Below are 115,343 nucleotides of genomic sequence, written 5' to 3' on the forward strand. Positions count from 1 at the left end.
AGATTGCCGCCGTTGCGCACGCCATCCTCCGCCCCGGCGCCACGTTTGCTGGCCGAGCCGGCGCCGACGGCCTCCGGGGAACCGGCGTTCATGCCGTCCAGCAGCGCGGCCAGCAGGTCCAGTTCGCGGGGGTAGGCGTGTTCGGCCTTGTCGTACTTGCGTGACAAGGGGCGAAAGTACTGCTGGGCGACCTGATGGGCCTGATGGCTGAGACCACGGAATTTCTTCGGGATTTCCAGATTCATACGGCTTTCCTCACAGGTGCAGTCCGCCGCTCATCAGGGCGACGGCGCGCAGGTCGCGGTACCAGCGCTCGGCTGGGTGCTCCTGGGTGAAACCATGTCCGCCGAGCAGTTGCACGGCATCGGTACCGATCTTCATGGCCTTCTCGGCACAGAGCAGACGCGCCAGGTAGGCCTCGCGCCGGAACGGCTCGCCACGATCTGCGCGGGCACAGGCGCGCCAGACCATCAGGCGCATGGCGTCCAGTTCGATGGCGATGTCCGCGACCATGAAGGCCACGCCCTGACGGTGGCTGATGGGCTCGCCGAACGCCGTGCGTTCGTTGCAGTAGCCGATCACGTAATCCAGTGCTGCCTGGGCGGTGCCCAGTGCCAGCGCGCACCACGCCAGGTGACCGAGGTCGAGGAAGGTCTGGTAGTCGAAGTCGACGGCGGCCAGACGGTTCGCCGCCAGAACCTTCACGCCCTTGAGACGAATCCGCGCCGTGCCGCAGGCCTTCAGGCCCATGGCCGGCTCCGGGCGCAGGTCGAGCCCCTTGCTGCCCGCCTCGACCAGGAACAGCGCCGGCCCGCTGCCGGTTTCCGCCGCCACTATCAGGCGGCTGGCGTCCAGCGCACCCGGCACCAGGCACTTTTCGCCAGTGAGCACATAGCTGCTTCCCTTGCGCCGCGCACGGGTGGCCAGCTTGCCGGGATCGAACAGCACGGCCGGTTCGTTGACGGCAATGGCCATGCGCGGTGCCGGCTGCTCGCCGACAAAGGCCGGCAGGCAGGCGGCCTGCTGCTCGGGAGAGGCCCAGCGGCGGATGCAATTGGCAGCCGAAAGCGGCATCAGCAGCGCTGCGGCGAGACTGAGATCCCCTTTGGCAAGGGCCTCGGCCATCAGGGCATTGGTGAGGATCGTGCGTTCACCCGCCAGCCCACCCAGGTTCTCACCGACGCCGTAGTGGGCCAGTCCGAGTGCATGGCCCTGGTTGAGCAAGGCAGCCGGCACCGCGCAACGGGCGTCCGCGCCGTGGGCCGCCGGGCGCAGGGAACCCAGGGCGAAGGCTTCCAGCATCTCCACCAGCATCCGCTGTTCGTCGGACAGGGACAGGTCGAACAGCTCATCCGCGGCGGACTGGCGCGGCACCCTGCGCGCTCGCCGCGCAGCCAGCATGAAGCCGGCTCGGGTGCCGCCGTAGAGAACCTTCTCGAAAACCTTGCGCAGCTTGAGGCGGTCGGGCCAGTGGGCCTGGGCTACGCGATTGAGCACGGCCAGGGCGCGGCCCTGCGCGTTGGGGAACATTGGCATCGCACTCCATGCAGGATGAGGATGCCTTGATGATGTTCGGCATCGACCCAGTCGCCTATGACCGGGCCGACGCCAGCGACTGGCAGCGCTGCCAGTGGAGGGAGTTATTTGCTGCGGATCTTCTCGACGATGGCGGTGGTGGAGCTGTTCTCCACCAGGCCCAGCACCCGCACTTCACCGCCGTAGGCACGGACGATATCGGCGCCGACCACCTGGTCGATACCATAGTCGCCGCCCTTGACCAGCACATCGGGTTTGACCTGGCCGAGCAGACGCTCCGGAGTGTCTTCGTGGAAGCTGACGACCCAGTCGACTGCGCCAAGACCGGCCAGCACCGCCATGCGCCGCTCAACGCTGTTTATCGGGCGGCCCGGCCCCTTGAGGCGGCTGACCGATGCATCGTCATTGACCGCCAGCACGAGGCGGTCGCCCTGTGCGCGGGCCTGCTCCAGGTAGGTCACGTGGCCGGCGTGGAGAATGTCGAAGCAGCCGTTGGTGAAGACGATCTTCTCGCCATGGGCGCGAGCGTCCTCGATGGCCAGCAGCAGTTGGTCGAGGCTCAGCACGCCGCGCTCGGACCCCTGCTCGCGCTGCACGGCACGGCGCAGTTCCGGAGCGCTGATGGCGGCGGTACCGAGCTTGCCGACCACGATGCCGGCGGCGAGGTTGGCCAGCGCCACGGCCTGCGGCAGTTCTTCGCCTGCGGCGAGGGCGGCGGCCAGGGTGGAAATCACGGTGTCGCCGGCGCCGGTGACATCAAATACTTCACGGGCGCGGGCCGGCAGGTGCAGCGGGGAATGGCCGGGACGCAGCAGGGTCATGCCGTGTTCGCCGCGGGTCACCAGCAGGGAGCCCAGCTCCAGCTCCTGCATCAGGCCAGCGCCCTTGGCGACCAGGTCGGCCTCATCGGCACAACGGCCGACGATGGATTCGAATTCGCTGAGGTTCGGCGTGATCAGGCTGGCACCGCGATAGATGCTGAAATCCTTGCCCTTGGGGTCGGCCAGCACCGGAACACCACGACGGCGAGCGGCCTGGATCAGCGCCTGGTGATTTCTCAGCGCGCCCTTGCCGTAGTCGGACAGCACCAGCACCTTGGCCTGGGGCAACAAGCGCTCGACCTCAGCGGCCAGCGCCTCGGCGTTGGTATCGAAGGTTTCCTCGAAGTCCATGCGCAGTAATTGCTGGTGGCGGCTCATAACGCGCAGTTTGACGATGGTCGGCTGCTCGGCGAGACGCTGGAAATGCACATCAACGCCTGCTGCGTTGAGGCTGTCGGTCAGGCTGTCTGCCGCTTCGTCGAGGCCGGTGATGCCCACCAGCATGGCAGGAGCGCCGAGTGCGGCGATGTTCAGCGCGACGTTGGCAGCACCGCCGGGACGGTCCTCGATCTGCTCCACCTTGACCACGGGCACCGGTGCTTCGGGCGAAATGCGCGAAGTACCGCCATGCCAGTAGCGGTCAAGCATGACGTCGCCCACCACCAGAACGGGGGCCTGATCAAATCGGGGCATGGACAGCTTCATGGGGTCTCCGGACGTCAAAATCGGCGCGGATCATACCATAGCAGGTCAGTTGGACTGACCTGCTCGATCCGACGCAGGGCGCATCTTGACCAGCTCACCATGACGCACCGGCGTGCGGAAGCACCCAGCCGGACAGCGACCGCTGGATCATCCGGCTCAGCTCACCTCCGGCTGGGTCTCCTCGGCGAACTGGTTGGCATGCAGACGGGCGTAATAGCCGTTCATGGCCAGCAGCTCGGCATGAGTGCCGCGCTCGACGATGCGCCCCTGATCCATCACCAGGATCAGGTCCGCCTTCTCGATAGTGGAGAGGCGGTGGGCGATAACCAGGGTGGTACGGCCATCCATCACGCGGTCCAGCGCGGCCTGGATGTGCCGTTCGGACTCGGTATCCAGGGCAGAGGTAGCCTCGTCCAGTACCAGCACCGGCGCGTTCTTCAGCAGGGCGCGGGCGATTGCCAGGCGCTGCCGCTGGCCGCCGGAGAGCAGTACGCCATTTTCACCCACCGCGGTGTCGAAGCCGTGCGGCAGCTTGTCGACGAACTCCTTGGCGTAGGCCGCCTCGGCCGCCCGCTCGACATCTTCGCGCGGCGCACCAGCGAGATCGCCGTAGGCGATGTTATTGGCCACCGAGTCGTTGAAAAGGGTCACCTGCTGGGTCACCAGGGCGATGTGGCGGCGCAGGTTGCGCAGACGGTAATCCTCGATATCGACGCCATCCAGCAGGATCTGACCCTGCTCATGGTGGTAGAAGCGCGGAATGAGGTTGGCCAGGGTGGACTTGCCACTGCCGGAACGCCCGACCAACGCGACCATCTGGCCGGGGGCGGCTTCGAAGCTGATGTCCTGCAGTACCGCCTTGTCGGTGCCGGGATACTGGAAGCTGAGGTTGCGGATTTCAAGGCGGCCGCTCACTCGCTCCAGCTCAGTGGTTCCATTGTCAACTTCCGGCTTCTCGTCGAGCTGCTCGAAGATACTCTCGGCGCCAGCCAGCCCCTTCTGAACGGTCGAACTCACCTCACTCAACTGGCGGATGGGTTTCGGCAAAAGTCCCGCCAGAGTGATGTAAGCGACCAGGTCGCCCGCGGATGCATCGCCCCGCAGGAACAGCACCAGAAACATCAAGATGGCCATAGCGCTGTAGATGACCAGTTGCAGCATCGGGGTATAGACCGCCCCGGTCTTGATCATTTTCAGCTGCTTGTCGGTATTGCCTACGCTGGCTTGCAGGAAGCGCTGCTGCTCGTAGGGCTCACCGCCAAAGCTGCGCACTACACGATATCCCTGGATAGCCTCCGAGGAGATGTGCATCACATCTCCCATCGCGTCCTGGATCTTCTTGCTCTGCTTGCGAAATTTTCGACTGGCACTGCTGACCATCAGCGCGATCAGCGGCAATATCGCCACCATCACCAGGGTCAGCTTCCAGTTCATCCACAGCAGCGAGGCGAACAGGAAGATCACCGTCATCCCTTCGCGGAACACCACTTTGATCGCATCGGTAGCGGCACCCGTGACCATGGTCACGTTGAACGTGATGCGCGAAATCAGGTGGCCCGAGTTGTGGCTGTCGAAGTAGCGGTTTGGCAGTTGCATCAACTGGTTGAACAGAGCCACCCGCAAGTCATGCACCAGTCCCAATGAAACCTTGGCCAGGAAGAAGTTGCCGAGAAACGAACCCACACCCTGCCAGATGGCGATCAACACGATCAGCAGCGGCACGGCCTGTATCAGGTTCATATCCTTGAGGTAGGGAACATGCGGGAGCAATGCGGCGTGCGGATCGGCCAGACCATCGACGAAGTACTTGAGCACGTAGCCCAACATCGGTTGGCTCGAAGCGAAGATCAGGAATCCGATGATGCTGAGAACAAAAAAGCCAACATACGGCCTGACATAGCGCAGCAACCGCAGATAAACCTGGAGATCCGATTGCTGGTTAGAATTGGCCACTCTCGATCCCTATTGCTACTCAGAGAAAATTGATGCGGATTGTACCAGCGAACGAAATGCAGCAGTGGCTAGACGACGGCGAGGTCCTGGAGAAAGACGGCCGTGGCCCCAAGGTCCTGCGTCAGCCGGACGGCCAACTGCTGAAGATATTCCGGCCACGCCGCCGACTTTGGCTCGCCCGCATGCGGCCTTCCGCACAACGCTTCGCCCGCAACGCCGAACTGCTTGCCGAACGCGGTATCACGACGCCCAAGGTCAGCGAGTGCATGTGGCTGGACAAGGTCCAGGCAGTCAGTGCCTGCTTCTATGAGCCGCTACCTGGACAATCGCTGGATCAGCTGTATCGCCATGTACGCCCCGAGTTCGACGAGCTGCTACCCGAACTCGCAAACTTCATCCGTACCCTGCACCAGCGCGGTATCTACTTCCGCTCGCTTCACCTGGGCAACATCCTGCGTTTGCCCGACGGTGAATTCGGCCTCATCGACTTCCTGGACATGCGCTTCAAGCGCGGCCCGCTAAGCAGTCGATTAGCGCAACGTAACCTGCAACACCTCAATGGCTACCTACGCCGCAGTCAGATCGACGACTTCCCCTGGCAGCGTCTGCTGCAGGCCTATGAGCGACCGACCACCGCCAAGCCTACGTGAAGGCAGCAACCTTAAGATCGCCAAGCATTTCCACCAGCTTAAAGTGGAGCACCGGCATCAGATTCAACCAGCAACCGGGAAGTCCCGATCCTCTTTCCCCTGCCTGACACAAGTATCCATCGCCAGCACTAACGCCACAGGGAGCCAAGTCACGAACCAGATGGTCGATGGCTTTACCCATGGCATCGTGCCATCCGTAAGGACCACCAGCCCAGAGTACAGCCACAAGGCAACCGTCGCTCCACCCAACGAAGTATGGCGCCACTTGATGGCGTGCCAGCCAGTCCAACACCAGAGTCCTATCCATAGAAGCAGACCAAGAACACCAAAGCGGATGCCAATATCCAGGAACATGTTGTGTGCATGATTGAACCGAACTGGAGTGGACTTGATCGCAATCCAGTACTCCTTAGATCCAACACCCTCCCACCAGTTATCCAACAACAGAGCAAAGCCCCCCTGCCAGATCTCAGGCCGATAAGAAAGGCCGCGATTGGATAAAAGCTCAGGAATGGCAAGGAAAATTGCCCCAATCAACAACAGAGCAATTGCCGCCCCACCACAGGCCAGTTTGTTCCGTAACAAGATGGCCCCGCCAACACAAGACAACACTAGACTCAACCACACCCAGCGTGTCTGGCTGAAGTAAATAAACACACCGAACCCCAACAACGCCAACACCAGCACACATAGGAGTCCAACCCCACGCTTGCGATCAAACCCAAGGAATATCGTCAGAATAAACAGTGCACCACAGGCCTGAGCGGCAGGAATCACCACCCGCCACAGCCCCAAATTCACAACTCGCTCGGAAAAATCATGCTCCTGTACGAAATAAAAGATAAACCAGGAAAGCCCAGCCCCCAGTCCGCCAATCGCACAACAAAGCAGTAAAAATCCGGTGAAGCGCTCCCGCAAACACATGGCACAGACCACACAACCAAGCAGACTAAGACCTATATAAAATGGTAGCTTAATCTCGCGCAGCTCGCCTCCGCGCCCCACATCTAAAACAGAAACAAACACGAACCACGCGGAAGCCATTAAATACAGCACGACAAACGACTTATCCATCGATGGATAGTGCTTACGCATCAGAAAAACGTGCAACAACGCCGGCAGCCACAAAAAAACAATAATAAGCCGATGATAATGCGTATTACTCTGCAACAACCATGGCGCACACAAAAAACAGAACAAGCCGATTACAGTCAATCGCGCAAACCAGCCACCAAAATACACGTTCCCCATAAAACAAAATTCTTTTAGATAGATAGATATTTTCTTAACGCCCCCAGATAAGCCTTGGCAAAGCTCACAAAGCCAAACTCCCTGGAAATCCCTAACAACCCGGAAAAATTCAAAAAACCTAAACCAATGATGCGGTCAATAATTTCCCCCTTCCCCTCCTTAAACATCCGCTTCCTTTCTCTTCGCGCCTTCTCAAGCAGTGCCCTTTTCAAATGCTTAGCATAAAAACCAACATCTTTCGCGTTAGAGGATGCGCGCAGACGATCTAATTCAATAGATACATTTCCATATACACGACCAATGTAGTCAGTAAATGCGACATTTCGAGTAGCACTGCTTGGGTGCACCCGAATCAAAGTCATGGAGCCTTCATCTCTCAGGCTTTCCATATACGCTCCGCGCAGAATGCAACGCAATAAATAGTCCCAATCCTCCAGGGCACGCATGCCCTGATCGAAAAGGCCAACTTTCTGCAAAAAAACATGACGAAAGGCTGCAGCCTGAAGTGGAAAATTATTCTTTCGAATAAACACAGGAAAGCTTGTCCTTCCAAAACCGGAAACTGGACGACTCCACTCCTGGTGCGAGTCAAGCCCATAGTTTGCAAAACAAACTTCCGGCTTACCATCTAAAAAATAGCGAAACTTAGAATAAGAAATATTGACCTGTGGGCAGCGCCGAAAATGCTCAACATGCGACCGCAACTTCTCAGCCGTCAACAGATCATCAGCATCCAAAAAAATCACAAACTCCCCACGCGCTAACGAAATCCCTCTATTACGCGCAGCAGAAACCCCCTGATTCACCTGATAGACATAGCGAACACGAGTATCTTTCTGCGCCAAGGCAGCCGCACGACTCGCTGTATCATCAACAGAACCGTCATCAATAATAATCGCTTCCCAGTTTTGGTAGCTCTGCCTTTGCAGACTACCAACAGTCTCTTGCAAAAACCGACCAAAGTTATAGCACGGGATAACTACCGAAACTTCTGGATTGACCGACTGGTGTAAATACTCCATCGCCACATTAGTTCCGACCATAAAAAAGGCGTCCCATAGCCCGCAAGGTCTTGCCGTTCCAGTAGCGAAGAGGTAATTCAGAAAGCAACTCCCACGCCAACGCCCTATCGCTCCGCGCACACTTGAGCAGCATCGAGTTGCGGAATCGCGCACAGACCTCCGGATACGCAGGATGATCACTGAAGCGCGCATAGGTCTTCAGTACATTTTCCACCATAAAGCGATAGTTCTTATAAGTATTACTGTCATGCACCCGGTAAAGTGCCAAAGGTTCGCCGAGGACGTCGATGAAATACCCACTCCGGGTAATCTTCAGCTCAATCATCAGGTCCTCAAGGCGGACTTCAGGCTCGAAACTGCCAACCCGATCAAGCGCCTCCCGGCGGAATAGAAGCGTGGGTGCAGGAGCTCCTGGCTTGCGAGCAAGGAATACGTCTTCGAAATCCAGGCGGCGAAACGCCAAGTCACGCGGCCTGCCGCTGGGTTTTCCATCCGCATTGATAGTCTGGATATCCCCGGCACAGATGCCGACCTCCGGTTTATCCATCATGTAGGCGACCTGCCTGGCAATACGCTCCGGGAGCATGATGTCGTCCGAGCCAAAGGGGGCGATCAGGCTGCCTTTTGCCCGCTCGATGGTCTCGTTCAGGGTTCGCGATAATCCCTTGTTGGACTGGACGCGAAAATCGAAACCATGGACAGCTTGCAGCGCCTCGATGCGGGCAACGCTGTCATCACGAGAGCCATCGTCCACCACCAACAACTCAATGTTCGGGTAACTCTGCGCCAGCACGCTGAGAATACTTGCCTCGATGTAGGGCGCGTGGTTGTAAGAAGAGATGATCACACTCACTAGCGGCTGCTGGTCGTTGGTCGTCGGAGACATGGGATTGCTCAAAATGGGTTGATCCGGGACCAGAAGGCCCGCCAGGAGGAAACGGACTCAACCGGCGGCCAGGGCCCTTCCATTACCTCGATGAGATGATCGGCCAACTTGAGGTGGGAAAGGTGTCGCTCGACGAATCGTCGCCCCCCCTCGGCTATGGCCAGCGCCAGGTTCGAATCATTGCGCAGCCTGGCCAGGTGCGCCCGCAATTCGTCGACGTCGGAATACAGCAAGAGGTGGACACCATCTTCGAGACCGATTGCCGGCTCCTCGCTACCCTGACGCCAGGCCAGCAAGACGCATCCGCAGGCCATCGCCTCGAAGTTCTTCGCCATGTACTCGCCCAAGCCAACGTCGGCACTGACGAAGTAGCGAATACGGTTCAGCATCTTCCGGTAAGGTTCTCCGGGAGCGGTGCGCAACAGTTGCAGCGAGTCCTCAGCCGCCAAGCGATCCAGAAATCGTCTCCGCTCCTGGTAGGCAGAACTCGCAGTCCGCCCAATGAAACCCAACTCGATATCTCGCTCCACCTCCTCGTGAAAGATCATGCGCGGGTCATAACCTTTAGGAATGAAGTGGACCTTGAAGCCTTCCAGCCTCAATCGCTCGGCGACGCTGGCACCGGTCACAACAATGCGGGCGTTGGGCAACTGCCTATAGAAGCGACTGAAGCGTCCATGCCAGCGAGAGCTCTCCAGATAATTCTGGCAAGCATCCTCCTCATAGATCAGAAGGCCGGAAAGCCGGCTCAGGAACCGGGTTTGCCGATGGATGTTCTTGAAGTGGAGGTCGACAAGGATGCGATCGTAAAGCGAAAGGTCGACGGAACGCAGCGTGCGACTCAGGTCACGCTGGGCGCCCTTATCGAGTATCTTCAGTTCGAGATCGAGCTGCCCACCCAGATGTTCGTAAACACAGGAAAAATCCGGCTCTCGCCCCGCCGAACTCAGAGCCAGCACTTTCATGGGTTTCAGTGCAGCCATAGCCTGACGGCCTTGCGTGTGTAGGACCACTTCAACAATACCCGCCAATCCGTGCGCAATGCTTCTCGGTAGTACTCGCGGGCATTTTCCTGGTCACCAGCGAGCAGGCAGGTGCGAAACAGCGACAGGCAGCGCTGAGCCTTGTAGGCGGTCTTCAACCTCTGGAGCTCGGAAGGCATGCGTGCAGGGGAGAAGACCTCGTCAACCAGGGACAGGCCAACCGCACGGGCATAGGTAAGGTTGTGACGCAGGCTGGTGGAATGCTTGTGGATCAAAGCCAGAGGTTGTTGAACCACGGAGCAGGGAAAACGCGCCAGGACCTGGGCGAAGACGGGAATGTCTTCGACACTGCGGAAACGCTCTGGATAGCGACCCGGCCCGAAGACATCGCGATGCATGGCGCAAGCCCCATTGGACAAGGCTACCCGCTTGTCAATCAGGTAGCCGCGGACGCGCTCGTAGGGCGACTCGGGCAACGGCGCTACCTCGTGCAACGTCCGCTTACCACTCTCGAAAACCGACCAATGCGCACCGATCACCAGCCTGCTCTGCGGATTGGCCTTCAGATGCTCCGTCAGGGCGGAGAGGGCACCAGGTGCCATTTCGTCATCCGCATCGAGGAAAATCAGGAAATCGCCACGGGCTTCGTCGATGCCTCGATTACGAACCGAAGCCAAGCCACCGTTCTCCTTTCGCAGCATGCGGAAACTGCCTGGGAATTTCTCCTGCAGCGAGCTCAGCACCTGAGGGGTCTGGTCGGTAGAACCGTCGTCGATCACCAGCAGCTCTGCATTGGCGTCCGGCAACTGGACAAGTACGGACTCAACCGCACGCGCAACAGTCGCGGCATAGTTGTACGCCGGAATCACTACGCTCAGGAGCGGCGAGTCAGACATTGTCATACCAATCCTTGCCTTCCTTGACGACGAGGATGTCTTCCATGATCAGGTACTGCAGGTCCGAGCCGTAGAACATGTTCAGCGCGTCGGTGGGCGAGCAGATCATCGGCTCGCCACGGCGGTTGAGCGAGGTGTTCAGGGACACGCCGTTGCCAGTGAGGACTTCCAGCTCTTTCATCAGGTCGTACCAGCGCGGATTGTGGCGGCGCTCCAGCACCTGGGCGCGAGAGGTACCGTCCTCGTGCACCACTTCGGCCACGCGGGTCTTCCACTCTTCGTTGACTTCGAAGGTGAAGGTCATGAAGGGCGACGGGTGATCGACCTTGAGCATCTGCGGCGCGACGGTGTCCAGCATCGACGGGCAGAAGGGGCGCCAGCGCTCGCGGAACTTGATCTGCTCGTTGATGCGGTCAGCCACGCCGACAGCGCTCGGGCAACCGATGATGGAACGACCGCCAAGGGCGCGCGGACCGAACTCCATGCGGCCCTGGAACCAGGCCACGGGGTTGCCGTCGACCATGATCTTGGCGATGCGCTGCGGGGTGTTCTCGATGCGCTTGAACACCGGCTTCTGCGGGTGCTTGGCACAGGCAGCGATCACGTCTTCGTTGGAGAAGGACGGGCCGAGGTAGACATGCTCCATCTTCTCCACCGGCACGCCACGCTTGACCGATACGTAGGCAGCGGCGCCCACGGACGTGCCGGCATCGCCGGACGCGGGCTGGACGAACAGCTCCTTCACTTCCGGGCGGGCGATGATCTTCTGGTTCAGCTTGACGTTCAGTGCGCAGCCGCCGGCGAAGGCGATCTTGCCGGTCTCGCGGATGATGTCACCGAGGTAGTAGTCCATCATCTCCAGCGCCAGCTTCTCGAACAGGGCCTGCATGCTGGCGGCGTAGTGGATGTAGGGATCGTCGGCAATGTCGCCCTGGCGCTTCGGCCCCAGCCACTCGATCAGCTTGGGCGAGAAGTAGTAGCCCTTGCCGTTTTCCTTGTAGCGGCGGAAACCGATGACGTTGGCGTAATCGGTGTTGATGATCAGCTCACCGTTTTCGAACTTGGCCAGGCGAGAGAAATCGTACTTGGCGGCGTCGCCGTAGGGCGCCATGCCCATGACCTTGAACTCGCCGTCGAGCATCTCGAAGCCCAGGTACTCGGTGATCGCGCCGTAGAGGCCGCCGAGGGAGTCCGGATCGTAGAACTCCTTGATCTTGTGGATCTTGCCGTTCTCGCCCCAGCCGAAGAAGGTGGTGGCGTACTCGCCCTTGCCGTCGATACCGAGGATCGCCGTCTTCTCCTTGAAGCCAGAGCAGTGGTAGGCGCTGGAGGCGTGGGCCAGGTGGTGCTCCACCGGCTCGATCTTCACCTTCTTGGCGTCGAAGCCCAGTTGCTCCAGGCACCAGACGATCTTCTTGCGGTAGCGCTTGTAGCGACGATTGCCCATGAGGATGGCGTCGAGCGCGCGGTCCGGGGCGTACCAGTAGCGCTTGGCGTAGTGCCAGCGGGCCTTGCCGAACAGACTGATGGGGGCGAAGGGAATAGCCACGACATCGACATCGGACGGCTTGATGCCAGCCTGTTCCAGGCAGAACTTGGCCGACTCGTAGGGCATGCGATTCTTCGCGTGCTTGTCGCGCACGAAGCGCTCTTCTTCGGCGGCCGCGATCAGCTTGCCGTCGATGTAGAGAGCGGCGGAGGGATCATGGCTGAGGGCGCCGGAAAGGCCGAGAATCGTCAATGCCACGGGGGTTAGCCTCTTTCAGGGCAGGTGCCCGGCACCTGCGGTAAACGTTTATCCAGTAGCTGGTGCAACGCCGATTCGGCCGGCCAATTCCGCAAAAAGCGCGCGCGATCGCGGGCATAGGCCCGGGCGAAGCTGCGTTCGCTGCGATGCTGGCAAACGGCATCGAGGTCGATCAGGATCCAGCGGCCGTCCTGCCAGAACAGGTTGCTGCCCTTGAAATCGCCATGGCTGATGCGCTCACGGATCAGCGCGGCGAACAGTCGGTCGAGGGCACGTAACTCGGCTTCGGGTGGAGCACCAGCCCCATCCGGGTCATCCAGATGAGGTCGAAAACGGGCGATTATATCTTGCCCGGAGAGATATTCGGTAATCAGGTAGGCACGGCTGCGCAGCCAGAGGAAGCGCCGTTCGATCACGGCCAACGGGCGCGGTGTGGCGATGCCGAGGAACTCCAGTCGATTGCCTTCGCGCCAGCTGTGCCAGGCGCGACTCGGACGCCAGAAACGCGTCAGCCAGTGCACCAGCCCCTTGATGTTGTAGCGCTTGACCAGCAGCTTGCGCCCTTCGAGGGTGACTTCGGCCACTGTGGCGGTAGCCCCATTCTTTAGTGCACGCCCCTGCTCCAGGGCGGCATCCGGCGCCCGCAGCAATCCATCCAGGCCCGCTTCAGCCTCGCGACGAACCGCGCGCAGGCCGAATGCACCACCAGTCACACTGAACAGGCTGCAATCGCGGGCGATCTTCTTCATGTAGTCGCCAAGGCGCCAGCGCCGCATCCGGGCGATTTTCTTTTCCAGCGCCTCCAGCGGCAGGGCGTGCTCGCCGTTCACCAGCAGGTACTGCACCAGCAGCTCTTCCAGGAAAGGATCCAGCTCCGCCGGCAATTGGGCGAAGAAAACGCCCAGGTTGGCCATGACCTTGTCGCGAGGCAGCGGGCTGCCGGGCGTTTCGGCGCGAATGCCGCCGCCATCGATCACCTGCAGTTTGCCGCCGTGACGAAGCAGGTTGTCCAGATGCAGGTCTTCCTGCACAAGCCCCGCCAGATGCAGTCGAGCGATGGCACCAAGGGCCTCGCCCAGTACTTCCTGCTGGCCGTCGGACAACGGTGCATCACGTTCGACCTTGCGCCAGGCGTCCCAGAGGCTTTCTGCCGAATCCAGGTACTCGAACAGCAACCAGCCGCCCAATCCGGCCTGATATCCCTCGCCCAGCAATGCCGGGGAGTCGATGCCCTGCCCGTGCAAGGCGCGAGTGCCGGAAAGCTCCCGCTGGAAATGCCGCTCGGCCTTGCCGCCGACCAGCAGCTTGGCCAGTACCTTGCGACCTTGCCACAAGGCAACACCTACGTAACGCTGCCCGGGCAGTACCCGCAGCAGGCTCTGCAGCTCAAGTCCGCCTGCCACGTCCAGTTGAATGGGAAGTTGCGGGGTTCGCCCCACGTGGGCCAGTTCCGCCAGGGTCATCACGCGCCTTCCTTGTTGCGACGGCGACTGGCCAGGCGTTCCAGCCAGTCATTGACCTCCGCCGAATCCTGCGGACACTCAAGATAGCCCGCCAGTAGCTCACGCACTTCGGCTTCACCCCAGGCATTGGCCCGGCGCACCAAGGTTTCCAGGTCCTTGACCCGATCCCGGCGTCCCAGCAGCAGTGGCCGGGTTTTCTCGAGGTCGATCAGACAGGCTTCGAAGCCGGACTGGGTTTCCCGCAGGAAGACGTGCTTGGGATAGAAGCAACCGTGCACCTGCCCCGCGCCGTGGAGACGCCGGGCGAGGCCAGCCACCGCATCGATGATCGCCGAGCGTTGTCCGGCGATCATCCCACCCCAGTGATCAAGCGTGGCAGCCAGCTCGCGCCAGCCGTCCAGGGCGCGGGAAACCAGGATCGCTCGGCACTCCCCGTTGACTTGACGGGTGCCGAAGAAAGCCGCCTGCAGGGCCGGTACACCCAGCTCCTGATAGCGGCGGATATTGCGGAACTCCCGAGCGAAGGTGGGCTCGCCGAAGGGCCGAAGCACGCTACGTGTGAGGAAGTTGCTCTGCCGCTTGAGGTAGTAGGCAGCATCGCCCAGATCCAGACGGAACACGCTGCTCCAGCCGCCGCGGCCGGTATTGGGCTCGTCCACCGCGTCCAGGCGCAATGCCCAGAGCGATTCGAAGCTGTCCAGTCCATGACGGGCGAAGATCTCGCGATCCCCCGCCGCGATGAAGTCGCTCATTCGCGTCCCTCGAAAAACTTGAGGATCTGCCGCACCTGGCGCTTGTCGCTGCCTTGCAGACGCGATTGATCCCGGTATTGCAGGTAGAAGCGCAGCCGCTGGCTTCGGCTGAGGTGGTACTTGGCGACCTTGTCCAGGCACGCCAGGTCCTTGATGACTCGATAATGCAGGAACGGCCCCCACCAGAAGGTGCCCGTTGGGCAATCGATCAGGAACAGGTCGCCCGCCTCGTCCACCAGCAGGTTGCGCCACTTCAGGTCGTTGTGGGCGAAGCCGTGGTCATGTAAGCAGCGGGTGGCCTTGGCCAGTTGCCGGCTGACATTGTCGACCCAGCGTGGATCGGCCAGACGTGGATCGCCCTGTTTGGCCATTTCCGCCAGGTCGACGGTGCCCTTGAGCTCCTGAGTGATCAGGGCACCGCGATGGAAGGTGCCGCCACGCCGCTCCTGTCCCCAGCCCACTACAGGCGCGGTGGGAATGCCCCAGGTGGAGAAATACTTGAGGTTCTGCCATTCGGCCTTGACCCGTGGCCGGCCGAACCAGCGACGCAAGCCCTTGCCCGCGGCCCAGTAGCGCTTGACGTAGTAGCGCACCCCACGGTGCTCCACCCGCAACACTTCGGACAGCGGATCGCCGGTGATCCAGTCACCTTGCAGGGCGAACACCTTATCCAGGTCGGCGAACAACTCGGTAACTCCGGCGTCCAGCCCCTCTGCCAGTTTCCATTGGCTCACGCCTCTCCTCCCCCGGCGTACTTGCGCTCATAGCGCGAGAGCAGGCGCGCGGCCTTCTGCTCAAGCCAGGCCAGCAGGCTGCTCTCGTCCTTCAGCACCTGGCGCAGCGGCTGGCGGAAGTAGGCCTTGAGGAAACGCAGCTTGTCGCGACGGGTCAGGCCGATGTTCAGCGCTGAGAAATACAGCCCGGCCAGGTCCTTGTCGCGCCAGCGTCTGGGCGTGGCGGCGCGCGTCTGCGCACGATGCAGGTCGATCAGCGACAGTTTGAAGTCTTCGGCTGTGACCGGTCGCGCCGTGTGCAGCAGGAAGTGACAGATGTAGCAGTCGCGGTGGTTGACCCCGGCGCGGTGCATCGTGCCGGTCATTCGCGCGACTTCGTCGATCAGTGCCCACTTCAGCCGTACCGGCGGCGGATTGCGCGGCCAGTCGACGCAGAAGTCCTCGAGACTGATGGTGGGCGCCAGCTCTTCGGTGACGATGAAGGAGTGCTGGCTGGCCGGATTGCTGCCGCGCTCGCCGAAGGCGACGGCGGTCATGGTGGGCACGCCCGCTTCGTGCAGGCGCTGGATCGCCGCCCACTCCTGGCCGGCGCCCAGCACCGGCGCCTTGGCGGTGATCAGGTTCTTGACGATCTCGCCCCAGCCGATGCCGCGATGGATCTTGACGAAGAAACCCTCGCCATCCACCTCCGTACGCAGGGTGCGACGCCCTTCCAGCTCGCGGTAAACCTCGCCCTTGAGCGCTTCCACCTCGACAAAGGCGTCACGTCCGGCCCACAGGCGCTCGAACGGGGGCTTCAGAACAAGCTTCATGGGCGCTCCGCGAGGATCACGTCCGCCGCGTGCTGCGGCATGCTGTAGAGGTCGGCGCTGTTGGCGAAGGCCAGGCCGTTGGTGCTCCAGCGCGCGCGGGCAGCCGCGTCGGCGAGCATGCCGGCCAGCATCTGGTTGAGCCCATCCTGCTCGAAGGGGCTGGGCAGCACGCGGCCGCTGTCAGCTTCGGCGATGTAGTGGGCGTAGCCGCAGACGTCGGTAACCAGCACCGGCAAGCCAGCCACCAGGGCCTCAAGCAGCACGGTGCCGGTGTTCTCGTTGTAGGCCGGGTGGATCAGCAGGTCGGCGCCCAGCAGGAAGCGCGGGATATCGCTGCGCCCCTTGAGGATGTCCACCTGGTCGGAGATGCCCAGGGCCTTCATCTGCAGCAGGAACGGCTTGGGATCGTCCTGACCGATGACGATCAGCCGGGTGCGCTTCTTCAGCTCGCGGGGCAGCGCGGCCACGGCCTTGAGGCTGCGGTCCAGCCCCTTGGTCTTGAAGCCCGAGCCGATCTGCACCAGCAGCAGGTCGTCGTCACCCAGCTTGAACTCACGGCGGAATTCGGCGCGGATTTCCGCGGCATTGGCCGGTGCGCGGCGATCCGCAGCGATGCCCGGCGGCAGCAGGTGGAAGCGCTTGGCCGGCGTCGCGTAATGCTTGACGAACAGCGGCTGCTGCACCTCGGAAATCATCAGCACTTCGGTCTTCGACTCGGGCGCAAAGACCGCGCGCTCGTAGTCGGAGAAGTGCTTGTAGCGGCCCCAGCGGCGATAGAGACCGTTGCGCAGGGTCTGCGCCTTGTCTTCGAAGCAGGGGTCGGCGGCGTAGTAGACGTCCAGGCCCGGCATCTTGTTGAAGCCGATCACCCGGTCCACCGGACGGCGCGCCAGGTCGGCCTCGACCCAGGCAGTGAATTTCTCGTTGCGCTTGTGGTTGAACAGCGCCTTGACCGGCGCGATCAGCACTTCGAAACCTTCCGGGACGTCGCCTTCCCAGATCATGGTGTAGACGCGAATGGCATACCCACGGCGCTGGCACTCCAGGGCGATTCGCATGAAATCGCGCTGCAGGCCGCCGAAGGGGAAGTACTTGTAGAGCACAAATGCCAGTTGCATCAGTGGATGTCCTCGGTCAGCAGCAGGGCTTCCAGTTGGGTCGCCACGCGCTGCGGATTCAGCCGGGTGAAACAGAGCGGCTGCTCGCGCTCCAGGTCGAACAGGCGGAGATCCTCCGCCGTCGGCTTGTAGGCGCAGGTTTTCTTCAGGCACGGCGCACAGGGGAAGTCGCTACCCAGGTGGATCTGCGACCGCCCATAGGCCCCCGTGAAGCCCGGATTGGTCGGGCCGTAGAGCGAAAGGGTCGGCACGTCCAGCGCGGCGGCCAAGTGGCCAAGGCCGGTGTCCACCGCCACGCAGGCACGCGCACCGGCGACCACCTTGGCCATTCCCGCCAAGGATAATTTGGGGAGTACCGCCGCCTTTTCCAAGCCTTCGGCGATACGTTCGGCGCGCGCCTTCTCCGTCGGATTGCCCCAGGGCAGGCGCACATGCCAGCCGTGATCACAGGCCCGCTCGGCGAGTTCGCGCCAGTACTTCTCCGGCCAGTGCTTGGTGTCCCAGGTGGTGCCATGGAGGAACAACAGATAGGGCGCGCCGCCCGGGGCATCGGCCAGTTGCGCACGGTTGAGGCCGTAGTTGCCCACGCCTTCCGGCAGCGGATAGTCCAGGGCCTGGGCGAACAGCTGGCGCACACGCTCGACGGCGTGCTGCCCCCAGGCCACCGGATAGCGACGGTCGTAGAAGCGGCTGGCCAGCGGCTCGCGGGCGGAATCGCGATCCAGGCCGACCACCGGCGCCTTGGTGTAACGCGTCAGCAGGGCGCTTTTCACCAGGCCCTGGGCATCGATCACCAGGTCGTAGCGGGCTTCCCGCAGGCGGCGCTTGAAGCGACGCCATTCACCGCTGCGAAGGGTCTGCCAGAGGTTCTTGCGCCAGCGGCGGATGGCCACCGGGATCACGTGGGCCACAGCCGGGTGCCAGGCGGGAATCTCGGCGAATCCTTCCTCGACCACCCAGTCGAACTGGATTCCGGGAATCGCGCGCGCCGCATCGGTCAGCGCCGGCAGGGTATGAATGACATCGCCCAGAGAAGAGGTCTTGATCAGCAGTACCCGCACTCAGCGACTCTCCACCAGTTCGAGCGGGTCCGGCACCAGCCGGTCCAGGGCTTCAACCACCGGACGCGGCTTGAGCTCGCGCAGGCAGTTGTAGTGGCCGAAGCGGCAGGTGCGCTCGAAGCAGGGGCTGCATTCCAGGCCAAGGCGGACGATCTCCACCTGCTCGGCCAGCGGCGGGGTGAACTGCGGCGAGGTCGAGCCATAGACGGCGACCAGCGGGCGACCCAGCGCAGCGGCCACGTGCATCAGCCCGGAGTCGTTGGACACCACGGCGCTGGCGCAGGACATCAGGTCGATGGCTTCGGCCAGGCTGGTCTCGCCGGCCAGATTCACCGCTTCCTCGCGCAGACCGGGAATCAGCCGCATGCGGATGTCTTCGCCGCCGGGATGGTCGTTCTTCGAACCGAACAGCCAGACCTGCCAGCCAGCGCGGATTTTCAGCTCGGCGACCTTGGCATAGTGCTCGGCGGGCCAACGCTTGGCCTCACCGAACTCCGCCCCGGGGCAGAGCACCAGCACGGGGCGGTCGAGGCCCAGGCCGAACTTGGCCAGGGCCGCATCACGGCTGGCCGGCTCGATCCGCAGCGATGGGCGCGGATAGGGCTTGGGCAGTTCCGCATCGGGCTCGAAGGCCAGGGCCATGAAGCGCTCGATCATCAGCGGGTAGCGCTGTTTGTCGAGGACGCGAATGTCGTTCAGCAGGCCGTAGCGCATCTCGCCTTTCCAGCCGGTGCGCTTGGGAATACCGGCAAACCAGGGCACCAGCGCCGACTTCAGCGAGTTGGGCAGGAGGATCGCCTGATCGTACTGCCCCACCAGGGACTTGCCGATCTTGCGCCGGGTCGCGATATCCAGCACGCCATGGCCGATAGGGAAACTCAGCGCCTGGCGCACTTCGGGCATGCGCTCAAGGATGGGCCGGCTCCACTCGGGGGCCAGCACGTCGATCTCGCAGTCGGGATGGCGGGTCTTCAGGCACTGGAAGAGTGTCTGCGCCATCACCATGTCGCCGACCCAGGAGGGTCCTACGATCAGAATCTTCATAAAAGGCAGCTTCAAGCCTCAAGCGACAAGCCGCAAGCTCCAAGCAGTGGGTACCACTTGCAGCTTGCGGCTTGCCGCGTTCAGCTCAGTCGGTTTACTTGACCAGGGTACGCCACTCGGCGTGAGCGGAAGTCTTGCCGGTCACCAGGTCGAAGTAGGCTTTCTGCAGCTTCTCGGTCACCGGGCCACGACGGCCGATACCGATCTTGCGGCCGTCCACTTCGCGGATCGGGGTGACTTCAGCGGCGGTACCGGTGAAGAAGGCCTCGTCGGCGATGTACACCTCGTCGCGGGTGATGCGCTTTTCCACCACCTTGATGCCCAGCTCGCCGGCCAGGGTCAGGATGGTGCTACGGGTGATGCCGTTCAGGCAGGAGGTCACTTCCGGGGTGTAGACCACGCCGTCCTTGACCAGGAAGATGTTCTCGCCCGAGCCCTCGGCCACGTAGCCTTCCGGGTCCAGCAGCATGGCTTCGTCAGCACCGCCGGAGATGGCTTCCTGCAGGGCCAGCATCGAGTTGATGTAGTTGCCGTTGGCCTTGGCGCGGGTCATGGAAATGTTGACGTGGTGACGGGTGTAGGAGCTGGTGCGCACCTTGATGCCGTTCACCAGAGCCTCTTCGCCCATGTAAGCGCCCCAGTGCCAGGCGGCGACGATCACGTGGACCTTAAGGCCGGTGGCGCGCAGGCCCATGCCTTCGCTGCCGAAGAACACCATCGGGCGCAGGTAGGCGCTTTCCAGGCCGTTTTCACGGACGGCGGCGCGCTGGGCTTCGTTGATCTCTTCTTTGGAGAAGGGAATCTCCATGTTGAAGATGTGAGCCGAGTCGAACAAACGGTCGGTGTGGGCCTGCAGGCGGAAGATGGCGGTGCCGTCCGGGGTGTTGTAGGCGCGCACGCCTTCGAACACGCCCATGCCGTAATGCAGGGTGTGGGTCAGGACGTGGGTGGTTGCTTCGCGCCACGGCACCAGTTCGCCGTCATACCAGATCACGCCATCACGATCGGCCATCGACATATTGCCAGCTCCTCAAGAATTCGATTGGTTCAGCCAGTCGGGTCAGTTCAGGCCCAACTCGCGCCAGATCCGCATCACGCCTTGGCGCTCCGCGTGGAACTGGTCCCCACTCACCACACCGGGCTGCTTCTGCAGGGCCTGGCGGTGAGCCGCTGAACGATAGGCTTTGTAGGCTTCCTGCAGCAGGCGCACTTCGTCGCCGGACAGCAGTTTCGCCTGCTCCAGGCCATCCAGAATCCGGATGTTATCGGTGTAACGCACCAGCTCAGGGTGCTGTCGTGACCAGGCCAGGGCCGCATATTGCACCATAAATTCGATATCGACGATACCGCCCGCATCCTGCTTCAGATCGAAGGCCGCCGCGGCCTCGAAGGCATTCGCAGCGGTGCCGGCAGCGGTTTCGCGGGTGCCGAGGTTACCGCGCATCTTGGCGCGCATCTCGCTCACCTCGGCCTGCAGCTTGGGCAGGTCGCGCTCGCGTCCGAGTACCGCCAGGCGCACCTGCTCGAAGGCGGTGGTGACCCGCGGCGATCCCACCAGGACTCGCGCACGCACCAGCGCCTGGTGCTCCCAGGTCCAGGCCTCGCTCTCCTGATAGCGCTGGAATGCGCCCAGGGAGCTGACCAGCAGCCCCGCCGCGCCGGACGGCCGCAGGCGCATGTCCACCTCGTACAGGGCGCCGGACGTGGTCTGGGTGGTCAGCAGGTGAATGATGCGTTGCCCGAGGCGAGTGAAGAACTGCGCGCCATCGATGGGCTTGGCGCCATCGGTTTCAGCCTGGGGATCGCCATCGTGGACGAACACCAGGTCCAGGTCCGAACCGTGACCGAACTCCAGGCCGCCCACCTTGCCATAGCCGACGATGACGAAATCCGGGTCGCACAGGCTGCCATCGGCACGCTTCGGCGTGCCGTACTTGGCCACGGTCTGGCGCCAGGACAGCGCCAGCACCTGATCCAGGATGGCTTCGGCCAGCCAGGTCAGGTAGTCGCTCACTTTCATCAGGGGCAAGGTGCCGGCGATTTCCGAAGCGGCTACGCGAAGGCTGTGAGCCAGCTTGAAATGGCGCAGGGCCTCCATCTGTTGTTCCAGATCGTCCTCGGGGATACGCGTCAGGCGCTCGCGCAACTCGGCCGCCAGCTCCGGCGCCAGCGGAGGACGATAGAGGCGACCTTCATTGAGCAGCTCGTCCAGCAGCAGCGGGAAACGGGTGATCTGCTCGGCGATCCAGGGACTGGCGGCACAAAGCTCGATCAGGCGCTGCAAGGCTCCGGGGTTCTCGGTCAGCAGCACCAGGTAGGCGGAGCGCCGCGCCACCTTTTCCACCATGGGCAGGACCCGCTCCAGCACCAGGTCGGGGTTACGGTGTTCAACGGTGAGGTTCAGCAGCCGCGGAATGAAGGCATCCAGCCGCTCACGGCCGAGACGCTGCATGGCGCGCACCTGGGGGCCATTGCGCAGGTCGGTGAGGCGGCGCCAGGCGGCGGCCGGCTCGACGAAACCGGCTTCCCCGAGCTGGCGGCAGGCGGACTCCTCATCCAGCGCCTCTTCCCAGAGCGGCAGCCATTCACCACCGATGCAGCCTTCGCCATCGCTTCCTTCTTCTTCATCCGGGTCGGCGATCACCTGCCGGAAGTGCCACTCGACGCGCCCGCGCCAGTACATCAGGCGCTCGAGGAAGGTCGCCCAGTCATCGAAACCCATGATGAAGGCCACGCGGGCGCGATCCAGGTCGTTGTCCGGCAGCATCTGGGTCTGGCGGTCAGCGATGGCCTGCAGGGCGTGCTCGGTGTAGCGGAGGAATTCGTAGCCTTCCTTCAATTCCGCCACCACGGGCGGCGGCAGATAGCCCTGGCCTTCGAGGGTATCCAGCACGGTAAGCAGAGGGCGCTGCTGCAGGCTGAGGTCACGACCACCGTGAATCAGCTGGAAGGCCTGGGCGATGAACTCCACCTCGCGAATGCCGCCAGAGCCGAGCTTGACGTTCTCGGTCATGCCCTTGCGCCGCACTTCCTGCTGGATCAGCTGCTTCATCGAGCGCAGCGCTTCGATGGCGGAAAAGTCCAGGTAGCGGCGATAGACGAAGGGGCGAAGCATCTGCAGAAGCTGGGCGCCGGCGGCCTGGTCGCCGCCCACCACCCGCGCCTTGATCATGGCGTAGCGTTCCCAGTCGCGGCCCTGGTCCTGGTAGTACTGCTCCAGAGCGTTGAAGCTGAACACCAGCGGCCCTGAAGAACCGTAAGGACGCAGGCGCATGTCCACGCGGAAGACGAAGCCGTCCACGGTGATGACATCCAGTGCCTTGATCAGCCGCTGGCCAAGGCGGGTGAAGAACTCCTGATTGTCCAGGGCACGCTTGGCGCCTTCGGTCTCACCGCCCTCGGGGTAGCCGAAGATCAGGTCGATGTCCGAGGACAGGTTCAATTCATGGGCGCCCAGCTTGCCCATGCCCAGCACTACTAGATGCTGGGGCTGGCCGGAACGATGGCCGATGGGCGTGCCGAACTGGGCGCAATGGCGGCTATAGAGCCACTCGTAGGCGAGGTCGATGCAGGCGTCGGCCAGATCGGAAAGGTCGCGACAGGTTTCCGCGAGATCGGCCTGCCGGGTCAGGTCGCGCCAGATGATTCGCACTTGCTGGCGGTTGCGATAGCGGCGCAGGCGTCGGCCGAGATCGTCCTCCTCCGTGCAGCCGTCCAGCAACTGCGCAATCTGGGCGCGTAGCTCGCCGGGCGCCAGCGGTCGTTCCAGCTCGCCGGAAGCGGCCAGCGCCAGCAGCATCGCCGGATCACGCTGGGCTTGCTCTGCGACGAAATCACTGGCGGCGGTGACACGATCGAACGCCTGTTGCCGTTCGTCGGACCAGCCGGCGAAGTCCTGGGTCTGTTCGGAGAGGGCTGTGCGGAAGGCAGACAGCGCCCGATCGGCGCTGGGCTTAAGGTTGGCCGGCAAGGCGGCCAGCGACGGCAGGCTCATGGTCTATCCTTTCTGGGCTGCGGGCCGAGGCTGGACCCGTAGCTGGCGCAGCGGTGGCGGAACAGCTCTAACTCGGGGCTTTCAGCCGACTGCGCCGCGCAGTCTGTAGTTTTACTACGAAAGATTGTATCCAGAGTGCTGAAACCTTCGTCGATTTGTAGTAAAACTACACGAGCCCGGTTCTACCCCCGGTAACAAGAATTTCGCCGCGACCGCCCCACAAGGCCGGCCGTGACCACTGGCATCCGATTCTGGAAGCCTTTCCGCCCTGGAGCAAGCCATGCAAGACCTCGATCCCGTCGAAACCCAGGAATGGCTGGATTCCCTGGAGTCCGTACTCGACAAAGAAGGCGAAGACCGCGCGCATTACCTGCTGACCCGCATGGGTGAGCTGGCCACCCGCAGCGGCACCCAACTGCCCTACGCCATCACCACTCCGTACCGCAACTCGATTCCGGTCACCCACGAAGCCCGCATGCCCGGCGACCTGTTCATGGAACGCCGCATCCGCTCCATGGTTCGCTGGAACGCGCTGGCCATGGTGATGCGCACCAACCTGAACGACCCGGATCTGGGCGGTCACATTTCCAGCTTCGCTTCCTCGGCAACTCTCTACGACATCGGCTTCAACTACTTCTTCCAGGCTCCCACCGAAGAGCACGGCGGCGACCTGATCTTCTATCAGGGCCACGCCTCCCCCGGCATCTACGCCCGCGCCTTCATGGAAGGCCGCATCACCGAAGACCAGATGGTCAACTTCCGCCAGGAAGTGGACGGCAAGGGCCTGTCCTCCTATCCGCACCCCTGGCTGATGCCGGACTTCTGGCAGTTCCCCACCGTGTCCATGGGCCTCGGCCCGATCCAGGCGATCTACCAGGCACGCTTCATGAAGTACCTGGAAAGCCGCGGCTTCATCCCCGCCGGCAAGCAGAAGGTCTGGTGCTTCATGGGTGACGGCGAGTGCGACGAGCCGGAATCCCTCGGTGCCATTTCCCTGGCCGGCCGCGAGAAGCTGGACAATCTGATCTTCGTCATCAACTGCAACCTGCAGCGCCTCGACGGCCCGGTTCGCGGCAACGGCAAGATCATCCAGGAACTGGAAGGCGTCTTCCGCGGCGCCCAGTGGAACGTCAACAAGGTCGTCTGGGGCCGCTTCTGGGACCCGCTGTTCGCCAAGGACACCGACGGTTCCCTGCAGCGCCGCATGGACGAAGTCGTCGACGGCGAGTACCAGAACTACAAGGCCAAGGACGGCGCGTACGTCCGTGAGAACTTCTTCAACACCCCGGAACTCAAGGAAATGGTCAAAGACCTTTCCGACGACGAGATCTGGAAGCTCAACCGTGGCGGCCACGACCCCTACAAGGTCTATGCGGCCTACCACCAGGCGGTCAACCACAAGGGCCAGCCCACCGTCATCCTGGCCAAGACCATCAAGGGTTACGGCACCGGTGCGGGCGAAGCGAAGAACACCGCCCACAACACCAAGAAGGTCGACGTCGAGAGCCTGAAGCAGTTCCGCGACCGCTTCGACATCCCGGTCAACGACGCCGACCTGGAAAAGCTGCCGTTCTTCCGTCCGCAGGAAGGCAGCGCCGAGTACAAGTACCTGCACGAGCGCCGCGCCGCCCTGGGTGGCTACGTGCCGCAGCGCCGCGTCAACAGCTTCAGCATCCCGACCCCGCCGCTGGAAACCCTCAAGGCGATCCTGGACGGCTCGGGCGACCGTGAAATCTCCACCACCATGGCCTTCGTGCGCATCCTGGCGCAGCTGGTCAAGGACAAGGAACTCGGCCACCGCATCGTCCCGATCATCCCGGACGAAGCCCGTACCTTTGGTATGGAAGGCATGTTCCGCCAGCTCGGCATCTACTCGTCCGTGGGCCAGCTCTACGAGCCGGTCGACAAGGACCAGGTGATGTTCTATCGCGAGGACAAGAAGGGTCAGATCCTCGAGGAAGGCATCAACGAAGCGGGCGCCATGTCCTCCTTCATCGCCGCCGGTACCGCCTACAGCAACCACAACCAGCCGATGCTGCCGTTCTACATCTTCTATTCGATGTTCGGCTTCCAGCGTATCGGTGACCTGGCCTGGGCCGCCGGCGACAGCCGCGCCCGTGGTTTCCTGATCGGCGGTACCGCCGGCCGTACCACCCTCAACGGCGAAGGCCTGCAGCACGAGGACGGTCACAGCCACATCATGGCGGCCACCATCCCGAACTGCCGCACCTACGACCCCACCTTCGGCTACGAGCTGGCGGTGATCGTGCGTGAAGGCATCCGCCAAATGACCGAAGAACAGCAGAACATCTTCTACTACATCACCGTGATGAACGAGGCCTACACCCAGCCCGCCCTGCCGGCTGGCGCCGAGGAAGGCATCATCAAGGGCATGTACCTCCTCGAAGAGGACAAGAAGGAAGCCGCACACCACGTGCAACTGCTGGGTTCGGGCACCATCCTGCGCGAAGTCATCGAAGCGGCGAAGATTCTCCGCGAGCAGTTCAACGTCGGCGCCGACGTCTGGAGCGTCACCAGTTTCAACGAACTGCGCCGCGACGGCCTGGCGATCGAGCGTCACAACCGCCTGCACCCGGAGCAGAAGCCGAAGCAGACCTACGTCGAGCAGTGCCTGACCGGCCGCAAGGGCCCGGTCGTGGCCTCCACCGACTACATGAAGCTGTTCGCCGACCAGATCCGCCAGTGGGTCCCGAGCAAGGAATACAAGGTTCTCGGCACCGACGGCTTCGGCCGCAGCGACAGCCGCAAGAAGCTGCGCCACTTCTTCGAAGTGGACCGTAACTGGGTCGTCCTGGCAGCCCTGGAAGCCCTGGCGGACCGCGGCGAGATCGAGCCCAAGGTCGTGGCGGAAGCCATCGCCAAGTTCGGCATCGATCCCGAAAAACGCAACCCGCTGGACTGCTGAGGAGACGCATTGTGAGTGAACTGATTCGCGTACCCGACATCGGCAGCGGCGAAGGTGAAGTGATCGAGCTGTTCGTCAAAGTTGGCGACCGCATCGAAGCCGATCAGAGCCTGCTGACCCTGGAATCCGACAAGGCCAGCATGGAAATCCCGGCCCCCAAGGCCGGCGTGATCAAGAGCCTGAAGGTCAAGCTGGGTGATCGCCTGAAGGAAGGCGACGAGCTGCTGGAACTGGAAGTCGAGGGTGCCGCCGCCGCGGCGCCCGCGCAGGCCGCTGCTCCCGCACCCAAGGCTGAAGAGAAGCCCGCCGCCGCACCGGCTCAGGCCCCCGCCCCGGCGGCCACCGGCTCCAGCGTGCAGGAAGTCTTCGTGCCGGATATCGGCTCGGACGGCACCGCCAAGGTCATCGAGATTCTGGTCAAGGCCGGCGACACCGTCGCAGCCGAGCAATCCCTGATCACCCTGGAATCCGACAAGGCCAGCATGGAAATCCCCTCCCCCGCCGCAGGCGTGGTGGAGAGCGTCGAGGTCAAGCTGGATGCTGACGTCGGTACCGGCGCCCTGATCCTCAAGCTGCGCGTTGCTGGCGCCGCTGCAGCAACCCCGGCTCCGGCCCAGGCTGCTGCACCCGCCGCTGCACCGGCCCCGGCCGCCGCTCCGGCTGCAGCCCCCGCACCGGCGGCCGCGGCCTCGGTGCAGGACGTCAAGGTTCCGGACATCGGCTCGGCCGGCAAGGCCAAGGTGATCGAGATCCTGGTCAAGGCGGGTGACACCGTCGAAGCCGAGCAGTCGCTGATCACCCTGGAATCCGACAAGGCCAGCATGGAAATCCCCTCCCCCGCCGCAGGCGTGGTGGAGAGCGTCGAGGTCAAGCTGGACTCGGAAGTCGGCACCGGTGACCTGATCCTCAAGCTCAAGGTTGCGGGCGCCGCCCCGGCAGCAGCTCCGGCTCCGGCCGCCGCTGCGCCGTCGGTACACCGCGTACCCGAGGGTGCCCATCCGGTCGCGGCCGCCGAAGTCAGCGCCATCGCCTCGCTGGCCGCCGCTGCTGCGAACACCACCGGCGTACCGGCCCGCTCCAGCGGCGCCAAGGTCCACGCAGGTCCGGCGGTTCGCCAACTGGCCCGCGAGTTCGGCGTCGAGCTGTCTGACGTCCCGGCCACCGGCCCGCACGGTCGCGTGCTGAAGGAAGACGTGCAAGCCCACGTCAAGGCCATGATGCAGAAGGCCAAGGAAGCTCCGGCAGCAGCTGCCGCCGGCGCCACCGGTGGTGCCGGCATCCCGCCGATCCCGGTCGTGGACTTCAGCAAGTTCGGTGAAATCGAAGAAGTGGCAATGACCCGCCTGATGCAGGTCGGCGCCGCGAACCTGCATCGCAGCTGGCTCAACGTCCCGCACGTGACCCAGTTCGATTCGGCCGACATCACCGAACTGGAAGCCTTCCGCGTAGCCCAGAAGGCCGTGGCGGAGAAGGCCGGCGTCAAGCTGACCGTCCTGCCGCTGCTGCTCAAGGCCTGCGCCTACCTGCTCAAGGAACTGCCGGACTTCAACAGCTCCCTGGCCCCCAGTGGCAAGGCGCTGATCCGCAAGAAGTACGTGCACATCGGCTTCGCCGTGGACACCCCGGACGGCCTGCTGGTGCCGGTGATCAAGAACGTCGACCAGAAGAGCCTGCTGCAACTGGCTGCCGAAGCTGCCGCCCTGGCCGAAAAGGCCCGGACCAAGAAGCTCTCGGCGGACGACATGCAAGGCGCCTGCTTCACCATCTCCAGTCTCGGCCACATTGGCGGCACCGGCTTCACGCCGATCGTCAACGCGCCCGAGGTGGCGATCCTTGGCGTGTCCAAGGCCGCCATGCAGCCGGTGTGGGACGGCAAGGCCTTCCAGCCGCGCCTGATGCTGCCGCTGTCGCTGTCCTACGATCACCGTGTGATCAACGGCGCCGCCGCCGCGCGCTTCACCAAGCGTCTCGGCGACGTACTGGCGGACATCCGCACCATGCTGCTGTAACTCGTTGCTATTCGCGAGCACGCCACGCTCGTACCTCAACCCCGCCCCCCTGAGGCGGGGTTTTTTTTGACCGTTCGACAGCCCAGGCCCACAAGGCGACTGTGCACTCACGCACAGTTCCTGCTGCCCCTCATCCGCTCACGAAATGCACCGCGCGGCGCGCTTGCCAGTGCCATCATCATGATGCACCCTTGCCCGATGCTTTGGTGATGTAGGCCGGAACCTCTCCCGGTCAGAGAAGTGGAAGCCCAGCGCCCGATGAAGAGCCATCCCGATGCCGCCAGCCGTACGGTGGCCGAGATAGTGACGCAGTTGCCCGTCCCGTCGAGGCTGGGCCTGATGCGTTTCGAGCGGCTCAATGAAGCCAGCTGGGCGATGCTTTTCCTCGATCCGACCTGCGAACGCGCCCTGGGCCTGCCGGCGAGCGAACTCTGCGCCCTGATCGACGCGCCCTACGCCAGCCTGATGGAACCGGAAAGCCGCTATCGGCTGCACGACGACGTGCAACTGCAGTTGGCCCGACATCCACACTACTCCATCCAGTACACCTTGCACGCCCCCGATGGCCCGCTGTGTCTGCAGGAAATCGGAGAAGCCTTCCAGCAACACGGACGGCAGTTGCTGCGCGGCTTCTTGCTGGTGGTGAACGAACCCGCCGAACACAAGGAACGGCTGAAGAACCTCGACCTGGAGGCGCAAAACAGCCAACTGCGCACTTCACTGGAACTCTTCCAGCGCTCCAAGGACGACCATCTGCAGCACCTGATCCGCTCTCGCGCCCAACAGAGCCTGATCGTGCGCCTGGCCCGCCACCGCTACACCTCCAGCAAACCGGCCGAGGAAGCGGCACGACTCATCACCCAGGCGGCCTGCGAAGCCTATGACGTGGCGCGCGCCAGCATCTGGATGCTCGAGGGCAGCCAACTGGCGGCGGTCAGCCTGTTCCGCCGCAACGAGGACCACCACGAGCACCCGGGCAGCATGGATATGAGCCCGTTCCCGCGCTATCTGGAGGCCCTGCACAGCGGCCGCGCCATCGACGCCCACAATGCCCAGAGCGACCCCCGCACCAGCGAGCTGACCCGGGAATACCTCAAGCCCGAGGGCATCACCGCCCTGCTCGACGCCAGCATCCGTGTCGGTGGCGAAGTGGTCGGCGTGCTCTGCCTGGAACACATCGGCACATCCCGCGTCTGGCAGGCCGATGAGATTGCCTTCGCCGGCGAACTGGCCGACCAGTTCGCCCAGGTCCTGGTGAACCAGCAGCGACGCCACGCCACCAACGCCCTTCATCTGTTCCAGCGAGCTGTGGAGCAGAGCGCCAGCGCCTTCCTGCTGGTAGACCGTGACGGCCTGGTGGAGTACGTCAACCCGAGCTTCACCGCCATCACCCAATACAGCGCCGATGAAGTGCATGGCCGACGCCTGTCGGACCTGCCGGCACTGGAGAACCTCAGCGAGCTGCTGTTCGATACCAGCTCGGGGCTGGCGGCCTGCAACAGCTGGCAGGGCGAGTTCCGCAGCCGACGCAAGAACCTGGAGCCTTACTGGGGCCAGCTGTCGATTTCCAAGGTGTTCGGCGAGCACGGCGAGCTCACTCACTACATCGGCATCTACGAGGACGTCACCCAGAGCAAGCTGGCGCAGCAGCGAATCGAGAAGCTGGCCTACACCGACAACCTCACCGGCCTCGGCAACCGCCCCTATTTCATCCGCACCGTCGAAGAGCGCTTTCACAGCGACCGCGACACGCCGCTCTGCCTGCTGCTGGTGGACATCGACAACTTCAAGCGGATCAACGACAGCCTCGGCCACCAGACCGGCGACAAGCTGCTGGTCAGCCTGGCGCGGCGCCTGCGCAATAGCCTGTCCCCCAATGGCGTCCTGGCGCGCTTTGCCAGCAACGAATTCGCCGTGCTGCTCGACGGCGCCGACCTGGAAAGCGGCCAGAAAATCGCCGCCCAGGTCCTGCAGACCCTGGACAAGCCGCTGTTCGTCGACAACCAGCTGATCAGCGTCACCGGCTCCCTGGGCCTCGCCTGCGCACCGCTGCACGGGCGCGATCCACAGACCCTGATGAAGCACGCTGGCCTGGCGCTGCACAAGGCCAAGGCCAACGGCAAGCACCAGCTCCAGCTGTTCACCGAGGCGCTGAACGCCGAAGCCAGCTACAAGCTGTTCGTCGAGAACAACCTGCGCCGCGCCCTGGCCCAGAACGAGCTGGAAGTCTTCTACCAGCCCAAGCTGTGCCTCAAGAGCGGCCAGTTGCTCGGCATGGAAGCCCTGCTTCGCTGGCATCACCCGGAGAAGGGCATGATCAGCCCGGACCAGTTCATCAGCGTGGCGGAAGAAACCGGCATGATCATCCCCATCGGCAAATGGGTGATCCGCGAAGCCTGCCGGATGAGCAAGCGCCTCACTGCCGCCGGCCTCGGGGATCTGCAAGTGGCGATCAACCTGTCGCCCAAGCAGTTCAGCGACCCTGACCTCGTGGGCTCCATCGCCGCCATCCTCAACGAAGAACAGCTACCGCCCAAGCGCCTGGAGCTGGAACTCACCGAAGGCCTGCTGCTGGAAGCCACCGACGAGACCCGTAACCAGCTCAATAACCTGAAGAGCCTGGGCCTGACCCTGGCGATGGACGATTTCGGTACCGGCTACTCATCGCTGAGCTACCTGAAGAAATTCCCCATCGACGTGATCAAGATCGATCGCAGCTTCATCAAGGACATTCCCGAGAACCAGGACGACAAGGAGATCACCTCGGCAGTGATCGCCATGGCCCACAAGCTCAAGCTCAAGGTCGTCGCCGAAGGTATCGAAACCGCGGCCCAGCTCGGCTTCCTGCGTCGCCAGCACTGCGATGTCGGCCAGGGCTACCTCTTCGACAAGCCGATTTCCGGCAAGCACCTGTTCGAGAACCTCGGCCGCTACCCTTGCCGCAAAGGCGTCTGATCAGCCGTTGAAAAACCACCGCGCAATCGGGGTAACATCGGGATTCATTGCATTCCCGAGGAGATGGCTGATGGTCCTGCGTTCGCAAATACTCGCCCACAAACTCGAGCTGCCCAGCGCCGCCCAAGCGCTGCCCGGCCGCGAAACGCCGATGCCAGTGCCCGACAGCCATTACGTCAACGGCCGCCCGCTGCAAGGCCCCTTCCCTGCCGGCCTGCAAGTGGCCCAGTTCGGCCTCGGCTGCTTCTGGGGTGCCGAGCGGCGCTTCTGGCAACAGCCGGGTGTCTGGACCACCGCTGTGGGTTACGCCGGCGGCTTCACCCCGAACCCCACCTATGACGAAGTCTGCTCCGGCCTGACCGGGCACACCGAAGTGGTGCTGGTGGTGTTCGACCCGCGAGAAACCAGCTTCGACGAATTGTTGAAAGTGTTCTGGGAAGCCCACAACCCGACCCAGGGCATGCGCCAGGGCAATGACGTCGGTACCCAGTACCGCTCGGCCATCTACTGCTACGACGAAACCCAACTGGCCGCCGCCCGCGCCAGCCAGGCGCTTTTCCAGGCCGAGCTGGAAAAGTCCGGCTTCGGCGCCATCACCACGGAAATCGGCGAAGCACCTGCCTTCTATTACGCCGAGGCCTATCACCAGCAATACCTGGCGAAGAACCCTGGCGGCTATTGCGGCCTGGGCGGCACCGGAGTGTGTCTACCCGCCTGAAGAAGGGCAGGCAGGGCGGTTGCCGAAGGATTAGACTCCACTGGCCAGTAGCCACCAGTCACTCGGTATGCCGCCCCGTCCCCATTACATCCAGCCCGAACAACTCCGCATCGGCCTCTATATCCAACTGGAGTTGGGCTGGTGGGAGCACGACTTCACCTTCAGCAACTTCAAGATCAAGGACGAGGCGCAGGTTCGGGCACTCAAGGCCCTGGGGCTCCAGCGGCTGCGCTATGACCCGGCCCGCAGCGATTGCGAGCCCCTGCCCCTCACCGCTCCCGAGGCGCCACCGCCGCCGGTCGTGGAAGATCCGGAGGCCCGCGCACGCGAAGCCCGCACTGAGAAGCTCCGCCTGCTACGCCAGCGCGTAGCTGAAGTGGACCGGCGCTTCATCCAGGCCAGCCTGCAGGTCAAGACACTCAACCAGACCTTGCGCAGCCGGCCGGAGGAAGCCGTGAAACAGGCCGGCGCCATCGTCGGCGAAATGGTGGAAACCCTGCTGGGCCAGCCGGGCGCGGTCCTCCACAGCATTACCGGCAAAGCCGCCGAGGACAGCTACTTCCACGCCCTGAACGTCACCGTGCTGTCCCTGCTGCTGGGCCGCCAGCTTGGGCTGGATACCGAGGCCTGCCACAGCCTGGGGCTCGGCGCACTGTTGCACGACATCGGCAAGATGGAGGTTCCGAGCAAGGTGCTGCTCAAGAGCGAGCCGCTGACCAAGCCCGAACAGCAGTTCCTGCAACTGCATACCGACTTCGGCCTGAAGATGGGCCAGCGACTGATGCTCGATGACGAAGTGCTGCGGATCATCCACGAGCACCACGAACACTGCGATGGCAGCGGCTACCCGCGCGGCCTGAAGGAAGCGGGCATCGGCCGCCTGAGCAAGTTGGTGGCCATCGCCAACCAGTTCGACAACCTGTGCAACCCGCTCGACCCACGCACGGCCCTGAGTCCCCACGAGGCCCTGGCGCTGATGTTCAAGCAGCAGCGCCAGCGATTCGACGAAGTCGCGCTGAAAGCCTTCATTCGCGCCATGGGCGTCTATCCGCCCGGCAGCCTGGTACAGCTGGAAGATGAACGCTACGCCCTGGTGCTGGGCGTGAACCCTGCCCAACCGCTGAAACCGACGCTGATCCTTCACGATCCTGCCATTCCCAAACAGGAGGCGCTGATCCTGGACCTGGAGCAGGAACCGCGCCTGTCCATCGCCCGCAGCCTGCGTCCGGCGCAATTGCCGCTGGAGGTCCTGGAGTACCTCAGTCCGCGCCGGCAACTGACCTACTACATCGAACCGCAGCCAGGCCGCAGCTGATATCACCTGCGGCCTGTTCCCTTCACTCTTCGATCAGCCAATCCAGCTGCCAGCCGCCCTTGCTCTGCGCCAGGTGCTCGGAGAGCCAGGGCAGGGTCTGGCGAAGCTCGTCTTCGATGCCCCACGGCGGGTTGGCGATGGCCAGCCCGGAACCGTTCAAGCCGGAGTCGGCAGTGTCAGCCGCATGCACCCGCAGTTCCACGCGCAGCAGTTTGGGTGCACCGCTGGCCTGCAGCCCCTGGTAGAAGCGCCGGAGCTGACGCTGGTCCTTGATCGGATACCAGATGGCGACCACCGTCTGGCGCATGCGGCCAATGGCTTCGCCCAGGGAAGTGACGCAGCGCTCCAGTTCGTCGGCCTTCTCGAACGGCGGGTCAATCAGCATCAGCGCGCGCTTTTCCGCCACCGGCAGCAGCGCCCGCGCGATGTGCCAACCCTCGCCCAGGTGCACGGCGACACGGCGGTCACCGGCCATGTTGTCTTTCAGCAGTTGGCCATCTTCTGGGTGCTTTTCGTTCAGCTGCAGCCGGTCCTGCGGACGCGTCAGGCGCCGGGCCAGCTCAGGCGAACCGGGGTAGTAGCGCAGGCTGCCGTCCGGGTTCAGCTCGCGGATGACCTTCAGGTAATCCGCCATGGGCGCCGGCAGGTCGGGCAGGTCCCACAGGCGGCCGATGCCTTCGCGCCATTCGTCGGTGCGGCTGGCCTGGTCACCCAGGAGGTCGTAGAGGCCGACACCGGCATGGCTGTCCAGGTAGGCGAAGGGTGCCTCCTTGCGCGACAACAGTGCAATCAGGCGGGCCAGGGTGAAGTGTTTGAGCACGTCGGCATGGTTGCCGGCGTGGAAGGCATGGCGGTAGTTCATGGGGAGTCCTCGCAAGGCGCGCATTCTACCAGTCCCGGGTTCACCACGGCTTCACCGGCTTTATCACGCTCATGGATGTTGCTAGGCGCCCTTAATTCACCGATCTAGACTCGGCTGATCCTACCGGAGAGCCATCATGTCCGAGACCCTGCTCAGTTCCCGCAACCTTGCCTTCGAGCTCTACGAAGTGCTGGACGCCGAAGCCCTGACCCAGCGCGAGCGTTTCGCCGAGCACAACCGCGAAACCTTCGACGCCGCCCTGGGCACCGCCCGCAGCATCGCCGAGAAGTTCTTCGCCCCGCACAACCGCAAGGGCGACGAGGAGGAACCGGAGTACGTGGATGGCGCCGCCACCCTGATCCCGGAAGTGAAGCCAGCTGTCGACGCTTTCCTCGAAGCCGGTTTCCTCAATGCCACTCGCAGCTTCGAACAAGGCGGCATGCAACTGCCGACGCTGCTGTCCCAGGCCTGCTTCGCGCACTTCCAGTCCGCCAACGTCGGCAGTTCGGCCTACCCCTTCCTCACCATGGGCGCGGCCAACCTGATCGAAAGCTTCGGCAGCGAGGAACAGAAGCAGCGCTTCCTGCAGCCGATGATCGACGGCCGCTTCTTCGGCACCATGGCCCTCACCGAACCCCACGCTGGCTCGTCCCTGTCGGATATCCGCACCCGCGCCGAACCGGCCGCCGACGGCACCTACCGCATCAAGGGCAACAAGATCTTCATTTCCGGCGGCGACCACCCGCTGTCGGAGAACATCGTGCACATGGTGCTGGCCAAGCTGCCGGACGCCCCGCCCGGGGTGAAGGGTATTTCGCTGTTCATCGTGCCCAAGTTCCTGGTCAACGACGATGGCTCCCTCGGCAAACGCAATGACGTGATCCTGGCTGGCCTGTTCCACAAGATGGGCTATCGCGGCACCACCTCCACTGCGCTGAACTTCGGCGATAACGGCGACTGCGTCGGCTATCTGGTGGGCAAGCCCCACGCTGGCCTGTCCTACATGTTCCAGATGATGAACGAGGCGCGCATCGGCGTCGGCATGGGCGCGGTGATGCTCGGCTACGCCGGCTACCTCTATTCCCTGGAATACGCCCGCGAGCGGCCCCAAGGCCGCCTGCCAGACGGCAAGGACCCGACCGCCCCCCAGGTGTCGATCATCCAGCACGCCGACGTACGCCGCATGCTGCTGACCCAGAAGGCCTACGTGGAAGGCGCCTTCGACCTCGGTCTCTACTCCGCGCGCCTGTTCGATGACACCCAGACACTGGCCACCGAGGAGCAGCGCCAGCAGGCCCACGAACTGCTCGACCTGCTCACCCCGATCGTCAAATCCTGGCCCTCGGAGTTCTGCCTCAAGGCCAATGAACTGGCGATCCAGATCCTCGGCGGCCACGGCTACACCCGTGAATACCCCGTGGAGCAGTACTACCGCGACAACCGCCTGAACCCGATCCACGAAGGCACCCACGGCATCCAGTCGCTCGACCTGCTGGGTCGCAAGCTCACGCAGAACAAGGGGGCGGGCCTCAAGCAACTGACCCGACTGATCAATGAATGCTGCGAACGCGCCGCCGCGTACGAGTCGCTGAACGCCCTGCGCCAGCCGCTGGAACACCTGGCGGCACGACTTTCCAGCGTCACCCTGGCCCTGCTCGGTGACCTGATGCAGGGCAAGGTCAACGAGGCACTGGCCAATTCGGCTCTGTACCTGAAGGTCTTCGGCCATACCGTAATCGGCTGGCGCTGGCTGGAACAGGCGATCCGCGCGGAACAGGGCCTGGCCCGTGGAAATGCTGCCGACGCCGACTTCTACCGCGGCAAGCTGCAGGCCGCGCGCTACTTCCTCACCTGGGAAGTGCCCGGCTGCCACCACGATCTGGCACTGCTGGAAGCCCGCGACGACACCTGCCTGGCGATGCAGGACAACTGGTTCTAACCCTTTTCGAGGGTTCTTCACGCCCCGCGCACATGCGGGGCTTTTTTATGGTGTCCGATAACAGCGCCCTGAACGCCATCAGTCGCTTCTTCATCCGCATTTCCCCCCGCTCCGGAACCTCCAACCAGCTCGCCTGCCCAACGGCTTCCCGATGCTGGCAAGAACCCTGCATGAAATCTTGCAGAGCCTTGCCACCGGCAGGTTAGAATTCCTCGGCATGCGCCCCCTGCATGTCCCGTAGTCCATCCCCCCTAATGCAAGGAGCCGCCAGTGGATGCCGCCACCGTCAATAGCCTGTTCCTGATCGGCGCGGTGCTGGTAGGCATGAGCATCCTGGTCAGTGCCTTCGGATCGCGCTTCGGTGTCCCCATCCTGGTGGTCTTCCTCGTCGTCGGCATGCTCGCCGGCAGCGATGGCCCCGGCGGTATCGTCTTCAACAACTATTCCCAAGCCTACCTGGTGGGTAACCTGGCGCTGGCGATCATCCTGCTCGACGGCGGCATGCGTACCCGCGCAGCCACCTTCCGCGTGGCGCTCTGGCCGTCGTTGTCCCTGGCCACCATCGGGGTGCTGGTCACCGCCGGGCTGACCGGCGTAGCAGCCGCCTGGCTGTTCAACCTGAGCACCCTGGAGGGCTTGCTGATCGGCGCTATCGTCGGGTCCACCGACGCGGCGGCAGTGTTCAGCCTGCTCGGCGGACGCGGCCTCAACGAACGGGTCAGTGCCACCCTGGAAATCGAGTCGGGCAGCAACGACCCCATGGCCGTGTTCCTCACGGTAACCCTGATCGAGATGCTCGCTACCGGTCAGTCCGGTTTCAGCTGGAGCTTCGTCGTCCACATCATCCAGCAGTTCGGCGTCGGCACCCTGATGGGCTTTGCCGGCGGCTGGCTGATGCTGCAACTGATCAACCGCCTGACCCTGGCCAACGGCCTGTACCCCCTGCTGGTGGTGGCCGGCGGCCTTCTGATATTCGCCCTGACCAACGCCGTGCACGGCAGCGGCATCCTCGCCGTCTATCTGTTCGGCCTGTTCCTCGGCAATCGGCCCATCCGCTCCCGCCACGGCATCCTGCACATGCTCGACGGCCTGACCTGGCTGGCGCAGATCGGCATGTTCCTGGTGCTGGGCCTGCTGGTGACGCCCCATGAGCTCTTCCCGATCATCCTGCCGGCCCTGGGCCTGGCCCTGTGGATGATCGTGATTGCCCGACCGCTGTCGATCTTCCTTGGCCTGGCGCCGTTCCGCGCCTTCCATGACCGCGAGAAGGCCTTCATCGCCTGGGTCGGCCTGCGCGGCGCGGTGCCCATCATTCTCGCGGTATTCCCACTGATGGCCGGACTGCCCAACGCCCAGTTGTTCTTCAACGTGGCCTTCTTCATCGTGCTGGTGTCCCTGGTGCTGCAAGGCACCAGCCTGCCCTGGGCCGCGAAGTTGCTGCGCGTCACCGTACCGCCCGAGCCCGCTCCCATCTCCCGCGCCGGCCTGGAAGTGCACCCCACCAGCGAGTGGGAGCTGTTCGTTTACCGCCTGGGCGCCGAAAAATGGTGCATCGGCGCTGCCCTGCGCGAGCTGAAGATGCCGGAAGGCACCCGTATCGCGGCACTGTTCCGCGGCCGGGAATTGCTGCACCCCTCGGGCAGTACCACCCTGGAAGCCGGCGATATCCTCTGCGTGGTCGGCCATGAACATGACCTCCCGGCCCTGGGCAAGCTGTTCAGCCAGGCACCGCAACGCGGTCTGGACCTGCGCTTCTTCGGCGATTTCGTGCTGGAAGGCGATGCCCAGTTGTCCGCCGTGGCGTCGCTCTATGGCCTGAAGCTCGGCGAGCAGGACGGCCATCAGCCCCTCGGCCGCTTCATTGCCCACGAAATCGGTGGCGAACCGGTAGTGGGCGACCAGGTGGAGTGGAACGGCCTGACCTGGACCGTTGCTCTGATGGAGGGGAACAAGGTGCGCAAGGTGGGCGTCAAATTCCCCGAAGGTCAGGGCCGTCCGGGGTTGTTCCTCTAGGGAACCCCGTCTACGACGGCCCTCCAGGCCCTTCAGGCCCCCGCCATGGAAACCAGGGCTTCGCCAATGCGCGAACCCGGATCACAACCGCTCGTGCCCGGCAGCCCCGCAAAGGCCGCCGTGGCATATCATTAGCCGCATTTGAACCCGAGCTGCCCGATCGCGATGATTGCTTCCTTGCGCACCTTTATTGCCGCCACCCTGCTGGGCCTCTGCCTGACCCCGGCCTACCTGCAGGCCGCCACCACCGCTACCCCCGGCCTGCCCAAGCCGGCTGCCGCGCCTGCCGATAGCAAGCCCGCCGAAGGCGAGGCCCAGGCCAAGCCGTCGATCGACGAACAGACCCAGACGTTCGTCGCCAATCAGCAGGAAAGCGAGAAGAGCCTCGCCGCGCTCAAGCGCCAGCTGAGCGATGCGCCGCGCCTGGTCGGCGAGGCCCAGCGAGAACTGGCACGGCTGAAGACCAGCCCGCCGGTACCGGTGAAGGAGCGCTACGGCAAATCCGAACTCACGCAGCTGGAAAAGCTGCTGGATGAGCGCAGCAACGAACTGGCCGAGCGCCAGAAGTCGCTGGCCGACGCCAACAGCCTGATCATCACCTCCCAGACCCGTCCGGAGCGGGCCCAGGCCGAGATCAGCGCCAACCAGACCCGCATCCAGCAAATCAACGCCATCCTCAAGACCGGCAAGGACAGCGGCAAGGCCATCAGCGAAGAGCAGCGTGCCCTGCTCACCGCCGAGCAGGCCGCCCTCGCCGCCCAGACCGAGCTGCGCCGCGAGGAACTGGCTGGCAACAGCCTGCTGCAAGACCTCGGCAACAGTCGCCGCGACCTGCTCGTGGAGCGCATCCGCCGCCTGGAGCAGGAAACCCTGGACCTGCAGTCGCTGATCAACGAGATGCGCCGGGAAAGCTCGGAACAGACAGTCGCCGAACTCTCCCGCGACGCCGATCAGACCACGCCGGACAGCCTGGTGGCGAAGGAAAGCGCCATCAACCTGAAGATGTCCGACTACCTGCTACGTTCCACCGACCGCCTCAACGAACTGACCGGGCAGAACCTGCAGACCCGCCAGCAGCTGGATAGCCTCAGCCAGGCCGACCAGGCCCTGGAGGAGCAGATCAGCGTGCTCAAGGGCAGCCTGCTGCTGGCCAAGATCCTCTACCAACAGAAGCAGGCGCTGCCGCAACTGCACCTGGACAAGAACCTGGCCGACGAGATCGCCGACATCCGCCTCTACCAGTTCGAGTTGAACCAGCAGCGCGACAAACTGGGCAATCCTGATGCCTACGTCGAGGGCCTGCTTGCCGACCAGCCACCGGAGCAGGTCACCCCGGAACTGCGCACCACGCTCACGGACCTGATCAGCACCCGTAGCGAGCTTCTCGATCGCCTGAGCCGTGAACTGAACAACCTGCTCAACGAATCCATCACCCTGCAGCTCAACCAGAAGCAGTTGCAGGAAACCTCCCGGACCCTGCGCAACACCCTCGACGAGCAGATGTTCTGGATTCCCAGCAACAAGCCGCTGGACTTCAACTGGCTGAGGTCCGCCCCGCACATGCTGGAGCGCCAACTGGCCGAGATGCCTTGGGGGGCGGGCGTCCGCGAACTGGGCGAAGGCCTTGCGAACCGACCCTGGCTGTTCCTGCCGCTGCTGCTGTTGATCGGCGGCCTGCTGTGGAAGCGCCGCTACATCTACACCAGGCTCAACGAGATCAACCAGGACGTCGGCCACTTCAAGCGTGACAGCCAGGTGCACACGCCCGTGGCCCTGTTCCTCACCGTGTTGCTCGCCCTGCCCGTCAGCCTGTTCCTGATGCTTTGCGGCCTTGCCCTGCAGATCGATGCACGCGGCCAGAACGCCACACTCGGTGCAGCCCTGATGGAGATGGCCCAGGCCTGGATGGTGTTCTACACCCTCTATCGCATCCTCGCCCCGGGCGGCATCGCCGAATTGCACTTCCACTGGGATCGCCCGCAGGTCGCCTTCCTGCGTGGCCAGATCCGCCGCCTCGGCGGCGTGGTCATGGCGCTGGTGGCCATCGTCACCGTGGCCGAGCACCAGCCCGCGGCGCTGGCCGACGACATCATCGGCGTAATCGTGGTGCTGAGCTGCTATGTCCTGATGACCCTGGTGCTGAGCAACCTGCTGCTGGCCGAACCGATGCGCGAGCAGACCTCGCCGTTCCGCCTGCTGATCGGCGTCGCCTTCACCCTGCTGCCCCTGGCGCTGATCGTGGCGGTGGGCTTCGGCTATTACTACACCTCCCTCAAACTCACCGACCGCCTGATCACCACGCTCTACTTGCTGATCCTGCTGCTGGTGGTGGAAGCCACATTCGTCCGCGGCCTCGCCGTGGCCGCACGGCGCCTGGCCTACCAGCGGGTGCTCGCCAAACGCCAGGCACAGACCAAGGAGAATGCCGAGGGCGAGGAAGTGGTGGTGGAAGAGCCCGCACTCGATATCGAGAAGGTCAACCAGCAGTCGCTGCGCCTGATCCGCCTCGCCCTGCTGGGTGTGTTCCTCGCCTGCCTGTACCTGGTCTGGGCTGACCTGATCAGCGTGTTCGCCTACCTCGACCAGGTGACCCTCTACCAGTACTCCACGGGTACCGGCGACGCGACCACCCTGGTCCCCATCAGCATGCTGGACGTGCTCGGTGCGCTGATCATCGCCGGCATCACCACGGCACTCGCGCGAAACCTGCCGGGCCTGCTGGAAGTGCTGGTGCTGTCGCGGCTCAAGCTGGCCCAGGGCAGCGCCTACGCCACTACCACGCTGCTGTCCTACGCCATCGCTGGCATCGGTTTCGTCAGCGCGCTGTCCACCCTCGGGGTCAGCTGGGACAAGCTGCAATGGCTGGTGGCCGCACTCTCGGTAGGTATCGGCTTCGGTATGCAGGCGATCTTCGCCAACTTCATTTCCGGCCTGATCCTGCTGTTCGAGCGCCCGGTGCGCATCGGCGACCTGGTGACCATCGGCACCGTCACCGGTACGGTCAACCGCATCCGCATCCGCGCTACGCACATCACCGACAGCGACCGCAAGGAAGTGATCGTGCCGAACCAGACCTTCCTCACCAGCCAGTTGATCAACTGGACCCTGACCGACACCGTCACCCGCATCGTGCTGGTGTACAACGTCAACCGCAGCTCCGATCTCGACCTGGAGCTGGTGCGCAAGCTGCTCTTGCAAGCCACCATGGAAAACTCGCGCGTGCTGCGCGACCCGGCACCCACCGTACAGCTGAAGACCTACGGCGCCAGCGCCCTGGAGCATGAGCTGAAGATCTACGTGCGCGAATTGGGCGACCGCGGCCTGGCGACCGACGAACTGAACCGGCGCATCGACCAGTTGTTCAAGGAGCACGATATCAACACCTCCAGCACGCCGAAGATGGACGTTACCCTCACCCGCAAGCTCGAGAAGCACGCCGAGGACGAAGTCGAAGCCGTATCGATACCGGTCAAGGACAAGGTGCCGGTTCCGGAGTCCCGATGAGCCACGCTACCCAGGTTCTTCCGAACGCCCCGGCGGCATGACAAGCTGAAGCCATGAAGACACTCGACGAATTGCAGTTCGACAACCGCTTCGCCCGCCTGGGTGACGCGTTCTCCACCGAGGTGCTGCCCGAGCCCATCGCCGAGCCGCGCCTGGTGGTGGCCAGCCCGGCAGCCATGGCGCTGCTCGATCTCGACCCGGCCGAGGCGCAGACCCAGGTCTTCGCCGAGCTGTTCTCCGGACACAAGCTCTGGTCCGAGGCAGAGCCGCGGGCGATGGTCTATTCCGGGCACCAGTTCGGTGTCTACAACCCGCGCCTGGGTGATGGCCGCGGCCTGCTGCTGGGCGAGGTGCTCAACGAGGCTGGCGAGCATTGGGACCTGCACCTCAAGGGCGCCGGGCAGACCCCCTACTCACGCATGGGCGATGGCCGCGCGGTGCTGCGCAGCTCGATTCGCGAATTCCTCGCCAGCGAATACCTGAATGCCCTGGGTATCCCCACCAGCCGCGCGTTGTGCGTGACCGGCTCTTCAAGTCCGGTGTACCGGGAAACCCGCGAGACCGGCGCCATGTTGCTGCGCCTGTCGCCGAGCCACGTGCGCTTCGGCCACTTCGAATACTTCTATTACACGCGCCAGCACGAGCAGCTCGAAGCCCTTGGCCGGCACGTTATGGAATGCCATTTCCCGCAGTGCCTGGAACAGGAGCAGCCCTGGTGGGCCTTCTTCCGCGAGGTACTGGAACGCAATGCCGAGCTGATCGCCCTCTGGCAGGCCTACGGCTTCTGCCACGGCGTGATGAACACCGACAACATGTCGATCCTGGGCATCACCTTCGACTACGGGCCCTACGCGTTCCTCGACGACTTCGACGCCAACCACATCTGCAACCACTCCGACGACGGTGGCCGCTACAGCTTCAGCAACCAGGTGCCCATCGGCCACTGGAACCTGGCCGCCCTGGCCCAGGCGCTGACGCCGTACGTCGACGTGGAGCAATTGCGCGAGACCCTCAACCTCTTCCTGCCGCTCTACCAGGCCCACTACCTGGACCTGATGCGCCGGCGACTGGGCTTCACCTCCGCCGGAGATGCCGACGAGGCGCTGGTGCAGCGTCTGCTGCAACTGATGCAGGGCAGTGCCGTGGACTACAGCCAGTTCTTCCGCCGCCTGGGCGATGAGGCACCGGAACAGGCGCTGCGCAAACTGCGGGAAGATTTCGTCGACCTGGCCGGTTTCGATGCATGGGCGGCCGACTACCAGGCCCGCGCAGCGCTGGATGGCGACGACCAGCAGGCGCGCCGCGCACGCATGCACGCCGTGAACCCCCGGTATGTCCTGCGCAACTACCTGGCCCAACGCGCCATCGAGGCTGCCCAGCAAGGCGATTACTCAGAGGTGCGCCAGTTCCACGCCGTGCTGTCCCGCCCCTTCGACGAGCAGCCCGGCATGGAACGCTATGCCGAGCGCCCGCCGGAATGGGGCAAGCATCTGGAAATCAGCTGCTCGTCCTGAGCCGCCATCCCTGTAGGAGCTAGCTTGCTAGCGAACGGCGGTTTTTTCGCCAGCAAGCTGGCTCCTACGAAGTAAGGCTAACGGCCCAGCATCCATTCCAGCCCCATCGCAACATGCCGCTCGCCGCTGTCCACCAGCGGTAGCGGCGATTCGCAGCCTTCCAGCAGCAGCCCGATCTCGGTGCAGCCAAGTATCGCCGCCTGCGCACCCTGCGCCTTCAGCTTCACCAACTGGTCGAGGTAGAAGGCGCGGGCATCGGGCAGGAACTGGCCGACGCACAGTTCCTGGAAAATGACCCGGTCGATTTCACTGATGGCCTGGGCATCCGGCACCAGCACTTCAATGCCGTAGCGCTGGCCCAGGCGCTCGCGATAGAAGGCCTCCTGCATGGTGAAGCGGGTTCCGAGCAGCGCCGCGCGCTCGACCCCTTGCCCCTGCAGCGTCTGGCCGACGGCATCGCCAATGTGCAGGAGCGGGATATCCACAGCCTGCTCGATGGCCGCCGCCACCTTGTGCATGGTGTTGGTCGCCAGCAGCAGTGCCGTGGCACCGGCACTCTCGAGCCCCCTGGCAGCCTCGGCCAGCACCTGGCCCGCAGCCTCCCATTCGCCGGCCTTCTGCTGGGCAGCGATTTGCGCGAAGTCCACCGAATGCAGCAGCAACGGCGCGGAGTGCAGCCCGCCCAGGCGATCGCGCACGCCACGATTGAGCAACTGGTAATAGGTTACGGTCGACTCCCAACTCATCCCGCCCAGTACACCCAGCATGCGCATGGCAACCCTCTCCGTGAAATGGAAAACACCAGCCTAGTCCAGGCCCACCGCAGGTCGGGAATACAGTTGCCAGGCAACCGGGAGGTACAGCCACGTCGAGTGAACGCCAGCCGACTGCAAAGGCCCGTGCGCACGAAATGGAATATAAACCTGCACAAATCTTCTTAGACTCTCTAAGAAAAGCGAATTATCTTCGGCCCCCTGCTTATTCCAGCCTGTTCTACCACCCACTGTCAGGCGCTGTGCCCGCATGAAGATTCGCGACCTCGACCTCAGCCAGAGTTCGATCAACACCGAACACGAAGCGCTGGGGATCCCGCCAGTCGAAGATTTCGTTTCCCATCCTGACGACCACCCCGTCCTGCGGGCTGCGATGTGGGCGGCGATTCTCATTCTGGTCGGCTTGCTCAGCTTCCTCGCCTGGCGCCTGTTCTTCGATAACGGCGGCAACAGCGGCCTTGAGATCATCGAGAACGCACTGACCAGCAAGGGCTTCTGGAGCGCCGTAGCGGTAGGCTTCTTCGCCCAGGTCATCGACGGCGCCCTGGGCATGGCCTATGGCATCACCGCCACCACCTTCCTGCTCACCACCGGCGCCTCTCCCGCCGCGGCCAGCGCCAGCGTGCACATCGCCGAAGTCTTCACCACCGGCCTGTCCGGGATCTCCCATGTGAAGCTGGGCAACGTCAACAAGTCCCTGTTCCTGCGCCTGCTGCTGCCGGGCATCATCGGCGCCGTACTGGGTGCAGTGCTGATCACCCAGTTCGACGGCGCGGCACTCAAGCCCTTCATTTCCGCCTACCTTCTGCTGATGGGCCTGTACATCCTGAGCAAGGCCTATCGTCACATCGCCAAGCGAAAGGCACCTAAGCATGTCGCCAAGCTGGCCCTGTTCGGTGGCTTCGTCGATGCCGCCGGCGGTGGTGGCTGGGGGCCGGTGGTCACCAGCAGCCTGATCGGCTCCGGTACCGACCCGCGCACCACCATTGGTTCGGTGAACTTCGCGGAGTTCTTCCTGACCATCTCCAGCGCCACCTCCTTCATCCTCCTGGCAGGCGCCCCGGACACCTGGAAGATGGTTGCCGGCCTGGTATTCGGCGGCCTCTTCGCGGCGCCCCTCGCCGCCCTGCTGTGCAAGAAGCTGTCGCCGCGCACCCTGTTGATCATCGTCGGCTGCCTGATCACCCTGATCAGCGCCTTCAACATCTACAAGTCCCTGGCCTGATCACGCGACGACGATCTAAGTACAGAAGCAAAGATTCTAGCCCCGGCCCCTGTCAGTCCTTTCGACGGATTGACCGGGGCCGGTGTGTTTTCACATGCTGCGTGCCTCCAAATGCCGAAGGAACGCAACTGCATGAAACCGGAAACCCTCGCCGTCCACGCCGGCTACAGCCCCGACCCGACCACCAAGGCCGTGGCCGTACCGATCTACCAGACCACCTCCTACGCCTTCGATGACACCCAGCACGGGGCGGACCTGTTCGACCTCAAGGTGGCCGGCAACATCTACAGCCGCATCATGAACCCCACCAACGACGTGCTGGAAAAACGTGTGGCGGCACTGGAAGGCGGCGTTGGCGCCCTGGCGGTCGCCTCGGGCATGGCGGCCATCACCTATGCCATCCAGACGCTGGCCGAAGCCGGCGACAATATCGTCTCGGTGGCCAAGCTCTATGGCGGCACCTACAACCTCTTCGCCCACACACTGCCGCGCTCAGGCATCCAGGTACGCTTCGCCGCCCATGACGACATTGCCGCCCTGGAAGCGCTTATCGACGAACGCACCAAGGCGGTGTTCTGCGAGTCCATCGGTAACCCGGCGGGCAACATCGTCGACCTCGCGGCCCTGGCCGAGGCGGCCCACCGCCACGGCGTGCCGTTGATCGTCGACAATACCGTCGCCACGCCCATCCTCTGCCGTCCCTTCGAGCACGGTGCGGACATCGTGGTGCATTCGCTGACCAAATACATCGGTGGCCACGGCACCAGCATTGGCGGCATCGTTGTCGACTCCGGCCAGTTCCCCTGGGCCCAGCACAAGGACCGCTTCCCGCTACTCAATACCCCCGACCCGTCCTACCACGGCGTCACCTACACCGAAGCCTTCGGTCCCGCAGCATTCATCGGGCGCTGCCGCGTTGTGCCCCTGCGCAACATGGGCGCGGCGCTCTCGCCGTTCAACGCGTTCCTGATCCTCCAGGGCCTGGAGACCCTGGCCCTGCGCATGGAGCGTCACACCGGCAACGCGCTCGAAGTCGCCCGTTTCCTGCAAGCGCACCCGCAGGTGGCCTGGGTGAAATACGCGGGCCTGCCGGATCACCCCGAACATGCCCTGGCGCAGCGCTACACCGGCGGCAAGCCGGCCTCCATCCTCAGCTTCGGTATCCTCGGCGGCATCGAAGCCGGTACGCGCTTCATCGATGCCCTGAAACTGGTGGTACGCCTGGTGAACATTGGCGACGCCAAGTCTCTGGCCTGCCACCCGGCCTCCACCACTCACCGCCAGCTCAACGAGGAGGAATTGGCACGGGCAGGGGTGAGCCGCGACATGGTGCGCCTGTCCATCGGTATCGAGCATATCGACGACATCCTCGCCGATCTGGCCCAGGCCCTGGAGGCCTCCCGCGGCTAAGGCCCGGGACTTGATTTATGCCGGTTCCGGCTCCAGATCAGGGTCAGTCCCGATCTGGAGCCGACCATGACCGATCCCCTGCTCATTCCCTGCGCCCACTGCGCCGGGCTGAACCGTATCCCCGCTGCCCGCCTGGGCGACTCTCCGCGCTGTGGCCACTGCAAGAGCGCTGTGCTTCCTGCAGCACCCTTCGACTTGAATGAAGCCGACTTCGCCAAGCAACTTCGAGGCGACCTCCCCCTGCTGGTGGACGTCTGGGCCGACTGGTGCGGCCCCTGCAAGTCCTTCGCCCCCATCTACCAGCAGACCGCCGGCCAGCTCCAGGGCCGTTGCCGCCTGGGCAAGCTGGACAGCGAAGCCAATCGCAATCTGGCGGGGCAACTGGGCATCCGCTCCATCCCGACGCTGATCCTGTTCAAGGACGGCAAGGAAGTCGCCCGCCAGAGCGGGGCCCTGCCGCTACCGCAATTGATCAGCTGGCTCAGCTCCCAGGGCATCTGATCGCTTCGGTCAATCACGCTGGCCATCCCGGTCATTGCCGAGCTCGCCCCGCCGGCTAGGCTCTGGAAACCACAACGCCGGAGCCCGCCATGTCCATGCCCCCTGAGCTGGTTCGCCAGCTCACCGAAGAACAGATCGCCTTCGTCAAACGCAGCGGCCTCCAGGCCGAGATCCTGGAGCCGGGACACGTGCGCCTGCGTATGCCGCTGGAAGGTAACCAGAACCACATCGGCACCCTGTATGCCGGGGCGATCTTCACGCTGGCCGAGATGCCCGGCGGCGCGCTTTTTCTCACCAGCTTCGACGCCCGTCGCTTCTATCCCATCGTGAAGGAGATGAACCTGCGCTTCCGCCGGCCGGCCAAGGGCGACATCACGGTGGACGCACGCATCGACCAGGCGGAGATCACGCGCATCCAGAACGAAGCCGAAGCCAGCGGCAAGTCCGAGTACTGGCTGGAGCTGCAGCTATTGGATGCCGACGGAGAAGTGGTCGCTGAAAGCCGCGGGCTGTACCAGATGCGAGCACATTGAGCGGCCTTGCGCTGGATCAATCTGCCGCGCGACGAAAGGCCGCAGAGTGTGGCCTCCAGAGGAGGTCCACACCATGTTCAAGCACATCCTGGTAGCCCATGATCTCAGCCGCGAGGCTGACATCGCATTGCATCGCGCCATCCAGCTCGCCCGCCAGCACGACGCACGCCTCTCCGTCCTGCATGTGCTCGAAGACCACCTCCCCAATGCCGTCCAGAGCAACCTGCGCGATGCCGCCCAGCAATACTTCAGCGAGCATCTGGCGCGACAGGGTGTGGAAGACTGCCAGTTGCTCCTGCGCAAGGGCCGCCCGGCCCAACAGATCCTCGAAGAGATGGGCGACAGCCAGGCCGATCTGCTGGTGATCGGTCGGCACCATCACAACGCACCGGAACTGTTCATCGGCACCACCCTGGAGCGGGTTGCCCGCCACCTAAGCGCCCCGTTGCTGCTGGTGATGGGCGAGCAGGCGGACAAGCCCTATCAGAAGGCTGCCGTGGCGCTGGACTTCTCCCTCTGCGCCTGCGACGCCTTGCGTAATGCCTGCACCCTGTTACCTCAGGATGCCCGCCTGGTCGCCCTCAACGTAATGGAGCTGGGCAGTCGACTGCTGTCGAAGAGCGGCAATTCGACCGACTTCCTCACCACGCAGCGGGAATTGCTGGGGAAACTGCTGGAAGATGAACTGTCCGGCCTTGCCGGCCAGATCCCGACCGTGGAGCTGGAAGTGGTACGCCGCGGCGCCCTGCCCCGGGCATTGGATGAGGCCGTCGCCGAGCAACGTCCACAATTGCTGGCCCTTGGCAGTCATGGTCGCAGCCTGATATCCCAGGCCCTGCTGGGCAGCCTCGCCTTGCGCTACCTGCAAGCCCCGCCCTGCGACCTTTTGCTGGTCAAATAACGCATTCGCCCCGGCAAGCCGGGGCGAATGGCGACTTCAGCGTAATCGTTACCTTCAGCTTTCCAGCAGATCGTGCAGCTCGACGAATTGCTGGGTCAGCTTGTGCCGGGGCTCGAGGTAGATCAGCGGTTTGCAGGCCTGGTGCGACTCGCGCATCTTCACCGACATCATCAGGTTCACCGGCAGCACCGGCAGCCCTTCTTCCACCAACTCATCCAGCAGCTGCTGCGGTAACGACGCCCGCGGCTGGAATTGGTTGACTACGATGCCTTCCACTTCCAGGCCTTCGTTGTGGTCTTCCTTCAGCTCTTCGATCTCCGCCAGCAGACCGTAGAGCGCATTGCGCGAGAAGCTGTCGCAGTCGAAGGGAATCAGGCAGCGATCGGCAGCGATCAGTGCAGAAACCGTATAGAAGTTCAAAGCTGGCGGCGTATCCAGATAGATGCGGTCGTAGTCCTCGCTCAGATCCTCCAGCAGTTTTCGCAGCTTGTTGATCTTGTGCTTGGCCTCCAGCTTGGGCTGCAGGTCGGCCAGCTCGGCCGTGGCGGTCACTACGTGCAGGTTGTCGTAGGGGGTTTCGTAGATATCCACCTTGCCCTTGCGGAAGGCGGTAGCCGACAGGGTCTGCTTGAAGAAATCGGCGATCCCCATGGGAATTTCCTCGCCGGTCAGGCCGGTGAGGTAATGCGTGGAGTTGGCCTGGGCATCCAGATCGATCAGCAGGGTGCGATACCCCTGCGAAGCGCTCACCGCCGCCAGGTTGCAGGCAATGCTGGATTTGCCCACTCCGCCCTTCTGATTGAAAACCACGCGCCGCATGAACTTCCCTCCTGGTGCCTTTGGGTACCGCTGGATTCTATGCGCAGGACATGCCAATCGCGAGCGATACCGACGAGCCTGATCCCGCTTCAGGCATGAAAAAGCCCGGCATCACCGGGCTTTTTCATTTTCGGGAGGCGACTCAGGCGTGGTATTGCGCCGAGAGCTCGTGCACCGCCTCGAAGAAGGCGCCGGCGTGGGCCGGGTCGACTTCGGGGGTGATGCCGTGGCCGAGGTTGAAGACGTGGCCAGTCCCATTGCCATACGCTGCGAGGATGCGGCCCACCTCGGCGCGGATGGCAGCCGGGTTGGCGTAGAGCACGGAGGGGTCCATGTTGCCCTGCAGGGCCACCTTGCTACCTACGCGGACACGGGCGCTGCCGATGTCGCAGGTCCAGTCCAGGCCCAGGGCTTCGGCGCCGGTATCGGCCATGGATTCCAGCCAGAGGCCGCCACCCTTGGTGAAGAGGATCACCGGCACACGACGACCATCGTGCTCGCGGATCAGGCCGTCGACGATCTTCTTCATGTAGGCCAGGGAGAATTCCTGGTAGGCCGCCGCGGACAGCGCGCCGCCCCAGGAATCGAAGATCTGCACCGCCTGGGCGCCGGCCATGATCTGGCCGTTGAGGTAGGCGGTCACCGACTGGGCCAGCTTGTCCAGCAGGGCGTGCATGGCCTGCGGGTTGTCGTAGAGCATCGCCTTGGACTTGCGGAAGTCACGGCTGGAGCCGCCCTCGACCATGTAGGTGGCCAGGGTCCAGGGACTGCCGGAGAAGCCGATCAGCGGCACGCGGCCGTTCAACTCGCGACGAATGGTGCGCACGGCATCCATCACGTAACCCAAATCCTTCTCCGCGTCTGGGATCGGCAGGGCGTCGATGTCGGCCTGGTTGTTCACCACTTTCTTGAAGCGCGGACCTTCGCCGGCCTCGAAGAACAGGCCCTGGCCCATGGCGTCGGGGATGGTGAGGATGTCGGAGAAGAGGATCGCCGCGTCCAGTTGCGGGTAGCGATCCAGCGGCTGCAGGGTCACTTCGCAGGCCAGCTCGGGGTTCATGCACAGGCTCATGAAGTCACCGGCCTTGGCGCGGGTCGCGCGGTACTCCGGCAGGTAGCGACCGGCCTGGCGCATCATCCAGACAGGGGTGACGTCGACTGGCTGCTTCAGCAGCGCGCGAAGGAAACGGTCGTTCTTCAGAGCGGTCATGGCAGGATTCCAGCAAAAAAGTGCGGGCATTTTCGCAGAGCCCAATGCAAAAGGCACGGCGGGTGCCGTGCCTTTTGTCCATCGCGACGAATTGACGCGTCGTCCGGTATTTCTAAGCGTCGCGAGCGAAGGTCAGACGCCCAGATAGTCCAGGATGCCTTCGGCAGCCGTTCTACCTTCGAAGATCGCAGTCACCACCAGGTCGGAACCACGGACCATGTCGCCGCCGGCGAAGATCTTCGGGTTGCTGGTCTGGTGCTTGAACTGCGCCTGGGCGGGCGCCACCACACGGCCCTGGTTGTCGATATTGATCTCGAACTGCTCGAACCAGGGAGCCGGGCTCGGGCGGAAACCGAAGGCGATCAGCACGGCTTCGGCCGGGATGATCTCCTCGGAGCCCGGAATCGGCTCTGGGCTGCGACGGCCACGGGCATCCGGCTCGCCGAGACGGGTCTCGACCACCTTCACGCCTTCCACCTTGTCTTCGCCGACAATGGCGATGGGCTGGCGGTTGAAGAGGAACTTCACGCCCTCTTCCTTGGCGTTCTTCACCTCTTTGCGCGAACCCGGCATGTTCTCTTCGTCACGGCGGTAGGCACAGGTCACGGCCTTGGCGCCCTGGCGAATGGAGGTGCGGTTGCAGTCCATCGCGGTGTCACCACCACCCAGGACCACCACGCGCTTGCCCTTCATGTCGACGAAGTCCTCGGGGGACTTCTCGAAGCCGAGGTTGCGGTTGACGTTGGCGATCAGGAAATCGAGCGCGTCGTGCACGCCCGGCAGGTCTTCGCCCGGGAAGCCACCCTTCATGTAGGTGTAGGTACCCATGCCCATGAAGACTGCATCGAATTCCTCGAGCAGCTGTTCCATGGTCACGTCCTTGCCCACTTCGGTATTCAGGCGGAACTCGACGCCCATGCCAGTGAACACTTCACGGCGACGGCTCAGTACGTGCTTCTCGAGCTTGAACTCGGGGATACCGAAGGTCAGCAGACCGCCGATTTCCGGGTTCTTGTCGAAGACCACCGGAGCCACGCCGTTGCGCACCAGCACGTCGGCGCAGCCCAGGCCCGCCGGGCCGGCACCGATCACGGCGACGCGCTTGCCGGTGGGCTTGACCTTGGACATGTCCGGGCGCCAGCCCATGGCGAAGGCGGTATCGGTGATGTACTTCTCCACCGAGCCGATGGTCACGGCACCGAAGCCGTCGTTCAGGGTGCAGGCGCCTTCACAGAGGCGGTCCTGCGGGCACACGCGGCCGCAGACTTCCGGCAGGGTGTTGGTCTGGTGCGACAGCTCGGCGGCGGCCAGGATGTTTCCTTCCGATACCAGCTTCAGCCAGTTCGGAATGAAGTTGTGCACCGGGCACTTCCACTCGCAATACGGGTTGCCGCAGCCAAGGCAGCGGTGAGCCTGGTCAGCCGCTTGCTGCGGCTTGAACAGGTCATGGATCTCGACGAATTCCTTCTTGCGCTGGCGCAGCAGTTTCTTCTTCGGATCCTTGCGCCCGACCTCGATGAACTGGAAGTCGTTGTTCAGACGTTCAGTCATTAAAAAAACCTCATCAAACCACTTCAGGCGCTGTTGTTATTGCGGGTTGGCACGGGTGCTGGAGAACAGCGAAGCCAGGCTCGCGGCCTTCGGCTTGACCAGCCAGAACTTGCGCAGGTAATCGTCCAGGTTCTCGAGCAGGTGGGCGCCCCAGTCGCTGGAAGTTTCCTTCACGTACTCAACCAGCACGCTGTGCAGGTGGCTACGGTAGGCCTCCATGGACTCGTTGCTGATGCGCTGGATTTCCACCAGTTCGTGGTTGACCCGGTCGACGAAGCTGTTGTCCTGGTCCAGCACGTAGGCGAAGCCGCCAGTCATGCCGGAACCGAAGTTGTAGCCGGTCTTGCCGAGAACACAGACGAAACCGCCGGTCATGTACTCGCAGCAGTGATCGCCAGTGCCTTCCACCACGGCGTGGGCGCCGGAGTTACGCACCGCGAAGCGCTCGCCTGCGGTACCTGCGGCGAACAGCTTGCCGCCAGTGGCGCCGTAGAGACAGGTGTTGCCGACGATGGCCGACTCCTGGCTCTTGAACGGGCTGCCTTTCGGCGGGGTGATTACCACCTTGCCGCCAGTCATGCCCTTGCCCACATAGTCGTTGGCATCGCCTTCGAGGTAAAGGTTCAGGCCGCCGGCGTTCCACACGCCGAAGCTCTGACCTGCGGTGCCACGGAAGCGGAAGGTCACCGGGGCGTCTTTCATGCCCTGGTTGCCGTGACGACGAGCGATTTCACCGGAAATGCGCGCGCCGATGGAACGGTCGCAGTTGCAGATTTCCAGGTCGTAGACGCCGCCGGTCTTGCCTTCGACGGCAGACTTGGCGATGCCCCACATCTTCTCGGCCAGCAGACCCGGGTCGAAGGGCGGGTTCTTCTCGACTTCGCAGAACTGCGGCTTGTCGGCCGACACGTGGTCGCTGCCGAGCAGCGGGCTGAGATCCAGGAAGCCCTGCTTCTCGGTGTCGCCCGGCAGCATTTCCAGCAGGTCGGTGCGACCGATCAGCTCGCTCAGGCTGCGCACGCCCAGCTTGGCCAGCCACTCGCGGGTTTCTTCGGCGATGTAGGTGAAGAAATTCATCACCATTTCAACGGTGCCGATGAAGTGGTCCTTGCGCAGCTTGTCGTTCTGGGTGGCGACGCCGGTGGCGCAGTTGTTCAGGTGGCAGATACGCAGGTATTTGCAGCCCAGGGCGATCATCGGTGCGGTACCGAAGCCGAAGCTTTCGGCGCCGAGGATGGCCGCCTTGATCACGTCGAGGCCGGTTTTCAGGCCGCCGTCGGTCTGTACACGCACCTTGCCGCGCAGGTCGTTGCCGCGCAGGGTCTGGTGGGTTTCAGCCAGGCCCAGTTCCCACGGGCTGCCAGCGTACTTGATGGAGGTCAGCGGGGATGCGCCGGTGCCGCCGTCGTAGCCGGAGATGGTGATCAGGTCGGCATAGGCCTTGGCCACGCCAGCGGCGATGGTGCCGACGCCGGCTTCAGCCACCAGCTTCACCGAAACCAGCGCCTGCGGGTTGACCTGCTTGAGGTCATAGATCAGCTGGGCGAGGTCTTCGATGGAGTAGATGTCGTGGTGCGGCGGCGGCGAGATCAGGGTGACGCCGGGCACTGCATAGCGCAGGCGGGCGATCAGGCCGTTGACCTTGCCACCGGGCAGTTGGCCGCCTTCACCGGGCTTGGCGCCCTGGGCAACCTTGATCTGCAGCACTTCGGCGTTGACCAGGTATTCCGGGGTCACACCAAAGCGGCCGGTAGCCACCTGCTTGATCTTGGAGCTCTTCACGGTGCCGTAGCGCGCCGGGTCTTCACCGCCCTCACCGGAGTTGGAGCGGCCGCCCAAGCGGTTCATGGCTTCTGCCAGGGCCTCGTGGGCCTCGGGAGACAGCGCGCCCAAGGAAATACCCGCAGCATCGAAGCGCTTGAAGATGGACTCCAGCGGCTCGATTTCGTCCAGCGGCAGCGGCTGGTCGGCGGTCTTGACCTTGAGCAGGTCGCGCAGCATCGACACCGGGCGGCTGTCCACCAGCGCGGTGTATTCCTTGAACTTCTCGTAGTTGCCCTGCTGCACGGCAGCTTGCAGGGTGTTCACCACGTCCGGGTTGTAGGCGTGGTACTCGCCGCCGTAGACGAACTTCAGCAGGCCGCCTTGCTGGATAGCCTTGCGGTTGTTCCAGGCCTCATTGGACAGCAGCTTCTGCTCGGACTCGATGTCGACGAAGCGCGCACCCTTGATGCGGCTGGCGACGCCGCGGAAGCTGAGGTCGACCACTTCCTCGGACAGGCCGACAGCTTCGAACAGCTGCGCACCGCGGTAGGACGCGATGGTGGAGATGCCCATCTTCGACAGGATCTTCAGCAGCCCCTTGGAGATGCCCTTGCGGTAGTGCTTGAAGACTTCGTGCAGATCGCCCAGCACTTCGCCGGTGCGGATCAGGTCCGCCAGCACTTCATAGGCGAGGAACGGGTACACGGCGGAAGCACCGAAGCCCACCAGTACGGCGAAGTGGTGCGGATCGCGGGCGGTGGCGGTTTCGACCAGGATGTTGCAGTCGCAACGCAGGCCCTTCTCCACCAGACGGTGGTGTACCGCGCCGACGGCCAGAGAGGCGTGGGCCGGCAGCTTGCCGGGGGCGATGTGGCGGTCGGTCAGGACCAGCAGCACCTTGCCGGAACGTACGGCTTCTTCGGCCTGGTCGGCCATGTTGCGCACAGCCGCTTCGAGGCCGAGGCTCTCGTCGTAGTTCAGGTCGATGATGTGACGCTCGAAGCCCGGGCGGTCCAGGGACATCAGGGCGCGCCACTTGGCCGGGGAGATCACCGGGCTGCTGAGGATCACGCGAGTGGCGTGGTCCGGCGACTCGCTGAAGATGTTGCGCTCGGCACCGAGGCAGATCTCCAGGGACATGACGATCGCTTCACGCAGCGGGTCGATCGGCGGGTTGGTGACCTGCGCGAACTGCTGGCGGAAGTAGTCGAACGGCGAACGTACGCGCTGGGACAGCACGGCCATGGGAGTATCGTCGCCCATGGAACCAACGGCTTCCTGGCCCTGCTCGGCCAGCGGACGCAGTACCTGGTCACGCTCCTCGAAGGTGACCTGGAACATCTTCATGTACTGCTTGAGCTGGTCGCTGTCGTAGCTGGCCACACCGTGATCGTCGTCCAGTTTGGCCTGTATGCGCACGGCGCTCTGACGCAGCCACTGCTTGTACGGGTGGCGCGACTTCAGGCGGCTGTCGATGTCGTTGGTATTGAGGATCTGGCCGGTCTCGGTGTCCACCGCGAGGATCTGGCCGGGACCGACGCGGCCCTTGGCGAGTACGTCTTCCGGCTTGTAGTCCCACACGCCGATTTCCGACGCGAGGGTGATGTAGCCGTTCTTGGTGGTGACCCAGCGGGCCGGCCGCAAGCCGTTGCGGTCGAGCAGGCAGACGGCATAACGGCCGTCGGTGAGCACGACCCCAGCGGGGCCGTCCCAGGGCTCCATGTGCATGGAGTTGTATTCGTAGAAGGCGCGCAGGTCGGCATCCATGGTTTCCATGTTCTGCCAGGCCGGCGGGATGATCATGCGCACGCCGCGGAACAGGTCGATGCCGCCGGTGACCATCAGCTCGAGCATGTTGTCCATGCTGGAGGAGTCGGAACCGACGCGGTTGACCAGCGGGCCGAGCTCATCGATGTCGGGCAACTGCTCGTTGGCGAACTTGGTGCGACGAGCCACCGCCCAATTGCGGTTGCCGGTAATGGTGTTGATCTCGCCGTTGTGGGCGAGGAAGCGGAAGGGCTGCGCCAGCGGCCACTTCGGCAGGGTGTTGGTGGAGAAGCGCTGGTGGAACACGCAAATGGCGGTCTGCAGGCGCTCGTCACCCAGGTCCGGGTAGAACTGCTGCAGGTCGGCCGGCATCATCAGGCCTTTGTAGATGATGGTCTTGTTCGAGAAGCTGCAGATGTAGTGGTCGGCGTCCGCGGCGTTGGCCACGGAGGAGCGACGACGGGCGCTGAACAGCTTGACCGCCATTTCCTGGTCGCCGAGGCCTTCGCCACCGATGAACACCTGCTCGATTTGCGGCAGGCGCTCCAGGGCCAGTCGGCCGAGGACGCTGGTGTCGACCGGGACCTTGCGCCAGCCGATCAGCTGCAGGCCAGCGGCAAGGATTTCGCGATTCATGTTCTCGCGAGCCGCTTCGGCGCGAACCGGGTCCTGGTTGAAAAAGACCATGCCGACCGCGTACTGGGCAGGCAGTTCGACCGAGAAGGTTTCCTTGGCGATGGCGCGCAGGAAAAGGTCAGGCTTCTGGATCAACAGACCACAACCGTCGCCGGTCTTGCCGTCGGCATTGATGCCGCCGCGGTGGGTCATGCAGGTCAGGGCTTCGATGGCGGTTTTAAGAAGATGGTGGCTCGCCTCGCCCTGCATATGGGCGATCAAGCCGAAACCGCAGTTATCCTTGAATTCATCAGGATGGTACAGACCTGCTTTCATAGGGGAACTCTCACCAGGGTTGCCTTCAGAAAAAGGCAGAATTGCTTTGTAATTCAACTCCTTACCATACGCGCCGGACTTGACGCCAGCTTTTGCGTAGGGCAAAGGGAGGTCATTGTACATAGCCCATTGGTCGACCACAAATCTTAGTGGCCAACTAGTGAAAGTCGATGTCGCAAAAATGAATGAATGAACCAGGAGGTCGTGCTAGCGACCACCTGGTCATAAGGCGGGGGATCAGGCTCGCAGAAAACTAGCGAGCCATTTCCTGCTGGATGCTGGCGAAGGTCTTGGGCCAGGGTTTGCCAGCCTGGACCTTGGCCGGCAGGGACTTGATTGCCGCCTGGGCCGCAGTCCGACTGGGGAAGCTGCCGTAGGTCACGACGTAGAGCACCTTGCCCTGGTGCTGCTTCTTGAAGTAGCGGTACTGCCCGCCATTCTGCTGCACGAAGGACTTGGCGCTGCCCTCCGAACTGGTGCCAAGCACCTGCAGGGCGAAGTGGCTGGCGGTCTGGCTACGATACCAGCCATTGCCTGCAGCGCCAGCCGGGGCGACCGACGCAGTTGTCGGCGCCGGCTTCTCGGCAGGCTTGGCCGCGACCTGGGCAGGAGCGGGAGCAGGTTTTGGCGCCGGGGCTGGAACCGTTGCCGCAGCGGGGGCCGTGGCGGGTGCAGCTGGCTTGGGTGCAGCAACCTGTGCTGCCGGAGCCGCGGGCGCGGCCGCAATGGGTTGGGCCGGCTTGGAAAGCGGCTGTGCCGGCACGATGGGCTCCACCGGCGTGACAGGCGCCGGACTGGCGGTCGCCCCCTGGGGCGGCGCGATGGTGGTCACGGTAGGCGGCACGTTGGCGGCCTCTGCGGGTGCCGGTCCATCCTCCGGCTCGCCCTGGCCAGCAGCCTGGGCCAGCGGCTCGCGAATCACCGGCTGGGCCTCGCCCACCAACGGCAACGGTAGCGGCTGCGAGGAGCCCGCGAACTCGACGGCCGGAGCCCCCGAATCATCCTGGCTGGCAGCCTGACCGGCTGGCGCCTGGTCTAACGGCAGCTGGGCAGTAGCGGGAGCCTGCTCGACGCCGCCTTCATTGCGCCCCTGCATCATCCAGGCGGCGATAACGCCCACCCCGACCACAGCCAGGGCCAACAGGTGCTTCTTCGGCAGATTGAAGCCGCCGGCGGATTTCCGCGACGCCCCGCGCTCGGCAAGCATGGCTTCGATCATGAGATCGCGCGCGACCTGGTTGATCGCACCCGGCCAGCCGCCGGACTGCAGATGGATCTCGTCCACCTGCTCATCACTCAGCAGCTCCACGCCACGACCAGCGCCTTCGAGACGCTGACCAAGGTACTCGCGGGTTTCCTCCTGGCTATAGGGCTGAAGCTCGATGACGTGGAAACGCTCTTCACCCTCAGCAAGCGCATCAAGGCGTGCAAGCAGGGAATCCTCGCCAAACAGAAAGACATGGGTGCGCGCCTCGACATTGCCCTCGGCCAGGGCCAGCAGATTGTCGAGGGCGGCATCGTCCAGCTCTTCGGCGTCATCAACCAGCAGGTACACCTCCTGGCCGGTCAGGGCCAGTTGAGCGACCTGGGCGAGGATGGAACGCACATCGGCCTGGGCGATGTTCAGCCCCTGGGCGATCTGGCGCAGCAAGCCGCCAGCTTCAGCCGAATTACGCGCCGACACCACCAGACTCTGCACGGCCTGCTTGTTGGTGCTGGCCACCAGCGCCTGGCGCAGCAGGGTCTTGCCGCTGCCGTGAGGACCACTGACCACCAGCATCAGCTGGCTGTAGCGGGCGAGGTGGTGAAGCTGACCCAGCACGGGTTTGCGCTGGGCCGGGAAGAACTTGAAGCCAGGCACCCGCGCCGCGAACGGATCATGGGTGAACTGGTAATGGCCGAGGTAGGCCTCGTCGGCGTGCAGGCTGCTCATGGGAATTCCTTACTCTCCAAGCTGGTCGGCCAGGGCGCGATAGTCAGCGGCCAGGGTGGCCTCCAGCACGTCGCGCGGATAGTCGGCAGTCACGACGGCCTCGCCAATCCGGCGCAACAGCACCAGACGCAATTGACCGTCGAGCACCTTCTTGTCTACGGCCATGTGCTGGAGGAAATGTTCCGGCGTCATGTCCGCCGGGGGTACGACCGGCAAGCCGGCGCTGCGCAGCAGGCGAATCGCCGCGTCGCGCTCGTCGGTTGAAATCCAGCCAAGCCGGCTGGACATTTCGAGGGCCATGACGGTACCTGCAGATACCGCCTCGCCGTGCAGCCAGGCGCCGTAACCCATTTGGGTCTCGATGGCGTGGCCGAAGGTGTGGCCCAGATTGAGGATGGCGCGCAGGCCGGATTCGCGCTCATCCACCCCAACAACTCGCGCCTTGGCCGCGCAAGAGCGCTCGATGGCCTCGGTCAGGGCTCCGGCATCAAGGCCGCGCATGGCCGGCATCTTTTCAGCCAGCCAGGGCAGGAAGGGCTCGTCGCAAATCAGGCCGTACTTGATCACTTCCGCAAGGCCGGCGGAAAGCTCGCGTTCTGGCAGGGTACGCAGGCTATCGGTATCGATGATCACCGCCTTGGGCTGGTAGAAGGCACCCACCATGTTCTTGCCCAGCGGGTGATTGATCCCGGTCTTGCCACCCACCGAGGAATCCACCTGGGACAACAGAGTGGTAGGCACCTGGATGAAGTCCACGCCACGCTGGTAACAGGCCGCGGCGAAGCCCGCCATGTCACCAATCACTCCGCCCCCCAGGGCGATGATGGTGGTACGGCGATCGTGGCGAGCACCCAGCAGGGCGTCGAAGATCAGCTGCAGGGTTTCCCAGTTCTTATGGGCCTCGCCATCAGGCAGCACCACCGGCAGAACCGAGTAGCCCTGCAGCGTCCGGGTCAGCGTTTCGAGATAGAGGGGGGCCACAGTCTCGTTGGTGACGATGGCCACCTGCTTACCGGCGATATGTGGCGTGAAGAGCTCTGGCCGCGACAGCAGGCCAGAACCTATATGGATGGGATAGCTACGCTCGCCAAGATCGACCTGAAGTGTCCGCATGGGGCCCCCGATATAAAAAGGGCTAAAGGATAGCGCAGTTCCGCCCGCGCTTTAACGGGGCGGCAATGCCTGTAGGCGCGCCAGTATTTCTTGCACCACCATGCGCGGCGGCCGTTCGTCGGTTTCGATGATGATGTCCGCGATCTCGCGGTAGAGCGGATCGCGAATCGCCATCAGGTCACGCAGGACCTTCCCCGGGTCGGCCGAACGCAACAGCGGCCGATTGCGGTCACGCGAGGTGCGCTCGATCTGCTGCTCCACTGAGGTGTGCAGATAGACAACACGACCACCGCCACGCAGGGCCTGACGATTGGCCGGACGCAGAACCGCGCCACCACCGGTCGCCAGGACAACGCCATCATGGCCGCAGAGCTCCTCTATCATCGCTTGTTCGCGATCACGGAAGCCCTGCTCGCCCTCGACATCGAATATCCAGGGGATATCCGCGCCGGTGCGCTGTTCGATTTCCTTATCGGAGTCCTTGAAGGGAAGACGCAGTTCTTTGGCAAGCAAACGCCCGATGGTGCTTTTCCCAGCTCCCATCGGGCCGATCAGAATCAAATTACGCACCGATATCAGCGACTCACCGCAATGGCCTGGTTGTTCATGATGCGGGGAGTGAGGAATACCAGGAGCTCGGATTTCTTGTCCTGAACCACGTCGCGACGGAACATGCGGCCGAGGTAGGGCAGGTCGCCGAGGAAGGGCACCTTGTCCACCGCCTTGGTTTGGGTGTTGGAGAATACCCCACCTATCACGATGGTTTCACCATCATTGACCAGTACCTTGGCGTTTACCTCGTTCTTGTTGATCGGCGGCACACCGTTCAGTGCGTTGGCGAAGTCCGGTGCGTCCTTGGTGACCTTCACCTCCATGATGATGCGGTTGTCCGGCGTGATCTGCGGAGTGACTTCCAGGGACAGGGCCGCTTCCTTGAAGGACGTACTGGTGGCGCCGCTGGAGCTGGCTTCCTGGTAGGGCACTTCCTGACCCTTGAGGATCTTCGCGGTTTCCTTGTCGGAGGTGACCACCTTCGGCTGCGATACGATTTCGCCGTTGCCGGTCTTCTCCATCGCCGACAGCTCGAGGTCGAGGATGGTGTTGTCGGTGATAAAGCCGATACCAATGCTGGACGTCGCGTTGTCGGCGCCGAGATCGACGAAGGGAGCATTGGCCAAGTTGACGTTACCCGCCTGTCCGGCAGCCGGACGACCAGCGCCGCCGCCACCGATGACGAAGTTGTTGTCGCCGATGCTCGCACCACGCCAGTTCACGCCCAGAGCCTTGTCGTAGTCCACGTTGGCTTCGACGATGCGGGCTTCGATCATTACCTGGCGAACCGGGATATCCAGCTGAGTAACGATACGACGCAGCTCCTCCAGCTTAACTTCGGTCTGGTAGGCGATGATGCTGTTGGTACGGTCATCCACCGTAATGGAGCCGCGCTCGTCGGCACCTGCAGCAGCGGGATCGCCACTGGTCACGGACTGGAACAGCTTGGCGATGTCGGCAGCCTTGGCGTAGTTCACCTGGATCAGCTCACGACGCAACGGTGCCAGTTCGGCGATCTGCTTCTGCGATTCCAGTTCCTGGCGTTCGCGGGCGGCGATCTCGTCAGCCGGCGCAACCAGCAGGACGTTACCCACTTTGCGCTTGTCCAGACCCTTGGTCTTCAGAACCAGATCCAGCGCCTGGTCCCAGGGCACGTTCTGCAGGCGCAGGGTGATGTTGCCTTGTACGGTATCCGAGGCCACCAGGTTGAGGTCAGTGAAGTCAGCGATCAGTTGCAGCACCGAGCGCACATCGATGTCCTGGAAGTTCAACGACAGCTTCTCGCCGGAATAGGCGAAGCGCTCAGTCTTGCGCTTCTCCACATCTTCCTGGGTCAGCGGCTTGATGCTGACGGTCAGCTTGTTGTCGGTCTGATAGGCCAGGTAGTCGTAATAGCCGGTGGGCTCGATGCTGATGCTGGCGTCGTTGCCGGAACCTGCGGCGCTGACGAACTGCACGGGAGTAGCGAAGTCCTTCACGTCCAGGCGAACGCGCAGCGGCTCAGGCAGCTGGGTCTTGGGGAAGGCCAAGCGGATCTTGCCGCCCTGCTCCTGGATGTCCGGGCTGACGCTGGGATCGGACAGGGTGATCACTACATTGCCTTCACCCTGATCGCCACGCTGGAAGTCGATATTCTCGATGGCCCTTCCGGCGCGGGCGTAACTTTTGACCGGCTGCGAGGCGGCCAGGGACGCGGCGGCCGGGGCGGGCGCCGGGGCAGCAGCAACCGGACGCGGAGCTGCCGGAGCCGAAGCGGAATCCCCAACCAGCACATAGAGGTTTCGGCCATCCACGCGAGTGCTGTAGGGCACGAGCGTGGACAAGTTGATGATCAGGCGAGTGCGGTCCTTGGCTTCCACCACGGTCACGCTACGGGCATTGCCCACGCCCAACTCTCGATTCTTCGAACCCAGCTTGTTGGATACGCCCGGCAGGTCCAGGGCAATGCGAGCTGGCTGCTCGATGGTGTAGCCGCGAGGAGCTACCACCGGCTCGTCAAAGGCCAATTTGAGTTCAACCCTGTCGCCTGGCAGGGCCGCAACATCCAGCCCCTGCAGGTTCGCCGCCAGCAGCGCAGGTGACATCAGGGCGGCCAATAGCGTGATACCAAGGCGCGATAGCGAGCTTTTCATCATCTGGTTCCGTTGTGCAGACCGGTAGTTATTCTTCATCGGTGGTTAACCTCGCCCTCAAGAGCGCTCCCTGAGCGCGAGACTCCGCGGACGCTCCAGCCATCCGCCCTCCCCGTCCGGGACAATCTCGATCACGTCGACCTTGGACTCGTCGATGCCGACGACCTTGCCATGGTTGCGCCCCAGATAGTCCCCCACCTTGACCCGATGCACCCCTCCAGCGCCACTGATCAAGGCAAAGCTCCCCGCGCCATTGGACAGGGTTCCCACCATTTGGAAGGACTCGATATTGAACCCTTCGAGGAACTGTTTGACCCGAGTTTCATCCGGGTGAATATCCTTCGAACCCTTCTGCTGCTTGGCCAGATCGATCTTGATTGGCGGCTGGAAGGGACTGCGCAGGGCGGCAGCGCTATAGGTGAATGCCTCATAGGGCTGGAATTTCGGCAAGGGTTCGATGGAGCCCTTGGGGCGAGCGCGAACTTCATCCATGTAGGTTTGAAGATCGCCAAAGTCGTTGCCGACACCGCAGCCGGAAAGGCCGGCCAGCATCAGGGCACAGAGCGCCAGACGGGCACGAGGACTACTCATTTCTGCAGCCCCTTGTCGTTATAACGGTAGGTCTTGGCCAGGATCGACATACGCAGCTTGGAACCGCTGTCATTAGCGAGCGGTTTGATCTCGAAATCATGCAACGTCACGATTCGCGGCAAGCTGGCAACGCCACTGACGAAGGTGGCCAGGTCGTGATAGCCGCCCACTACCGAAATCTGGATCGGCAGCTCGATATAGAACTGCTGCGCCACTTCCGGCAGAAGCTTGATCTCTTCGAATTCGAGACCGCTACCCAGCCCGGTGCGGGTGATGTCTTCCAGCAAACCCGGAACCTCGGTATCACTGGGCAGTTGACGCAATAGCGCACCGAAGGAGGTCTCCATCTCCTTCATCTGCTCCTTGTAAGCTTCGAGGTTCGCAGCCTGGAACGCCTTCGCGGCAAACTGTTCCTTCAGGGTCGCCTCTTCGGCTCGCTTCGAGTCCAGCTGGAGTTCGAGATCCTTGAGATGGAAGTTGTATCCCAGCGCCAGCACGAGGATCAGCAACAACACGCAGGTGATGACCTTGACCGCAATGGGCCAGGAACCGAGGTTGTTGACGTCTAGGTCAGCAAGGTCAATCTTGCGCAGGCTTTCAAGGGAGTCGGAGAAACTCATTTCGCGGCTCCTTTAGTGGCGGCAGCGTTCTTGCCGTTCTGCTCTTCGGAACCGGGCTGGGTCTGCTGCACGGTCAGCTGGAATACGTTGGCCTGATCGACGGCCCCTGCGGTTACCGCCTTGACCTCGGTGAGGTTGGGCGATGCCAGCCACTCCGAGGCATCCAGGTTGCGCATGAGGTTGGAAACCCGGTTGTTCGACTCGGCGGCACCTACGATGGCGATGCTCTTGCCAGCCATTTTGACGCCGGTGAAGAAGACGCCATCCGGCAGCGTACGCACCAGCTGATCAAATACACGCCCGATGATCGGCCTATTGCCCTGCAGGTCCTGGATGATCTTCATGCGCTCGAGAAGCTGCTGACGACGCGTTTTCAGCTCGCTGATTTCCTTGATCCTGGCATCCAGGACAGCAATTTCCTTGCGAACGAAGTCATTGCGCGCCTGCTGGTTCTCGATGGCGCTATTCAAGTACTGGTCACCCAGGAACACTGCCCCGGCGCCCAAGGCCAGTACGACGCCCATTGCCACCAGGAAGCGCTGCTTGCGCTCCTCACGAAGTTGCTCGCGCCAGGGGAGTAGGTTGATGCGCGCCATCAGTCGAAACTCCTCATCGCCAAGCCGCAAGCAATCATCAAGGCAGGCGCATCGCTAGCCAGTGCGCCAGCATTGACCTTGCTGCTCAGTGCCATGTCAGCGAAGGGATTGGCAACCAGGGTCGGTGTACCGATCTTCTGCTGGATCAAGCGATCGAGATCCGGGATCGAAGCCGTGCCGCCCGCCAGGAGGATGTAGTCCACATCATTGAACTGGCCGGCAGCGAAGAAGAACTGCAGCGAGCGGGAAACCTGCTGGACGACAGCATCCTTGAACGGCTGCAGAACCTCGCTGTCGTAGTCATCCGGAAGACCGCCCTGCTTCTTGGCGAGACCAGCTTCCTCAACCGAAAGGCCATAGCGACGCTGGATCTCCTCGGTCAGCTGACGACCACCGAAGAGCTGTTCGCGGGTGTAGATGGTGCGACCGTTGTGCAGCACGCTGAGGGTCGTCATGGTCGCACCGATGTCGACGACGGCGACGGTCAGTTCGTCATGGGCATCGCCCAACTGAGCCGAAAGCAGCGAATAGGCCCGTTCCAGGGCGTAGGCCTCGACGTCAACCACCTTGGCGGAAAGTCCTGCCAGGGCGAGTGCGGCCTCGCGCACCTCGACGTTCTCCTTTCGGCAGGCCGCGAGCAGCACATCGACCCGCTCCGGGTTACGTGCCGACGCACCCTGCACCTCGAAGTCGATGGCAACTTCTTCCAACGGATATGGAATGTACTGGTCGGCCTCGATCTTCAGCTGGTTCTCCAGATCGTCTTCGGAGAGTCCCGCTTCCATTTCGATGGTCTTGGTGATCACGGCCGAACCGGCCACGGCCACTGCCGCGACCTTGACGCCGGTTCGCGCCTTGCTGACTACTCGGGAAAGTGCCTGCCCGACGCCCTCCAGCTCCGCGATGTTCTTTTCGACAACCGCGTTTGGCGGGAGCGGCTCGACGGCGTAGGACTCCACTTTGAAGCGGCTTCCCGAGCGACTCAATTCAAGGAGCTTGACTGAGGTCGAGCTGATGTCGATCCCCAACAGCGAATTCGCTTTCTTATTGAAGAGCCCTAGCACGACCGATTTCCTATCAGCGTCCGAGACTTACGGACGATTTATGTTTTTCCACATTAAATAGCAGTCTTGACAGAAGCGCAAATGGCTCCCCCGGAAAAAAAACGCTTATAATGTGATCGGCTTTTGCCTTTTATGATTACCTTCCGCTTAACTCATTCTTTTGCCTGGAAATCCACAAGCCTTGATGCGCCTGCTGAAGTTATTCTGGTGGTCTTTCGTTGCCGTCTTCTGTGGCCTGCTGCTCAGTTTCAGCGGCGCCTACCTCTATCTTAGCCCCAGCCTTCCATCGGTCGACTCGCTGCGTCGAATCCAGCTCCAGATCCCGCTGCGCGTCTACAGCAGCGATGGCAAACTAATCGCAGAATTCGGCGAAATGCGCCGCTCTCCGGTCCGTTTCGCCGACATTCCGCCGGACTTCATCCAGGCCCTACTGGCCGCCGAGGACGACAATTTTGCCAACCATTATGGCGTCGACCTCACCAGCCTGATGCGCGCTGCCACGCAATTATTGAAGACCGGCCACATCCAGACGGGCGGTAGCACCATCACCATGCAGGTGGCGAAAAACTACTTCCTCACCAGCGAAAGAAGTTTCTCCCGCAAGATCAATGAAATATTGCTGGCACTGCAAATAGAGCGGGAACTCAGCAAAGACGAAATTCTTGAACTTTATGTGAACAAGATCTACCTCGGTAACCGCGCATACGGTATCGAGGCTGCCGCACAGGTCTATTACGGCAAGTCGATTCGTGAAATCAGTCTGGCCCAAATGGCCATGATTGCCGGCCTGCCCAAGGCTCCGTCTCGCTTCAATCCGCTGGTCAATCCGACTCGCAGCAAAGAGCGGCGCGACTGGATTCTCGGCCGCATGTACAAGCTGGGCCGAATCGATCAGGCCCGCTACCAGCAAGCGATCAACGAACCGATCGATGCCAGCTACCACGTCCCCACCCCGGAACTGGCTGCCCCCTACATCGCCGAGATGGCCCGTGCCGAAATGGTCGGCCGCTATGGCAGCGACGCCTACACCGAAGGTTTCCGCGTCACCACGACAGTACCCAGCGATCTCCAGCAGGCAGCCAATACCTCGCTGCGCGAGGGCCTGATCGAGTACGACCAGCGCCACGGCTATCGCGGCCCGGAAACCCGCTTGCCCGGCATGACCAAGGAAACCTGGCTGCAGGAACTGGCCAAGCAGAAATCCCTTGGCGGCCTGGAGCCGGCCATCGTCACCCAGGTCGAAAAGAGCGGCATCCTGGTCCTGACCCGCAGCGGCCAGGAAGAGGCGGTTAGCTGGGACAGCATGAAATGGGCCCGCCCGTTCCTGAACACCAACAGCCTGGGCCCACGCCCGCAGCAGCCAGCCGATGTGAGCCAAGTCGGTGACCTGGTCCGCGTGCAGCGTCAGGCCGACGGCAGCCTGCGCTTCGTCCAATTGCCGGCCGCCCAGAGCGCCCTGGTCTCCCTGGACCCGCAGGATGGCGCCATTCGCGCATTGGTAGGCGGCTTCTCATTCGAGCAAAGCAATTACAACCGCGCGGCCCAGGCCAAGCGCCAACCGGGGTCCAGCTTCAAGCCCTTCCTCTATGCCGCCGCCCTGGATAACGGCTTCACCGCCGCCAGCTTGGTGAACGACGCCCCCATCGTCTTCCAGGAAGCCGGCATGGAAGAAGCCTGGCGCCCGAAGAACGACAACAACACTTTCCTTGGCCCGATTCGCCTGCGTGAAGCCCTGTACAAGTCGCGCAACCTGGTATCGATTCGCGTGCTGCAAGCCATCGGTATCGACTACGCACTGAATTACGTCAGCCGCTTCGGCTTCAACAAGGACGACCTGCCGCGCAACCTGTCCCTGGCGCTCGGCACCGCCAACCTCACTCCGCTGGAAATCGCCGGCGGCTGGAGCACCTTCGCCAACGGCGGCTACAAGGTTCAGCCCTATCTGATCGAGCGCATCGAAAGCCGCGACGGGAAAACCCTGTTCGTCGCCAATCCGCCACGAGTTCCGGCAACCGAGGCGCAGTCCAACGAAATCGCGCAAAGCAGCGGCGCACCGGATACCCTGCTCGCCTCCACCGACGCCTCGGCACCCCAGAGCCAGACGCCAGCGGTCGCCGAACGCATCGTCGATCCGCGCACGACCTACATCCTCAACAGCATGCTGCAGGACGTGATCAAGCGCGGTACTGGTCGCCGGGCACTGTCCATGGGACGTAGCGACATCGCCGGCAAGACCGGTACCACCAACGAGTCGAAGGACAGTTGGTTCTCTGGCTACAACGCCGACTACGTCACCACTGTCTGGGTCGGCTTCGACCAGCCGGAAAGCCTGGGTCGCCACGAGTATGGCGGCACCGTCGCGCTCCCTATCTGGATGAACTACATGGGCGCTGCGCTCAAGGACAAGCCCGCTCACGTCCAGCCGGAGCCTGCCGGACTGCTGACACTGCGTATCGACCCGCTGAGTGGCCGCGCCGCCAGCCCGGGAACACCAGATGCATTCTTCGAGCTGTTCAAGAGCGAGGACACGCCTCCACCCATGAGCGAGCTGGAGCCAGGCCTGGCCATTCCCGGCAGCCCGCTGCCGGCCGACGAGGCCGCCCCCATCGATCTGTTCTGAGGAACAGGCGCCCAAAATGAAAAAGCCCCGCGATTGCGGGGCTTTTTCATTGCGTCTCGGCTTAGCCGTTGAACACTTCGTCCACCGACTTCAGCGGATAGTGCTTCGGATACGGCAGGGTAGCCACGCCGGATTCGATGGCAGCCTTGGCCACTGCATCGGATACGACGGTGATCAGGCGCTTGTCCATGGGCTTCGGAATGATGTACTCACGACCGAATTCCAGGGAAGCCACACCGTAGGCGTCGCAGACGTCCTTCGGTACCGGCAGCTTGGCCAGATCGCGCAGGGCCACGGCAGCAGCGATCTTCATTTCTTCGTTGATGCGGGTGGCGCGTACGTCCAGGGCACCGCGGAAGATGAAGGGGAAGCCCAGCACGTTGTTGACCTGGTTCGGGTAGTCGGAACGACCGGTGGCCATGATCACGTCGCTGCGGGTCTCGTGCGCCAGTTCCGGCTTGATTTCCGGATCCGGGTTGGAGCAGGCGAACACAATCGGGTTGGGCGCCATGCGATTGAGGTCTTCCGGGCTCAGCAGGTTGGCACCGGACAAGCCTACGAACACGTCCGCACCGTCGAGGGCCTCGGACAGGGTGCGCTTGTCAGTCTCGTGAGCGAACACGGCCTTGTACTGGTTCAGGTCGTCACGACCGGCATGGATCACGCCCTTGCGGTCGATCATGAAGATGTTCTCGACCTTGGCGCCCATGCTCACCAGCAGCTTCATGCAGGAAATGGCAGCTGCGCCGGCGCCGAGGCAGACGATCTTGGCTTCGGCCAGGGATTTGCCAGCGATTTCCAGGGCGTTGAGCATGCCGGCGGCAGTCACGATAGCGGTGCCATGCTGGTCATCGTGGAAGACCGGGATGTCGCACTGTTCGATCAGGGTGCGCTCGATCTCGAAGCACTCGGGTGCCTTGATGTCTTCGAGGTTGATACCACCGAAGGTGATGGAAATGCGCTTGACGGTGTCGATGAAGGCCTGCGGGCTCTCAGCATCCACTTCGATGTCGAATACGTCGATGCCGGCGAAACGCTTGAACAGCACGCCCTTGCCTTCCATTACCGGCTTGGAAGCCAGTGGGCCGAGGTTGCCCAGGCCAAGGATCGCGGTGCCGTCGGAAATAACCGCTACCAGGTTGCCCTTGCCGGTGTACTTGAAGGCCAGTTCCGGATCACGCGCGATTTCGCGCACCGGCTCGGCGACGCCCGGGCTGTAGGCCAGCGACAGGTCGCGGGCGGTGGCGGTCGGCTTGGTCAGCTCGACGCTAAGTTTCCCGGGGCGGGGCTGGGCATGGTATTCGAGAGCGGCCGTTTTCAGATCAGACATTTTGGCATTTCCGCTTTTTGCTTGTGACAGACGTGACGGGCGAGCATACGCAAGATACATGGGGCTAACAAGACCGTTCAGTCACCCGGCGTCAACCCCTCTAACGTACGACTTTTAGCCAATCTCCGGGCTTTGGCTCGCCGATTGGATACAAATTATTCAACAATCGGATACGATTTTCCAGATCCGCTTGCGTACCCGGCAATTTGCTCTCCCGGGCCAGGCTGGCGACCGTCTGGCCGGACTTCGCCTGGATCAGGTGCAGGCGCAACGGCTGGGCCAAGGCCAGTTCCTCCTTCTTCATCGGACGGAAGCTACGGATCACCGAGAGGAACTTGTCGTCCTCACTTTCCAGGGATGCCCCATTGCGAATCGCACCGACGAACAGATAAGCCTTGTCGTCCTTATAGATGGCCGCCACCCGGCGCGCCGGTTTTCCCGGCAGTACCGCAGTGGCGCCTTGCAGCCCAGCTTGCTGCAGGGACTCTTCCATGGTCAGCCGCTGGCCACCCGCCTTCTGCCGCAGATAGTCCGCCGGAGCCAGGTTCGGCTTGCGCCCATCCAGAGTCATGGCGATGAAGGCCTGCTGGTTGGCGCTGTGGGTAATCACTGCATCAGGGCGATTGACCATCCCCCAGCCATCGGGGAAGTGCAGGGTGAAATCCAGTCCGGCATGGTAGAAGTCCTGACCCCGGCGCACCCCGGTCTCAGCCGAGTCACCGAAGGGCAGCCCCTCCAGATGCTTGAGGAAGACTTCCCGGTTCACCACCTGATTGCCGCCAGCCAGCGTCTTCGCTGGGCCGACCACCTGCTGCAGCCGCGTGTCGTTATCCGGGTGGGTATCGAAGACGCCGTGGTAGCCCGACGGCGCCTCCGTCTGCCCCTTGCGACGAGCCTGGTCGCGGGCGAATTCTTCCTGGTTTTTCAGCACTTTCACTACTTCGATCATGGCCTGCGGGTCATAGCCGCTGCGCGCCAGGTACTGGGCACCCAGACCGTCCGCCTCCAGCTCCATGTCACGCCCGTAGCCGCGCACGAAGGCAGTGCCCAGTACGTTGGTCAGGTCGCCTGCTGCCCCAACGCCTGTGCCGATGGCGACCGCCTGCCCCAGGATGTTCCAAGCAGTGGACTGGCTCTGCTGCTGCACGCTGTGGCGCGCGGTGACGTGACCCACCTCGTGCCCCAGCACCGCAGCGAGTTCTGCTTCCGAGTTCAGGTAGGCCAGCAGGCCGCGATGGATATAGATGTAGCCGCCTGGCAGGGCAAAGGCGTTGATGTCCGGCGAGTCGACCACAGTGAAGTGGTAGGGAATATTGCTGCGATGACTGTGGCTGGCAACGCGCTGCCCCACTTCCTGCACATAGGCCTGCAGTTTTTCATCCGCATAGCGCGGGTTCTGCTTGGCGATTTCCTGGTTGTACTGGCGACCGAGATCCAGCTCCTGCCGCTCGCTCATCATCACGAAGTTGGCCTTGCCGGTCGCGGGGTTCACCGCGCAACCGGCCAGCAGGGAAGAACCGAACAGCAGCGCCAAGACGAGCGCAGGGGATCTCATCGAATCACCTCAAGCATTCCATTGTGGGTAAGGGGGAGCATCCAGCGGGGATTCTTCGTATTTACGCCGCCCCTGCGTGCACGGTCAATTACCCAGCCTCGCGCCTCTATTCGTCGCCCCTCCAGACGCTGCAATCCGGCAGCATCGAATTGGCGCAGTTGCTTCAACTCGACGCGCAAAACCAGGGGCCCGTCCAGCTGCAGCCAGACTCCGCCACGGTTGCGCTCGACCTTGGCAACGCGCCCTTGCACCAGGGCAAAGCCACCCCGGCGCAGCTGCCACGGCGACTGCAATGGCGGCCGGCGCCAAAGCCCCCGCCCAGCGCGACGCGCTTCCCGCTCCGCAGCAGCATGGCACCCGCTGAGCGCGGCGTTGGGCGCAATGGCAATGTGAAACGCCAATCCTTCGGCGAGCAAGCGCTCTTCGAGGTTGCTCCCGCCGCTGTCATAAAGGTGAGCCAGGGTGCGACCGTAGCGGTCTTTCGGCTCGCGACCGAGACGCAGTCCGACGCGCCCGCCACTGGCTTTCACCAGCTCGGCAAGACGTCGGTGCGCCGCTACGGCGTAGGGTTCATCCGACCGCCCCTTGCGAGCCAACTCAGGCGCGTTCAGACCAATCAGACGGACGCTTCGCCCATCGACCAGACGCAAGGTGTCGCCATCGACGACTTTTCGGACTTTGAAGGTAGGAAGATTGCCCGGAAGCGGGCAGGCGGCATGAAGGGAGAAACTCAGAAGCCAGAAAAAGAAAAAGGCGCCTGTCAGAGGCGCCTTTCTCGTCAGCGGGGACTTGGCCATCAGGCCTTCCCGGGCTGTGTCGGCTCTTACTTGGCGCCGAACACGCCGAAACGCTGCTTGAAGCGATCGATACGGCCGCCGGTGTCCAGGACCTTCTGCTTGCCGGTGTAGAACGGGTGGCACTCGGAGCATACGTCGAGGCTGATGTTCTTGCCGAGGGTGGAGCGGGTCTTGATGACGTTGCCGCAGCTGCAGGTAGCTTCGATCGCTACGTACTCGGGATGGATTTCCGGTTTCATTGCTTGATCCTCAGGTCTGGCGTGCCGCCACCCGACCCTATGTCGAGTACCGCACGGAAACAGGCGGCGGATGATACCAGAGTGAGTGTGCGTTGCAACCTGCCGGCCGCGCCGGCTGTCGCGCTGCGCCATGCTAAGATCGCGCCTTTTCCGACAGGATCGCCGCTTGCCTGACGCCCCCATCTTGCGCCTCGCGCTGCCCTCCCCGCTGCGCCGCCTGTTCGACTACCGTGCGCCTGCCGGTGTGCCTCACGCCGCCCTGCAGCCGGGAGTTCGCCTGCGTGTGCCGTTCGGCCGACGCGAGATCATCGGCGTACTCGTGGAAGTGACGGACAAGAGCGAAGTGCCTGCGGACAAGCTCAAACCGGCACTGGAACTGCTGGATAGCCGCCCGCCACTCCCACCGTCGCTATTCAAGCTCTGCCTGTGGACCGCCCAGTACTACCAGCACAGCCTCGGTGACACCCTGAGCTGGGCACTGCCGGTGCTGCTGCGCCAGGGCGAACCGGCGGAGGCCCGGCAGGAGCGATTCTGGCACGCTGCACCCGGCGCCAGCCTCGACGACCCGCGCCTGGCCCGCGCACCGCGCCAGCGCCAGGCCCTGGCCACCCTGGCGCAGCATCCCCACGGCGTGGCGCACCAGTTGCTCAGCCAACTGCAACTGAACAAGGACAGCCTCGACATCCTCCTGGAAAAGGGCCTGGCCCGCGTCGAAGTGCGCCGCCACGCCCCCAGCGACCGCCACGGCCCATTGCTGGCCCAGCCGGAGCTGCCGCTCAACCCCGAGCAGCGTGCCGCCTTCGACGCGGTGCATGCCTCCTTCGGCAGCTTCAATGCCCTGCTCCTGGCCGGCGTCACCGGCAGCGGCAAGACCGAGGTCTATCTGCAGCTGATCCGTCAGACGCTCGAAGCCGGCAAACAGGCCCTGGTATTGATCCCCGAGATCAACCTCGGTCCGCAGACCCTGGAGCGCTTCTCCCGCCGCTTCAATGCGCGGATCGCCCTGCTCCACTCGGCGGTGAACGACCGCGATCGCCTGGACGCCTGGTTGGCCGCCCGTGATGGCGAGGCCGACATCGTCATCGGCACCCGCTCGGCGCTCTTCACGCCGCTGAAGAATCCGGGGCTGATCATCATCGACGAGGAACACGACGCTTCTTATAAGCAGCAGGAAGGCCTGCGCTACCACGCCCGCGACCTGGCCCTGGTACGCGCCCGCCAGGAGAACATCCCGATCCTGCTGGGCTCGGCCACACCCTCGCTGGAAAGCCTGCAGAATGCCCACGCCGGCCGCTACGGCCTGCTACGCCTGACCCAGCGTGCCGGCGGCGCCAAGCAACCGCGCTTCCTGCGCCTGGATGTGAAAAGCCTGCCGCTGGACTCCGGCATCTCCATGCCGCTGCAACAAGCCATCGCCCAGACCCTGGCGGCGGGCCAACAGGTGCTGGTTTTCCTCAACCGCCGCGGCTTCGCGCCGACCCTGCTGTGCCATGACTGCGGCTGGATCAGCCAGTGCCCGCGCTGCGACGCGCGCATGACCCTGCACCAGCGCTTCAACGAGCTGCGCTGCCACCATTGCGGCCACACCCAGCGCCAGCCAGCCTGCTGCCCAGACTGCAACCGGGTCGACCTGCGGCCAGTGGGTGCCGGCACCGAGCGCGCCGAAGAACGCCTGGCGATCCTGTTTCCGAAGACGCAGGTCCTGCGTATCGACCGCGACAGCACCTCACGCAAGGACGCCATGGACAAGCTGTTCGCCACCATCCAGCGCGGCGAGCCCTGTATCCTGGTCGGCACCCAGATGCTCGCCAAGGGGCACCACTTCCCCCGCGTGACCCTGGTGGCCATCCTCGATGCCGACGGCGGCCTGTTCTCCGCCGACTTCCGCGCCAGCGAGCGCATGGCCCAGCTCATCGTCCAGGTCGCGGGCCGGGCCGGGCGGGCCGAGGAGCCGGGCAAAGTGATCATCCAGACCCACCTGGCCGAGCATCCTCTGCTGGTGCAGCTCACCGAGCAGGGCTACTTCGCCTTTGCCGATCAGGCCCTTTCCGAGCGGCGCGCCGCCGGCCTGCCGCCCTTCGCCCACCTGGCCCTGCTGCGTGCGGAAGCGCACAAGCCGGGGCAGGCGGAAGACTTCCTCGACAGCGCCTGCAACGAAGCCGAACAGCAACTGGCCGAAATGGGCGTCAACGGCGTCGAGTTACTGGGACCGGTCCCCGCCCCCATGGAACGCCGCGCCGGTCGCTATCGAGCGCAGCTTCTATTGCAGGCCAACGCCCGCGCGCCCCTGCACCGCCTGCTGACGCCCTGGAGCCAGGCGCTGGAGCAGTTGCCCGGGGGTCGCGCGGTGCGCTGGTCGCTGGATGTCGATCCGATCGACCTGTTCTGACCAGAGCCGCCCAGCCGATATCACAGAAAGTCCCTTGCAGCTCACCGCTTAAAACTTGAAGCTGCAGCCGCAGCCCGCCGATAATGCACAGTTTTCAACCAGCGCCAGCCCTCCCCAGGGCGGCCGGAAGAGCAGAAGATGAAAGACACCATTCGCCAGCTGATCCAGCAAGCCCTGACCCGTCTCGCCAGCGAGGGCGTGCTGCCCGAGGGCCTCAGCCCGGCCATCCAGGTGGAAAACACCAAGGACAAGAGCCACGGCGACTTCGCCAGCAACATCGCCATGATGCTGGCCAAACCTGCCGGCATGAAGCCGCGCGACCTGGCCGAGAAGCTCATTGCCGCCCTGCCCCAGGACGAGCAGGTGGCCAAGGTGGAAATCGCCGGCCCCGGCTTCCTCAACTTCTTCCAGAACACCCAGGCCCTGGCCCAGCGCCTGGAAGCCGCGCTGGCCGACGCTCAGCTCGGTGTGCGCAAGAACGGCCCGCAACAGCGCGTCGTCATCGACCTGTCGGCACCGAACCTGGCCAAGGAAATGCACGTCGGCCACCTGCGCTCCACCATCATCGGTGACGGCGTGGCCCGCGTACTGGAGTTCCTCGGCGACACCGTGATCCGCCAGAACCACGTGGGCGACTGGGGCACCCAGTTCGGCATGCTGCTGGCCTACATGCAGGAACAGCCGGTCGGCAGCGACGCCGAACTGTCCGACCTGGAATCCTTCTATCGCGCCGCCAAGAAGCGTTTCGACGAATCCGCCGAATTCGCCGACCGCGCCCGCGAGCTGGTGGTCAAGCTGCAGGCAGGCGATCCCGACTGCCTGAAGTTGTGGACCCGCTTCAACGACATCTCCCTGAGCCACTGCCAGGCCGTGTACGACCGCCTGGGCGTGAAGCTCACCATGGCCGACGTGAAGGGCGAAAGCGCCTATAACGACGACCTGGCCAACGTGATCACCGACCTGCGCGCCAAGGGCCTGCTCACCGAAAGCGACGGCGCCCTGTGCGTGTTCATGGACGAGTTCAAGAACGCCGAAGGCAACCCCCTGCCGCTGATCGTGCAGAAAGCCGGTGGCGGTTACCTCTACGCCACCACCGATCTGGCCGCCACCCGCTACCGCGCCAATGTGCTCAAGGCTGATCGCGCGCTGTACTTCGTCGACCAGCGCCAGGCCCTGCACTTCCAGATGGTGTTCGCCGCCGCGCGCCTGGCCGGCTTCGTACCGCCGAGCTTCGAAATGGAGCACATGGGCTTCGGCACCATGAACGGCGCTGACGGCAAGCCCTTCAAGACCCGCGACGGCGGCACCGTGAAGCTGATCGACCTGCTGGACGAAGCCGAACAGCGCGCCTACGACCTGGTGAAGGGCAAGAACCCCGAGCTGGATGAGGCCGAACTGCGCCAGATCGCCCGCGCCGTGGGCATCGGTGCGGTGAAGTACGCGGACCTGTCCAAGCACCGCACCAGCGACTACAGCTTCAACTTCGAGCTGATGCTGAGCTTCGAAGGCAACACCGCGCCCTACCTGCTCTACGCCTACACCCGCGTGGCCAGCGTGTTCCGCAAGCTTGGCAAGGACTTCTCCGAGATCGACGGCCAGATCATCCTTGCCGCCGAGCAGGAGCAGGCCCTGGCCGCCAAGCTGGCGCAATTCGCCGACACCCTGGGCAACGTGGCCGAGAAGGGCGTTCCGCACATCCTCTGTGCCTACCTCTATGATCTGGCCGGCCTGTTCTCCAGCTTCTACGAGAACTGCCCGATCCTCGCTGCCGAGGACCAGGCCACCCAGCAGAGCCGCCTGCGCCTCGCCGCGCTGACCGGCCGCACCCTCAAGCAAGGCCTGGAGCTGCTCGGCCTGCAAACCCTGGAACGCATGTAACGGACTATGGCGAAGAAAAAACCTGCACCCAAGCGCGGGGCCAGCCGCTACCAGGCGCCGGCCAAGAAACCGGTGCCCGGCTGGGTCTGGTTGGCCATCGGACTGGTTATCGGTGGCTTTGTGGTGTTCCTCAACCAGCTCGAGCCCGGCCGCGAAGAAGTGCGCCGGACCAAGCCCGAGCAGGCCGCGAACGGTAGCGCCGGCGGCAAGGCCAGCAGTGATGCCGGCAAGGTCCAGGCCAAACCGGCGACACCGCCAGCCCAGGAACCGGCGAAACCGAAGTACGACTTCTACACCCTGCTGCCGGAGTCGGAAGTGATAGTGCCGCCGGAAGCCGTGCCCAAGGAGACGCCGGTCACGCCGCCTGCGCAGAAACCAGTCACCCCGGAAGAAGCCGCCAAGATCGACGCTGCGCGCGCCCAGGCCGCCCTCAACGGCGAAACCCCGCCGCCCGCGCCGCCGGTAGTGGCCAAGGCGCCGGTCACCAATCAGTTCTTCCTCCAGGCCGGTTCGTTCCGCAAGCGTGACGATGCCGACCGGGTGCGTGCACAGATCATCCTGCTCGGACAGAACGTCCAGGTGGAATCCGGCACCGTCCGCGAGGAAACCTGGTACCGCGTGCTGGTCGGCCCCTTCGCCAACCGCGAGCAACTCGCCTCGGCGCAGAAGCAGCTGGCCGGCAGCGGTTTCAGCAACCTGCTGTTACAGCAGCGCCAGAGCCGTTGAGCTGTTGATTACCGCGCCCGGTTGAAAAGCCGGGCAAGGCCCCCCATCTGAGTTTCCATTCGGGCATTTCCGCCCCGCTGCGTGGAGACTCTCCCCTTGACCACCATCGTTTCAGTCCGCCGCAACGGCAAAGTCGTCATGGGCGGCGACGGCCAGGTTTCCCTCGGCAACACCGTCATGAAGAGCAACGCCCGCAAGGTCCGTCGCCTCTACCACGGCCAGGTCCTGGCCGGCTTCGCCGGTGCCACCGCCGACGCCTTCACCCTGTTCGAACGCTTCGAAGGGCAGCTGGAAAAGCACCAGGGCCATCTCGTCCGCGCCGCCGTCGAACTGGCCAAGGACTGGCGTACCGACCGCTCCCTGAGCCGCCTGGAAGCCATGCTCGCCGTGGCCAACAAGGATGCCTCGCTGATCATCACCGGCAACGGTGACGTGGTCGAACCCGAGCACGGCCTGATCGCCATGGGCTCCGGCGGCGGTTTCGCCCAGGCCGCCGCCCTGGCGCTGCTGCAACACACCGAGCTGTCCGCCCGTGAAGTGGCCGAGACCGCCCTGAACATCGCCGGCTCCATCTGCGTGTTCACCAACCAGAACCTGACCATCGAGGAGCTGGACAGCGCCGAGTAAGGCCGCCGTCCCGCATTGGAGCAACATTCATGTCCATGACGCCCCGCGAAATCGTCCACGAACTCAACCGCCACATCGTTGGCCAGGACGACGCCAAGCGCGCCGTCGCCATCGCCCTGCGCAACCGCTGGCGCCGCATGCAACTGCCGGCCGAACTGCGCGCCGAGGTGACGCCTAAGAACATCCTGATGATCGGCCCGACCGGTGTCGGCAAGACCGAAATCGCCCGTCGCCTGGCGAAGCTCGCCAACGCGCCCTTCATCAAGGTCGAAGCCACCAAGTTCACTGAAGTGGGCTACGTCGGCCGCGACGTCGAATCCATCATCCGCGACCTGGCCGACGCCGCCGTGAAGATGATGCGCGAGCAGGAAATGCACCGCGTGCGCTACCGCGCCGAAGACGCCGCCGAGGAGCGCATCCTTGACGCTCTGCTGCCTCCAGCCCGTACCGGCTTCGGCGATGAGGCGCCGCGCGAGGACTCCAATACCCGTCAGCTGTTCCGCAAGCGCCTGCGCGAAGGCCAGCTGGACGACAAGGAAATCGACATCGAAGTAGCCGAATCCCCGGCTGGCGTGGAAATCATGGCCCCGCCCGGCATGGAGGAGATGACCAACCAGCTGCAGAACCTCTTCTCCAACCTCGGCAAGGGCAAGCGCAAGTCCCGCAAGCTGAAGGTCAAGGAAGCCATGAAGCTGGTTCGTGACGAAGAAGCCGCGCGCCTGGTCAACGAGGAAGAACTGAAGGCCGCCGCCCTGGAAGCGGTGGAGCAGAACGGCATCGTCTTCATCGACGAGATCGACAAGGTGGCCAAGCGCGGCAACGTCGGCGGCGCCGATGTCTCCCGCGAAGGCGTGCAGCGCGACCTGCTGCCGCTGATCGAAGGCTGCACCGTGAATACCAAGCTGGGCATGGTGAAGACTGACCACATCCTGTTCATCGCCTCTGGTGCCTTCCACCTGTCCAAGCCCAGCGACCTGGTGCCGGAACTGCAGGGCCGCCTGCCGATCCGCGTCGAGCTGAAGGCCCTGTCGCCGGAAGACTTCGAGCGCATCCTGACCGAGCCCCACGCCTCGCTGACCGAGCAGTACAGCGCACTGCTGAAGACCGAAGGCCTGAACATCGAGTTCGCCCAGGACGGCATCAAGCGCCTGGCCGAAATCGCCTGGCAGGTGAACGAGAAGACCGAGAACATCGGTGCCCGCCGCCTGCACACACTGATCGAGCGACTGCTGGAAGAAGTGTCCTTCAGCGCCGGCGACCTCGCCGCGCAGCACGACGAGAAGCCAATCCTCATCGACGCGGCCTACGTCAACGGCCACCTCGGTGAACTGGCCCAGGACGAAGACCTGTCGCGCTACATCCTCTGACAGGCGCACACTGGATACAGCCGGCAATTGCCGGCTGTATCCGTTTGGAGACCCCCGAAATGCGCATCCCCAGCGGTATCGAACTGCACAAGGCCTCCAGGACTCTGACCCTGAAGTACGGCCCGCAGGAAAACTACACCCTCTCCGCCGAGTTCCTGCGCGTGCACTCGCCTTCGGCAGAGGTGCAGGGCCACGGCAAGCCCATCCTCCAGTACGGCAAGCTGAACGTCGGCCTGACCAAACTCGAGCCGGCCGGCAACTATGCCCTGAAATTGACCTTCGACGATGGCCACGACAGCGGCCTGTTCACCTGGGACTACCTCTACCAGCTTGCCACCCGTCAGGAAGAGCTGTGGAACGATTATCTTCAGGAACTTGCAGCCGCCGGCCGCTCCCGCGACCCCAATGAATCAGTGGTGAAACTCATGCTCTGATGCGGTGCGGGCCGCGCTCCATCTCCGTGCTTACCGCCCAAGGTTAGGGCGCATTTTCTAATGCCTCGCGACATACTCACGTCGCAGCGTCCTCTCAGCGGTCGGCTTGCGCAAACTGACAAACTCAGGTAACCAATTTCTGGCAAGTTCCATGCATTTGGCATCGCCAGATACAGAGAAATACGCGAAGTTCGCTTCGCCTTCCCGGTAACCCGAGCGTGTCAGCGCACTGCTTCGCCAGGGCGCTGTTCGACTCAGGACAATGGAGCGTCGTAGATGAGCAACAAGAACAATGAAGACCTGCAGCGCCAAGCCTCGGATAACACCCTGAACCTCAATCCGGTGATAGGTATCCGTGGCAAGGATCTGCTGTCTTCAGCGCGGATGGTGCTGTTGCAAGCCATCAAGCAACCTTTCCACAGTGCAAAACACGTCGCTCATTTCGGCCTGGAACTGAAGAACGTGGTGCTCGGCCAATCCGGCCTGCAACCTGAAGCCGACGACCGCCGTTTCAGTGACCCGGCCTGGAGCCAGAACCCGCTGTACAAGCGCTACCTGCAGACCTACCTCGCCTGGCGCAAGGAACTGCACCAGTGGATCGAGCACAGCAATCTCTCCGAACAGGACACCAGCCGCGGTCATTTCGTCATCAACCTGATGACCGAGGCCATGGCGCCCACCAACAGCATGGCCAACCCGGCTGCGGTGAAGCGTTTCTTCGAAACCGGCGGCAAGAGCCTGCTGGACGGCCTTTCTCATCTGGCCAAGGACCTGGTGAACAACGGCGGCATGCCGAGCCAGGTGAACATGGACGCCTTCGAGGTCGGCCAGAACCTCGCCACCACCGAAGGCGCGGTGGTCTATCGCAATGACGTACTGGAGCTGATCCAGTTCAAGCCCATCACCGAAAGCGTGCACGAGCGCCCGCTGCTGGTGGTGCCGCCGCAGATCAACAAGTTCTACGTATTCGACCTGTCGCCGGAAAAGAGCCTGGCGCGCTTCTGCCTGCGCAACGGCCTGCAGACCTTCATCGTCAGCTGGCGCAACCCGACCAAGGCGCAACGCGAGTGGGGCCTGTCCACCTACATCGATGCCCTCAAGGAAACCATCGACGTCATCCTGAAGATCACCGGCGCCAAGGACCTCAACATCCTCGGCGCGTGCTCCGGCGGCATCACCACCGTCGCCCTGCTCGGCCACTATCAGGCGATCGGCGAGAACAAGGTCAACGCCTTCACCCAGATGGTCAGCGTGCTGGACTTCAACCTCGATACCCAGGTCGCCCTGTTCGCCGATGAGCAGACCCTTGAAGCCGCCAAGCGCCGCTCCTACCAGGCCGGCGTGCTGGAGGGCAAGGACATGGCCAAGGTGTTCGCCTGGATGCGCCCCAACGACCTGATCTGGAACTACTGGGTCAACAACTACCTGTTGGGCAACGAGCCGCCGGCCTTCGACATCCTCTACTGGAACAACGACACCACGCGCCTGCCTGCCGCGCTGCACGGCGAACTGGTGGAAATGTTCAAGACCAACCCGCTGACCCGTCCCAACGCACTGGAAGTCTGTGGCACCCCCATCGACCTCAAGCAGGTCACTTGCGACTTCTACTGCGTGGCCGGCACCACCGACCACATCACCCCCTGGGAAGCCTGCTACCGCTCGGCGCGGCTGCTGGGTGGCAAATGCGAGTTCGTGCTGTCCAACAGCGGCCACATCCAGAGCATCCTCAACCCGCCGGGCAACCCCAAGGCGCGCTTCTCCACCAGCAGTGAAATGCCGGCGGACCCGAAGGCCTGGCTGGATAACGCCACCAAGCATGCCGACTCCTGGTGGCTGCACTGGCAGCAATGGATGGCAGAACGCTCCGGCAAGACCAAGAAAGCCAACTTCACCCTGGGCAACAAGGCCTACCCGGCCGGTGAAGCCTCGCCCGGCACGTACGTGCACGAGCGATGAAAGACTGCGCCCTGCGCACCACTGCCCATGGCACCGGGATGTGCCCTGCGCGCCGCCGGCCATTGCCGGCGGTGCCAACCAGGCACTGCCTGGCGAATTCGGAAGCAGCCGCTGGCGGCTGCTTCCGGCTTTCTCTTCAATAGGGCTCCGCGCATGCCGCTACCTTTCGTATTCCGCACCATCGAGCTGGATGGCCAGACCATCCGAACCGCCGTCCGCCCCGGCCAGTCGCACATGACACCACTGCTGATCTTCAACGGCATCGGCGCGAACCTCGAACTGGTTTTTCCCTTCGTCCAGGCCCTGGACCCGGACCTGGAAGTGATCGCCTTCGACGTGCCCGGCGTCGGCGGTTCGTCCACTCCCAACGTGCCTTACCGTTTCTCCGGCCTGGCCAAGCTCGCTGCGCGCATGCTGGATTACCTGGACTACGGCCAGGTCAGCGCCATTGGCGTGTCCTGGGGCGGCGCCCTGGCCCAGCAGTTCGCCCATGACTACCCGGAGCGCTGCAAGAAACTGATCCTCGCCGCCACCTCGGCCGGTGCCGTCATGGTGCCCGGCAAGCCCAAGGTGCTCTGGCGCATGGCCAGTCCACGGCGCTACATCCAGCCGTCCTACGGCGTACATATTGCCCCGGACATCTACGGCGGCGCCTTCCGTCGCGATCCGGGCCTGGCCATGGCCCACGCCAGCAAGGTGCGTTCCTCCGGCAAGATGGGCTACTACTGGCAACTGTTCGCGGGGCTCGGCTGGACCAGCATCCACTGGCTGCATCGCATCCGCCAGCCGACCCTGGTGCTGGCCGGCGACGACGATCCGATCATCCCGCTGGTGAACATGCGCCTGCTCGCCTGGCGCATCCCCAACGCGGAACTCCACGTGATCGACGACGGTCACCTGTTCCTCGTGACCCGTGCCGAAACGGTGGCGCCGATCATCATGAAGTTCCTCGCCGAGGAGCGTCAGCGCGCGGTGATCCACCCCCAGGCCGTGCCGCTGCGCAGTAGCTGAGAACCTGCCGCTCCCTTGTGGGGCGGCCGCATGACACGCGAACCAGACCGGTGCGCGCTGTCATCAACTTGAATTTTGCTGGAGATAGTCTGGAATGCCCTTCGGGCTCCTGGTGGTACAAGCCTTGCTGTAGTCCTCCTGAACCACGGACCGAATACGGAGCGTTGCCCCATGCGAGAAAAACAAATCCCGGGCACCTTGCCGGTACCTGCCGCCTTCATGAATGCGCAGAACGCCATCGTGGGGCTTCGCGGCAAAGATCTGTTTTCCACGGTACGCAACCTGGCGCTGCAAGGACTGCGGCATCCGGTGCACAGTGCGCGACACATGCTCGCCTTCGGCGGCCAGGTCGGCCGCGTGCTGCTCGGTGATACCCTGCACCAGCCCAACCCACAGGACAGCCGCTTCGCCGACCCGTCCTGGCAGCACAACCCCTTCTACCGCCGCGGCTTGCAGGTCTACCTGGCCTGGCAGAAACAGCTCAGCACCTGGATCGACGAGAGCGACCTCAGCGACGATGACCGCGCCCGGGCCCGCTTCGTCCTGGCCCAGTTGAGCGACGCCCTCTCCCCCACCAACAGCCTGCTCAACCCACAGGCGGTGAAAGAGCTGTTCAACACCGGCGGCCTCAGCCTGGTGAAGGGCCTGGGCAACCTGGTGGATGACCTGCTGCACAACGACGGCATGCCCAGCCAGGTCAGCAAGCACGCCTTCGAGATCGGCCGTAACCTCGCCAACACCCCCGGTGCCGTGGTCTTCCGCAACGAGCTGCTGGAGCTGATCCAGTACAAGCCGATGAGCGAGAAGCAGTACCTGCGCCCCTTGCTGGTGGTGCCGCCGCAGATCAACAAGTACTACATCTTCGACCTTGCGCCGGATAAGAGCTTCGTCCAGTACGCCCTGAAGAACGGCCTGCAGGTGTTCATGGTGAGCTGGCGCAACCCCGATGCGCGGCATCGCGAATGGGGCCTCTCCACCTATGTGCAGGCCCTGGAAGAAGCCTTCGAAGCCTGCCGCGCCATCACTGGCAGCAAGGAGGTCAACCTGGTTGGCGCCTGCGCCGGCGGCCTCACCATCGCCGCCCTGCAGGGCCACTTGCAGTCGCGTCGGCAGCTGCGCAAGGTCACCAGCGCCACCTACCTGGTCAGCCTGCTGGACAGCCAGGTGGACAGCCCAGCCGTGCTCTTTGCCGATGAGCAGACCCTCGAAGCCGCCAAGCGCCGCTCGTACCAGGCCGGCGTGCTCGAAGGCAAGGACATGGCCAAGGTCTTCGCCTGGATGCGCCCGAACGACCTGGTGTGGAACTACTTCGTCAACAACTACCTGCTGGGTCGCGAACCCCCGGCCTTCGACATCCTCTACTGGAACAACGACAACACCCGCCTGCCCGCCGCGCTGCACGGCGACATGCTGGACTTCTTCAAGCACAACCCGCTGACCCGCAGCGGCGCCCTGGAAATCTGCGGTACGCCCATCGACCTGCAGAAGGTCACGGTGGACAGCTTCAGCGTGGCCGGCATCAACGACCACATCACCCCCTGGGACGCCGTCTACCGCTCGGCCCTGCTGCTGGGCGGCGACAGCCGTTTCGTGCTGTCCAACAGCGGCCATATCCAGAGCATTCTCAATCCGCCGGGCAATCCCAAGGCCAACTACTACGAGAACGGCAAGCTCACCTCCGACCCGCGCGCCTGGTACTACGACGCCAGGCACGTACAGGGCAGTTGGTGGGCGCAATGGCTGGGCTGGATCCAGGAGCGCTCCGGCGAGCAGCGGGAAACCATCACGGCCCTGGGCAACCAGGATTACCCCGCGATGGAAGCTGCTCCCGGCACTTACGTGCACGTGCGCTGACACCCCGGCGGCCGGCCCGGCGATTGCCCGGCCGGCCCTTCACCTCTTTACGGAAAGGCTGGCAGTACCCTGGATGAAGACCCGCGACCGCATCCTCGAATGCGCCCTTGAGCTGTTCAATCGCAACGGCGAACCCAACGTCACCACTCTGGAAATCGCCACCGAGCTGGGCATCAGCCCCGGTAACCTCTACTACCACTTCCACGGCAAGGAACCCCTGGTGATGGCGCTGTTCGAGCGTTTCCAGGAGGAACTGGCGCCGCTGCTCGACCCGCCGGCCGACGCACAACTGGATGCCGAGGACTACTGGCTGTTCCTGCACCTGATCGTTGAGCGGCTGTCGCGTTATCGCTTCCTCTTCCAGGACCTCTCCAACCTGGCTGGCCGCCTGCCGAAGCTGGCGAAGGGAATGCGCAACTGGCTGAACCACCTCAAGCGGACCCTGGCTGCTCTGCTGGCCCGGCTGAAGGCCGAAGAGCAACTGGTCAGCGATACCGAGTCCCTCGGCCAGTTGGTGGAGCAGATCACCCTGACCCTGCTGTTCTCCCTCGACTACCAGCGGGTACTGGGCAGCGGCGGCGAGATTCGCCTCGTGGTCTACCAAGTGATGATGCTGGTGGCCCCGCACCTTCGGCCCGGTTCCCGACACGCCGCCGAAAGCCTCGCCAGACGTTATCTGGACGCCTGAAACGAAAACGCCCGGACAAGCCCGGGCGTTTTCGTCATACCGATACCAATCAGGACTGGCTGGCCGGCGGCGTTGCCGGAGTAGCCGGTGCTGCCGGAGCCGGTGCCACGCTGGGTGCCGGAGCGGCCGATGCTGCAGGCGCTGCCGGGGCGGCCGGAGCCGGTGCTGCAGGCTTGGCGGCCTTGGGCGCGGCGGGCTTCTTCACTGCTGGCTTCTTCGCGGCGGCGGGCTTGGCTGCAGCAGGCTTGGCCGCGGCGGCCGGCTTGGCAGCGGGCTTCGCTGCGGCGGGCTTGGCGGCTGCGGCCGGTTTCGCGGCTGCAGGCTTGGCAGCCGGTTTGGCGGCAGCTTTGGCTGCAGGCTTGGCAGCAGCGGCAGCCGGCTTGGCGGCCGGTTTCGCAGCAGCCTTGGCCGCAGGCTTCGCAGCAGCAGCTTTGGCAGCCGGCTTGGCGGCGGCGACCTTGGCAGCTGGTTTGGCGGCTGGTTTGGCAGCGGGTTTAGCGGCGGCCTTGGCTGCCGGTTTTGCGGCAGGCTTGGCTGCAGGTTTGACCGACTTGGCCGACACGCCAGTGAGTTTCTCGAGCTGCTTGGTCAGGGCATCCACCTTGCCTTGCAGGTCCTTCACCTCGGTGCGGCTGGGCACGCCGAGACGGGAAATGGCGCTGTTCAGACGCTTGTCGAAAGCCTCTTCCAGCTCGCTCCACTTGCCGATCGCCTTGCCCTTGACCTCTTCGACCTTGGACTTGGCCGTGCCCACGCGGGAGCCAACAGTCGACTTGACCGCGTCTACCTGCTTGTCCACCTCGGTCTTGGCCTGCTTCTCGGCCTTCTCACCATCCTTGACCAGCGTATCGAACAGCTTGGAGCCGTCGTTGCTGATCTTCGAGTAGGCCCCCAAGCCAGCCAGCCAGATCTGGCGCGAGTATTTCTCGATCTCGCCGATCCAGGAGTTGGTGTCTTTATCGGTTTTCTTCTTGCCAGCCATCCTGCTCTCCTTATTTGGTTCGCGCGACGTGCTCGAGCAACGCGCTCAGCTCATCAAGCTTAGCAGAGAGTGCCTCAACGTCCTGCCGCGAGGGAATACCGATGCGATTGAGGGCGCTGGCTACACGGTTGTCGAAAGCCGTCTCGATCTTATCGAATTGAACTTCGACCTTTTCCTTCACGCCGGTAACGCGATTCTTGACGCTGTCGAACTGGCTGTTGGCGGCTTCGACCTGCTCGTCCACCAGTTTCTTGCCCTGCTTCTCGACGCCTTCGCCGGCCTTCACCAGCTCCTTGAAGTAATCGACGCCCTCGGCGCCAGCCTTGGCGTAGGCACCCAGGCCGGCCAGCCAGATCTTGCGGGCATAGAGCTTCACGTCGGCAATGACGGTGGACTTGCTTTCGGCTTTCTCGACTTTCTTTTTGACGGCTACTTTGGCCATGGTGCACCTCACGCTGAAAGGTAGATGACTCGTCCTTTTTGAGGACTTATGCGCAAGGTAGCGAGGAAAATTAGAAACCGCATACTAGCCGCGCCGCGGACTGTTTCGGGCACGGTACCCGTGGGAACGAATTCATTCGCGAAGGGCCGCGAAGCGGCCCTCTGGAGCAGGCTGGCTCAGGCCAGGTACTCGTCCAGCGCCCTCTCGATTTCGCGCTTGATACTGCCGCTCATGGTCGAGAGCAGCAGGCCCAGCTTGACCTCGACACGCACCCTGGCGTCACTCACCTCGATCGAACCGTCGGCACCGCTGCGCTTGAATTCCAGGGTGTCGCCGCGCCACTGGTAACGCACGTCGTACTCACGCGCCAGGCGCTGTGCCAGCTTCTCGGCTTTCTCCCGGACGGCCTCAAGACCGAGGGCGTGGGGACGTTCGACATGGATGCGGGACATTGGGGTTTCCTGTACTGCGACCTTTGGTCGCGCGACTATACCAGCCACCACGCGCCCTGGCCGCCCCTGCAACACCCGGTCGCCAAGACAAAGCCGGGCGCCGGCATTAGAATGGCCGCCATTCAATTCCGGTGGCATTGACATGAACGACCCGCGCAAAGGCAACGACGCCGAACCCACGACTCACTTCGGTTACCAGCAGGTCCCCGAAAGCCAGAAGGCAGACAAGGTCGCCGAGGTATTCCACTCGGTTGCGGCCAAGTACGACCTGATGAACGACCTGATGTCCGGTGGCGTCCACCGCCTGTGGAAGCGCTTCACCATCGAGCTGTCCGGCGTGCGTCCGGGCAACCGTGTGCTGGACATCGCTGGCGGTACCGGCGACCTCACCCGTCAGTTCTCGCGCCTGGTGGGCGTGACCGGCGAAGTGGTGCTGGCCGACATCAACGCCTCGATGCTCAAGGTGGGCCGCGACAAGCTGCTGGACAGCGGCGTGGCCGGAAACGTCAGCTTCGTCCAGGCCGATGCCGAGAAGCTGCCCTTCCCCGATAACCACTTCGACGTGGTCACCATCGCCTTCGGCCTGCGCAACGTCACCCACAAGGACGAAGCCATTCGTTCCATGCTGCGGGTGCTCAAGCCGGGCGGTCGCCTGCTGGTGCTGGAGTTCTCCAAACCCACCAGCGGCCTCCTGTCCAAGGCCTATGACGCCTACTCCTTCAGCCTCCTGCCGCTGATGGGCAAGCTGATCACCAACGACGCCGAGAGCTACCGCTACCTGGCCGAGTCGATCCGCATGCACCCGGACCAGGAAACCCTCAAGGCGATGATGTCCGAAGCCGGCTTCGAACGCGTCACCTACCACAACATGACCGGCGGCATCGTCGCCCTGCATCGCGGCATCAAGCCCTGATGCTGACCCAGGCGCTGCTGGCCGGTATCGAGCTCGGCCTGAACAGGGTGCTCGTCCTGGACAGCACCGCGTTGCCGCGCATGTCCGCACTGGAAGGCAGCGTCATCGAGGTCGACTGCCAGAGCCCGGCACTGACCCTGTTCCTGCTCCCCGGCGGTGATGGCCTGAAGCTCTCCGCCCACTGGTCCGCCCCTGCCGACTGCCGCCTGCGGGCGCCCGCCAGCAGCTTGCTGAAGCTGGCCACCACGCGGGAAAAGACCGCCGTCCTGCACAGCCCCGAAGTCACCCTGGAAGGCGACAGTGCCGTGCTGCTCGAACTGGCAGCCATCCTCCAGGACCTCGAACTGGACTGGGAATACGAGCTGTCGCGCTGGCTCGGCCCAGTCGGCACGCAATTGCTCGCCGGCCACCTGAAGAGCCGCGCCAGCTGGGCCGGACAGGGGCTGGACAACCTGCGGCAGAACCTCGCCGACTACCTGGCCGAAGAGTCGCGCACCCTGGTGGGCCGCCGCGAAGCCGACGCACGCTTCGCCGAACTGGACCGCCTCAAGCTCGCCCTCGACCGCCTCGATGCCCGCGTCGAGCGCCTGAACCAGAGAACCAAGCCCAACGCATGAAGCTGCTCGCCGCCCGCCGCCTGTTGCGCATCCAGCAGGTCGTCATCCGCTACCGCCTCGATGACCTGCTGCTCGAACTGCCGCTGCCCTGGTGGCTGCGCACGCTGAGCTACGCCCTGCCCTGGCGCTGGCTGCCTCGCAAGGAACTGCCGCTATCCCGCGGTGCGCGCCTGCGCCTGGCGCTGGAAGACCTCGGCCCGATCTTCATCAAGTTCGGCCAGTTGCTGTCCACGCGCCGCGACCTGATGCCGCCCGACATCGCCGACGAACTGGCCCGCCTGCAGGACCAGGTACCGCCGTTCGCGCCGGAAAAGGCCGTCGCACGTATCGAGGAACAACTGGGGGCCAAGGTCAGCGAGGTGTTCGCCCGCTTCGACGTCGAGCCACTGGCCTCGGCCTCGGTGGCCCAGGTCCACGCCGCCCAGCTGAAAAGCGGCGAGGAAGTGGTGGTGAAGGTGATCCGCCCGAACCTGCGGCCGATCATCCGCCAGGACCTCGCCTGGCTGTTCCTCCTCGCCCGCCTGGCCGAACGCGTGTCCGCCGACGCCCGCCGCCTGCGCCCGGTTGAGGTGGTGGACGACTACGAGAAGACCATCTACGACGAGCTCGACCTGCTGCGCGAGGCGGCCAACTCCAGCCAGTTGCGACGCAACTTCGACGGCTCGCCACTGCTCTACGTGCCCCAGGTCTACTGGGACTGGTGCCGCCCCAAGGTGCTGGTGATGGAACGTATCTACGGCATCCCGGTGACTGACATGACCACCCTTGCCGACCAGCGTACCGACATGAAGCTGCTGGCCGAGCGCGGCGTGGAAATCTTCTTCACCCAGGTGTTCCGCGACAGTTTCTTCCACGCCGACATGCACCCCGGCAACATCTTCGTGGCCACCCGCCAGCCCTGGAACCCGCAGTACATTGCCATCGACTGCGGGATCATCGGCAGCCTCACCCCCGAGGACCAGGACTACCTCGCCCGCAACCTGATCGCCTTCTTCAAGCGCGACTACCGCCGCGTGGCCCAGCTGCACATCGACTCCGGCTGGGTGCCGGCAGAAACCAGGGTCAACGACTTCGAAGCGGCCATTCGTACCGTCTGCGAACCCATCTTCGAGAAGCCGCTGAAAGACATCTCCTTCGGCCAGTTGCTGCTGCGCCTGTTCCAGACCGCCCGCCGCTTCAACATGGAAGTCCAGCCGCAGCTCGTGCTGTTGCAGAAGACCCTGCTGAACATCGAAGGCCTGGGCCGCCAGCTCTACCCGGACCTGGACCTCTGGACCACCGCCCAGCCGTTCCTCGAACGCTGGATGCGCGAGCGCGTCAGCCCCCTGCAACTGCTGCGTAACCTGCAGCAACAGGCCGAGCAGGTGCCACACCTGTCGCAGATCGCCCGTGACACCCTGGAGCGTCTGGCCAAGCCGGCCAACGCGCCGCAGAAGACCGAGCAGCCTGTAAGCGTCCAGTGGCCGGCGCGCCTGCTTGGCGCCCTGCTGGTCGCTGGCGCCGCAACCCAGGGCCTGGCGCCCACCGCCGAAACCTGGCCGAGCTGGCTGATGCTGGCCGGCGGTCTATATCTGGTGCTGCGCCGATAGCCAGCCCGGAGCGGCACTGGCACACTATTTCGATTCGAGCGCCGGTCCTGTGGGGCCGGCCCAGTTGTGGATGACACGATGAAAGACTGGCTGGAAGAGATTCACTGGAACGCCGAAGGCCTGGTGCCGGCGATCGCCCAGGACCACAAGACGGGCCGCGTACTGATGATGGCCTGGATGAACCGCGAAGCCCTTGCCCTCACCGTCGCCGAAAACCGCGCCATCTACTGGTCACGCTCCCGTGCCAAGCTCTGGCGCAAGGGCGAGGAATCCGGCCATGTACAGCAACTCCACGAGCTGCGCCTGGACTGTGATGCCGACGTCATCATCCTGCTGGTCGAACAGCTGGGCGGCATCGCCTGCCATACTGGGCGCGAAAGCTGCTTCTACCGCGTCTACGAGAATGGCGGCTGGAAGACCGTCGACCCCGTGCTCAAGGACCCGCATGCCATCTACGCCGCAGGACACAGCCATGAGTGATACTCTCGCCCGCCTGGCCGAGGTACTCGAAGAGCGCAAGAACTCCGCGCCCGACAGCTCCTACGTCGCCAGCCTGTACCACAAGGGCCTGAACAAGATCCTGGAGAAGGTCGGGGAAGAGGCGGTGGAAACCATACTCGCCGCCAAGGATGCCGCCACCAGCGGCGATGCCAGCGACCTGATCTACGAAACCGCCGACCTCTGGTTCCACAGCCTGGTCATGCTCGCCGCCCTCGGCCAGCACCCCCAAGCCGTACTCGATGAACTGGACCGTCGCTTTGGCCTGTCCGGGCACGCCGAAAAGGCCGCCCGCCAGCCATCCGCCTGACAAAGACAATCAAGAGGAACACACCATGGGCATCTTCGACTGGAAACACTGGCTGGTCATTCTCATCGTCGTCGTGCTGGTCTTCGGCACCAAGCGCCTGAAAAACCTCGGCTCCGACGTTGGCGAAGCCATCAAGGGCTTCCGCAAGGCCATGAACACCGAGGAAGCCGACAAGGCCCCCGAGCAGACCACCGCCCAGCAACCCGGCACCCCGCTGAACCAGCCGCATACCATCGACGGCCAGGCTCAGCAAGTGCAGGACCCGGTGACCCGCAAGGACTGATGACCCATGTTCGGTATCAGCTTCGGTGAACTGCTGCTGATCGGCCTGATCGCCCTCCTGGTGCTCGGGCCTGAACGGCTGCCCGGCGCGGCGCGCACCGCCGGCCTCTGGATCGGCCGTCTCAAGCGCAGCTTCAATGCGATCAAGACCGAGGTCGAGCGCGAGATCGGCGCCGACGAAATCCGTCGCCAGCTGCATAACGAACACATCATGGCGCTGGAGAAGCAGATCAAGGAGAGCATCGTGCCTCCGACGGTCGAATCCCTGCTGTCTGATTCCGAGTCTGAAAGCGCCACACCGGCCGCCGCGCCCGTGAACCAGGCGCCCACCAGTCTGGCGGCTCCCGCAACGCCGGCACAAGTTCCGGCAGCCAGCGCGCCCGCTCAGAACCCAACCGCCCAACCCGCGCCTGCCCAGTCGTCCGCCTCCACGGCGACCACCCCGGCAGCGCCGGCTGCGCCCCAGGCCCCCGTCGAACCGCAACAGCCGTCCCGCACCCCATGAGCGACCAGAAGCCGGAACAAGACCAGGAAATGCCCCTGGTCTCGCACCTCACCGAACTGCGTACACGCCTGTTGCGCTGCGTAGCGGCGATCTTCCTGATCTTCGCCGGCCTGTTCTACTTCGCGCAGAAGATCTACACCCTGGTCTCTGCGCCCCTGCGCCAGTACCTGCCGGAAGGCGCAACGATGATCGCCACCGACGTGGCCTCGCCCTTCCTCACCCCGTTCAAGCTGACCATGGTGGTGGCGCTGTTCCTCGCCATGCCGGTGATCCTTCACCAGGTCTGGGGCTTCATCGCCCCCGGCCTGTACAAGCACGAAAAACGCATCGCCCTGCCGCTGCTGGTGTCGAGCATCGTGCTGTTCTACGGCGGCATGGCCTTCGCCTACTTCCTGGTGTTCCCGCTGATCTTCCATTTCTTCGCCAGCGTGACGCCCGAAGGCGTGTCGATGATGACCGACATCAGCAGCTATCTCGACTTCGTGATGACGCTGTTCTTCGCCTTCGGCGTGGCCTTCGAAATTCCCGTGGCGGTGGTGCTGCTGATCTGGATCGGCGTGGTCGACGTTGCCTACCTCAAGCGCATTCGCCCCTATGTGGTCATCGGTTGCTTCGTGGTGGGCATGGTCCTGACTCCGCCGGACATCTTCTCCCAGACCCTGCTGGCCGTGCCCATGTGGCTGCTGTTCGAGGTCGGCGTGTTCTTCGGGGGCATGATCCGCAAGCGCGGCGATCATCCGGAAGACGACGCCGAAGAACCCGGCGACCAGCCGCCCGCCACTCGCCCGTGAACCTGCTCCTTCTCGAAGACGCCGACTTCATCGCGGCGGACCGCGTGCGCCTGGAAGGCCGACGCCTCAAGCACCTGCATGAAGTCCACCGCGCCGAGGAAGGCGACAGCCTGCGGGTCGGCCGCCTCGGCGGTCAGATGGGCCAGGGACGCCTGCTCAGCCTCGAAACTGCCTGCGCCGAGCTGGAAGTGGGCTTCGACCAGCCACCGCCAGCCAAGCTGCCCCTCACCCTGCTGCTGGCCCTGCCACGGCCGAAAATGCTCCGCCGCGTGTTCCAGACGGTCGCCGCCATGGGCGTGCCGCGCCTGGTGCTGTTGAACAGCTACCGCGTGGAGAAGAGCTTCTGGCAAACCCCCTTCCTCGAACCCGCGGCCATTCGCGAGCAACTGATCCTGGGCCTTGAACAGGCGCGGGATACCGTCCTGCCCGAAGTGGTCATCGAGAAGCGCTTCAAGCCTTTCGTCGAGGACCGCCTGCCGCAGCTCGCCGCCGGCACCCTGGGGCTGGTGGGCCACCCGGGCAATCACCCTCCCTGCCCACGCGCGGTGAACGAGCCCATCACCCTGGCCATCGGCCCGGAAGGCGGCTGGATTCCCTACGAAGTGGAGAAGCTGCACGAAGCCGGCCTGCAGCCCGTGCAGCTCGGCGAACGCATCCTGCGAGTGGAAACGGCGGTCACCGCCCTGCTCGCCCGGCTGTTCTGAGACGACGAAGCGACTTCAAGCGCGCGGCTTCCCTGCCGATAGCAGGGGTATTCGAGGCGGCCCCTCGCCCGCCATGCTCGCAAAGGAGTGCTCCGCATGTTCCGCTGGTTCAGCAACATCAGCGTCAACCTCAAGCTCGCCACAGGCTTCGGCCTGGTCCTGCTGCTGACCGTCCTGATCACCCTTACCGGTTGGCTCGCCCTCAGCAGCACCATCGAACGCGGTGAAAAGTTGAGCGAGAGCGCGAGCTTGAGCGAACTAACCAAGGACCTGCGCATCAATCGCATGCAGTTCCAGATCAAGCAGGACCCGGCCGTCGCCGCTGCGGTGAACGACAGCCTCAAGGCACTGGAAGACCTTGGCAGTCACCTCTCCAGCGTCCTTCTCGATCCCCAGGACCGCGCCCTCGTCGCCGAGCAGGGCAGTGCCACCCGCGACTACCAGAACGCCTTTGCGCAGCTCGTACAGGCCTATCAGGCCCGTGAGGCAGCCCGCGCCAAACTGGGCACGAGCGCTGACCAGGCGGTGGCGGTGATCGACCAGATCGAACGGCGCATCCTCGACGACATCACCCTCGACGACAGCGGCCGCCTCGCGCAGTACCGCACCCTCGTCCAGCTTCGCCTGTCCGTGCAGCAGGCCCGTTTCCAGGTGCGCGGTTATACCTTCAGCAGCGACCCGAACCTCGAAGAAGCCGCCCTGACGGCGGTGGACGGCGCGCTCTCGGCGGTGGCCAAGCTCGGCGAAACCATTGGCAGCGACGATGCGGACCTGGGCAAGGTCAGCGTCTCGCTGAAGGCCTACCGCGCAGCGATAGTCGAATTCCGCAGCGCCACCGACAGCACCGGCACCCACCTGGAAACCATGCGTGGCCTGGGCGAAAAGCTCATGCAGGTCAGCAGCTCGCTGGTTGAACGGCAGACCGACAAGCGCAACCACGAAACCGGCACCACCCGCAGCCTGCTGCTGACAGCCCTGCTTCTGGCGCTGCTCATCGGCATCGGTGCCGCCCTGGTCATCACCCGGCAGATCGTCCGCCCCCTGCAGCGCACCCTGGGCGCCGCAGAGCGCATTGCCGCCGGCGACCTCAGCGAAGACCTGCACGCGGACCGCAACGACGAACTCGGCCAATTGCAGGGCAGCATGCAGCGCATGACCCTGAACCTGCGCCAGCTGATCGGCCAGATCCGCGACGGCGTCGTCCAGATCGCCAGCGCGGCCGAACAGCTCTCGGCAGTCACCGGGCAGACCAGCGCCGGGGTCAACAATCAGAAGGTGGAAACCGACCAGGTTGCCACCGCCATGAATGAGATGGCTGCCACCGTGCAGGAAGTCGCGCGCAACGCCGAACAGGCCTCCGAAGCGGCCAGCGCGGCCGATCGCCAGGCGAAGGAAGGCGAGACCGCGGTCAACGATGCCGTCGCCCAGATGGACAGGCTGGCGGCCGAGGTAGGCCGTTCCAACGACGCCGTCGACCGCCTCAAGCAGGAGAGCGAGAAGATCGGCAGCGTGCTCGACGTGATCAAGTCGGTGGCCGAGCAGACCAACCTGCTGGCCCTCAACGCCGCCATCGAGGCCGCCCGCGCGGGCGAAGCCGGGCGCGGCTTCGCCGTGGTGGCCGACGAAGTGCGCGGCCTGGCGCAACGCACGCAACAGTCCACCAAAGAGATCGAGGAACTGATCGGCGGTCTGCAGAACGGCACCCAGCAGGCCGCGAGCCTGATGGACACCAGCCGTAGCCTGACCGACAGCACCGTCGAACTGACCCGCCGCGCCGGAAGGCGGCTCAGCGCAATTGCCCAGGCGGTTTCCACCATCCAGGCGATGAACCAGCAGATCGCGGCGGCCGCAGAGCAGCAGGGCGCCGTTGCCGACGAAATCAACCGCAGCGTGGTCAACGTGCGCGACATTTCCGAGCAGACCGCCTCCGCCAGCGAGGAGACGGCCGCTTCCAGCAGCGAACTGGCGCGCCTGGGCAACGAACTGCAGGCGACCGTCAGCCGCTTCCGTATCTGACAATCCCCTGGGCTTGGAGGTAGGATCCGATCATGTTTCCTGCCTTCGAGTGTCCGCCATGCGCCCGTTGACCATCGACCTCGACCAGATCGCCTTCGCCCTCAATACCGAGGGTCTCGATCACTACCTCGACCTGCTTAGCGGCAAGGTCCTGCTGATTCCCGAAGAAGACGCCGACCCCGAACTGGAGACCCTGCTGCGGGAAGAGCCGGAGCGCTTCCTGCTGGTGGAGCCGCTGGGCCAGGGCGACGAGCTGCGGCTGATGCAGGAGTTCCTCCATGAAGTGGTCCACCCCCACGCCTATTCCGCCCTGGAACAGGCCCTGACGGGCCGCAAACCCGCCCGCAGCTTCCGCCATGTGCTGATGGAGTACCCGGTACTGCTGGAAGCCTGGCACCAGTTCGAAGCCACCCGGCTGCGCGAACTGGCCCAGGACTGGCTGGAAGAGAACGAACTGCAACCGGCGACGCCGCTGCACTGAGCCCGTTATGGGGCTCGGGAAGGCCGTAGGTTGTGGCTGAGGTCACGAAGCCCAACATTGCGGACGCCGAGCTTGGCATTGCTGGGCTTCGCTCCGCTCAGCCACAACCTACAAAAATCCCGCTCCGCCGGCCTGATTAGAGCACCTGCCGCAGGAAGCTCTGCGCACGCGGGTCCTGGGGCTTGTCGAAGAACTGCGCGGGTGGTGCGTCTTCCAATAGCTTGCCGTGGTCGAAGAACAACACCCGGTCGGCCACTTCGCGGGCGAAGCCCATTTCGTGGGTCACGCAGACCATGGTCATGCCTTCCTGGGCGAGCTGCTTCATCACGTCCAGCACTTCGCCGACCATTTCCGGGTCCAGCGCCGAAGTCGGCTCGTCGAACAGCATCACCTTGGGCTCCATGCACAGGGCGCGGGCGATGGCCACGCGCTGCTGCTGGCCGCCGGACAGGCGCGAGGGGTACTCGTTGGCCTTCTGCGCGATGCCGACCTTGGCCAGCAGCGCCTGGGCCTTGGCCTCGCGCTCGGCCTTGCCGCGCTTGCGGACGACCTTCTGCGCCAGGCACAGGTTCTCCAGCACGGTCATGTGCGGGAACAGGTTGAAGTGTTGGAACACCATGCCCACTTCGCGGCGGTAGGCGTTCACGTCGGTCTTCGGGTTGGCGAGGTCGACGCCGTCGATGCTCACCGAACCGGAATCCAGCTCCTCCAGGCCGTTCAGGCAGCGCAGGAAGGTGGACTTGCCGGAGCCCGACGGGCCGATCACCACCACTACTTCGCCACGCTTCACCTGCGTGGTGACGTTATCCACAGCCCGCACCTCTTGGCCGCGAGCATCGAAGACTTTCACCAGGTTTCGGACTTCAATCACTTTTCCCGAGCCTCCGCTCCAGACGGCTGGCGATTTGCGACAGCGGCAGGTTGATGACGAGGTAGAGCGCGGCGACGCAGAACCAGATCTCGAAGGTGGAGAAGGAGGTCGTGATCGCCTCGCGGCCGCTCTTGGTCAGTTCGGTGATGGCGATCACCGAGACCAGCGAGGTGTCCTTGACCAGGCTGATGAACTGCCCGGCCAGCGGCGGCAGTACGCGCTTGAACGCCTGCGGCAGGATCACGTGGCGCATGGACTGGCCCGCGTTCAGGCCCAGCGAGCGTGCCGCCTCGTTCTGGCCACGGGCGATGGACTGCACGCCGGCACGGACGATCTCGCCGACGTAGGCGCCGGTGAACAGCGCCAGCGCCGCCACCCCGGCGAACTCGCGGGAGAGGTTCAGCACGGTGCCGATGAAGAAGTAGAAGATGAATATCTGCACCAGCAGCGGCGTACCGCGCACCAGTTCGACGTAAACGGTGGACAGGTCGCGCAGCGTGGGGTTGCTGGACAGGCGGCAGAGGCCGGTAAACAGGCCGATCAGCAGGCCAAAAGCGCCGGACACCACGGATATCCACAGGGTGGTCCAGAGGCCCCAGAGCAACGGACCGGCAGCCCAGTGGCGGGTCACGCCGATCTGGTCGCCTTCGGAAACGTCATCGCCCTGGCTCACCTGCAGGCTGTCACGGGCCACTTCCAGCACCTGTTCCTCGCCACCCTCGGCGGTCAGGGTCACGCGGGCGTTGTCGCCGGCGTCGGCGATGGCGCTGACGGTGCCGTAATCGGCGGCGCGCTGGCTTTCCTCCGCCTGGTAGGCGAAGTACTGAGGCACGCGGTTCCAGCGCCATTCGTAGGAAATCAGCGAAGTGGAGTACCAGAGTCCCCAGCCGATCATGACCAGGATCAGACCGGTCAGGATGTGCCAGGGCCAGGTGCGGCGATGTTTTCTAGTCACGGTAAATCTCGCTCATGGCGGGGAACAAAAGGCAGGCCCGGCCTTGTGGGCCGGGCCTGTCGCAACCAACGCGGCCCGGAGGCCGGCGCGGGTTTATTCCATCTCTTTCAGCCAGTCGGTCTTCTTGAACCACTTGGCGTGGATGCGCTCGTAGGTGCCGTCGTTGCGGACCTGGTGCATCCAGTTGTTGACCCAGTTCAGGCTGTCGTAGTCGCCCTTCTTCAGGCCGAAGGCCAGGGGTTCGAAGGTGAAGGGCTCTTCCAGGAACACCAGCTTGCCGGCGCCGGCCTTGTTCACGGCCACGACGTTGTACGGGGCGTCGTAGATGAAGGCGTCGGCCTTGCCGTTGACCACGTCCATCACCGCTTCCTGCTCGTTGTCAAAGCCGTGGTACTGGGCCTTGGCGATCAGCTTCTTGGCGACCATTTCGCCGGTGGTGCCGATCTTGGAGGTGATGCGGTACTTGGCATCGTTCAGGTCCTTGTAGGACTTGATTTCGCCTTGCAGCTCCTTGCGGATCAGCAGGGTCTGGCCGACCACGATGAAGGGTTCGGAGAAGTTGATGCGCAGGTTGCGCTCCTGGGTCAGGGTCATGCCGGAGCCGATCATGTCGAACTTGTCGGTCAGCAGGGCCGGAATGATGCCGTCGTAGCTGGTGGAGACCAGTTCCAGCTTGACGCCCATGGCCTTGGCCATGGCCTTGAGCAGGTCGACTTCGAAGCCGATGATCTCACCGCGCTTGTTGGTCATTTCGAAGGGCATGTAGGTCGGGTCCATGCCGACGCGCAGGGTGCCGCGCTTGACTGCATCATCGACCATGCCAGCGTGGGCCAGACCGGTCAGGGCGCTGGCGGCGAACAGCAAAGACGCGAGAAACTTTTTCATTCCTTCTCCTAATGGGGCGGCTCGTTGAAAAACGTTAACGACGCAGTCAAGGCGACGCCTCGACAACGCAGATAGCGTTTCAAGAGCCTGCCAACGGGGCAGATCGTTGTTGTTGTCCAGCCCACGAACGACGGGGCATGGCGCGCATGCTAAACCGCATCTCCGTGGATGGCGAGTCGCAAGAAGCAGATATCGGGCCAGCTCAGCTTTCGAGCAGGAAAGTGACCGGCCCGTCGTTGATCAGATGCACCTGCATGTTGGCGCCGAAGCGGCCGGTGGCCACCTGCGGATGCTTGAGGCGAGCCTGTGCCACGAGGTAGTCGAACAGTTCCTCACCGCGCGCCGGAGACGCTGCGGTGGAGAAACTCGGGCGCAGGCCGCTCTTGGTATCGGCGGCCAGGGTGAACTGGGAGACCAGCAGCAAGCCGCCACCAACGGCGCCGAGGGACAGGTTCATCTTGCCCTCGGCATCGGCAAATACGCGGTAGTTGACCAGTTTGTGCAGCAGTTTGTCGGCGCTGGCCTCGGTGTCCTGGGGCTCGACGCCGACCAATACCAGCAGGCCCTGGTCGATGGCCCCGACCACCTCACCTTCCACTTCAACGCGGGCGGCACTGACCCGTTGCAGCAGTGCCTTCATCAGGCGTCTTCCTCGGGCGGCAGCTCCAGCAGGCGGCGGGCCATCTGGTTGGACGCGCGCACCAGGGCGTCGGTGATGCCGGCCTCGGCGGCCGCGTGGCCGGCATCGCGGACGATCTGCAGTTCGCTGTTCGGCCAGGTCTTATGCAGGGCCCAGGCGTTGTCCAAGGGGCAGATGGCGTCATAGCGGCCATGCACGATCACACCCGGCAGATGGGCGATGCGCGGCATGTCGCGGAGCAGCTGGTTAGGCTCGAGGAAAGCGTTGTTGACGAAGTAGTGGCATTCGATGCGGGCGATGGACAGGGCGCGCATCGGCTCGCTGAAGCGCTCCACCACCGGCGCGCTCGGGCGCAGGGTGGCGGTGCGGCCTTCCCAGGTGGACCAGGCCTTGGCCGCGTGCATCTGGGCGATCTGGTCAGGGCCGGTCAGGCGCTTGTAGAAGGCCTGCATCAGGTCGCCATGTTCCTCGGCCGGAATCGGTGCCAGGTAGTCTTCCCAGTAGTCCGGGAACATCCGGCTGCAGCCTTCCTGGTAGAACCAGTGGAAGTCCTCCGGCCGGCACAGGAAGATGCCCCGCAGGATCAGGCCGTGCACGCGTTCCGGATGCGCCTGGGCATAGGCCAGGGACAGGGTGGAGCCCCAGGAACCGCCGAACAGCACCCACTTGTCGATCCCCAGGTGCTGGCGGATGCGCTCAAGGTCGGCCACCAGGTCCCAGGTGGTGTTCTTTTCCAGGCTCGCGTGGGGTGTGGAACGGCCACAGCCACGCTGGTCGAAGGTGACGATGCGATACAGGTTCGGATCGAAGAAACGCCGGCTCATGGCGTCGCAGCCGGCCCCCGGGCCACCGTGGATGAACACCACCGGCAAGCCTTCCGGCGTACCGCTTTCATCCACATAGAGCACGTGCGGCGCATCCACCGCCAGCTCGTGCCGGGCGTAGGGTTTTATCTCCGGATACAAAGTCTGCATTCTGGGCTCCCGAAACTGTGCGTAAGGTCGACCCCTGGACGAGTCCGGCCTTCTAATCTGCCGGGCATCATAACGAGGAAAAAGGAGTTCAGCATGCTACTCAGGAAGATCGCTCTGCCGACGCTCTGCGTACTGGCAATCCTAGCCGGTTGTGGCCGGAGCGACCCGGCCGCGGAGCTGGATGCGGCGGTGCAACGCCTGCAGGACAACCTCGAATCGAAGAAAACCGCCGCGGTGCTGGAGCAGTTGCACCCGCAGTTCATCGCCCAGCAACAGAACGACCGTGACTGGGCCAAACGCACCATGACCCTGCTGTTCATGCGCCACAAGAATGTCAGCGTGATCGCCCTCGGCAAGGCCAACAGCCTGGACCCGACCTACCGCGAAAAAGGCTATACCGACGCCCAGGTCGCCCTCACCGGGGCCGAGGGGCTGATTCCCGACAGCGCCCGGCACTATGGGGTGAAGCTGGAATGGTGGCTCGACGATGGCGAGTGGAAACTTGCCCGGCTGGACTGGCAATGAGCGCGCCACTTACCCACCGCATCCGCGCCGCCGGCCTCCTGGTGCGTGATGGCCGCATCCTGCTGGTCAAGCACGTGGTCGGCGACGATACCTACTGGATTCCACCAGGCGGCGGCTTCGAATCGGTCAGCGACGAATGCACCCGTGACACCGTGCGCCGCGAGTTCAGGGAGGAGACGGGGCTGGAGGTGGACGTCGGCCCGCTGGTCTACGTCCGCGAATTCGCCGAGCCGGCCATGGGCCGCTTCCACATGGAGCTGTTCTACCGGATCGACGCCTGGCGTGGCGAACTCAGCCTGGCCAATCTGAGCGGCCTGGGAGGCGACGAGTTCGACATCAAGGAACTGGCCTGGATCAGCCGCGACGAGCTGGCCGCCCTGCCCTTCTACCCGGCCGAGCTGCTGGATGATGTCTGGGAGCGGGTCGCCGCCGAGGTGGTGGTGATCCGCCATCTCGGCCTGCAGCGCTAGAGCCCTTGGCTATCGTCGCAATCAGCTCTTGATCTGGAGTTCCGGACTCACGGGTCTAGCCTTGGGGGGTGGGGGCTTCCACATTCGCGAGGACAGTCGCCATGCACCCGGACCTGTTGGAAACCGACTATCTGGTGATCGGCGCCGGCGCCGCGGCGATGGCCTTCGTCGACACCTTGCTCAGCGAATCCGACGCCACTGTGCTGATGGTGGACCGCCACGCCCAGCCCGGCGGGCACTGGAACGACGCCTACCCCTTCGTCCGGCTTCACCAGCCCTCGGCCTGCTACGGCGTGAATTCCCGTGAGCTGGGCAGTGGCAAGAAAGACAGCTCGGCGCTGGGGGAGAACCTCTACGAACTGGCCTCCGGTACGGAAATCCTCAGCTACTACGAGCAGGTGATGAACCAGCGGTTCCTGCCTTCGGGGCGCGTGCGCTACTTCCCCATGTGCGACTACGTCGGGGATCGCGCGGCGGACCATCGTTTCGTTTCCCTGCTTGGCGGCACGGAGTACCGGGTGCAGGTACGGCGGAAACTGGTCGACGCCACACACGCCCAGACCCAGGTGCCTTCCACTCATCCGCCGAAATACCGGGTGGCCACCGGCGTAACCTGCGTGCCGCCCAACGAGCTGCCGCAGATCCGCCAGCCCCATCCCGCCTATGTGGTGGTCGGCTCCGGCAAGACCGGCATCGATACCTGCCTCTGGCTGCTGCAGAACGGCGTGGCCCCGGGATCGATCCACTGGATCATGCCCAGTGATCCCTGGCTGGTGGATCGCGCCACCCTGCAACCTGGCCTCGAGTACTTCGAGCTGAGCGTCCGCGGCATCACGGCACAGTACTCGGCCCTTGGCGCCGCCACCTCGCTCGCGGACCTGTTCGACCGGCTTGAACAGTCGGGCCAGTTGCTGCGTATCGATCCGTCCGTCACCCCTGGCGCCTATCGCGGCGCTACCGTGACCCGGAGCGAGCTGAACGCCCTGCGCGGCATCGAACACAAGGTTCGGCTGGGCCATGTCGAGGAGATCGAGCCGGGCGCGGTCATGCTGGAGGGCGGCAGCGTCGAGGTGCCCATGGGAGCTCTGTTCATCGACTGCAGTGCCAGCGCCCTGGCTGGATGGAAGGTGGCGCAGGTGTTCGACGGAAACAGGATCAACCTGACCTTCGTCAGCAACAACCAGCCGGTGTTTTCAGCCGCCCTGATCGCCTACGTCGAATGCCACCTGGCCGACGACGCGGCGAAGAACGCCTGCTGCCAGCCGGTCCCGGTGCCACGGGTTCCAGAGGACTGGCTCAGGATCTGGGACGTCTACCTGGGCAACTTCCAGCGCTGGCGCGAAGACCAGGCTCTGACCCAGTGGCTGTTCAGCGCCCGCCTGTTCCTGATGACCACGGTGGTACGCGACGTCCGGCCCGACGACAGCGAGCGCCATGCCCTGCTCCACGAACTGACCCTCGCCAGGCAGCAGGCAGCGGTGAACCTGCCCAGGCTGATGGCGCTGCTCGCCTGAGCAGAAGACCTGGACATGGGCGCCCTGACGCTGGAAACCCTCACAGTCAACGGCATCCGCATGCGCGTCGCGATACAGGGCGACGGGCCAATGGTGCTGCTGTGCCACGGATTTCCAGAGCTGTGGTACGCCTGGCGCCACCAGCTCGACTCCCTTGCGGCGGCCGGCTTCAGGGCGGTCGCCCCGGACATGCGCGGCTACGGCGAAACCGACGCCCCGCAAGCCGTGGAGGCCTATTCCAGGCTGCACCTGGTCGGGGACATGGTGGACCTCATACGGGTGCTGGGAGAGCGCCAGGCGGTCATCGTGGGGCACGACTGGGGGGCCATGGTGGCCTGGGCCGCCGCCCTGCTGCGGCCGGACCTGTTTCGCGCAGTGATCGGCATGAGCGTGCCCTTTGCGCCGCCCGACCCGACGGACATCCTGAAAGTGCTGGAAGGCCGGGGCATCCAGGATTACTACATGCAGTACTTCCAGGCCCCCGGCGTGGCGGAAGCCGAACTGGAGCGGGATATCAGCGCAACCTTCCGCCGCTTGCTCTTCTGCGGTTCCGGTGATTGGCAGGGCCTGCCGGCATTCGGTCGCCTACAGCCCGGCCAGGGCTTCCTCGGGCACATGAAAGAGCCCGACGTGCTACCGGCCTGGCTCACTGAAGACGACCTCGACTACTACGTGCAGGCATTCCGACGCAGCGGTTTTCGCGGCGGACTGAACTGGTACCGGAGCATGCGCCTCTCCAGCGAACTCATGGCGCCGTGGCGCGGCAGCATCATCCGCCAGCCGTCGATGTTCATGGCCGGAACCCGGGACTCGGTGCTCGGTTTCCCGGTGATTCCCCAGTTGATCGCCGCGTTTCCGAAAACGCTGCCCGGACTGCGGGAGTGCCACCTGCTCAATGGCGCCGGGCACTGGCTTCAACAGGAGCGGCCGGAGGAGGTCAGCGCGCTGATGCTGGACTTCCTCCGCGCCCTTTGAGGCAGCGGCGGCACTAGCCGTTGCCCTCAGACTGGTCAGCGGCCGTAGCGCTGCTGGCCCCACTCCAGCATCGCCTGCAGCAAGCGATTCAGCACGGCCTGGGTCGGCACCGCGAGGTCTTCGCGATAGTCGAAGGGCACCTGCTCATCCATGTAGGTGCATTGCGCCAGCTCCAGCTGCACAGCGTGGATGTGCTGGTCAGGCTGGCCGTAGTGACGGGTGATGTGGCCGCCCTTGAAGCGGCCATTGAGCACGTGGCTGTAGTCCTTCGCCTCGGCGCAAACCGCCACCAGGGCATCGGCCAGGCCCGGATCGCAACTGGCGCCGGCGTTGGTGCCGAGGTTGAAGTCCGGCAGGCGGCCGTCGAACAGGCGCGGGACGAAGGAACGGATGGAGTGGGCGTCGAACAGCATGGCGTAGCCGAACTCGGCCTTCATCCGCGCCAGCTCATCGCTGATGGTCTGGTGATAGGGCGTCCAGATGTCTGCCAGGTAGCGTGCCCGCTCTGCCGCCGAGGGCTCCTCGCCGTCGTGGTAGAGCGGCTCGCCATCGAACAGGGTCGACGGGTACAGGCCGGTGGTGGCGGTTGCATAGAGCGGCTTGTCGTCGGACGGGCGATTGAGGTCGATGACGTAGCGCGAATACTGCGCTGCCAGGGTGCTCGCTCCCAGGTCGGCGGCGAAATCGTAGAGGCGCGGGATGTGCCAGTCGGTGTCGGTGAGGTCCCAGCCGGCCTCCACCATCCCGGCTTCCACCGCCGGGGTCAGCAGGGTGCCGGGATGCGGCATGCTGATCAGCAACGGCACGTTGCCGCGGCTGAATGAGAGAACGTTATCCACAGTCGATCTCCTGTCCGTGTCGAATCACCCGCTTGGGCAGGTCGCCACCCAGCCAGTATGCGAGTTCTGCCGGGCGCTGGATGTCCCAGGCGATGAAGTCGGCCACCTTGCCCGCCTCCAGGCTACCGTGGCTGCCGGCCAGGCCGAGGGCCTTGGCCGCATGCAGGGTGGCGCCGGCCAGCGCTTCTTCCGGGGTCAGACGGAAGGAGGTGCAGGCCATGTTCAGCATCATCCGCAGGGAAAGCGCGGGCGAAGTGCCGGGGTTGAGATCAGTCGACACCGCCATCGCCACGCCGTGCTTGCGCAGGGCATCGATGGGCGGCAGCTGGGTTTCCCGCAGCAGGAAGAAGGCGCCGGGCAGCAGCACGGCGACGGTGCCCGAGGCGGCCATGGCGATGGCGTCGTCCTCGGTCATGTATTCCAGGTGATCCGCCGACAGCGCCTGATAGCGTGCAGCGAGAGCGGAACCATGCAGGGAGGACAACTGCTCGGCATGCAGTTTCACCGGCAAACCGAGCGTCTTCGCGACCTTGAAAACGCGCTCCACCTGGGCAGGGGAAAACGCCAGGTGCTCGCAGAAGGCGTCCACCGCGTCCACCAGGCCCTCATTGGCCAGGGCCGGCAGCATCTCACGGCAGATGTGGTCGATGTAGTCATCCGCACGGCCGGCATATTCCGGCGGCAGGGCGTGCGCCGCCAGGCAGGTGGCGCGCACGGTGATCGGCAGGGTCTCACCCAGGCGCCGCGCGACCCGCAACATCTTGCGCTCGCTGGCCAGGTCCAGGCCGTAGCCGGATTTCACTTCCAGGGTGGTCACGCCGTCACGCAGCAACTGGCGGGCACGGCGGGTGGCGCTCTCCAGCAGCTCGTCCTCGCTGGCTTCACGAGTGGCGCGCACAGTACTGGCGATACCACCGCCCTGGGCAGCGATCTCAGCGTAGCTGACGCCTTCCAGGCGTTGCTCGAACTCGCGGCTGCGGTCACCACCGAACACCAGGTGGGTATGGCAGTCGATCAGCCCCGGAGTGACCCAGGCGCCATTGAGGTCGACTTCCACGTCATAGGGGATCGACGGCAGTTCGGCACGCGGGCCGATCCACTCGATGCGCCCGGCGTAGGTCAGCAGTACGGCGTCTTCGATGATCGAGTACTTGCCGCCTTGCATCGTGGCGGCGTGGCAGTTGTGCCAGAGGTGTTTCATTGCAGGCCTCCGGTGCGAACGGAAATCCCTTCCAGCGCAGCACCGTCACGTAGCAGGTCGGCGGCACGGGCGATATCCGGTGCCAGCCAGCGGTCCTGGTCATAAGCCGGCACGTGCTCGCGCAGGGTTTCCCACGCAGCCGTTGTGCCAGCACCGAAGCCCCTGGGCTTGTGGAACTCGAAAGCCTGGGCGGCAAACAGATATTCGATGGCAAGGATACGGCGGCAATTCTCCACCGCCTTGCCCAGCTTGAGGGCGGCACTGGTGCCGAGGCTCAGGTGATCTTCCTGCAGGCCGGAGGTGACGAAGTTATCCACAACGGCCGGCTGCGCCAGCTGACGGTTCTCTCCGACCAGGGCAGCGGCGACGTACTGGGCGATCATCATTCCCGAGTTGACCCCGGGCTGGCCTACCAGGAACGCCGGCAGGCCACTGACCAGCGGGTTGACCAGGCGATCCAGGCGGCGTTCGGCTATGCCGCCAAGCTCGGCCACCGCAATCGCCAGCAGGTCCGCCGCCATGGCGACCGATTCGCCGTGGGGGTTGGCCTGGGAGACGACCTTGTAACTGTCCGGCGTCCCCAGCAGCAGGGGATTGTCGTTGGCCGATGCCAGTTCGGTATCCACCTGTTTCGCGGCGTGGGCCAGTTGATCACGGCAGGCGCCATGCACCTGCGGGATGGAACGGATGCTCAGGGCGTCCTGGGTGCGGATGCCTTTGCTTGCGGCGACCACTTCGCTACCGGCCAGCAGGGCCAGCAGGTTGGCGCCCACCGCCTGCATGCCGGGGTGCGGCTTGAGGGCGATGATGTCCGGGTCGAAGGCGGCGATCTGTCCGCGCAGCGCCTCGAAGCTCATGGCGCCGATCACGTCTGCCCAACGCATCAGGCGTTCCGCGTCGTCCAGGGCCAGGCAAGTCAGGCCGGTCATGCAGGGCAGGCCGTTGACCAGGCAGAGCCCGTCCTTGGCGCCCAGTTTCAGGGGCTGGAGGCCTTCGGCGGCCAGCGCTTCGGCGGCGGATACCACCCGACCGCGATAGCTCACTTCGCCAACGCCGAGCAGGGCGATGCCGACGTGGGCCATGTGAGTGAGGTAGCCCACCGACCCTTGGGACGGCACCTGTGGGGTGATGCCGCGCTCCAGCAGCGCCAGCAGTGCTTCCACCACCTGCCGCTGCAGGCCGGAGCGTCCATGGCTGTAGTTGGCGATGGCGCAGCAGATGATGGCGCGGGTCTGCTCGTCGGCCAGCACCGGACCAACGCCGCAGGCATGGCTGAGCAGGGTGTTGCGCGACAGCGTGGCGAACTGCTCAGCGGTCAGCACCACTTCACTGAGTGCGCCGAGACCGGTGCTGATCCCGTAGGCGCGCTCGCCCCGCTCGACGATCCGCTCGACGATGCCACGGGCATTGTCGATGCGCGCCCAGGCCGACGGCGTCAACTCCAGGCGCGCGCCGTGGCGAGCCACGGCCACCACCTGGCGCCAGTTCAACGGCGAATCACCCAGCAGGACTTTCTCGGGTAACGACATTCAGCTGTTCCTTACAGATTGGCCACGCGGCGCTGGACGAAGCGATCGACATAGTCGTCAGCCGGCTGGTGGAGGATCTCTTTCGGCGTACCGACCTGGATCAGTTGGCCGTCCTTGAGGATGGCGATGCGGTTGCCGATGCGCACGGCCTCGTCGAGGTCATGGGTGATGAAGACAATGGTTTTCTGCAGGGTCTTCTGCAGCTCCAGCAACTGTTCCTGCATGTCGGCACGGATCAGCGGGTCGAGGGCGCTGAAGGCTTCGTCCATGAGGATGATGTCGGTGTCCGAGGCCAGTGCCCGGGCCAGGCCGACGCGCTGGCGCATGCCGCCGGAGAGCTGGTGCGGGTAGGACTTCTCGTAGCCCTTCAGGCCCACGGTGGTGATCCAGTGCTGGGCGCGCTCCAGGCAATATTCCTTGGTCTCGCCGCGCACCTTGAGGCCGTAGGCAACGTTGTCGATCACCGACTTGTGCGGCAGCAGGCCGAAGCTCTGGAACACCATGCTGATCTTCTTGCGGCGGAATTCGCGCAGCTGCTCCATGTCGTAGCGCAGGATGTCCTCGCCATCGACCAGGATCTGCCCGCTGGTGGGGTCGATCAGGCGGTTGAAGTGACGCACCAGGGTGGACTTGCCGGAACCGGACAGGCCCATGATCACGAAGATCTCGCCGGCGCCGATGGACAGCGACAGGTCGTTGACCCCGACCACGCAGCCGGTGTTGGACAGCACGTCCGCCTTGCTCTTGCCCTGCTGGATCAGCGCCAGGGCTTCGTCGGCGCGCTGGCCGAAGATCTTGAATACGTTCTTGACGACGATCTTGCTCATGTTCTCGCCACTCATTTGCTGGCTGCGTGCCGCGAACGGCCGTAAGCCTGGGTGATGCGGTCGAAGACCACGGCCAGGATGACGATGGCCAGGCCCGCTTCGAGGCCCTTGCCGACGTTGAGGGTCTGGATGCCCACCAGGACGTCCTCGCCGAGACCACGGGCGCCGATCATGGACGCGATCACCACCATCGACAGGGCCATCATGGTGGTCTGGTTGATGCCGGCCATGATGCTCGGCATCGCCAGCGGCAACTGCACACCGAACAACTGCTGCCAGCGGTTGGCGCCGAAGGCGTTGATGGCTTCCATCACCTCGCCGTCCACCTGGCGGATGCCGAGGTCGGTGAGGCGGATCAGCGGCGGCGCGGCGTAGATCACGGTGGCGAAGATGGCCGGTACCTTGCCCAGGCCGAAGAGCATCAGCACCGGGATCAGGTACACGAAGCTGGGCATGGTCTGCATGATGTCCAGCAGCGGCATCAGCACCGCACGCAGGCGGTCGCTGCGGGCCGCGAGGATTCCCAGCGGAATGCCGATCAGCACCGAGATGAAGGTGGCCACCAGCATCAGCGCGACGGTCTGCATCAGCTTGTCCCAGAGGCCGACGGCGCCCACCAGGAACAACAGGCCGGTGATCACCACCGTCGGCAGGATGCGCCGGGTGGCATGCCAGGTAATCCCGGCGACCACGATCAGCACCAGCCACCAGGGCGTGGCACGCAGCAGGCCTTCGAGGTAGACGATGGCGTAGAGCAGGGTGTCGGAGATGTGGCGGAACACGTCGCCGTAGTTGGTCACCAGGCTGTCGACCCAGCCGTTGACCCAATCGGCGATGGAAAAGGTGAAGCGTTCAGGGAACATGGCTCGCTCCGGTCAGGTGGTGAACCCGCTCCTCCGTCCGAGGAGCGGGCCGTGATAGGGGACTGCCCCAGCCTCAGAGGGCGGCTTCGATCTTCTTCGCCGCGTCTTCGCTAACCCAGGCGCGCCACACTTCCGGGTGTTCCTTGAGGAAGACCTTGGCCAGGTCCGCCGAATCCATCTTCTCTTTGGCCATCTTCGCCAGGTTCTGGTTCAGCAGGTCGATCGGCAGGTTGACCTTCTCCAGCACGGCCACCAGTTCCGGGGCCTCGTCATGGAAGGTCTTGGACAGGCCGACCTGGATGGTCACGCTCTTGTCCACGCCGGGCTTCTCCTCCAGCTTGACCAGATCGGCCTGACCCATCAGCGGCGTCGGCGACCAGTAATAGAAAAGGATAGGCTCGCCACGGCGATAGCTCGACAACACGGCCGCATCCAGGGCCGGGCCGGTGCCGGGGCGGAAGTTGGTGAACTTCTCTTCCAGGCCATAGCTCTTCAGCATTTCGGAGTTGTCCAGCTCGCAGGTCCAGCCGGCCGGGCAGTTGTAGAAGCGGCCCTTGCCCGGCTCCTCCGGATCGCGGAACAGTTCGGCGTACTGGCCAAGGTCGGCGATGGCCTTGAGCTGCGGCGCCTTGGCCTCGATGCCACGCTTGGCGTCGCCCTCGATCACATAACGCGGCACGTACCAGCCTTCGGTGGCGCCGACTATCGGTGCGCCCACGCCCACCACCTTGCCGGCGGTGGCGGCCTTGTTCCAGGCGTCGCTACGGCCGATCCATTCCTCGGCGAAAATCTGGATATCGTTGTTGCCCAGGGCCTGCTCCATGGTGATGGAGTTGCCCGGCAGGCTGTCGGTCTCGCAGCCGTAACCGTTCTTCAGCACCAGTTGCAGCACGTCGGTGAGCAGCATGCCGCTTTCCCAGTTGAGTCCGGCGAACTTCACCGGCTTGCCGGATTCGCACCAGCCCGCCGCCTGGGCGGAAGCCGCTCCAGCCAGCAGACCCGCCGCACACATCAGGCTCAACACTCGCTTCTTGAATTGCATGTTCCGACGCTCCTGAAACTTGGTAAGGGGTTAAGGCAGTTCGTTCATCGACAGAAGCCGGTTGTGCCGGCTTCCGGTGCCAGTGACTGGCAATTGTTGTTTTGACGACCGGAACGACTCGTGATCGTCCCGGGTACCTCAAGCAGTTGCGGTCTTCCCGACCTGGACGGGACGCTAGCGCCCCACCCTCCCGCTCCTTACTTCAGGTTCACAGGCTCGGCAGCAGCTTTGCCGGGACCAGCGCGTTCAGGCAGCCGCTGGCCAGCAGGTCGCTTGCCGTCTCGATATCCGGGGCGAAGAAGCGGTCCTCCTGGTAGTAGGAGACCTTGGCGCGCAGCAGGCCGCGAGCTTCTTCCAGCTTCGGCGAACTCTTCAGGCCGGTACGGAAGTCCAGGCCCTGGCAGGCACCCAGCCATTCGATGGCGAGGATGCCGCGCACGTTTTCCGCCATGGCCCAGAGACGCTTGCCGGCGTTCGGCGCCATCGACACGTGGTCTTCCTGGTTGGCCGAAGTAGGCAGGCTGTCAACGCTGGCCGGGTGAGCCAGCGCCTTGTTGTCGCTGGCCAGGGCGGCGGCGGTGACCTGGGCGATCATGAAGCCGGAGTTGACCCCACCGTTTTCCACCAGGAAGGGCGGCAGCTGGGACATGTGCATGTCCATCATCAGCGAGATACGGCGCTCGGACAGCGAGCCGATCTCGGCGATGGCCAGGGCGATGTTGTCGGCGGCCATGGCCACCGGCTCGGCGTGGAAGTTGCCGCCGGAAATCACATCGCCCTCTTCGGCGAACACCAGCGGGTTGTCCGAGACCGCGTTGGATTCGATCTCCAGCACCTCGGCAGCCTGGCGCAACTGGGTCAGGCAGGCGCCCATGACTTGCGGCTGGCAGCGCAGGGAGTACGGGTCCTGCACCTTGTCGCACTTCTCGTGCGAGCGGGCGATTTCGCTGCTGGCGGTGAGCAGTTCACGGTAGGCGGCCGCCACGTCGATCTGGCCGCGCTGGCCACGGGCGGCATGGATGCGCGCATCGAAGGGTGCGCGGGAACCGAGCATGGCTTCGACACTGAGACCGCCGCAGACGGTGGCGCCGGCAAACAGATCTTCGGCCTCGAACAGGCCACGCAGGGCGTAGGCAGTGGAAACCTGGGTGCCGTTGAGCAGGGCCAGACCCTCCTTCGCGGCCAAAGTCAGCGGCTCAAGCCCGGCGACGGCCAGCGCCTCGGTGGCCGGCAGCCACTGGCCCTTGTGGCGCGCCTTGCTTTCGCCAAGCAGCAGCAGGGACATGTGCGCGAGCGGCGCCAGGTCGCCGGAGGCGCCTACCGAGCCCTTCAGCGGGATATGCGGGTAGACCTCGGCGTTGATCAGGGCGATCAGCGCGTCGATCACCTTGCGACGGATGCCGGAGAACCCACGCGCCAGGCTGTTCACCTTGAGCAGCATGATCAGACGCACCATGGCGTCATCCAGCGCTTCGCCGACACCGGCAGCGTGGGACAGCACCAGCGAACGCTGCAGCTTTTCCAGGTCGGCCGGGGCGATGCGGGTCGAAGCCAGCAGGCCGAAGCCGGTGTTAATGCCGTAGGCGGTACGGCCTTCGGAAACGATGCTCTCGACGCAGGCAACGCTGGCGTCGATGGCTTTGCCGGCGCTGGCATCCAGGGTCAGCCGCAGAGGCTGCTGGTACACCTTGCGCAGGTCGGCCAGGGTCAGTTGGCCGGGTTTCAGATTCATATTCATCGAGGTTCTCCTTGGCCGCTTTTCGGCCTTGTCCGCCGCCGCCTTCCGCTGGCGACGTGCTTTAAAAAGTGGAGGCGGCGATCACCCCGCCTCCGGTTTCGAATTCCCGACTCAAGCGCCGTTGGCCGCCTTGTTCAGGTTCATGGATTCCGCCGGTAGCACCATGTGCTCCGGCACCGACCGGGCACTGCGGCGAGCGACCAGGTAGTAGAGGACGCTGGGCACGACCAGGCCGATGATCCAGGAGATATCAACGCCGCCCAGGTGCGCCACCATGGGCCCTGTGTAGAGCTTGGTAGAGATGAAGGGCATCTGCACCAGCACGCCGATGGTGTAGACGATGATGCCCGGCATGTTCCAGCGGCCGTAGCGACCATTGGGGTCGGACAGTGCCGGTACGTCATAGCGTTCCTTCGTGATGAAGTAGTAGTCCACCAGGTTCACCGCGCTCCACGGCGTGAAGAAGGCCAGCAGGAACAGGATGAAGGACTTGAACGCGCCCAGGAACGAATGCTGGCCGAGCAGCGCAACCAAGGTGGAGGCGCCCACGATGCCCAGCACGAAGCACAGGCGCTGGGCGCGCGACACTTCGATATGCCCACGGAAGCCACTGATGATGGTGGCGATGCACATGAAACTGCCGTAGGAGTTCAGGGTGGAGATGGTCACCTTGCCGAAGGCGATGCTGAAGTACAGCAGCGCAGCGACGGCGCCGGTGCTGCCCAGACCGACGATGTAGGCCACCTCGCGGCCGGCGAACTGACCGTTGGCCATGGCCGCGGCAAACACCCCGAGCACCATGGCGACCTGGGCTCCGATCACCGAGCCAAGGCCGGCGGCGAGGAAGGTCTTCACCGATGAGGTGCCACTGGGCAGGTAGCGCGAGTAGTCAGCCACGTAAGGGCCGTAGGCGATCTGCCAGGACGCTGCGAGGGATACCGCGAGCAGGAAGCTGGACCAGCTGAAATGACGGTTCTGCAGCAGCTCGCTGATGTCGCTCAGGACCATCACACGACTGAACAGGTAGATGAACGCGATGATGCCGAGCACGCTGGCGATGCGGCCGATGTAGTGGATCACGCGGTAGCCGAACGCGGTGGCCAGGACGATCACAGCCGCGAAGATGAGGATGCCGGCGCTATCACTGACACTCAGCAGCTGGCCGATGGCCTGGCCGGAAAGCACGGTGCCGGTGGCGGTGAAGCCGAGGTACATCAGGCACACCAGGACGATCGGGATGGCGGCGCCATAAACACCGAACTGCACCCGGCTGGAGATCATCTGCGGCAGACCGAGCTTGGGGCCTTGGGCCGCGTGCAGCGCCATCACGGCGCCGCCGAACAATTGGCCGATGAACAGGCCGATCAGCGACCAGAACACGTCGCCGCCCAGCACCACGGCCAGTGCGCCGGTGACGATGGCGGTGATCTGCAGGTTGGCGCCCAGCCACAAAGTGAACTGGCTGTAGAGGCGACCATGGCGCTCGGCCTCGGGAATGTAATCAATCGAGCGGCGTTCGATCAGGGGCTTGGCCGAAGGCTCGTGGGACTGGGTCATCTAACTGTTCTCCGATACGGCTGTAGTGACGATCTCTTGTTGTTATCCGTGTGCAGATTCGAGAACTGTCTTGCCTGCGTGGCGCTCTGCGGCGCCTCCATTGCGGGCGTAGGGCCCATGCGCAAGGCTCCTATCCTGGAGCTGACATCTGCGCATGGGCCTCGACCTCAGCGTTTGCCGGTGATCATCGGCAGGTTCAGGCCCTGTTCCTTGGCGCAGTCGATGGCGATCTGGTAACCGGCGTCGGCATGACGCATCACGCCGGTGCCAGGGTCGTTGGTCAGCACGCGGGCGATGCGCGCGGCGGCTTCATCAGTGCCGTCGCAAACGATCACCATGCCCGAATGCTGGGAGAAGCCCATGCCTACACCGCCGCCGTGGTGCAGCGACACCCAGGTGGCACCGCTGGCGGTGTTCAGCAGGGCATTGAGCAGCGGCCAGTCGGAAACGGCATCGGAACCGTCCTGCATGGCTTCGGTTTCGCGGTTCGGACTGGATACCGAGCCGGAGTCCAGGTGGTCACGGCCGATGACGATGGGCGCGGACAGTTCGCCGCTGCGGACCATTTCGTTGAAAGCCAGGCCGAGCTTGGCGCGCAGGCCCAGGCCGACCCAGCAGATACGTGCCGGCAGGCCCTGGAAGCTGATGCGCTCGCGGGCCATGTCCAGCCAGCGGTGCAGGTGGGCGTCGTCCGGGATCAGTTCCTTGACCTTGGCGTCGGTCTTGTAGATGTCCTGCGGATCACCGGACAGGGCAGCCCAGCGGAACGGGCCGATGCCGCGGCAGAACAGCGGACGGATGTAGGCCGGAACGAAGCCGGGGAAGTCGAAAGCGTTGGCCACGCCCTCTTCCTTGGCCATCTGGCGGATGTTGTTGCCGTAGTCGAAGGTCGGGACGCCAGCCTTCTGGAAGTCCAGCATGGCCTGTACGTGCACGGCCATGGACTGCTTGGCGGCCTTGACCACTGCAGCCGGCTCGGTCTGAGCGCGGTCGCGGTACTGTTCCCAGGTCCAGCCGATCGGCAGGTAACCGTTCAGCGGATCGTGGGCGCTGGTCTGGTCAGTGACCATGTCCGGGCGTACGCCACGGCGCACCAGCTCCGGCAGGATTTCAGCAGCGTTGCCCAGCAGGGCGATGGAGATGGCCTTGCCCTCGCTGGTGTACTTGGCGATGCGCGCCAGGGCGTCGTCCAGGTCGGTGGCCTGCTCGTCGACATAGCGGCTGCGCAGACGGAAATCGATGCTGGTCTGCTGGCATTCGATGTTCAGCGAGCAGGCGCCGGCCAGGGTCGCGGCCAGGGGCTGGGCGCCACCCATGCCGCCGAGGCCCGCAGTCAGGACCCACTTGCCGGTCAGGTTGCCGTTGTAGTGCTGGCGGCCAGCCTCGACGAAGGTTTCATAGGTGCCCTGGACGATGCCCTGGCTGCCGATGTAGATCCAGCTGCCGGCGGTCATCTGGCCGTACATGGCCAGGCCCTTGGCGTCCAGCTCGTTGAAGTGTTCCCAGGTGGCCCAATGCGGCACCAGGTTGGAGTTGGCGATCAGCACGCGCGGGGCGTTGGCGTGGGTCTTGAACACGCCGACCGGCTTGCCGGACTGCACCAGCAGGGTTTCGTCTTCGTTCAGCTCTTTCAGGGTCTCGACGATCTTGTCGTAGCACTCCCAGTTGCGCGCCGCGCGACCGATGCCGCCGTAGACCACCAGTTCCTTCGGGTTCTCCGCTACCTCGGGGTCGAGGTTGTTCATCAGCATGCGCAGCGGCGCTTCGGTCAGCCAGCTCTTGGCGTTCAGCTTGTTGCCACGCGGGGCGCGGATTTCGGTGTCACGGAATTTGGTCATGCCTGGCTCCTCGTAGGGTGGTAGCGGTGGGCAGCGTTACTGCCTGACTGCGCGGGAAAAGCAGCGCACATCTGCACACATATAAACTTGTACATACAAGCATATGCAAGCAAGGGGCCAAATCCTCATGGGCAATTGGCAAAGGCAGGGAAAAGCCCGGTGGAACAAGGGCTTCCACCATGAAGATGTATAGACAAGTAAAGCAGGGGGGAGAGACGAACGCTGTTACCGCACACCAGAAATGCCCGCTTTCGAAGCGGGCGCGCGCCGAAGTGGGGCCTTAGGTAACAGTCACTTCAGGGAAGCATCGAGATGCTGGGCGACATCCGCGGGCACCCAGGTCGACCATATTTCCCGGTGCTCACGGAAGAAGGCATCTGCCACGGGACCCGCATCAGCGTGCTCCTCGGACATCCGCGCGAGGATGCCGTTGAACAGCGGCAGCGGGATTTCCACCTTCGAGAACGCCTGAACCAACGCCGGCGCCTTCTCGCGCAGATCGCGGGAAACACCGATGGAGATCTTCGCCGGCAACGAACGGGTGCCGATGGGCTTCGGGTTGTTGGGGTCGATCAGGGTTTCCCAGGCCTTCTGGTCGAAGGGGGGCTCCTCCAGCTGCACCAGCTTGTAGCGCCCCATCAGCGGGGTCGGCGACCAGTAGTAGAAGAGAATCGGCTGCTGCTGGCGGATCGCCGAACTGATGGCCGCATCCAGCGCCGGACCGGTGCCGGTGCGGAAGTTCACGTAGCTGTCCTCCAGGCCATAAGCCTTGAGTTTCTGGCTGTTGACCCCTTCGCAGGTCCAGCCGGTGGGGCAATTGTAGAAACGGCCCTTGCCGGGTGATTCAGGATCCTTGAA

The 115,343-nt window shown here is 63.9% G+C and carries 96 protein-coding genes (2 of these 96 running past the window's edge); 41 read left to right on the plus strand and 55 right to left on the minus strand.

The genetic code is table 11. The annotated features are described in order from the left end of the window. The 4 genes from E8E91_RS28500 to msbA all read right to left on the minus strand — a co-directional run. A protein-coding gene (locus E8E91_RS28500; protein WP_280380580.1) for an acyl-CoA dehydrogenase family protein crosses the window boundary here: on the minus strand, positions 1–245 show its 5' portion. 961 nt of this gene lie to the left of the window's left edge; 245 of the gene's 1,206 nt are visible here — the first part of the coding sequence; the start codon lies at positions 243–245; its stop codon lies beyond the left edge, outside the window. Positions 246–255: 10 nt separating this feature from the next. Then, on the minus strand, positions 256–1,536 hold the full coding sequence (locus E8E91_RS28505) for an acyl-CoA dehydrogenase family protein (RefSeq protein ID WP_280380582.1): 1,281 nt from the start codon (positions 1,534–1,536) through the stop codon (positions 256–258). Positions 1,537–1,640: 104 nt separating this feature from the next. Continuing rightward, positions 1,641–3,062 (minus strand): bifunctional D-glycero-beta-D-manno-heptose-7-phosphate kinase/D-glycero-beta-D-manno-heptose 1-phosphate adenylyltransferase HldE, encoded by a 1,422-nt coding sequence (hldE, locus tag E8E91_RS28510; RefSeq protein ID WP_280380584.1) that lies wholly within the window; start codon positions 3,060–3,062, stop codon positions 1,641–1,643. A 156-nt stretch (positions 3,063–3,218) separates the two neighbouring features. Next, positions 3,219–5,015 (minus strand): lipid A export permease/ATP-binding protein MsbA, encoded by a 1,797-nt coding sequence (msbA, locus tag E8E91_RS28515; RefSeq protein ID WP_280380586.1) that lies wholly within the window; start codon positions 5,013–5,015, stop codon positions 3,219–3,221. A 56-nt stretch (positions 5,016–5,071) separates the two neighbouring features. Here msbA and E8E91_RS28520 point away from each other — a divergent pair, with 56 nt between their 5' ends. Beyond that, entirely contained in the window at positions 5,072–5,665 is a 594-nt protein-coding gene (locus E8E91_RS28520) for a lipopolysaccharide kinase InaA family protein (protein WP_348532234.1), read from the plus strand. A 63-nt stretch (positions 5,666–5,728) separates the two neighbouring features. Here E8E91_RS28520 and E8E91_RS28525 read toward each other — a convergent pair whose 3' ends face one another. The 15 genes from E8E91_RS28525 to glnE form a co-directional block, all read right to left on the minus strand. Further along, on the minus strand, positions 5,729–6,916 hold the full coding sequence (locus tag E8E91_RS28525; protein WP_280380590.1) for an O-antigen ligase family protein: 1,188 nt from the start codon (positions 6,914–6,916) through the stop codon (positions 5,729–5,731). A 14-nt stretch (positions 6,917–6,930) separates the two neighbouring features. Then, positions 6,931–7,959: a glycosyltransferase family 2 protein gene (locus E8E91_RS28530; RefSeq protein ID WP_280380591.1), complete on the minus strand. Its 1,029-nt coding sequence runs from the start codon at positions 7,957–7,959 to the stop codon at positions 6,931–6,933. Further along, entirely contained in the window at positions 7,946–8,824 is an 879-nt protein-coding gene (locus tag E8E91_RS28535) for a glycosyltransferase (RefSeq protein ID WP_280380593.1), read from the minus strand. The genes E8E91_RS28530 and E8E91_RS28535 overlap by 14 nt, the downstream gene beginning before the upstream one ends. 8 nt (positions 8,825–8,832) lie before the next feature. Next, positions 8,833–9,807 carry a glycosyltransferase gene (locus E8E91_RS28540; protein ID WP_280380595.1) on the minus strand — a complete coding sequence of 325 codons (975 nt, stop codon included), beginning with the start codon at positions 9,805–9,807 and terminating at the stop codon, positions 8,833–8,835. Further along, on the minus strand, positions 9,795–10,709 hold the full coding sequence (locus E8E91_RS28545) for a glycosyltransferase family 2 protein (RefSeq protein ID WP_280380597.1): 915 nt from the start codon (positions 10,707–10,709) through the stop codon (positions 9,795–9,797). Before E8E91_RS28545 ends, E8E91_RS28540 begins: the two co-directional genes overlap by 13 nt. Further along, positions 10,696–12,450, minus strand: coding sequence for a carbamoyltransferase (locus E8E91_RS28550; RefSeq protein ID WP_280380599.1), 1,755 nt, complete (start codon positions 12,448–12,450; stop codon positions 10,696–10,698). The genes E8E91_RS28545 and E8E91_RS28550 overlap by 14 nt, the downstream gene beginning before the upstream one ends. 5 nt (positions 12,451–12,455) lie before the next feature. Next, positions 12,456–13,913, minus strand: a complete 1,458-nt coding sequence (locus E8E91_RS28555; RefSeq protein WP_280380600.1) for a lipopolysaccharide kinase InaA family protein — start codon at positions 13,911–13,913, stop codon at positions 12,456–12,458. Then, entirely contained in the window at positions 13,913–14,665 is a 753-nt protein-coding gene (locus E8E91_RS28560; protein ID WP_280380602.1) for a lipopolysaccharide kinase InaA family protein, read from the minus strand. The genes E8E91_RS28555 and E8E91_RS28560 overlap by 1 nt, the downstream gene beginning before the upstream one ends. Continuing rightward, positions 14,662–15,399: a lipopolysaccharide kinase InaA family protein gene (locus E8E91_RS28565; protein WP_280380604.1), complete on the minus strand. Its 738-nt coding sequence runs from the start codon at positions 15,397–15,399 to the stop codon at positions 14,662–14,664. The genes E8E91_RS28560 and E8E91_RS28565 overlap by 4 nt, the downstream gene beginning before the upstream one ends. Next, on the minus strand, positions 15,396–16,211 hold the full coding sequence (gene rfaP, locus E8E91_RS28570; RefSeq protein ID WP_280370376.1) for a lipopolysaccharide core heptose(I) kinase RfaP: 816 nt from the start codon (positions 16,209–16,211) through the stop codon (positions 15,396–15,398). The genes E8E91_RS28565 and rfaP overlap by 4 nt, the downstream gene beginning before the upstream one ends. Next, positions 16,208–17,329, minus strand: coding sequence for a glycosyltransferase family 4 protein (locus E8E91_RS28575; RefSeq protein WP_280380606.1), 1,122 nt, complete (start codon positions 17,327–17,329; stop codon positions 16,208–16,210). Before E8E91_RS28575 ends, rfaP begins: the two co-directional genes overlap by 4 nt. Next, the gene (gene waaC / locus E8E91_RS28580) at positions 17,329–18,390 is read right to left on the minus strand and encodes a lipopolysaccharide heptosyltransferase I (protein WP_151137715.1); all 1,062 of its coding nucleotides are present in this window, start codon (positions 18,388–18,390) and stop codon (positions 17,329–17,331) included. The genes E8E91_RS28575 and waaC overlap by 1 nt, the downstream gene beginning before the upstream one ends. Next, on the minus strand, positions 18,391–19,434 hold the full coding sequence (gene waaF / locus E8E91_RS28585; RefSeq protein WP_280380608.1) for a lipopolysaccharide heptosyltransferase II: 1,044 nt from the start codon (positions 19,432–19,434) through the stop codon (positions 18,391–18,393). Positions 19,435–19,528: 94 nt separating this feature from the next. Then, positions 19,529–20,452 carry a branched-chain amino acid transaminase gene (locus E8E91_RS28590; protein WP_151137720.1) on the minus strand — a complete coding sequence of 308 codons (924 nt, stop codon included), beginning with the start codon at positions 20,450–20,452 and terminating at the stop codon, positions 19,529–19,531. A gap of 42 nt (positions 20,453–20,494) precedes the next feature. Beyond that, on the minus strand, positions 20,495–23,428 hold the full coding sequence (glnE, locus tag E8E91_RS28595) for a bifunctional [glutamate--ammonia ligase]-adenylyl-L-tyrosine phosphorylase/[glutamate--ammonia-ligase] adenylyltransferase (protein ID WP_280380610.1): 2,934 nt from the start codon (positions 23,426–23,428) through the stop codon (positions 20,495–20,497). 280 nt (positions 23,429–23,708) lie between these two features. Between glnE and aceE the strand changes: the two genes are divergently transcribed. The 5 genes from aceE to E8E91_RS28620 all read left to right on the plus strand — a co-directional run bounded on the left by aceE (position 23,709) and on the right by E8E91_RS28620 (position 33,351). After that, the gene (aceE, locus tag E8E91_RS28600; protein ID WP_280380612.1) at positions 23,709–26,354 is read left to right on the plus strand and encodes a pyruvate dehydrogenase (acetyl-transferring), homodimeric type; all 2,646 of its coding nucleotides are present in this window, start codon (positions 23,709–23,711) and stop codon (positions 26,352–26,354) included. A gap of 11 nt (positions 26,355–26,365) precedes the next feature. Beyond that, on the plus strand, positions 26,366–28,363 hold the full coding sequence (aceF, locus tag E8E91_RS28605) for a dihydrolipoyllysine-residue acetyltransferase (protein ID WP_280380614.1): 1,998 nt from the start codon (positions 26,366–26,368) through the stop codon (positions 28,361–28,363). Between the two features lie 258 nt (positions 28,364–28,621). Further along, positions 28,622–31,318 carry an EAL domain-containing protein gene (locus E8E91_RS28610; protein ID WP_280380616.1) on the plus strand — a complete coding sequence of 899 codons (2,697 nt, stop codon included), beginning with the start codon at positions 28,622–28,624 and terminating at the stop codon, positions 31,316–31,318. Between the two features lie 70 nt (positions 31,319–31,388). Then, a complete protein-coding gene (gene msrA / locus E8E91_RS28615) occupies positions 31,389–32,036 on the plus strand; it encodes a peptide-methionine (S)-S-oxide reductase MsrA (protein WP_280380618.1) in 648 nt (215 codons plus the stop codon). Positions 32,037–32,103: 67 nt separating this feature from the next. Beyond that, the gene (locus E8E91_RS28620) at positions 32,104–33,351 is read left to right on the plus strand and encodes an HD-GYP domain-containing protein (protein ID WP_280380620.1); all 1,248 of its coding nucleotides are present in this window, start codon (positions 32,104–32,106) and stop codon (positions 33,349–33,351) included. Between the two features lie 22 nt (positions 33,352–33,373). Here E8E91_RS28620 and rlmJ read toward each other — a convergent pair whose 3' ends face one another. Continuing rightward, entirely contained in the window at positions 33,374–34,213 is an 840-nt protein-coding gene (gene rlmJ / locus E8E91_RS28625) for a 23S rRNA (adenine(2030)-N(6))-methyltransferase RlmJ (RefSeq protein WP_280380622.1), read from the minus strand. Positions 34,214–34,349: 136 nt separating this feature from the next. Between rlmJ and E8E91_RS28630 the strand changes: the two genes are divergently transcribed. The 4 genes from E8E91_RS28630 (at position 34,350) to selO (ending at position 43,183) form a co-directional block, all read left to right on the plus strand. Continuing rightward, positions 34,350–36,152, plus strand: coding sequence for an acyl-CoA dehydrogenase (locus E8E91_RS28630; protein WP_280380624.1), 1,803 nt, complete (start codon positions 34,350–34,352; stop codon positions 36,150–36,152). 270 nt (positions 36,153–36,422) lie between these two features. Further along, the gene (locus E8E91_RS28635) at positions 36,423–38,165 is read left to right on the plus strand and encodes a potassium/proton antiporter (protein ID WP_190829689.1); all 1,743 of its coding nucleotides are present in this window, start codon (positions 36,423–36,425) and stop codon (positions 38,163–38,165) included. Between the two features lie 165 nt (positions 38,166–38,330). Further along, positions 38,331–41,669, plus strand: a complete 3,339-nt coding sequence (gene mscK, locus E8E91_RS28640; protein ID WP_280380626.1) for a mechanosensitive channel MscK — start codon at positions 38,331–38,333, stop codon at positions 41,667–41,669. 53 nt (positions 41,670–41,722) lie between these two features. Next, positions 41,723–43,183: a protein adenylyltransferase SelO gene (gene selO / locus E8E91_RS28645; RefSeq protein ID WP_280380628.1), complete on the plus strand. Its 1,461-nt coding sequence runs from the start codon at positions 41,723–41,725 to the stop codon at positions 43,181–43,183. Between the two features lie 77 nt (positions 43,184–43,260). Here the strand turns inward: selO and E8E91_RS28650 are convergent, their stop codons facing one another. Then, positions 43,261–43,956, minus strand: a complete 696-nt coding sequence (locus E8E91_RS28650; RefSeq protein ID WP_280380629.1) for an aspartate/glutamate racemase family protein — start codon at positions 43,954–43,956, stop codon at positions 43,261–43,263. A 250-nt stretch (positions 43,957–44,206) separates the two neighbouring features. On the opposite strand from E8E91_RS28650, the gene E8E91_RS28655 reads away from it, so the two are divergent. From E8E91_RS28655 to E8E91_RS28675, 5 genes are all read left to right on the plus strand, one after another. Then, positions 44,207–45,181, plus strand: a complete 975-nt coding sequence (locus E8E91_RS28655; RefSeq protein ID WP_280370349.1) for a sulfite exporter TauE/SafE family protein — start codon at positions 44,207–44,209, stop codon at positions 45,179–45,181. 132 nt (positions 45,182–45,313) lie between these two features. After that, complete coding sequence (locus E8E91_RS28660) at positions 45,314–46,591, plus strand: bifunctional O-acetylhomoserine aminocarboxypropyltransferase/cysteine synthase (protein WP_280370347.1); 1,278 nt, start codon at positions 45,314–45,316, stop codon at positions 46,589–46,591. 66 nt (positions 46,592–46,657) lie between these two features. After that, a complete protein-coding gene (gene trxC, locus E8E91_RS28665; protein WP_280380631.1) occupies positions 46,658–47,092 on the plus strand; it encodes a thioredoxin TrxC in 435 nt (144 codons plus the stop codon). A gap of 89 nt (positions 47,093–47,181) precedes the next feature. Then, positions 47,182–47,625, plus strand: coding sequence for a YiiD C-terminal domain-containing protein (locus E8E91_RS28670; protein WP_280380633.1), 444 nt, complete (start codon positions 47,182–47,184; stop codon positions 47,623–47,625). Positions 47,626–47,698: 73 nt separating this feature from the next. After that, positions 47,699–48,526 carry a universal stress protein gene (locus E8E91_RS28675; protein WP_280380635.1) on the plus strand — a complete coding sequence of 276 codons (828 nt, stop codon included), beginning with the start codon at positions 47,699–47,701 and terminating at the stop codon, positions 48,524–48,526. A gap of 54 nt (positions 48,527–48,580) precedes the next feature. Here the strand turns inward: E8E91_RS28675 and E8E91_RS28680 are convergent, their stop codons facing one another. From E8E91_RS28680 to E8E91_RS28735, 12 genes are all read right to left on the minus strand, one after another. Beyond that, complete coding sequence (locus E8E91_RS28680) at positions 48,581–49,345, minus strand: ParA family protein (RefSeq protein ID WP_190829671.1); 765 nt, start codon at positions 49,343–49,345, stop codon at positions 48,581–48,583. Between the two features lie 142 nt (positions 49,346–49,487). Then, complete coding sequence (gene hemE, locus E8E91_RS28685) at positions 49,488–50,555, minus strand: uroporphyrinogen decarboxylase (protein WP_280380639.1); 1,068 nt, start codon at positions 50,553–50,555, stop codon at positions 49,488–49,490. Positions 50,556–50,687: 132 nt separating this feature from the next. Then, positions 50,688–52,106, minus strand: a complete 1,419-nt coding sequence (locus E8E91_RS28690; protein WP_280370337.1) for an FAD-dependent oxidoreductase — start codon at positions 52,104–52,106, stop codon at positions 50,688–50,690. Positions 52,107–52,142: 36 nt separating this feature from the next. Beyond that, entirely contained in the window at positions 52,143–56,588 is a 4,446-nt protein-coding gene (gene gltB / locus E8E91_RS28695) for a glutamate synthase large subunit (RefSeq protein ID WP_280380641.1), read from the minus strand. Between the two features lie 253 nt (positions 56,589–56,841). Continuing rightward, complete coding sequence (locus tag E8E91_RS28700; RefSeq protein WP_280380643.1) at positions 56,842–58,521, minus strand: AAA family ATPase; 1,680 nt, start codon at positions 58,519–58,521, stop codon at positions 56,842–56,844. A gap of 9 nt (positions 58,522–58,530) precedes the next feature. Continuing rightward, the gene (aroB, locus tag E8E91_RS28705; protein ID WP_280380644.1) at positions 58,531–59,634 is read right to left on the minus strand and encodes a 3-dehydroquinate synthase; all 1,104 of its coding nucleotides are present in this window, start codon (positions 59,632–59,634) and stop codon (positions 58,531–58,533) included. Positions 59,635–59,685: 51 nt separating this feature from the next. Further along, positions 59,686–60,204, minus strand: coding sequence for a shikimate kinase AroK (gene aroK / locus E8E91_RS28710; RefSeq protein ID WP_151137780.1), 519 nt, complete (start codon positions 60,202–60,204; stop codon positions 59,686–59,688). Positions 60,205–60,209: 5 nt separating this feature from the next. Then, positions 60,210–62,318, minus strand: a complete 2,109-nt coding sequence (gene pilQ / locus E8E91_RS28715) for a type IV pilus secretin PilQ (protein WP_280380646.1) — start codon at positions 62,316–62,318, stop codon at positions 60,210–60,212. Between the two features lie 57 nt (positions 62,319–62,375). Then, positions 62,376–62,909, minus strand: coding sequence for a type 4a pilus biogenesis lipoprotein PilP (pilP, locus tag E8E91_RS28720; protein WP_280380648.1), 534 nt, complete (start codon positions 62,907–62,909; stop codon positions 62,376–62,378). After that, positions 62,906–63,529, minus strand: coding sequence for a type 4a pilus biogenesis protein PilO (gene pilO, locus E8E91_RS28725; protein WP_280380650.1), 624 nt, complete (start codon positions 63,527–63,529; stop codon positions 62,906–62,908). Before pilO ends, pilP begins: the two co-directional genes overlap by 4 nt. Then, positions 63,526–64,125 (minus strand): PilN domain-containing protein, encoded by a 600-nt coding sequence (locus tag E8E91_RS28730; protein ID WP_280380652.1) that lies wholly within the window; start codon positions 64,123–64,125, stop codon positions 63,526–63,528. The genes pilO and E8E91_RS28730 overlap by 4 nt, the downstream gene beginning before the upstream one ends. Further along, positions 64,125–65,189, minus strand: coding sequence for a pilus assembly protein PilM (locus tag E8E91_RS28735; RefSeq protein ID WP_190829652.1), 1,065 nt, complete (start codon positions 65,187–65,189; stop codon positions 64,125–64,127). Before E8E91_RS28735 ends, E8E91_RS28730 begins: the two co-directional genes overlap by 1 nt. Positions 65,190–65,373: 184 nt before the next feature. Here E8E91_RS28735 and E8E91_RS28740 point away from each other — a divergent pair, with 184 nt between their 5' ends. Continuing rightward, positions 65,374–67,809: a penicillin-binding protein 1A gene (locus tag E8E91_RS28740; protein ID WP_280380654.1), complete on the plus strand. Its 2,436-nt coding sequence runs from the start codon at positions 65,374–65,376 to the stop codon at positions 67,807–67,809. 61 nt (positions 67,810–67,870) lie between these two features. Here E8E91_RS28740 and E8E91_RS28745 read toward each other — a convergent pair whose 3' ends face one another. From E8E91_RS28745 to rpmE, 4 genes are all read right to left on the minus strand, one after another. Further along, positions 67,871–69,139, minus strand: coding sequence for a malic enzyme-like NAD(P)-binding protein (locus E8E91_RS28745; protein WP_280380655.1), 1,269 nt, complete (start codon positions 69,137–69,139; stop codon positions 67,871–67,873). Positions 69,140–69,239: 100 nt separating this feature from the next. Beyond that, positions 69,240–70,694 (minus strand): M48 family metalloprotease, encoded by a 1,455-nt coding sequence (locus E8E91_RS28750; RefSeq protein WP_280380659.1) that lies wholly within the window; start codon positions 70,692–70,694, stop codon positions 69,240–69,242. After that, positions 70,691–71,491 carry a thermonuclease family protein gene (locus E8E91_RS28755; protein ID WP_280380661.1) on the minus strand — a complete coding sequence of 267 codons (801 nt, stop codon included), beginning with the start codon at positions 71,489–71,491 and terminating at the stop codon, positions 70,691–70,693. The genes E8E91_RS28750 and E8E91_RS28755 overlap by 4 nt, the downstream gene beginning before the upstream one ends. Positions 71,492–71,517: 26 nt before the next feature. Continuing rightward, complete coding sequence (gene rpmE / locus E8E91_RS28760) at positions 71,518–71,730, minus strand: 50S ribosomal protein L31 (protein WP_003453200.1); 213 nt, start codon at positions 71,728–71,730, stop codon at positions 71,518–71,520. A 130-nt stretch (positions 71,731–71,860) separates the two neighbouring features. Between rpmE and E8E91_RS28765 the strand changes: the two genes are divergently transcribed. The 10 genes from E8E91_RS28765 to E8E91_RS28810 all read left to right on the plus strand — a co-directional run bounded on the left by E8E91_RS28765 (position 71,861) and on the right by E8E91_RS28810 (position 84,660). Further along, positions 71,861–74,119 (plus strand): primosomal protein N', encoded by a 2,259-nt coding sequence (locus E8E91_RS28765; RefSeq protein ID WP_280380662.1) that lies wholly within the window; start codon positions 71,861–71,863, stop codon positions 74,117–74,119. 138 nt (positions 74,120–74,257) lie between these two features. After that, positions 74,258–75,997, plus strand: a complete 1,740-nt coding sequence (gene argS, locus E8E91_RS28770; protein WP_280380664.1) for an arginine--tRNA ligase — start codon at positions 74,258–74,260, stop codon at positions 75,995–75,997. Positions 75,998–76,003: 6 nt separating this feature from the next. Next, entirely contained in the window at positions 76,004–76,723 is a 720-nt protein-coding gene (locus tag E8E91_RS28775; RefSeq protein WP_280380666.1) for an SPOR domain-containing protein, read from the plus strand. A 96-nt stretch (positions 76,724–76,819) separates the two neighbouring features. Beyond that, on the plus strand, positions 76,820–77,350 hold the full coding sequence (hslV, locus tag E8E91_RS28780; protein WP_044870821.1) for an ATP-dependent protease subunit HslV: 531 nt from the start codon (positions 76,820–76,822) through the stop codon (positions 77,348–77,350). A gap of 29 nt (positions 77,351–77,379) precedes the next feature. After that, the gene (gene hslU / locus E8E91_RS28785) at positions 77,380–78,717 is read left to right on the plus strand and encodes an HslU--HslV peptidase ATPase subunit (protein WP_190829636.1); all 1,338 of its coding nucleotides are present in this window, start codon (positions 77,380–77,382) and stop codon (positions 78,715–78,717) included. A 59-nt stretch (positions 78,718–78,776) separates the two neighbouring features. Continuing rightward, a complete protein-coding gene (locus tag E8E91_RS28790; RefSeq protein ID WP_280380668.1) occupies positions 78,777–79,151 on the plus strand; it encodes a DUF971 domain-containing protein in 375 nt (124 codons plus the stop codon). 276 nt (positions 79,152–79,427) lie between these two features. After that, complete coding sequence (gene phaC / locus E8E91_RS28795) at positions 79,428–81,107, plus strand: class II poly(R)-hydroxyalkanoic acid synthase (protein WP_280380669.1); 1,680 nt, start codon at positions 79,428–79,430, stop codon at positions 81,105–81,107. A gap of 153 nt (positions 81,108–81,260) precedes the next feature. Beyond that, complete coding sequence (gene phaZ, locus E8E91_RS28800) at positions 81,261–82,118, plus strand: poly(3-hydroxyalkanoate) depolymerase (RefSeq protein WP_280370304.1); 858 nt, start codon at positions 81,261–81,263, stop codon at positions 82,116–82,118. A gap of 171 nt (positions 82,119–82,289) precedes the next feature. Then, positions 82,290–83,972 carry a class II poly(R)-hydroxyalkanoic acid synthase gene (gene phaC, locus E8E91_RS28805; protein WP_280380671.1) on the plus strand — a complete coding sequence of 561 codons (1,683 nt, stop codon included), beginning with the start codon at positions 82,290–82,292 and terminating at the stop codon, positions 83,970–83,972. 73 nt (positions 83,973–84,045) lie between these two features. After that, positions 84,046–84,660 carry a TetR/AcrR family transcriptional regulator gene (locus E8E91_RS28810; protein WP_280370300.1) on the plus strand — a complete coding sequence of 205 codons (615 nt, stop codon included), beginning with the start codon at positions 84,046–84,048 and terminating at the stop codon, positions 84,658–84,660. Positions 84,661–84,709: 49 nt separating this feature from the next. On the opposite strand, the gene E8E91_RS28815 is transcribed toward E8E91_RS28810, so the two are convergent. From E8E91_RS28815 to E8E91_RS28825, 3 genes are all read right to left on the minus strand, one after another. Next, positions 84,710–85,642 (minus strand): phasin family protein, encoded by a 933-nt coding sequence (locus tag E8E91_RS28815; RefSeq protein ID WP_280380673.1) that lies wholly within the window; start codon positions 85,640–85,642, stop codon positions 84,710–84,712. A gap of 10 nt (positions 85,643–85,652) precedes the next feature. Continuing rightward, a complete protein-coding gene (locus E8E91_RS28820; protein WP_280370297.1) occupies positions 85,653–86,084 on the minus strand; it encodes a phasin family protein in 432 nt (143 codons plus the stop codon). Between the two features lie 176 nt (positions 86,085–86,260). Further along, positions 86,261–86,536, minus strand: coding sequence for a polyhydroxyalkanoic acid system family protein (locus E8E91_RS28825; RefSeq protein WP_271471267.1), 276 nt, complete (start codon positions 86,534–86,536; stop codon positions 86,261–86,263). Between the two features lie 142 nt (positions 86,537–86,678). Between E8E91_RS28825 and ubiE the strand changes: the two genes are divergently transcribed. The 11 genes from ubiE to E8E91_RS28880 all read left to right on the plus strand — a co-directional run bounded on the left by ubiE (position 86,679) and on the right by E8E91_RS28880 (position 95,242). Beyond that, positions 86,679–87,449, plus strand: a complete 771-nt coding sequence (gene ubiE / locus E8E91_RS28830; RefSeq protein WP_280380675.1) for a bifunctional demethylmenaquinone methyltransferase/2-methoxy-6-polyprenyl-1,4-benzoquinol methylase UbiE — start codon at positions 86,679–86,681, stop codon at positions 87,447–87,449. Continuing rightward, complete coding sequence (locus E8E91_RS28835; protein WP_280380677.1) at positions 87,449–88,066, plus strand: SCP2 sterol-binding domain-containing protein; 618 nt, start codon at positions 87,449–87,451, stop codon at positions 88,064–88,066. The genes ubiE and E8E91_RS28835 overlap by 1 nt, the downstream gene beginning before the upstream one ends. Continuing rightward, a complete protein-coding gene (gene ubiB, locus E8E91_RS28840; protein WP_280380678.1) occupies positions 88,063–89,655 on the plus strand; it encodes a ubiquinone biosynthesis regulatory protein kinase UbiB in 1,593 nt (530 codons plus the stop codon). Before E8E91_RS28835 ends, ubiB begins: the two co-directional genes overlap by 4 nt. 78 nt (positions 89,656–89,733) lie before the next feature. Continuing rightward, positions 89,734–90,135 carry a phosphoribosyl-AMP cyclohydrolase gene (gene hisI, locus E8E91_RS28845; protein ID WP_280380680.1) on the plus strand — a complete coding sequence of 134 codons (402 nt, stop codon included), beginning with the start codon at positions 89,734–89,736 and terminating at the stop codon, positions 90,133–90,135. Next, positions 90,128–90,463, plus strand: coding sequence for a phosphoribosyl-ATP diphosphatase (locus tag E8E91_RS28850; RefSeq protein WP_151137849.1), 336 nt, complete (start codon positions 90,128–90,130; stop codon positions 90,461–90,463). The genes hisI and E8E91_RS28850 overlap by 8 nt, the downstream gene beginning before the upstream one ends. Positions 90,464–90,488: 25 nt before the next feature. Next, entirely contained in the window at positions 90,489–90,746 is a 258-nt protein-coding gene (locus tag E8E91_RS28855; protein ID WP_280380682.1) for a twin-arginine translocase TatA/TatE family subunit, read from the plus strand. A gap of 6 nt (positions 90,747–90,752) precedes the next feature. Further along, positions 90,753–91,250, plus strand: coding sequence for a Sec-independent protein translocase protein TatB (tatB, locus tag E8E91_RS28860; RefSeq protein WP_280380684.1), 498 nt, complete (start codon positions 90,753–90,755; stop codon positions 91,248–91,250). After that, a complete protein-coding gene (gene tatC, locus E8E91_RS28865; protein WP_280380686.1) occupies positions 91,247–92,041 on the plus strand; it encodes a twin-arginine translocase subunit TatC in 795 nt (264 codons plus the stop codon). The genes tatB and tatC overlap by 4 nt, the downstream gene beginning before the upstream one ends. After that, the gene (locus E8E91_RS28870) at positions 92,038–92,745 is read left to right on the plus strand and encodes a 16S rRNA (uracil(1498)-N(3))-methyltransferase (RefSeq protein WP_280380688.1); all 708 of its coding nucleotides are present in this window, start codon (positions 92,038–92,040) and stop codon (positions 92,743–92,745) included. The genes tatC and E8E91_RS28870 overlap by 4 nt, the downstream gene beginning before the upstream one ends. A gap of 96 nt (positions 92,746–92,841) precedes the next feature. Then, positions 92,842–94,761, plus strand: a complete 1,920-nt coding sequence (locus tag E8E91_RS28875) for a methyl-accepting chemotaxis protein (RefSeq protein WP_280380690.1) — start codon at positions 92,842–92,844, stop codon at positions 94,759–94,761. Positions 94,762–94,819: 58 nt separating this feature from the next. Next, positions 94,820–95,242: a UPF0158 family protein gene (locus E8E91_RS28880; protein ID WP_280380692.1), complete on the plus strand. Its 423-nt coding sequence runs from the start codon at positions 94,820–94,822 to the stop codon at positions 95,240–95,242. A 136-nt stretch (positions 95,243–95,378) separates the two neighbouring features. On the opposite strand, the gene E8E91_RS28885 is transcribed toward E8E91_RS28880, so the two are convergent. The 5 genes from E8E91_RS28885 to pip form a co-directional block, all read right to left on the minus strand. Continuing rightward, positions 95,379–96,113 carry an amino acid ABC transporter ATP-binding protein gene (locus E8E91_RS28885; protein WP_179062526.1) on the minus strand — a complete coding sequence of 245 codons (735 nt, stop codon included), beginning with the start codon at positions 96,111–96,113 and terminating at the stop codon, positions 95,379–95,381. Next, positions 96,106–97,068 carry an amino acid ABC transporter permease gene (locus E8E91_RS28890; RefSeq protein WP_280380693.1) on the minus strand — a complete coding sequence of 321 codons (963 nt, stop codon included), beginning with the start codon at positions 97,066–97,068 and terminating at the stop codon, positions 96,106–96,108. The genes E8E91_RS28885 and E8E91_RS28890 overlap by 8 nt, the downstream gene beginning before the upstream one ends. Positions 97,069–97,161: 93 nt before the next feature. Further along, on the minus strand, positions 97,162–97,953 hold the full coding sequence (locus E8E91_RS28895; RefSeq protein ID WP_280380695.1) for a transporter substrate-binding domain-containing protein: 792 nt from the start codon (positions 97,951–97,953) through the stop codon (positions 97,162–97,164). Positions 97,954–98,155: 202 nt separating this feature from the next. Next, the gene (dtd, locus tag E8E91_RS28900) at positions 98,156–98,593 is read right to left on the minus strand and encodes a D-aminoacyl-tRNA deacylase (protein WP_280380698.1); all 438 of its coding nucleotides are present in this window, start codon (positions 98,591–98,593) and stop codon (positions 98,156–98,158) included. Further along, positions 98,593–99,567, minus strand: coding sequence for a prolyl aminopeptidase (gene pip, locus E8E91_RS28905; RefSeq protein ID WP_280380700.1), 975 nt, complete (start codon positions 99,565–99,567; stop codon positions 98,593–98,595). The genes dtd and pip overlap by 1 nt, the downstream gene beginning before the upstream one ends. A gap of 93 nt (positions 99,568–99,660) precedes the next feature. Between pip and E8E91_RS28910 the strand changes: the two genes are divergently transcribed. The 4 genes from E8E91_RS28910 (at position 99,661) to E8E91_RS28925 (ending at position 103,051) form a co-directional block, all read left to right on the plus strand. Continuing rightward, the gene (locus E8E91_RS28910) at positions 99,661–100,092 is read left to right on the plus strand and encodes a hypothetical protein (RefSeq protein WP_280380702.1); all 432 of its coding nucleotides are present in this window, start codon (positions 99,661–99,663) and stop codon (positions 100,090–100,092) included. After that, a complete protein-coding gene (locus E8E91_RS28915; RefSeq protein WP_280380703.1) occupies positions 100,089–100,562 on the plus strand; it encodes an NUDIX hydrolase in 474 nt (157 codons plus the stop codon). The genes E8E91_RS28910 and E8E91_RS28915 overlap by 4 nt, the downstream gene beginning before the upstream one ends. Before the next feature lie 101 nt (positions 100,563–100,663). Next, positions 100,664–102,076: an NAD(P)/FAD-dependent oxidoreductase gene (locus tag E8E91_RS28920; protein ID WP_280380705.1), complete on the plus strand. Its 1,413-nt coding sequence runs from the start codon at positions 100,664–100,666 to the stop codon at positions 102,074–102,076. 15 nt (positions 102,077–102,091) lie between these two features. Beyond that, positions 102,092–103,051, plus strand: coding sequence for an alpha/beta hydrolase (locus E8E91_RS28925; protein WP_280380707.1), 960 nt, complete (start codon positions 102,092–102,094; stop codon positions 103,049–103,051). Positions 103,052–103,086: 35 nt separating this feature from the next. Here the strand turns inward: E8E91_RS28925 and hutG are convergent, their stop codons facing one another. The 10 genes from hutG to E8E91_RS28975 all read right to left on the minus strand — a co-directional run. Continuing rightward, a complete protein-coding gene (gene hutG, locus E8E91_RS28930; RefSeq protein ID WP_280380709.1) occupies positions 103,087–103,890 on the minus strand; it encodes an N-formylglutamate deformylase in 804 nt (267 codons plus the stop codon). Continuing rightward, positions 103,883–105,091, minus strand: coding sequence for an imidazolonepropionase (gene hutI, locus E8E91_RS28935; protein WP_280380711.1), 1,209 nt, complete (start codon positions 105,089–105,091; stop codon positions 103,883–103,885). The genes hutG and hutI overlap by 8 nt, the downstream gene beginning before the upstream one ends. Next, positions 105,088–106,620 carry a histidine ammonia-lyase gene (gene hutH / locus E8E91_RS28940; RefSeq protein ID WP_280380713.1) on the minus strand — a complete coding sequence of 511 codons (1,533 nt, stop codon included), beginning with the start codon at positions 106,618–106,620 and terminating at the stop codon, positions 105,088–105,090. Before hutH (E8E91_RS28940) ends, hutI begins: the two co-directional genes overlap by 4 nt. An 11-nt stretch (positions 106,621–106,631) precedes the next feature. Next, complete coding sequence (locus tag E8E91_RS28945) at positions 106,632–107,462, minus strand: glycine betaine/L-proline ABC transporter ATP-binding protein (RefSeq protein WP_280380715.1); 831 nt, start codon at positions 107,460–107,462, stop codon at positions 106,632–106,634. Then, positions 107,459–108,310, minus strand: a complete 852-nt coding sequence (locus E8E91_RS28950; protein ID WP_280380717.1) for a proline/glycine betaine ABC transporter permease — start codon at positions 108,308–108,310, stop codon at positions 107,459–107,461. The genes E8E91_RS28945 and E8E91_RS28950 overlap by 4 nt, the downstream gene beginning before the upstream one ends. Positions 108,311–108,383: 73 nt before the next feature. After that, the gene (locus E8E91_RS28955) at positions 108,384–109,352 is read right to left on the minus strand and encodes an ABC transporter substrate-binding protein (protein WP_280370252.1); all 969 of its coding nucleotides are present in this window, start codon (positions 109,350–109,352) and stop codon (positions 108,384–108,386) included. 208 nt (positions 109,353–109,560) lie between these two features. After that, positions 109,561–111,090 carry a histidine ammonia-lyase gene (gene hutH, locus E8E91_RS28960; protein WP_280380719.1) on the minus strand — a complete coding sequence of 510 codons (1,530 nt, stop codon included), beginning with the start codon at positions 111,088–111,090 and terminating at the stop codon, positions 109,561–109,563. Positions 111,091–111,201: 111 nt separating this feature from the next. After that, positions 111,202–112,647 carry a cytosine permease gene (locus tag E8E91_RS28965; protein WP_280380721.1) on the minus strand — a complete coding sequence of 482 codons (1,446 nt, stop codon included), beginning with the start codon at positions 112,645–112,647 and terminating at the stop codon, positions 111,202–111,204. A 167-nt stretch (positions 112,648–112,814) separates the two neighbouring features. Then, on the minus strand, positions 112,815–114,485 hold the full coding sequence (gene hutU / locus E8E91_RS28970; RefSeq protein WP_280380722.1) for a urocanate hydratase: 1,671 nt from the start codon (positions 114,483–114,485) through the stop codon (positions 112,815–112,817). A 291-nt stretch (positions 114,486–114,776) separates the two neighbouring features. After that, positions 114,777–115,343: the 3' portion of an ABC transporter substrate-binding protein gene (locus tag E8E91_RS28975; RefSeq protein WP_280370246.1), read on the minus strand. The gene runs 441 nt beyond the window's last position; only the last 567 of its 1,008 coding nucleotides appear in the window; its start codon lies beyond the right edge, outside the window; the stop codon is at positions 114,777–114,779.

Origin of the sequence: Pseudomonas sp. BN515, from assembly GCF_029873155.1 — a bacterium.
GTDB lineage: Bacteria > Pseudomonadota > Gammaproteobacteria > Pseudomonadales > Pseudomonadaceae > Metapseudomonas.

Excerpts from the sequence above, each read along its gene's own strand:
- dtd (WP_280380698.1), bottom strand. The coding sequence starts at position 98,593 with ATGAAGGCACTGCTGCAACGGGTCAGTGCCGCCCGCGTTGAAGTGGAA.
- E8E91_RS28810 (WP_280370300.1), top strand. The coding sequence starts at position 84,046 with ATGAAGACCCGCGACCGCATCCTCGAATGCGCCCTTGAGCTGTTCAAT.
- hldE (WP_280380584.1), bottom strand. The coding sequence starts at position 3,062 with ATGAAGCTGTCCATGCCCCGATTTGATCAGGCCCCCGTTCTGGTGGTG.
- E8E91_RS28945 (WP_280380715.1), bottom strand. The coding sequence starts at position 107,462 with ATGAGTGGCGAGAACATGAGCAAGATCGTCGTCAAGAACGTATTCAAG.
- E8E91_RS28855 (WP_280380682.1), top strand. The coding sequence starts at position 90,489 with ATGGGCATCTTCGACTGGAAACACTGGCTGGTCATTCTCATCGTCGTC.
- E8E91_RS28630 (WP_280380624.1), top strand. The coding sequence starts at position 34,350 with ATGTCCGAGACCCTGCTCAGTTCCCGCAACCTTGCCTTCGAGCTCTAC.
- mscK (WP_280380626.1), top strand. The coding sequence starts at position 38,331 with ATGATTGCTTCCTTGCGCACCTTTATTGCCGCCACCCTGCTGGGCCTC.
- tatB (WP_280380684.1), top strand. The coding sequence starts at position 90,753 with ATGTTCGGTATCAGCTTCGGTGAACTGCTGCTGATCGGCCTGATCGCC.
- hutH (WP_280380713.1), bottom strand. The coding sequence starts at position 106,620 with ATGTCGTTACCCGAGAAAGTCCTGCTGGGTGATTCGCCGTTGAACTGG.
- E8E91_RS28820 (WP_280370297.1), bottom strand. The coding sequence starts at position 86,084 with ATGGCCAAAGTAGCCGTCAAAAAGAAAGTCGAGAAAGCCGAAAGCAAG.
- argS (WP_280380664.1), top strand. The coding sequence starts at position 74,258 with ATGAAAGACACCATTCGCCAGCTGATCCAGCAAGCCCTGACCCGTCTC.
- E8E91_RS28835 (WP_280380677.1), top strand. The coding sequence starts at position 87,449 with ATGCTGACCCAGGCGCTGCTGGCCGGTATCGAGCTCGGCCTGAACAGG.
- hemE (WP_280380639.1), bottom strand. The coding sequence starts at position 50,555 with ATGACCGCTCTGAAGAACGACCGTTTCCTTCGCGCGCTGCTGAAGCAG.
- E8E91_RS28790 (WP_280380668.1), top strand. The coding sequence starts at position 78,777 with ATGCGCATCCCCAGCGGTATCGAACTGCACAAGGCCTCCAGGACTCTG.
- E8E91_RS28950 (WP_280380717.1), bottom strand. The coding sequence starts at position 108,310 with ATGTTCCCTGAACGCTTCACCTTTTCCATCGCCGATTGGGTCAACGGC.
- E8E91_RS28965 (WP_280380721.1), bottom strand. The coding sequence starts at position 112,647 with ATGACCCAGTCCCACGAGCCTTCGGCCAAGCCCCTGATCGAACGCCGC.
- E8E91_RS28880 (WP_280380692.1), top strand. The coding sequence starts at position 94,820 with ATGCGCCCGTTGACCATCGACCTCGACCAGATCGCCTTCGCCCTCAAT.
- hutI (WP_280380711.1), bottom strand. The coding sequence starts at position 105,091 with ATGAAACACCTCTGGCACAACTGCCACGCCGCCACGATGCAAGGCGGC.
- E8E91_RS28750 (WP_280380659.1), bottom strand. The coding sequence starts at position 70,694 with ATGAGATCCCCTGCGCTCGTCTTGGCGCTGCTGTTCGGTTCTTCCCTG.
- E8E91_RS28925 (WP_280380707.1), top strand. The coding sequence starts at position 102,092 with ATGGGCGCCCTGACGCTGGAAACCCTCACAGTCAACGGCATCCGCATG.
- E8E91_RS28775 (WP_280380666.1), top strand. The coding sequence starts at position 76,004 with ATGGCGAAGAAAAAACCTGCACCCAAGCGCGGGGCCAGCCGCTACCAG.
- E8E91_RS28540 (WP_280380595.1), bottom strand. The coding sequence starts at position 9,807 with ATGGCTGCACTGAAACCCATGAAAGTGCTGGCTCTGAGTTCGGCGGGG.
- E8E91_RS28740 (WP_280380654.1), top strand. The coding sequence starts at position 65,374 with ATGCGCCTGCTGAAGTTATTCTGGTGGTCTTTCGTTGCCGTCTTCTGT.
- phaC (WP_280380671.1), top strand. The coding sequence starts at position 82,290 with ATGCGAGAAAAACAAATCCCGGGCACCTTGCCGGTACCTGCCGCCTTC.
- E8E91_RS28650 (WP_280380629.1), bottom strand. The coding sequence starts at position 43,956 with ATGCGCATGCTGGGTGTACTGGGCGGGATGAGTTGGGAGTCGACCGTA.
- pip (WP_280380700.1), bottom strand. The coding sequence starts at position 99,567 with ATGCAGACTTTGTATCCGGAGATAAAACCCTACGCCCGGCACGAGCTG.
- ubiB (WP_280380678.1), top strand. The coding sequence starts at position 88,063 with ATGAAGCTGCTCGCCGCCCGCCGCCTGTTGCGCATCCAGCAGGTCGTC.
- E8E91_RS28915 (WP_280380703.1), top strand. The coding sequence starts at position 100,089 with ATGAGCGCGCCACTTACCCACCGCATCCGCGCCGCCGGCCTCCTGGTG.
- rfaP (WP_280370376.1), bottom strand. The coding sequence starts at position 16,211 with ATGAAGCTTGTTCTGAAGCCCCCGTTCGAGCGCCTGTGGGCCGGACGT.
- E8E91_RS28765 (WP_280380662.1), top strand. The coding sequence starts at position 71,861 with ATGCTAAGATCGCGCCTTTTCCGACAGGATCGCCGCTTGCCTGACGCC.
- E8E91_RS28920 (WP_280380705.1), top strand. The coding sequence starts at position 100,664 with ATGCACCCGGACCTGTTGGAAACCGACTATCTGGTGATCGGCGCCGGC.
- tatC (WP_280380686.1), top strand. The coding sequence starts at position 91,247 with ATGAGCGACCAGAAGCCGGAACAAGACCAGGAAATGCCCCTGGTCTCG.
- pilP (WP_280380648.1), bottom strand. The coding sequence starts at position 62,909 with ATGAGTAGTCCTCGTGCCCGTCTGGCGCTCTGTGCCCTGATGCTGGCC.
- E8E91_RS28875 (WP_280380690.1), top strand. The coding sequence starts at position 92,842 with ATGTTCCGCTGGTTCAGCAACATCAGCGTCAACCTCAAGCTCGCCACA.
- hutH (WP_280380719.1), bottom strand. The coding sequence starts at position 111,090 with ATGAATATGAATCTGAAACCCGGCCAACTGACCCTGGCCGACCTGCGC.
- E8E91_RS28895 (WP_280380695.1), bottom strand. The coding sequence starts at position 97,953 with ATGAAAAAGTTTCTCGCGTCTTTGCTGTTCGCCGCCAGCGCCCTGACC.
- E8E91_RS28505 (WP_280380582.1), bottom strand. The coding sequence starts at position 1,536 with ATGCCAATGTTCCCCAACGCGCAGGGCCGCGCCCTGGCCGTGCTCAAT.
- hisI (WP_280380680.1), top strand. The coding sequence starts at position 89,734 with ATGAAAGACTGGCTGGAAGAGATTCACTGGAACGCCGAAGGCCTGGTG.
- E8E91_RS28520 (WP_348532234.1), top strand. The coding sequence starts at position 5,072 with ATGCAGCAGTGGCTAGACGACGGCGAGGTCCTGGAGAAAGACGGCCGT.
- E8E91_RS28655 (WP_280370349.1), top strand. The coding sequence starts at position 44,207 with ATGAAGATTCGCGACCTCGACCTCAGCCAGAGTTCGATCAACACCGAA.
- E8E91_RS28755 (WP_280380661.1), bottom strand. The coding sequence starts at position 71,491 with ATGGCCAAGTCCCCGCTGACGAGAAAGGCGCCTCTGACAGGCGCCTTT.
- E8E91_RS28530 (WP_280380591.1), bottom strand. The coding sequence starts at position 7,959 with ATGGTCGGAACTAATGTGGCGATGGAGTATTTACACCAGTCGGTCAAT.
- E8E91_RS28730 (WP_280380652.1), bottom strand. The coding sequence starts at position 64,125 with ATGGCGCGCATCAACCTACTCCCCTGGCGCGAGCAACTTCGTGAGGAG.
- E8E91_RS28620 (WP_280380620.1), top strand. The coding sequence starts at position 32,104 with ATGCCGCCCCGTCCCCATTACATCCAGCCCGAACAACTCCGCATCGGC.
- pilO (WP_280380650.1), bottom strand. The coding sequence starts at position 63,529 with ATGAGTTTCTCCGACTCCCTTGAAAGCCTGCGCAAGATTGACCTTGCT.
- E8E91_RS28850 (WP_151137849.1), top strand. The coding sequence starts at position 90,128 with ATGAGTGATACTCTCGCCCGCCTGGCCGAGGTACTCGAAGAGCGCAAG.
- E8E91_RS28675 (WP_280380635.1), top strand. The coding sequence starts at position 47,699 with ATGTTCAAGCACATCCTGGTAGCCCATGATCTCAGCCGCGAGGCTGAC.
- E8E91_RS28680 (WP_190829671.1), bottom strand. The coding sequence starts at position 49,345 with ATGCGGCGCGTGGTTTTCAATCAGAAGGGCGGAGTGGGCAAATCCAGC.
- E8E91_RS28815 (WP_280380673.1), bottom strand. The coding sequence starts at position 85,642 with ATGGCTGGCAAGAAGAAAACCGATAAAGACACCAACTCCTGGATCGGC.
- pilQ (WP_280380646.1), bottom strand. The coding sequence starts at position 62,318 with ATGAAAAGCTCGCTATCGCGCCTTGGTATCACGCTATTGGCCGCCCTG.
- E8E91_RS28610 (WP_280380616.1), top strand. The coding sequence starts at position 28,622 with ATGAAGAGCCATCCCGATGCCGCCAGCCGTACGGTGGCCGAGATAGTG.
- E8E91_RS28560 (WP_280380602.1), bottom strand. The coding sequence starts at position 14,665 with ATGAGCGACTTCATCGCGGCGGGGGATCGCGAGATCTTCGCCCGTCAT.
- hslU (WP_190829636.1), top strand. The coding sequence starts at position 77,380 with ATGTCCATGACGCCCCGCGAAATCGTCCACGAACTCAACCGCCACATC.
- E8E91_RS28745 (WP_280380655.1), bottom strand. The coding sequence starts at position 69,139 with ATGTCTGATCTGAAAACGGCCGCTCTCGAATACCATGCCCAGCCCCGC.
- E8E91_RS28910 (WP_280380702.1), top strand. The coding sequence starts at position 99,661 with ATGCTACTCAGGAAGATCGCTCTGCCGACGCTCTGCGTACTGGCAATC.
- gltB (WP_280380641.1), bottom strand. The coding sequence starts at position 56,588 with ATGAAAGCAGGTCTGTACCATCCTGATGAATTCAAGGATAACTGCGGT.
- glnE (WP_280380610.1), bottom strand. The coding sequence starts at position 23,428 with ATGAGCCTGCCGTCGCTGGCCGCCTTGCCGGCCAACCTTAAGCCCAGC.
- aroB (WP_280380644.1), bottom strand. The coding sequence starts at position 59,634 with ATGCGGACACTTCAGGTCGATCTTGGCGAGCGTAGCTATCCCATCCAT.
- phaC (WP_280380669.1), top strand. The coding sequence starts at position 79,428 with ATGAGCAACAAGAACAATGAAGACCTGCAGCGCCAAGCCTCGGATAAC.
- E8E91_RS28545 (WP_280380597.1), bottom strand. The coding sequence starts at position 10,709 with ATGACAATGTCTGACTCGCCGCTCCTGAGCGTAGTGATTCCGGCGTAC.
- trxC (WP_280380631.1), top strand. The coding sequence starts at position 46,658 with ATGACCGATCCCCTGCTCATTCCCTGCGCCCACTGCGCCGGGCTGAAC.
- msrA (WP_280380618.1), top strand. The coding sequence starts at position 31,389 with ATGGTCCTGCGTTCGCAAATACTCGCCCACAAACTCGAGCTGCCCAGC.
- E8E91_RS28555 (WP_280380600.1), bottom strand. The coding sequence starts at position 13,913 with ATGACCCTGGCGGAACTGGCCCACGTGGGGCGAACCCCGCAACTTCCC.
- rlmJ (WP_280380622.1), bottom strand. The coding sequence starts at position 34,213 with ATGAACTACCGCCATGCCTTCCACGCCGGCAACCATGCCGACGTGCTC.
- E8E91_RS28955 (WP_280370252.1), bottom strand. The coding sequence starts at position 109,352 with ATGCAATTCAAGAAGCGAGTGTTGAGCCTGATGTGTGCGGCGGGTCTG.
- E8E91_RS28525 (WP_280380590.1), bottom strand. The coding sequence starts at position 6,916 with ATGGGGAACGTGTATTTTGGTGGCTGGTTTGCGCGATTGACTGTAATC.
- E8E91_RS28670 (WP_280380633.1), top strand. The coding sequence starts at position 47,182 with ATGTCCATGCCCCCTGAGCTGGTTCGCCAGCTCACCGAAGAACAGATC.
- E8E91_RS28535 (WP_280380593.1), bottom strand. The coding sequence starts at position 8,824 with ATGTCTCCGACGACCAACGACCAGCAGCCGCTAGTGAGTGTGATCATC.
- hutU (WP_280380722.1), bottom strand. The coding sequence starts at position 114,485 with ATGACCAAATTCCGTGACACCGAAATCCGCGCCCCGCGTGGCAACAAG.
- selO (WP_280380628.1), top strand. The coding sequence starts at position 41,723 with ATGAAGACACTCGACGAATTGCAGTTCGACAACCGCTTCGCCCGCCTG.
- E8E91_RS28575 (WP_280380606.1), bottom strand. The coding sequence starts at position 17,329 with ATGCAACTGGCATTTGTGCTCTACAAGTACTTCCCCTTCGGCGGCCTG.
- E8E91_RS28690 (WP_280370337.1), bottom strand. The coding sequence starts at position 52,106 with ATGACTGAACGTCTGAACAACGACTTCCAGTTCATCGAGGTCGGGCGC.
- E8E91_RS28700 (WP_280380643.1), bottom strand. The coding sequence starts at position 58,521 with ATGAGCAGCCTGCACGCCGACGAGGCCTACCTCGGCCATTACCAGTTC.
- E8E91_RS28590 (WP_151137720.1), bottom strand. The coding sequence starts at position 20,452 with ATGTCGATGGCCGATCGTGATGGCGTGATCTGGTATGACGGCGAACTG.
- waaF (WP_280380608.1), bottom strand. The coding sequence starts at position 19,434 with ATGAAGATTCTGATCGTAGGACCCTCCTGGGTCGGCGACATGGTGATG.
- phaZ (WP_280370304.1), top strand. The coding sequence starts at position 81,261 with ATGCCGCTACCTTTCGTATTCCGCACCATCGAGCTGGATGGCCAGACC.
- rpmE (WP_003453200.1), bottom strand. The coding sequence starts at position 71,730 with ATGAAACCGGAAATCCATCCCGAGTACGTAGCGATCGAAGCTACCTGC.
- aceE (WP_280380612.1), top strand. The coding sequence starts at position 23,709 with ATGCAAGACCTCGATCCCGTCGAAACCCAGGAATGGCTGGATTCCCTG.
- E8E91_RS28825 (WP_271471267.1), bottom strand. The coding sequence starts at position 86,536 with ATGTCCCGCATCCATGTCGAACGTCCCCACGCCCTCGGTCTTGAGGCC.
- E8E91_RS28660 (WP_280370347.1), top strand. The coding sequence starts at position 45,314 with ATGAAACCGGAAACCCTCGCCGTCCACGCCGGCTACAGCCCCGACCCG.
- ubiE (WP_280380675.1), top strand. The coding sequence starts at position 86,679 with ATGAACGACCCGCGCAAAGGCAACGACGCCGAACCCACGACTCACTTC.